General features: G+C 67.2%; 102 protein-coding genes and 3 tRNA genes (1 of these 105 running past the window's edge). 50 read left to right on the forward strand and 55 right to left on the reverse strand.

Going from position 1 to position 115,343, the window contains the following annotated elements; translation table 11 throughout:
* Nucleotides 1-346: 346 nt before the first annotated feature.
* The 8 genes from ACFXKN_RS08985 (at nt 347) to ACFXKN_RS09020 (ending at nt 13,006) form a co-directional block, all read left to right on the forward strand.
* Nucleotides 347-802 (forward strand): NUDIX hydrolase, encoded by a 456-nt coding sequence (locus tag ACFXKN_RS08985; RefSeq protein WP_378922054.1) that lies wholly within the window; start codon nt 347-349, stop codon nt 800-802.
* Nucleotides 799-3,258: a DUF6049 family protein gene (locus ACFXKN_RS08990; RefSeq protein WP_378947251.1), complete on the forward strand. Its 2,460-nt coding sequence runs from the start codon at nt 799-801 to the stop codon at nt 3,256-3,258. The genes ACFXKN_RS08985 and ACFXKN_RS08990 overlap by 4 nt, the downstream gene beginning before the upstream one ends.
* A gap of 1,512 nt (nt 3,259-4,770) precedes the next feature.
* Complete coding sequence (locus tag ACFXKN_RS08995) at nt 4,771-8,391, forward strand: murein biosynthesis integral membrane protein MurJ (protein WP_378948187.1); 3,621 nt, start codon at nt 4,771-4,773, stop codon at nt 8,389-8,391.
* A 356-nt stretch (nt 8,392-8,747) separates the two neighbouring features.
* On the forward strand, nt 8,748-9,344 hold the full coding sequence (gene sigM / locus ACFXKN_RS09000; RefSeq protein ID WP_378922081.1) for an RNA polymerase sigma factor SigM: 597 nt from the start codon (nt 8,748-8,750) through the stop codon (nt 9,342-9,344).
* Between the two features lie 95 nt (nt 9,345-9,439).
* Nucleotides 9,440-10,195 (forward strand): hypothetical protein, encoded by a 756-nt coding sequence (locus ACFXKN_RS09005; RefSeq protein WP_378947248.1) that lies wholly within the window; start codon nt 9,440-9,442, stop codon nt 10,193-10,195.
* Nucleotides 10,196-10,324: 129 nt separating this feature from the next.
* Nucleotides 10,325-11,311 (forward strand): thioredoxin-disulfide reductase, encoded by a 987-nt coding sequence (trxB, locus tag ACFXKN_RS09010; protein ID WP_378947245.1) that lies wholly within the window; start codon nt 10,325-10,327, stop codon nt 11,309-11,311.
* 17 nt (nt 11,312-11,328) lie between these two features.
* On the forward strand, nt 11,329-11,661 hold the full coding sequence (gene trxA / locus ACFXKN_RS09015) for a thioredoxin (protein WP_378947242.1): 333 nt from the start codon (nt 11,329-11,331) through the stop codon (nt 11,659-11,661).
* Between the two features lie 133 nt (nt 11,662-11,794).
* Nucleotides 11,795-13,006, forward strand: a complete 1,212-nt coding sequence (locus ACFXKN_RS09020; RefSeq protein ID WP_378947239.1) for an N-acetylmuramoyl-L-alanine amidase — start codon at nt 11,795-11,797, stop codon at nt 13,004-13,006.
* A gap of 57 nt (nt 13,007-13,063) precedes the next feature.
* Here the strand turns inward: ACFXKN_RS09020 and ACFXKN_RS09025 are convergent, their stop codons facing one another.
* From ACFXKN_RS09025 to rpmH, 9 genes are all read right to left on the reverse strand, one after another.
* Nucleotides 13,064-13,789: a GNAT family N-acetyltransferase gene (locus ACFXKN_RS09025; protein ID WP_378947236.1), complete on the reverse strand. Its 726-nt coding sequence runs from the start codon at nt 13,787-13,789 to the stop codon at nt 13,064-13,066.
* An 80-nt stretch (nt 13,790-13,869) separates the two neighbouring features.
* On the reverse strand, nt 13,870-14,901 hold the full coding sequence (locus ACFXKN_RS09030; RefSeq protein WP_378947233.1) for a ParB/RepB/Spo0J family partition protein: 1,032 nt from the start codon (nt 14,899-14,901) through the stop codon (nt 13,870-13,872).
* A gap of 33 nt (nt 14,902-14,934) precedes the next feature.
* Nucleotides 14,935-15,930: a ParA family protein gene (locus ACFXKN_RS09035; protein ID WP_378947230.1), complete on the reverse strand. Its 996-nt coding sequence runs from the start codon at nt 15,928-15,930 to the stop codon at nt 14,935-14,937.
* Nucleotides 15,931-16,445: 515 nt separating this feature from the next.
* Nucleotides 16,446-17,192: a 16S rRNA (guanine(527)-N(7))-methyltransferase RsmG gene (gene rsmG / locus ACFXKN_RS09040; protein WP_378947227.1), complete on the reverse strand. Its 747-nt coding sequence runs from the start codon at nt 17,190-17,192 to the stop codon at nt 16,446-16,448.
* Between the two features lie 85 nt (nt 17,193-17,277).
* Nucleotides 17,278-17,814: a R3H domain-containing nucleic acid-binding protein gene (locus ACFXKN_RS09045; RefSeq protein ID WP_266294803.1), complete on the reverse strand. Its 537-nt coding sequence runs from the start codon at nt 17,812-17,814 to the stop codon at nt 17,278-17,280.
* A gap of 25 nt (nt 17,815-17,839) precedes the next feature.
* Nucleotides 17,840-18,919 (reverse strand): membrane protein insertase YidC, encoded by a 1,080-nt coding sequence (gene yidC, locus ACFXKN_RS09050; protein WP_378947224.1) that lies wholly within the window; start codon nt 18,917-18,919, stop codon nt 17,840-17,842.
* A 4-nt stretch (nt 18,920-18,923) separates the two neighbouring features.
* A complete protein-coding gene (gene yidD, locus ACFXKN_RS09055; protein WP_378947221.1) occupies nt 18,924-19,223 on the reverse strand; it encodes a membrane protein insertion efficiency factor YidD in 300 nt (99 codons plus the stop codon).
* Nucleotides 19,220-19,639 carry a ribonuclease P protein component gene (gene rnpA, locus ACFXKN_RS09060; RefSeq protein WP_378947218.1) on the reverse strand — a complete coding sequence of 140 codons (420 nt, stop codon included), beginning with the start codon at nt 19,637-19,639 and terminating at the stop codon, nt 19,220-19,222. The genes yidD and rnpA overlap by 4 nt, the downstream gene beginning before the upstream one ends.
* Nucleotides 19,640-19,661: 22 nt before the next feature.
* Nucleotides 19,662-19,805 carry a 50S ribosomal protein L34 gene (gene rpmH / locus ACFXKN_RS09065; protein WP_082843828.1) on the reverse strand — a complete coding sequence of 48 codons (144 nt, stop codon included), beginning with the start codon at nt 19,803-19,805 and terminating at the stop codon, nt 19,662-19,664.
* A gap of 673 nt (nt 19,806-20,478) precedes the next feature.
* Between rpmH and dnaA the strand changes: the two genes are divergently transcribed.
* The 10 genes from dnaA to ACFXKN_RS09115 all read left to right on the forward strand — a co-directional run bounded on the left by dnaA (nt 20,479) and on the right by ACFXKN_RS09115 (nt 34,051).
* Nucleotides 20,479-22,800 carry a chromosomal replication initiator protein DnaA gene (gene dnaA, locus ACFXKN_RS09070; protein WP_379432822.1) on the forward strand — a complete coding sequence of 774 codons (2,322 nt, stop codon included), beginning with the start codon at nt 20,479-20,481 and terminating at the stop codon, nt 22,798-22,800.
* Nucleotides 22,801-23,586: 786 nt separating this feature from the next.
* Nucleotides 23,587-24,762 carry a DNA polymerase III subunit beta gene (gene dnaN / locus ACFXKN_RS09075; RefSeq protein ID WP_056822597.1) on the forward strand — a complete coding sequence of 392 codons (1,176 nt, stop codon included), beginning with the start codon at nt 23,587-23,589 and terminating at the stop codon, nt 24,760-24,762.
* A 27-nt stretch (nt 24,763-24,789) separates the two neighbouring features.
* Nucleotides 24,790-25,992: a DNA replication/repair protein RecF gene (gene recF / locus ACFXKN_RS09080; protein ID WP_379432823.1), complete on the forward strand. Its 1,203-nt coding sequence runs from the start codon at nt 24,790-24,792 to the stop codon at nt 25,990-25,992.
* Nucleotides 25,993-26,124: 132 nt separating this feature from the next.
* Nucleotides 26,125-26,661, forward strand: a complete 537-nt coding sequence (locus ACFXKN_RS09085; RefSeq protein WP_378947204.1) for a DUF721 family protein — start codon at nt 26,125-26,127, stop codon at nt 26,659-26,661.
* 417 nt (nt 26,662-27,078) lie between these two features.
* A complete protein-coding gene (gene gyrB, locus ACFXKN_RS09090) occupies nt 27,079-29,112 on the forward strand; it encodes a DNA topoisomerase (ATP-hydrolyzing) subunit B (protein WP_379432824.1) in 2,034 nt (677 codons plus the stop codon).
* A gap of 57 nt (nt 29,113-29,169) precedes the next feature.
* Nucleotides 29,170-31,677 carry a DNA gyrase subunit A gene (gene gyrA / locus ACFXKN_RS09095; protein WP_379432825.1) on the forward strand — a complete coding sequence of 836 codons (2,508 nt, stop codon included), beginning with the start codon at nt 29,170-29,172 and terminating at the stop codon, nt 31,675-31,677.
* 42 nt (nt 31,678-31,719) lie between these two features.
* The gene (locus ACFXKN_RS09100) at nt 31,720-32,697 is read left to right on the forward strand and encodes a DUF3566 domain-containing protein (RefSeq protein WP_379432826.1); all 978 of its coding nucleotides are present in this window, start codon (nt 31,720-31,722) and stop codon (nt 32,695-32,697) included.
* 133 nt (nt 32,698-32,830) lie between these two features.
* Nucleotides 32,831-32,904 (forward strand) — tRNA-Ile (locus ACFXKN_RS09105).
* Between the two features lie 169 nt (nt 32,905-33,073).
* A tRNA-Ala gene (locus ACFXKN_RS09110) sits at nt 33,074-33,146 on the forward strand.
* A 5-nt stretch (nt 33,147-33,151) separates the two neighbouring features.
* Nucleotides 33,152-34,051, forward strand: a complete 900-nt coding sequence (locus ACFXKN_RS09115; protein WP_379432827.1) for an acyl-CoA dehydrogenase — start codon at nt 33,152-33,154, stop codon at nt 34,049-34,051.
* On the opposite strand, the gene ACFXKN_RS09120 is transcribed toward ACFXKN_RS09115, so the two are convergent.
* Nucleotides 34,052-35,635: a serine hydrolase gene (locus ACFXKN_RS09120; protein WP_378947189.1), complete on the reverse strand. Its 1,584-nt coding sequence runs from the start codon at nt 35,633-35,635 to the stop codon at nt 34,052-34,054. It lies immediately after the preceding gene.
* Nucleotides 35,636-36,243: 608 nt separating this feature from the next.
* Here ACFXKN_RS09120 and ACFXKN_RS09125 point away from each other — a divergent pair.
* Nucleotides 36,244-37,245 carry an ATP-binding cassette domain-containing protein gene (locus ACFXKN_RS09125; RefSeq protein ID WP_378947186.1) on the forward strand — a complete coding sequence of 334 codons (1,002 nt, stop codon included), beginning with the start codon at nt 36,244-36,246 and terminating at the stop codon, nt 37,243-37,245.
* A gap of 56 nt (nt 37,246-37,301) precedes the next feature.
* Nucleotides 37,302-38,096 carry an ABC transporter permease gene (locus tag ACFXKN_RS09130; RefSeq protein WP_378948184.1) on the forward strand — a complete coding sequence of 265 codons (795 nt, stop codon included), beginning with the start codon at nt 37,302-37,304 and terminating at the stop codon, nt 38,094-38,096.
* Between the two features lie 13 nt (nt 38,097-38,109).
* Here ACFXKN_RS09130 and ACFXKN_RS09135 read toward each other — a convergent pair whose 3' ends face one another.
* Entirely contained in the window at nt 38,110-38,259 is a 150-nt protein-coding gene (locus tag ACFXKN_RS09135; protein WP_378947180.1) for a hypothetical protein, read from the reverse strand.
* A 52-nt stretch (nt 38,260-38,311) separates the two neighbouring features.
* On the opposite strand from ACFXKN_RS09135, the gene ACFXKN_RS09140 reads away from it, so the two are divergent.
* Entirely contained in the window at nt 38,312-38,845 is a 534-nt protein-coding gene (locus ACFXKN_RS09140; RefSeq protein ID WP_378947177.1) for a peptidylprolyl isomerase, read from the forward strand.
* Between the two features lie 103 nt (nt 38,846-38,948).
* On the opposite strand, the gene ACFXKN_RS09145 is transcribed toward ACFXKN_RS09140, so the two are convergent.
* Nucleotides 38,949-39,392, reverse strand: coding sequence for a PH domain-containing protein (locus ACFXKN_RS09145; RefSeq protein WP_378947174.1), 444 nt, complete (start codon nt 39,390-39,392; stop codon nt 38,949-38,951).
* Nucleotides 39,393-39,476: 84 nt separating this feature from the next.
* Nucleotides 39,477-39,740: a cell division protein CrgA gene (gene crgA, locus ACFXKN_RS09150; protein WP_378947171.1), complete on the reverse strand. Its 264-nt coding sequence runs from the start codon at nt 39,738-39,740 to the stop codon at nt 39,477-39,479.
* A 149-nt stretch (nt 39,741-39,889) separates the two neighbouring features.
* Here crgA and ACFXKN_RS09155 point away from each other — a divergent pair, with 149 nt between their 5' ends.
* The 3 genes from ACFXKN_RS09155 to ACFXKN_RS09165 all read left to right on the forward strand — a co-directional run bounded on the left by ACFXKN_RS09155 (nt 39,890) and on the right by ACFXKN_RS09165 (nt 41,832).
* Nucleotides 39,890-40,552: an aminodeoxychorismate/anthranilate synthase component II gene (locus ACFXKN_RS09155; protein ID WP_378947168.1), complete on the forward strand. Its 663-nt coding sequence runs from the start codon at nt 39,890-39,892 to the stop codon at nt 40,550-40,552.
* Nucleotides 40,549-41,229, forward strand: coding sequence for a RibD family protein (locus ACFXKN_RS09160; RefSeq protein WP_378947165.1), 681 nt, complete (start codon nt 40,549-40,551; stop codon nt 41,227-41,229). The genes ACFXKN_RS09155 and ACFXKN_RS09160 overlap by 4 nt, the downstream gene beginning before the upstream one ends.
* Before the next feature lie 144 nt (nt 41,230-41,373).
* Nucleotides 41,374-41,832: a deaminase gene (locus tag ACFXKN_RS09165; protein WP_378947160.1), complete on the forward strand. Its 459-nt coding sequence runs from the start codon at nt 41,374-41,376 to the stop codon at nt 41,830-41,832.
* 1 nt (nt 41,833) lies between these two features.
* On the opposite strand, the gene ACFXKN_RS09170 is transcribed toward ACFXKN_RS09165, so the two are convergent.
* The 8 genes from ACFXKN_RS09170 to ACFXKN_RS09205 form a co-directional block, all read right to left on the reverse strand.
* A complete protein-coding gene (locus tag ACFXKN_RS09170; RefSeq protein WP_378947157.1) occupies nt 41,834-42,253 on the reverse strand; it encodes a CBS domain-containing protein in 420 nt (139 codons plus the stop codon).
* Between the two features lie 101 nt (nt 42,254-42,354).
* Entirely contained in the window at nt 42,355-44,250 is a 1,896-nt protein-coding gene (pknB, locus tag ACFXKN_RS09175) for a Stk1 family PASTA domain-containing Ser/Thr kinase (RefSeq protein WP_378947154.1), read from the reverse strand.
* A complete protein-coding gene (locus ACFXKN_RS09180; RefSeq protein WP_379432828.1) occupies nt 44,247-45,767 on the reverse strand; it encodes a protein kinase in 1,521 nt (506 codons plus the stop codon). Before ACFXKN_RS09180 ends, pknB begins: the two co-directional genes overlap by 4 nt.
* A gap of 37 nt (nt 45,768-45,804) precedes the next feature.
* On the reverse strand, nt 45,805-47,277 hold the full coding sequence (locus ACFXKN_RS09185) for a peptidoglycan D,D-transpeptidase FtsI family protein (RefSeq protein WP_378947148.1): 1,473 nt from the start codon (nt 47,275-47,277) through the stop codon (nt 45,805-45,807).
* On the reverse strand, nt 47,274-48,746 hold the full coding sequence (locus ACFXKN_RS09190) for an FtsW/RodA/SpoVE family cell cycle protein (protein ID WP_378947143.1): 1,473 nt from the start codon (nt 48,744-48,746) through the stop codon (nt 47,274-47,276). The genes ACFXKN_RS09185 and ACFXKN_RS09190 overlap by 4 nt, the downstream gene beginning before the upstream one ends.
* Complete coding sequence (locus ACFXKN_RS09195) at nt 48,746-50,197, reverse strand: PP2C family protein-serine/threonine phosphatase (protein WP_378947140.1); 1,452 nt, start codon at nt 50,195-50,197, stop codon at nt 48,746-48,748. Before ACFXKN_RS09195 ends, ACFXKN_RS09190 begins: the two co-directional genes overlap by 1 nt.
* Nucleotides 50,194-50,670 (reverse strand): FHA domain-containing protein, encoded by a 477-nt coding sequence (locus tag ACFXKN_RS09200; protein WP_062992366.1) that lies wholly within the window; start codon nt 50,668-50,670, stop codon nt 50,194-50,196. The genes ACFXKN_RS09195 and ACFXKN_RS09200 overlap by 4 nt, the downstream gene beginning before the upstream one ends.
* 168 nt (nt 50,671-50,838) lie before the next feature.
* A complete protein-coding gene (locus ACFXKN_RS09205; protein ID WP_378947136.1) occupies nt 50,839-52,257 on the reverse strand; it encodes an FhaA domain-containing protein in 1,419 nt (472 codons plus the stop codon).
* Between the two features lie 218 nt (nt 52,258-52,475).
* On the opposite strand from ACFXKN_RS09205, the gene ACFXKN_RS09210 reads away from it, so the two are divergent.
* Nucleotides 52,476-52,558, forward strand: a tRNA-Leu gene (locus ACFXKN_RS09210).
* A 178-nt stretch (nt 52,559-52,736) separates the two neighbouring features.
* On the opposite strand, the gene ACFXKN_RS09215 is transcribed toward ACFXKN_RS09210, so the two are convergent.
* Nucleotides 52,737-53,375 carry a class I SAM-dependent methyltransferase gene (locus ACFXKN_RS09215; protein WP_378947130.1) on the reverse strand — a complete coding sequence of 213 codons (639 nt, stop codon included), beginning with the start codon at nt 53,373-53,375 and terminating at the stop codon, nt 52,737-52,739.
* 92 nt (nt 53,376-53,467) lie between these two features.
* Here ACFXKN_RS09215 and ACFXKN_RS09220 point away from each other — a divergent pair, with 92 nt between their 5' ends.
* Entirely contained in the window at nt 53,468-54,889 is a 1,422-nt protein-coding gene (locus ACFXKN_RS09220) for a hypothetical protein (protein ID WP_378947127.1), read from the forward strand.
* A gap of 801 nt (nt 54,890-55,690) precedes the next feature.
* Here the strand turns inward: ACFXKN_RS09220 and ACFXKN_RS09225 are convergent.
* A complete protein-coding gene (locus ACFXKN_RS09225; RefSeq protein ID WP_378947124.1) occupies nt 55,691-56,725 on the reverse strand; it encodes a stage II sporulation protein M in 1,035 nt (344 codons plus the stop codon).
* An 18-nt stretch (nt 56,726-56,743) separates the two neighbouring features.
* Here ACFXKN_RS09225 and ACFXKN_RS09230 point away from each other — a divergent pair, with 18 nt between their 5' ends.
* Nucleotides 56,744-57,490: an RDD family protein gene (locus tag ACFXKN_RS09230; protein WP_378947121.1), complete on the forward strand. Its 747-nt coding sequence runs from the start codon at nt 56,744-56,746 to the stop codon at nt 57,488-57,490.
* A gap of 179 nt (nt 57,491-57,669) precedes the next feature.
* On the opposite strand, the gene ACFXKN_RS09235 is transcribed toward ACFXKN_RS09230, so the two are convergent.
* The 6 genes from ACFXKN_RS09235 to ACFXKN_RS09260 all read right to left on the reverse strand — a co-directional run bounded on the left by ACFXKN_RS09235 (nt 57,670) and on the right by ACFXKN_RS09260 (nt 64,504).
* Complete coding sequence (locus ACFXKN_RS09235) at nt 57,670-58,956, reverse strand: DUF58 domain-containing protein (RefSeq protein ID WP_378947118.1); 1,287 nt, start codon at nt 58,954-58,956, stop codon at nt 57,670-57,672.
* A gap of 4 nt (nt 58,957-58,960) precedes the next feature.
* The gene (locus tag ACFXKN_RS09240) at nt 58,961-59,956 is read right to left on the reverse strand and encodes an AAA family ATPase (RefSeq protein WP_378947115.1); all 996 of its coding nucleotides are present in this window, start codon (nt 59,954-59,956) and stop codon (nt 58,961-58,963) included.
* Complete coding sequence (locus ACFXKN_RS09245) at nt 59,953-60,978, reverse strand: DUF4129 domain-containing protein (RefSeq protein WP_378947112.1); 1,026 nt, start codon at nt 60,976-60,978, stop codon at nt 59,953-59,955. The genes ACFXKN_RS09240 and ACFXKN_RS09245 overlap by 4 nt, the downstream gene beginning before the upstream one ends.
* Entirely contained in the window at nt 60,975-61,877 is a 903-nt protein-coding gene (locus tag ACFXKN_RS09250; RefSeq protein ID WP_378947109.1) for a hypothetical protein, read from the reverse strand. Before ACFXKN_RS09250 ends, ACFXKN_RS09245 begins: the two co-directional genes overlap by 4 nt.
* A 272-nt stretch (nt 61,878-62,149) precedes the next feature.
* Nucleotides 62,150-63,727 (reverse strand): adenylate/guanylate cyclase domain-containing protein, encoded by a 1,578-nt coding sequence (locus ACFXKN_RS09255; RefSeq protein WP_378947106.1) that lies wholly within the window; start codon nt 63,725-63,727, stop codon nt 62,150-62,152.
* A gap of 231 nt (nt 63,728-63,958) precedes the next feature.
* A complete protein-coding gene (locus tag ACFXKN_RS09260) occupies nt 63,959-64,504 on the reverse strand; it encodes a TetR/AcrR family transcriptional regulator (RefSeq protein ID WP_378947103.1) in 546 nt (181 codons plus the stop codon).
* 81 nt (nt 64,505-64,585) lie between these two features.
* Between ACFXKN_RS09260 and ACFXKN_RS09265 the strand changes: the two genes are divergently transcribed.
* Nucleotides 64,586-66,097, forward strand: a complete 1,512-nt coding sequence (locus tag ACFXKN_RS09265) for an MFS transporter (protein ID WP_378947100.1) — start codon at nt 64,586-64,588, stop codon at nt 66,095-66,097.
* Between the two features lie 226 nt (nt 66,098-66,323).
* Here ACFXKN_RS09265 and ACFXKN_RS09270 read toward each other — a convergent pair whose 3' ends face one another.
* Nucleotides 66,324-68,147, reverse strand: a complete 1,824-nt coding sequence (locus ACFXKN_RS09270; protein WP_379432829.1) for a DUF4407 domain-containing protein — start codon at nt 68,145-68,147, stop codon at nt 66,324-66,326.
* Between the two features lie 919 nt (nt 68,148-69,066).
* On the opposite strand from ACFXKN_RS09270, the gene gltB reads away from it, so the two are divergent.
* The 8 genes from gltB (at nt 69,067) to ACFXKN_RS09310 (ending at nt 79,835) form a co-directional block, all read left to right on the forward strand.
* A complete protein-coding gene (gene gltB, locus ACFXKN_RS09275; protein WP_379432830.1) occupies nt 69,067-73,734 on the forward strand; it encodes a glutamate synthase large subunit in 4,668 nt (1,555 codons plus the stop codon).
* On the forward strand, nt 73,727-75,199 hold the full coding sequence (locus ACFXKN_RS09280; RefSeq protein WP_378947091.1) for a glutamate synthase subunit beta: 1,473 nt from the start codon (nt 73,727-73,729) through the stop codon (nt 75,197-75,199). The genes gltB and ACFXKN_RS09280 overlap by 8 nt, the downstream gene beginning before the upstream one ends.
* 255 nt (nt 75,200-75,454) lie before the next feature.
* Entirely contained in the window at nt 75,455-76,081 is a 627-nt protein-coding gene (locus tag ACFXKN_RS09285; protein ID WP_379432831.1) for a tetratricopeptide repeat protein, read from the forward strand.
* A 484-nt stretch (nt 76,082-76,565) separates the two neighbouring features.
* A complete protein-coding gene (locus ACFXKN_RS09290) occupies nt 76,566-76,913 on the forward strand; it encodes a hypothetical protein (RefSeq protein WP_379432832.1) in 348 nt (115 codons plus the stop codon).
* Nucleotides 76,910-77,842, forward strand: a complete 933-nt coding sequence (locus ACFXKN_RS09295; RefSeq protein WP_379432833.1) for a hypothetical protein — start codon at nt 76,910-76,912, stop codon at nt 77,840-77,842. The genes ACFXKN_RS09290 and ACFXKN_RS09295 overlap by 4 nt, the downstream gene beginning before the upstream one ends.
* A complete protein-coding gene (locus ACFXKN_RS09300) occupies nt 77,839-78,342 on the forward strand; it encodes a roadblock/LC7 domain-containing protein (RefSeq protein ID WP_379432834.1) in 504 nt (167 codons plus the stop codon). Before ACFXKN_RS09295 ends, ACFXKN_RS09300 begins: the two co-directional genes overlap by 4 nt.
* 10 nt (nt 78,343-78,352) lie before the next feature.
* Entirely contained in the window at nt 78,353-78,724 is a 372-nt protein-coding gene (locus tag ACFXKN_RS09305) for a hypothetical protein (RefSeq protein WP_378947075.1), read from the forward strand.
* 211 nt (nt 78,725-78,935) lie between these two features.
* Nucleotides 78,936-79,835: a cutinase family protein gene (locus ACFXKN_RS09310; RefSeq protein WP_379432835.1), complete on the forward strand. Its 900-nt coding sequence runs from the start codon at nt 78,936-78,938 to the stop codon at nt 79,833-79,835.
* Nucleotides 79,836-79,901: 66 nt separating this feature from the next.
* On the opposite strand, the gene ACFXKN_RS09315 is transcribed toward ACFXKN_RS09310, so the two are convergent.
* From ACFXKN_RS09315 to lysX, 3 genes are all read right to left on the reverse strand, one after another.
* Nucleotides 79,902-80,522 carry a histidine phosphatase family protein gene (locus ACFXKN_RS09315; RefSeq protein WP_378947069.1) on the reverse strand — a complete coding sequence of 207 codons (621 nt, stop codon included), beginning with the start codon at nt 80,520-80,522 and terminating at the stop codon, nt 79,902-79,904.
* Between the two features lie 99 nt (nt 80,523-80,621).
* Nucleotides 80,622-80,939: a hypothetical protein gene (locus tag ACFXKN_RS09320; RefSeq protein ID WP_378947066.1), complete on the reverse strand. Its 318-nt coding sequence runs from the start codon at nt 80,937-80,939 to the stop codon at nt 80,622-80,624.
* A gap of 161 nt (nt 80,940-81,100) precedes the next feature.
* A complete protein-coding gene (gene lysX / locus ACFXKN_RS09325; RefSeq protein ID WP_378947063.1) occupies nt 81,101-84,409 on the reverse strand; it encodes a bifunctional lysylphosphatidylglycerol synthetase/lysine--tRNA ligase LysX in 3,309 nt (1,102 codons plus the stop codon).
* Between the two features lie 121 nt (nt 84,410-84,530).
* On the opposite strand from lysX, the gene ACFXKN_RS09330 reads away from it, so the two are divergent.
* Nucleotides 84,531-84,749, forward strand: a complete 219-nt coding sequence (locus ACFXKN_RS09330; protein WP_378947059.1) for an RNA-binding S4 domain-containing protein — start codon at nt 84,531-84,533, stop codon at nt 84,747-84,749.
* 122 nt (nt 84,750-84,871) lie between these two features.
* On the opposite strand, the gene rraA is transcribed toward ACFXKN_RS09330, so the two are convergent.
* From rraA to ACFXKN_RS09365, 7 genes are all read right to left on the reverse strand, one after another.
* The gene (gene rraA, locus ACFXKN_RS09335) at nt 84,872-85,360 is read right to left on the reverse strand and encodes a ribonuclease E activity regulator RraA (protein ID WP_378947056.1); all 489 of its coding nucleotides are present in this window, start codon (nt 85,358-85,360) and stop codon (nt 84,872-84,874) included.
* A gap of 65 nt (nt 85,361-85,425) precedes the next feature.
* Entirely contained in the window at nt 85,426-85,884 is a 459-nt protein-coding gene (locus ACFXKN_RS09340; RefSeq protein WP_378947053.1) for an SRPBCC family protein, read from the reverse strand.
* A 66-nt stretch (nt 85,885-85,950) separates the two neighbouring features.
* Entirely contained in the window at nt 85,951-86,895 is a 945-nt protein-coding gene (locus tag ACFXKN_RS09345) for a copper resistance D family protein (protein ID WP_378947050.1), read from the reverse strand.
* 6 nt (nt 86,896-86,901) lie between these two features.
* A complete protein-coding gene (locus tag ACFXKN_RS09350) occupies nt 86,902-87,417 on the reverse strand; it encodes a copper resistance protein CopC (protein ID WP_378948181.1) in 516 nt (171 codons plus the stop codon).
* Nucleotides 87,418-87,476: 59 nt separating this feature from the next.
* On the reverse strand, nt 87,477-88,130 hold the full coding sequence (locus tag ACFXKN_RS09355; RefSeq protein WP_378947046.1) for a YcnI family protein: 654 nt from the start codon (nt 88,128-88,130) through the stop codon (nt 87,477-87,479).
* A 40-nt stretch (nt 88,131-88,170) separates the two neighbouring features.
* Nucleotides 88,171-88,719 (reverse strand): hypothetical protein, encoded by a 549-nt coding sequence (locus tag ACFXKN_RS09360; protein WP_378947039.1) that lies wholly within the window; start codon nt 88,717-88,719, stop codon nt 88,171-88,173.
* A gap of 7 nt (nt 88,720-88,726) precedes the next feature.
* Nucleotides 88,727-89,401 carry a DUF6474 family protein gene (locus ACFXKN_RS09365; protein WP_378947036.1) on the reverse strand — a complete coding sequence of 225 codons (675 nt, stop codon included), beginning with the start codon at nt 89,399-89,401 and terminating at the stop codon, nt 88,727-88,729.
* Nucleotides 89,402-89,571: 170 nt separating this feature from the next.
* Between ACFXKN_RS09365 and ACFXKN_RS09370 the strand changes: the two genes are divergently transcribed.
* From ACFXKN_RS09370 to ACFXKN_RS09385, 4 genes are all read left to right on the forward strand, one after another.
* Nucleotides 89,572-91,209 carry a TM0106 family RecB-like putative nuclease gene (locus ACFXKN_RS09370; protein ID WP_378948178.1) on the forward strand — a complete coding sequence of 546 codons (1,638 nt, stop codon included), beginning with the start codon at nt 89,572-89,574 and terminating at the stop codon, nt 91,207-91,209.
* Nucleotides 91,210-91,294: 85 nt separating this feature from the next.
* On the forward strand, nt 91,295-93,256 hold the full coding sequence (gene htpG, locus ACFXKN_RS09375) for a molecular chaperone HtpG (RefSeq protein WP_378947033.1): 1,962 nt from the start codon (nt 91,295-91,297) through the stop codon (nt 93,254-93,256).
* A gap of 106 nt (nt 93,257-93,362) precedes the next feature.
* Nucleotides 93,363-93,812 carry a GNAT family N-acetyltransferase gene (locus tag ACFXKN_RS09380; RefSeq protein ID WP_378947029.1) on the forward strand — a complete coding sequence of 150 codons (450 nt, stop codon included), beginning with the start codon at nt 93,363-93,365 and terminating at the stop codon, nt 93,810-93,812.
* A 72-nt stretch (nt 93,813-93,884) separates the two neighbouring features.
* Nucleotides 93,885-94,691: a class I SAM-dependent methyltransferase gene (locus tag ACFXKN_RS09385; RefSeq protein ID WP_378947024.1), complete on the forward strand. Its 807-nt coding sequence runs from the start codon at nt 93,885-93,887 to the stop codon at nt 94,689-94,691.
* A gap of 58 nt (nt 94,692-94,749) precedes the next feature.
* Here ACFXKN_RS09385 and ACFXKN_RS09390 read toward each other — a convergent pair whose 3' ends face one another.
* Nucleotides 94,750-95,517, reverse strand: coding sequence for an SDR family NAD(P)-dependent oxidoreductase (locus tag ACFXKN_RS09390; protein ID WP_378947021.1), 768 nt, complete (start codon nt 95,515-95,517; stop codon nt 94,750-94,752).
* 503 nt (nt 95,518-96,020) lie between these two features.
* Between ACFXKN_RS09390 and ACFXKN_RS09395 the strand changes: the two genes are divergently transcribed.
* Together ACFXKN_RS09395 and ACFXKN_RS09400 are read left to right on the forward strand one after the other, a co-directional pair.
* The gene (locus ACFXKN_RS09395; RefSeq protein ID WP_378947017.1) at nt 96,021-96,899 is read left to right on the forward strand and encodes an SDR family NAD(P)-dependent oxidoreductase; all 879 of its coding nucleotides are present in this window, start codon (nt 96,021-96,023) and stop codon (nt 96,897-96,899) included.
* On the forward strand, nt 96,896-97,534 hold the full coding sequence (locus tag ACFXKN_RS09400) for a TetR/AcrR family transcriptional regulator (protein WP_378947014.1): 639 nt from the start codon (nt 96,896-96,898) through the stop codon (nt 97,532-97,534). The genes ACFXKN_RS09395 and ACFXKN_RS09400 overlap by 4 nt, the downstream gene beginning before the upstream one ends.
* 37 nt (nt 97,535-97,571) lie before the next feature.
* Here the strand turns inward: ACFXKN_RS09400 and ACFXKN_RS09405 are convergent, their stop codons facing one another.
* From ACFXKN_RS09405 to ACFXKN_RS09420, 4 genes are all read right to left on the reverse strand, one after another.
* Nucleotides 97,572-98,273, reverse strand: coding sequence for a TMEM165/GDT1 family protein (locus ACFXKN_RS09405; protein ID WP_378947011.1), 702 nt, complete (start codon nt 98,271-98,273; stop codon nt 97,572-97,574).
* A gap of 361 nt (nt 98,274-98,634) precedes the next feature.
* Nucleotides 98,635-99,162, reverse strand: a complete 528-nt coding sequence (locus tag ACFXKN_RS09410; RefSeq protein WP_378947008.1) for a peptidase — start codon at nt 99,160-99,162, stop codon at nt 98,635-98,637.
* 155 nt (nt 99,163-99,317) lie between these two features.
* Nucleotides 99,318-99,941 (reverse strand): superoxide dismutase, encoded by a 624-nt coding sequence (locus ACFXKN_RS09415; protein ID WP_378947005.1) that lies wholly within the window; start codon nt 99,939-99,941, stop codon nt 99,318-99,320.
* Nucleotides 99,942-100,246: 305 nt separating this feature from the next.
* Entirely contained in the window at nt 100,247-100,858 is a 612-nt protein-coding gene (locus tag ACFXKN_RS09420) for a hypothetical protein (protein WP_378947002.1), read from the reverse strand.
* Between the two features lie 336 nt (nt 100,859-101,194).
* On the opposite strand from ACFXKN_RS09420, the gene ACFXKN_RS09425 reads away from it, so the two are divergent.
* The 4 genes from ACFXKN_RS09425 to ACFXKN_RS09440 all read left to right on the forward strand — a co-directional run bounded on the left by ACFXKN_RS09425 (nt 101,195) and on the right by ACFXKN_RS09440 (nt 104,384).
* Complete coding sequence (locus ACFXKN_RS09425; protein ID WP_378946999.1) at nt 101,195-101,554, forward strand: rhodanese-like domain-containing protein; 360 nt, start codon at nt 101,195-101,197, stop codon at nt 101,552-101,554.
* Between the two features lie 32 nt (nt 101,555-101,586).
* A complete protein-coding gene (locus ACFXKN_RS09430; protein ID WP_379432836.1) occupies nt 101,587-102,624 on the forward strand; it encodes a DUF4328 domain-containing protein in 1,038 nt (345 codons plus the stop codon).
* Nucleotides 102,621-103,388, forward strand: a complete 768-nt coding sequence (locus tag ACFXKN_RS09435; protein WP_378946992.1) for a glycerophosphodiester phosphodiesterase — start codon at nt 102,621-102,623, stop codon at nt 103,386-103,388. The genes ACFXKN_RS09430 and ACFXKN_RS09435 overlap by 4 nt, the downstream gene beginning before the upstream one ends.
* A gap of 75 nt (nt 103,389-103,463) precedes the next feature.
* A complete protein-coding gene (locus ACFXKN_RS09440) occupies nt 103,464-104,384 on the forward strand; it encodes a DUF5926 family protein (protein WP_378946989.1) in 921 nt (306 codons plus the stop codon).
* 239 nt (nt 104,385-104,623) lie between these two features.
* Here the strand turns inward: ACFXKN_RS09440 and ACFXKN_RS09445 are convergent, their stop codons facing one another.
* The 5 genes from ACFXKN_RS09445 to ACFXKN_RS09465 form a co-directional block, all read right to left on the reverse strand.
* The gene (locus tag ACFXKN_RS09445) at nt 104,624-105,172 is read right to left on the reverse strand and encodes a ferritin (RefSeq protein ID WP_378946986.1); all 549 of its coding nucleotides are present in this window, start codon (nt 105,170-105,172) and stop codon (nt 104,624-104,626) included.
* 83 nt (nt 105,173-105,255) lie between these two features.
* Nucleotides 105,256-105,786 carry a ferritin gene (locus ACFXKN_RS09450; RefSeq protein ID WP_378946982.1) on the reverse strand — a complete coding sequence of 177 codons (531 nt, stop codon included), beginning with the start codon at nt 105,784-105,786 and terminating at the stop codon, nt 105,256-105,258.
* Nucleotides 105,787-105,795: 9 nt separating this feature from the next.
* Nucleotides 105,796-107,196: an LCP family protein gene (locus ACFXKN_RS09455; protein WP_378948175.1), complete on the reverse strand. Its 1,401-nt coding sequence runs from the start codon at nt 107,194-107,196 to the stop codon at nt 105,796-105,798.
* A gap of 188 nt (nt 107,197-107,384) precedes the next feature.
* Nucleotides 107,385-108,161: a type II CAAX prenyl endopeptidase Rce1 family protein gene (locus tag ACFXKN_RS09460; protein ID WP_378946979.1), complete on the reverse strand. Its 777-nt coding sequence runs from the start codon at nt 108,159-108,161 to the stop codon at nt 107,385-107,387.
* Between the two features lie 255 nt (nt 108,162-108,416).
* Entirely contained in the window at nt 108,417-109,178 is a 762-nt protein-coding gene (locus ACFXKN_RS09465) for a DUF2470 domain-containing protein (protein WP_378946974.1), read from the reverse strand.
* A gap of 101 nt (nt 109,179-109,279) precedes the next feature.
* On the opposite strand from ACFXKN_RS09465, the gene ACFXKN_RS09470 reads away from it, so the two are divergent.
* The 3 genes from ACFXKN_RS09470 (at nt 109,280) to ACFXKN_RS09480 (ending at nt 111,665) form a co-directional block, all read left to right on the forward strand.
* Nucleotides 109,280-109,702 (forward strand): hypothetical protein, encoded by a 423-nt coding sequence (locus ACFXKN_RS09470; protein WP_378946971.1) that lies wholly within the window; start codon nt 109,280-109,282, stop codon nt 109,700-109,702.
* Between the two features lie 383 nt (nt 109,703-110,085).
* Nucleotides 110,086-111,000: a prephenate dehydratase gene (pheA, locus tag ACFXKN_RS09475; protein WP_378946968.1), complete on the forward strand. Its 915-nt coding sequence runs from the start codon at nt 110,086-110,088 to the stop codon at nt 110,998-111,000.
* Nucleotides 110,997-111,665: a histidine phosphatase family protein gene (locus ACFXKN_RS09480; RefSeq protein ID WP_378946965.1), complete on the forward strand. Its 669-nt coding sequence runs from the start codon at nt 110,997-110,999 to the stop codon at nt 111,663-111,665. Before pheA ends, ACFXKN_RS09480 begins: the two co-directional genes overlap by 4 nt.
* Here the strand turns inward: ACFXKN_RS09480 and ACFXKN_RS09485 are convergent.
* From ACFXKN_RS09485 to ACFXKN_RS09505, 5 genes are all read right to left on the reverse strand, one after another.
* Nucleotides 111,662-112,498, reverse strand: coding sequence for an ESX secretion-associated protein EspG (locus ACFXKN_RS09485; protein WP_378946962.1), 837 nt, complete (start codon nt 112,496-112,498; stop codon nt 111,662-111,664). The two genes, ACFXKN_RS09480 and ACFXKN_RS09485, sit on opposite strands and share 4 nt — an antisense overlap.
* Nucleotides 112,495-113,610 (reverse strand): PPE family protein, encoded by a 1,116-nt coding sequence (locus ACFXKN_RS09490; protein WP_378946959.1) that lies wholly within the window; start codon nt 113,608-113,610, stop codon nt 112,495-112,497. Before ACFXKN_RS09490 ends, ACFXKN_RS09485 begins: the two co-directional genes overlap by 4 nt.
* A gap of 46 nt (nt 113,611-113,656) precedes the next feature.
* Entirely contained in the window at nt 113,657-113,968 is a 312-nt protein-coding gene (locus tag ACFXKN_RS09495) for a PE family protein (RefSeq protein ID WP_378946956.1), read from the reverse strand.
* A 109-nt stretch (nt 113,969-114,077) separates the two neighbouring features.
* The gene (locus ACFXKN_RS09500) at nt 114,078-114,431 is read right to left on the reverse strand and encodes a metallopeptidase family protein (RefSeq protein WP_378948172.1); all 354 of its coding nucleotides are present in this window, start codon (nt 114,429-114,431) and stop codon (nt 114,078-114,080) included.
* Nucleotides 114,431-115,343: the 3' portion of a septum formation family protein gene (locus ACFXKN_RS09505; protein ID WP_378946953.1), read on the reverse strand. 155 nt of this gene lie beyond the right edge of the window; 913 of the gene's 1,068 nt are visible here — the last part of the coding sequence; the start codon falls outside the window, past its right edge — the gene reads right to left on this strand; its stop codon occupies nt 114,431-114,433. The genes ACFXKN_RS09500 and ACFXKN_RS09505 overlap by 1 nt, the downstream gene beginning before the upstream one ends.

The raw sequence follows: 115,343 nt of genomic DNA on the forward strand, positions 1-115,343 counted from the left end.
GATCAGGGCTCGAAAGCGCTACGCCGAAGGCGTTAGTCTCGAGCCCTGATCGGCGGCCCCTCAGGGCCGCGGACACGCGCGCGCCAGCGCGCCAAAAACACAGCGTATACAGCCCTGGGACTACCAAACCCTGGTCATCCCTTACCAACCCCACCTACCAATAGCCAGTTCCGCACACACCTCCCGTGACTACCGAACAACAAATCCCAACCCCGCACCCTCGACCGCGCCCGCACTCAATATGCACAGCTAAGCTGGCGAGGTGTCTCCTCCGGCCGATCGCGCGAACAGTCGACGCCGCCAGCCGCGGCGGCGCGGTTCGGCGAACACTGCCGGCAAACCCCGCATGCGCACCGTCCGGGAAACCTCGGCAGGCGGGCTGGTCGTGGAAGGCCTCGACGGCCCTAAAGACCAGCGCACCGCCGCCCTGATCGGCCGCACAGATAGACGCGGCCGACTGCTGTGGTCGCTGCCCAAAGGACACATCGAGCAGGGCGAGACCTCCGAGCAGACCGCGATCCGCGAAGTCGCCGAGGAAACCGGGATCGACGGCGAAGTAGTCGCCGAACTCGGCAGTATCGATTACTGGTTCGTCACCGAGGGCAGACGGGTACACAAGACCGTGCACCATTTCCTGCTGCGATGTCTCGGTGGTGAGCTGTCCGATGCCGATGTCGAAGTCACCCAGGTTGCGTGGGTTCCATTGAGCGAGTTGGATTCCCGATTGGCCTACGCCGACGAACGGCGGCTGGCCGAAGTGGCGAATCGATTGATCGACCGGATGGAGACCGGCAAGCGATGACGGGTGGACTGATCCGGCTGATCACGGCGGTCCTGACCATCTTGGGTTCGATGACGCTGCTGCCCGCGGTCGCGCACGCTCAAGCGGACGGGTCGGGAACGCCGAAGTTTCTCAAGCTGACCCTGGACGCGGTGGCGCCGGGCACGGTCACCACCGGCAGCGACCCGAAGCTGACCGTGTCGGGCACGGTCACCAATATCGGCGACCGGGTCGTCGACGATGTGAGCGTGCGAATCCAGCGGGCGGCCGCGATTGATTCGCCGAGCGGGTTGCGTAGTTCGCTGCGCTTGGACCAGGTGAACTACGAGGTGACCGGTCCGTTCCAGGATGTGGCGCCGCAGTTGAGTCCCGGTCAGCGCAAACAGTTCTCGGTGAGTATCGCGTTGCGCGCCGGCTCGGAGGCCTCGCTCGGACTGACCGATCCCGGTGTGTACCCGCTGCTGCTCAACGTCAACGGCGAACCCGCCTACGGCAACCAGGCCAGGCTCGACGACGCGCGCTTCCTGCTCCCCGTGCTGGGGCTGCCCGGCACCGACGACTTGAATCCACCGGTCGGGGCACCGCCGGACGCATCACCCGTCGCGACCACGATGATCTGGCCGCTGGCCGACCGGCCGCGCATGGTCGCGGGTAAACCCGGCGCGGTGAACGGCCAAGTCGAACTGCTCGATGACGAACTGGCGGCCTCGGTCGGCAAGGGCGGACGCCTCGAACAGCTCGTCGCCGCGCTGGAGTCGGTGGCGCCGACGCCGGGCAAAGACAAGGGTGTGGCCGGATCGGTGTGTATCGCCATCGATCCCGACCTCGTCTCGACCGTGCAGACGATGACGCGCGGCTATCGGGTGCTGGCGAGTCCGTCGGATCCGAGTGGCGCGACCAGGGAGGGGACCGGGGCGGCGAACGCGCAGGCCTGGCTCGACCGGTTGCGCGCGCTGGCCGGTTCGATGTGCACGGTGGCCTTGCCGTTCGCGCAGGTCGACCTGTCCGCGCTGGCCGCGGTGAACGATCCGGGGCTGTCGGCGCGGGCGCTGCTCGCGCCCGCCGATGTAGTGGACTCGATCCTCGGCACGCAGTCGTTGCGCGGGGTGAGCCTGCCCGACGCGGGCAGCATCGACGATCCGGCCGGGCAGTTGTTGCGCCGGCACGGATACGGGACGGCGGTGCTGGCCGGTACGGCGGTGTCGGGCGACGGGTCGCCTGCCGATACCGACAACGCGCTCACCTCCGCGCCGACCACGCTCGCGCCCGGTGTCGTCGTGGGTGGGGAACAGCCCGCGCCCGATGTCGTGCGGGTGCCGGGTGTGAGCGTCGAGCCGCCCGCCGGTGCCGCCGTGGGAACCGATCCCGCGCTGCACGTGACCACCTTCGATATCTGGTCGGCGACCGCGCTGGCCGCGGTCGGTTCGAGCCCGCCGACACCGTCGTTCACCCCGTCGAAGGTGCGTTTCGACGTCACCCATGACTCGCGGGCGGCCCGATTGCAGGACGCGCTCGGCGCGATGGCGTGGAGCGCGCTCAATCCGTCGCCGGACCGGCCGCGATCGCAGTTGCTGATGCCGCCGCAGCAGTGGAGTGCCAGCCGGGAGGAGGGCGTCGCGCTGCTCAAGCAGGTCGAACTGCTCACCCGCAACAACCTCGCGAGCCCGCGCGCCTTCGCCGACCTCGTCGCCCAGGCACCCGATCCGCGACCGTTCGCACTGGAGTATCTGCCACGCGCCGCCCAGGACGCCGCGCCGGACGAGTTCATCGCACCGATTCACGCCCAAGGTGCGCGGGTGACCGAACTGATGCGCGCACTGGTCGAACTGCCCGAATCCGAGCTCACACCGCACGCGTTCCTGACCCCGGCGCGCGAGGATCTGCTGCGCGCGCTGAGCCTGTCCGATCGCAGGGGCGACAACGACACACTCGCCGACCTGCACGCCCTACGACGCATCGATCAAGCGACCGACGAACTGGACACGATGTTCTCCGCCGTCTCGGTGCTGCCGCCGGGCGGGGTGTACACGCTGGCCTCCGAGCAGAGCCCGTTGTTGCTGGTGGCGCGCAATGAACTGCCCGTCGCCATCCGGGTGATGTTCCGAATCGAAGCGCCTGCCGAGACGAACATCACCGATATCGGCGAACAGCTGCTTCCGCCGTCCGGTACCCGGTCGTTCCAGATTCCGACCGAGGTGAGCGACAGCCGTAAGCTGGTGATTCCGATCGCCCTTACCACCCCGGACGGGATAGCGCTAGGAGAGGCGACGTCGGTCTCGGTGCGCTCGAACGCCTACGGTCAGGCGCTGGCCATAATTACCGCATGTGCCGCGATACTGCTGTTGCTGCTGGCTGGGCGCCGCCTGCTGCGGCGGTTCCGCGGGCAACCCGACCCCGCCGACGAAGGGTTCACCCCCGAGACGGTGGAACGGGCGGGTCGGCTGCGGCGCGCACGTCAGCGACTGCAGCGGCAGTGAACGCCCGCGCCTGACGCGCGGTCAGGGCACCATGACAGACAAGGACGAGAGTGGCACTGGTGAGCGAAACGCTCATCGGACCGGCGGGATTCGCGGGTCACGCCGGGTACAGGAGGCATGATGGGCGACGATGATTCCGCTCATCGGCGTGACCACGACGACGACCCGACCCTGCGCCGGGCTCCCAGCGCACCGTGGGAACGTGGGATGACGGCCGGGCAGGACGCCGATCGCGACGAGGCTGCGCCACCCGTGGATCGGCCGGGTCGCCCTGGTGCTCCCGGTCATCGACCCGACTTCGCCGCCCCCCGAGACGGGCGTCCCGGTGATCCAGGGTTCGATCCGCGGGCGATGCCTCGTCATCCTGATGCCGGCCCACGTCATCCCGCAGAGCGATCCGGTGCCGAACCTCAGCCCCCCTTCGATCAGACCGGTTACCGGCCGGGTTCCGCCGACCCGGGCGCACCGGTGCCGCCCTCGGCTCAGCGCACCCCCCGCCCCGCCATGCCGCCGGGTCAGCCGGCCTATCGCCCTGAACCGCCGCCCGGATACCGCCCCGGACCGGACCAACCGCCCGCTGGACACCGCGCCGGACCGGGCCGACCCGGTGCGCCCCAACCGCCCGGCGGCTATCGCTCCCCGGATCCGCAACGTCCGCCGCACGGCGAGCGGCCCGGACAGGTCCCGAACCCCCGTCAACAGCCGCCCGGCCCGGCGAATCGCTCGGGTGAATTCCCGCAGCAGCAACGCCCTGTACCGTCCCAGCGCCCCGGCGTAGTCGGCCCTTCCGGCGCACCACAGCACCCTGCCGGCCCGCCCGGCCGCGCCGGCGAGCCACTTCGTCCAGCCGCATACGACCCCGACGGTCGCCCCGTGCCTCCACAGCAACGCCGAGCGCCCGGTTCCGCAGGGCGCTCAGGTGAGTTTCCCCAGCAGCAACGCCCCGGCTCAGGTTCCGGCGGTCGTTCGGGTGAATTCCCCCAGCAGCAACGCCCTGGCTCGGGCTCCGGCGGTCGTTCGGGTGAGTTCCCGCAACAGCAGCGCCCCGGCTCGGGTTCCGCCGGGCGTTCAGGTGAATTCCCGCAACAGCAGCGCCCCGGCGCCGGACAGGACGGGTTAGCCCCGCGGCGGCCCGGACCGAACCCTTCGGGCGAGTTCCCCCAGCAACGCCCGGTCCCGCCGCGTGGTGCGCAGTCCGGCGCCATTCCGAGACAGGATCGGCCCGATCAGGCCGGTATGCGCCGACAGAACTCCCCGGAGCAGGCAGGCGGGCGCCGACCGGGTTCCCCGGAGCAGGGGCGGCCGGTGCCGCCGCGTGCGAGTTTTCCCGGTATGCCCGCCGCGGATCTCGCGCGAGATGGGCGTCGGGCAGGCGCTGGATTCGGCGAGCGCGGCCGGGGCGCGGGCGGTTCGCCTGCTGGTGATCGGTCGGCGGAGCGGACTCAGGTCATCGCCCGGCCGAAGAAGGTGGCGGCCGAACCTGCTTCTGCTGAAAAAGCGGGCGGCACACCGATGAGTGCCAACGCGAAGCTGCTCAAGGACTCGGGTTCGATCGCGGTTGCGACGCTGATCAGCCGGATCACCGGGTTCGCCAAGCAACTGCTGCTGCTGACGGTGCTCGGTCCGGCCATTGCCAGCGCGTTCATCTCCGCGAACCTGATCCCGAATATGATCGCCGAGCTCGTCCTCGGCGCCGTGCTGACCGCCATCGTCGTGCCGACCTTGATTCGCGCCGAGCAGGAGGACGACGACAACGGCGCCGCGTTCGTGCGCAGATTGGTGACAGCGGCCTTCACTGTGCTGTTCGTCGCCACCGTGCTGACCTTGGCGGCCACGCCGATCCTGGCCGGTCACGTACTTGTCTCCGCCGACGGCAAGGTGAACACGAACCTGACCGTCGCGCTGACCTACCTACTGGCACCGGCGCTCCTCTTCTACGGCATGTCGGCGTTGTTCACCGCGATCCTCAACACCAGACATGCGTTCAAGCCGGGTGCGTGGGCCCCCGTGATGAACAACGTGGTCGCGCTGACAGTGCTGGCGGTCTACGCGCTGACACCCGGCGAGATCACCCTCGATCCGGTGCGGATGAGCGATCCGAAACTGCTGGTTCTCGGCCTCGGTATCACCGCGGGCGTAGCGACACAGGCGCTCTGTCTGCTGCCCGCGATCCGCAGGCACGGGATCAACTTGCGTCCGCTGTGGGGCATCGACGCGCGCCTCAAGCAGTTCGGCAAGATGGGCATCGCGATCATCTTGTACGTGCTGATCAGCCAAGTCGGCTTGGTGGTCGCGAACAACATCGCCTCCTCGGCCGACGAAGCGGGTCCCGCGATCTTCGCGAACGCATGGGCGCTGTTGCAGCTGCCCTACGGCGTCATCGGAGTAACCCTGCTCACCGCGATCATGCCGAGGCTGAGCCGCAGCGCCGCCGACGACGACACGCCCGCGGTGGTCGACGACCTGTCCGTAGCCACGCGCCTCACGATGATCGCGATGATCCCGATCGTCACCTTTATGACCCTCGCGGGCCCGGAGATCGGCCAGGCGCTCTACGGCTACGCGCGATTCGCCGGGGACGCCGAACGGCTCGGCGATGCCGTGAGCTGGTCGGCGTTCTCGCTCATCCCGTATTCGCTCGTGCTCATTCATTTGCGGGTGTTCTACGCGCGCGAGCAGGCATGGACACCGACCTGGATCATCCTCGGCATCACGACGATCAAGATCCTGATCTCGGCACTGGCACCGGTCATCGCCCGCGACAGCGACGACGTGGTGATCATCCTCGGTGTCGCCACCGGCCTCGGCTTCACCGCGGGCGCCGTGATCGGCGGCGTGCTGCTGCACCGCAGTCTCGGCGACTTGCGCATGATCAATGTCGGCCGAACTGTGACCAGAGTGTTGCTCGCCTCGATCGCCGGCGGCGCGGTGATGCTGATCGTCGATACGGTGACCGGACTCGACGGTGTCTCGGGTGGCGCGGGCTCGCTGCTGCGCGTCGTCATCGATGCGCTGGTCATGTTCTCGGTGGCGTTCGGCCTGATGCGTCTGGCCGGTATCCCCGAGGTCGTCGCCATCACCGTCGCGATCTCGCGCAAGCTCGGTATCACCCCGCCCGCGCCGGATCTCGGGCTCGACGACACCCCGGCCGACGACATCTACGCGACCACCGTCCTGCGCCGTCCCGATACCTACGGATTCCCCGCTTATGGGCAGTCTTTGGACACTCAGACCATGGTTCTGCCCATCATCCGACCGGGTGCTGTTGACAGCACCGGTAAAGCACAGTTCCCGTACGCTGTTCCGCAGACCGACACGGGTTTTCAGGCCGAAGGAGGACCGAGGGTGAGCGATGACGCGGTGGGCGGCGTCCCGGCCGCTGATTCTGCGGCGCGCGCGGCAGCAGGAATGTCCACCGAGGTCGGGCCCGATGCGCCGAACTCGACGGATTCCGAGCATACCGACGCGCCCGACGAACGCGATACGCACGACGAAGACGCGCGTTCGGCCATGCCGCCGCACGATCCGACATACGACACCGGCATGTTGCCGATCCCACCCCAGGTGCCGCAGAACGCCGCGGCCAACCGTGCGCAGCGCGGCCCCAAGCTCATCCCCGGCGCGTCCGTCGCGGGCGGCCGGTACCGGCTGCTGGCCGGTCACGGCGGTGCGCGTGGGCTGAGGTTCTGGCAGGCACTCGATATCAAGCTCGATCGTGAGGTCGCGCTGACCTTCGTCGACGCCGATCAGACCTCCAGCGAGAACTCCGGTCACGACGGCCCGCAGGCGGTGCTGTCGCGCACCCTGCGACTCGGCCGGATCAATTCGCCCGGCCTCGCCAGGGTCCTGGACGTGGTTCGCGGCAGCTCCGGTGGCATCGTCGTGGCCGAGTGGACCCCCGGCCGTTCGCTGCGCGAGATGGCCGAGACCGTGCCGTCGCCGATCGGCGCGGCCAGGGCCATCAGGGCACTCGCCTCGGCGGCCGAACTCGCCCACCGTGGCGGCGGCTCGCTGTCGATCGATCACCCCGATCGGATCCGGATCAGTGCCTCCGGTGACGCCGTCCTGGCGTTCCCCGGCACGCTCGGTGATTCCGACGCCCAGGGCGATGTGCGTGGCCTCGGCGCGATGCTCTACGCCCTGATCACCGCACGCTGGCCGATTCGCGTCGGCGGCGTCACCGGCTCGGCGGCCACCATCGGCGGGCTGAGACTGGCCGATTTCGGGCCCGACGGCACCCCGGTGGAGCCGCGGCAGATCCGGCCGGAGGTGCCGTTCGAGATCTCGGCCGTCGCGGTTCGCTCGCTGGAATCCAACAAGGGCGTGCGCACCGCTGCCACCGTGCAGCACGTGCTCGAGCAGGCCTCGGTCGTCGACCAGAAGACCGACTTCATTCCGGTCTTACGGCTGGGTCAGCGGGCGGTGGCCCCCGGTGCCGATTCGCTCGCCGACCCGGAACTGCTCGCCGCCGAGCGGGAACGCTCCAAGCGGATGATGTGGATCATGGTCGCCCTCGGCGTGCTCGCGGCGCTGGTGGTCGGCGTGCTGATCTGGTGGATGGTCAGCATCTTCGCGCCCGGCGCGTCGGACAAGCCGCTGGACCAGCAGATCAATATCGGGCTCACCTCGAGTGTGGCGCCGCCGCCCGCGGCGTCGGCACCGCCCGCCGATGACCCCGCGGCACCGCCGACGAGTGTGCCGGTGCCGGTCACCGGTGCCGCGGTGTTCTCCCCGGAGGGCACGCCCGATGGCGCCGCGGCGGCGGGCGCGGTGCTCGACCACAACGCGACGACGGTGTGGCGCACCGATCAGTATTTCCAGCAGTTCCCCGCCCTCAAGAAGGGCGTGGGGCTGCTGGCCACGCTGCCGACGCCGGCGAAGCTGACCAATGTGTCGATCACCTCGCCCAGCGCGGGGAGCACCGTCGAGATCCGCACCTCGCCCACCGAGGCGCCCACCCTCGACCAGACCCAGCTGATCGGTTCGGCCAAGCTCGGTGACGGGGTCACCGATATCGCCGTGCAGACCGATCAGGCCGCTCGTTTCGTGCTCGTGTGGATTACCGGACTGGCGAATTCGGGCGGTCAGTTCCAGACCGCGATCGCCGACGTCCGCTTCGACGCGGCCCCTTAGTCCGTAAAACCCGGACCGCACCCCTCCCACCTCCGGCCTGAGCGGTGTACCGCGTGGACAAGTCCCGCGCGCTCGTCGACCTCGTTTCTGGCCTATCGACGCAGGTGGTCGATCATTTCTGGGCCCGTCGCCGATCTTCATCGAACCGCGGTCCGGTTGGTGCGTAATTGTTATCAACGATATGATCCCTGCGCGCTCTCGGTTGGGAGTTACCCAGGATTTGTCGACGTCGATCCTGGACGCCGCGTAGTAGTCAGGTGATGGATCGGGCTTGTTTCGCCGACTTGAAGTCGCCGTAATGAGCGCTGTCCAAGGGGTCAGTTTTGTCGCCGGATGTCAACGAGCAAGTCCGCGGTGTGCCACCGCGGCAGGTCGCGCCCAGCGTCCGCTCGTTCCTGGAGAACGGCAGCGACAAGCAATTGCTGGCCGCCCACGTGCGCGGGGAACCGCACGTCTTCGCCGAACTGCTGCGCAGGCACTCCGACCATCTCTGGCAGACCGCGCTGCGCACCTCCTACAACCGCGAGGACGCCGCCGACTGCCTGCAGGACGCCCTGTTCTCGGCCCATCGCACCGCAGGCTCGTTCCGTGCCGAATCCGAGGTGCGCAGCTGGCTGCACGCCATCGTGGTCAATGCCTGCCTCGACCGGATCCGGCGCAACAAGACCCGTCGCGCCGTCTCGATCCTGCCCGACACCATGCCAGAGGCGATCGACCCGCATGATGCGTTTGCTCACTATGAACTGTCCACCGTTGTGAGCGAAGCGTTGTTCACCCTCCCTGACGAACAGCGGTTGGCGCTGGTGATGACCGAGATGGAAGGTCGCAGCGTCGCCGAAACCGCCGCTGCGCTCGGCGTGGCGCCGGGCACGATCAAGAGCCGATGCGCCCGAGCGCGCGTACGTTTGCAAGAACGTTTGGAATTTTTCCGGGATCCAGGGAACCGGATGTAGTCGGGATGCGTCATTAATAGTGACGAACAAGTCAGCGATGTAAATCCTGCGATCCGATATCGACAGAACAGGGGAGGTGCGAGGTGTCTCGATCCGTGCCGCAGCCTCCGTTCCCGTCGGAACTGCTGGCCGATCTGCATGCCGACAATCTCGCGCCCGAACTGCGCGAGCAACTGTGGCCCGTGGTCCGCACCGACGTAGACGCGCTGCACTACCTGAACAAGCTCGACGAGGTGAACACCCACCTCCGCACGCTCGCCACCGACGAGCGGGTCATGCACCGCATGCCCGACGACGTGGCCGACCGCATGTTCCGTTTCGTCGCCCAACTCGACGCGGGGGACGGGCCGACCGACCGAATCACACCGCTGTCGGTCGTTCCCGAGGCACCTCCCGCCGAGCCAACCGCCGGCGCGGCCCCGATCTCGCTGGACCGCTACCGTTCCCGGCGCCGACTGGGGCTACTAGCCGCGGCCGCCGCCGCGGTGGCCGTCCTGGCGGGGGCCGGTGCCGTGTTCAGCACATTCGACACCACCGAGGGCACCCCCACCGCCGCGCCGTTCACCGAACCGGCGGCCGACGACGAACTCACCACCGCCGCCGCACTGCGCGCACTGGGCAAACGCGACGTGATCGGCCCGCTGGCCGACGACGCCGCACTCACCCGCTGTGTGCAAGCCAACGGCATCGACCGGGCAGTGCTCGGAGCGTCGAATATCACCTTCCGTGGCTCCGACGCCGTTCTCGTCCTCGTCCAGGGCGTCGAGGCCCCCACCATCACCGCTCTCGTTGTCGGCACCGGCTGCACCACCGGCACCCCCGAACAGCTCACCCTGCGTGACATCGGCTGAACTGACCCGTACTCCTGGCCGGGCGAAGCCGAGAACCGCGGCACCCGCCGCAGAATGAACACAGGGAACAACACCGATTAGGGTGTTGTTGACTGACACGTCCCCAGATTGCTTTTTCGGAAGGGCCCTATGAGCACGCCAGTTCGCGACCTGATCATCGTCGGCTCAGGACCCGCCGGCTACACGGCGGCCGTATACGCCGCCCGCGCGGAGCTTTCGCCGCTGGTCTTCGAGGGCACCCAGTTCGGTGGCGCCCTGATGACCACCACCGAGGTGGAGAACTTCCCCGGTTTCCGCGACGGCATCATGGGTCCCGACCTCATGGAGCAGATGCGCGACCAGGCCAAGCGCTTCGGCGCCGAGCTGCGCACCGAGGACGTCGACGCGATCGATCTGTCCGGCCCGGTGAAGAAGGTCACCGTCGGTGACGAGACCTTCGAGGCCTACGCCGTCATCCTCGCGATGGGCTCGGCCGCGCGCTACCTGAACGTGCCGGGGGAGCAGGACTTGCTCGGCCGCGGGGTGAGCGCCTGCGCCACCTGCGACGGTTTCTTCTTCAAGGGCCAGGACATCGTCGTGGTCGGCGGCGGTGACTCCGCCATGGAGGAAGCGACCTTCCTCACCAAGTTCGCCGCGAGCGTCACCATCGTGCACCGCCGTGAGGAGTTCCGTGCCTCCCGGATCATGCTCGAGCGCGCCAAGGCCAACGAGAAGATCAAGTTCCAGCTCAACTCCGAGGTCGTGAAGGTCAACGGTGAGAAGAGCGTCACCAGCCTCACCCTGCGCGACACCCGCACCGGCGAGGAGTCCGAGCTCGACGCGACCGGGCTGTTCGTCGCCGTCGGCCACGACCCGCGCAGCGAACTCGTCAAGGGCCAGATCGCACTCGACGGCGAGGGCTATGTGCAGGTGACCAATCCGGGTACCGCCACCGACGTGGCAGGCGTGTTCGCCGCGGGCGATCTCGTCGACCACACCTACCGGCAGGCGATCACCGCCGCGGGCACCGGCTGCCGCGCCGCGATCGACGCCGAACGCTGGCTCGCCGAGCAGGGCGACATCACCGCCAACACGCTCGACCACGCCGACGGCCCGGCCGCCGTGCGCACCAACTGATTCAAGGAGATACACCCATGGCCGACAGCGCCAACACCATCACCGTCACCGACCAGTCCTTCGCTGATGACGTCCTGCTCAGCGAAAAGCCGGTGCTCGTCGACTTCTGGGCCGACTGGTGCGGCCCGTGCAAGATGGTCGCCCCCGTGCTGGAGGAGATCGCGGGCACCCACGCCGACAAGCTGACCATCGCCAAGCTCGACACCGAGGCCAACCCCGGCATCGCCCGCGACTACCAGATCCTCTCGCTGCCCACGATGATCTTGTTCCAGGGCGGCAAGCCGGTGAAGCAGATCGTCGGCGCCAAGGGCAAGGCGGCACTGCTGCGCGAACTCGAAGGCCTCATCTAACACAGAGCATCCGATAAAAGCGTCTCCTACCGGCCGACGCGCCGTAGGATGCCTGGACCCGGGATTCCCGCAAAGCGGCCCGGGTCTGCGACAATTGACGCCACGCTCCGGCCGAAGGAAAGGGCTCTCACGCATGCACCGACTTCGTCACGGCGATTCAGGACCAGCCGTCGCAGAGGTTCGGAGCACCCTCGCAAGCCTCGGCTTCCTGCATCTCCCGCACGTCGAATCCACCGACGGCCCGGAGTATTGGAAAGACACCGAGGCGGTGTTCGATCGGCCCCTCGATTCGGCGACCCGCGCGTTCCAGCAGCAGCGCGGTCTCCTCGTCGACGGGGTGGTCGGTCCGGCCACCTACCGCGCGCTGAAGGAAGCCTCCTACCGGCTGGGTGCTCGCACGTTGATCTACCAATTGTCGGCACCGCTCTACGGTGACGACGTGGCCACCCTGCAGCGCAAGCTGCAGGACCTCGGCTTCTACGTGTACCGGGTGGACGGGCACTTCGGTCCGCACACCCACGACGGGCTCAGTGCGTTCCAGCGCGAAATCGGTCTGTCCGCCGACGGTATCTGCGGGCCCGACACCTTGCGCTCGCTGGATCTGCTCGGCGCGCGCGTCACCGGCGGCAACCCGCACCGCATCGCCGAAGAGGAAGTGGTGCACCGGGCAGGTCCGCAGCTCACCGGCAAGCGGATCGTCATCGATCCCGGATTCGGCGGCACCGACAAGGGTTTCGCGGTGCCTACCGAATTCGGCGACGTCTACGAGTCGGAGATCCTGTGGGATCTGGCTTCCCGACTCGAGGGCCGGATGGCCGCCACGGGCATGGAAACCTTCCTGTCCCGGCCATGGGGCGCCAACCCCACCGATGTCGAACGCGCCGATACCTCCAACGCCTTCGATGCCGATCTGATGATCTCGCTGCGCTGCGCGACGAGTGACAACCCGTCCGCGAAGGGAGTGGCCGGCTTCTACTTCGGCAACTCCCACGGTTCGGTCTCGATGATCGGTCAGGTGCTCGCCGGCTTCATCCAGCGCGAAGTGGTTGCCCGAACCTCGGTGCAGGACTGCCGGACTCATCAGCGCACCTGGGACCTGTTGCGTCTGACCAAGATGCCGACCGTCCAGGTCGACCTCGGCTACCTCACCAACGACTACGACGCCTCGGTGCTCACCAACCCGCGCATGCGCGATGTGATCGCCGAAGCGATTCTCATCTCGGTGAAGCGGCTCTACCTACTCGGCCAGGACGACCAGCCCACCGGCACCTACACCTTCGCCGAGCTACTCGCCGAAGAACTCGCTGCCGCCGACGCGGGCCACGTTCCGGCCCCACGCGTCTAGCTTCGTCAAAGACCAACGGCCCCGCGGTTTCCGCGGGGCCGTTCTTGTTGTCTCGGGTCAGAGCACGCCGACGCGCGACGGTGGTTCCATCGAGGCAGCTGCGAGGAGTTGGTCGAGTGCTCGCTCGACGTCTTCCTTCCAGCCGTGATCGGAGTTGAGCTCCAGCCGCAGGCGGGGGAAGCGGTGATGCGGGGCCACCACTTCGAAACCGACCTCGGCGAGGAAATCCGCGTCGATCATGCAGGTTTCGGGAGTGCACCGGGTCGCGGAGGACGGGTCGCGCAGTGGCGCCGCGATCCGTTCCATCAACCGCATCGACGATCCGAAACCCCGATCGGCCACCGAACTCGACGGTGGGCCGTTGCGAATGCCGAATGCCTCCAGCGCCCGCACGCCACGACGCACCAGATCGGCCACCACGGCCTGAACCAGGCGATGGGCTACATCGGCCTCGTCATAGGGGAATTCGGCCTGCAGCGTGGTCAGCAGGACCGCGTCCGGGCTCACGGGGGAGGTAGGGAACAGCGCGGAACGCGGCACCGCACTCGGAGGCGAGTACAGCGCGCAGCCCGCGAGGGTGTTCTCCACGTGGGCCACCTGCCCGCACGAACCCCACTCGAGCATCACCGTCGAGAGCCAGGCTTCCTTTTCGAAGACCGGATCGCTGAACGCGTGCGAGTCGGCGGCGACGGCCGGGTCGAGCTCCCAGAACACACACCGTCGGGTGTGCGCCGGGAGCTGACCGAGCCCGTCGAGAGTCAACGCCGTGACGCTGGTCGACACTGCTCTGTTCAGCCTCCAGCTATCGGATTCATCCACGCTCACGCCACATCACTATCCACAGTACGTGCCGCCTCTTTCAGTCACAGTGACGTTTCGGGGCCGACTTGCTCCATCAGCGCCACAATGCGCTCGAGATCTTCGACGGAACCGAACTCGACAACGATCTTGCCCTTGTTCTTACCGAGGCTGACCGTGACCCTGGTGTCGTAAGACCCCGAGAGTCGTTCGGCAACATCCTGCAGTCCCGGCATGTGGATCGGTTTGCGTTTCGGCGCCGGGGGAGCGGTCGGCGAGGGCTCGCGATTCGCGAGTTGCACCGCTTCCTCGGTAGACCGAACCGACAGCCCTTCGGCGACGATCCGCGCCGCCAATACTTCCTGTGCGTCCGCGCCGGCATCCAAGCCGAGCAGCGCCCTGGCGTGTCCGGCCGAGAGCACCCCGGCGGCCACCCGACGCTGCACCGGAATCGGCAGCTTCAGCAAGCGAATCATATTCGTCACCACCGGCCGGGATCGACCGATTCGCGAAGCCAACTCCTCGTGGGTGACATCGAATTCCTCGAGCAGCTGCTGATAGGCCGCCGCCTCTTCGAGGGGGTTCAGCTGCACGCGGTGAATGTTCTCCAGCAGCGCGTCACGCAGCATCGAGCCGTCGTCGGTGTCGCGGATGATCGCCGGGATAGTGGCGAGTCCGGCCTCCTGGCACGCGCGCCAGCGGCGCTCGCCCATGACCAACTGGAACTTGTCGACGCCCGGTTCGACGCGACGCACGACGATCGGCTGCATGAGCCCGAACTCGCGAATCGAGTGCACCAGCTCGGCGAGTGCGTCTTCTTCGAAGACCTGCCGCGGCTGCTTCGGGTTCGGCTTGATCTGATCGGCCGGGATCTCGCGGTACACCGCGCTGCCGGGGGAGACCAGTTCGGCTTCGGGCTCGGGTTCCGGCTCGGCGTCCGGGACCCGATGCAGGAATGCCTCGGCGGGCTGCGGGCCGATCGGGTTGATGCCGATCACGCTCGCCGCGGCACTACTCAAGCCCGGCGCCACGGCCGGACCCGTCGGGATCAATGCGGCCAACCCGCGACCGAGACCGCCCTTTTTCGCCTGACTCATCGGCTACCGATCCCTTCCTCGTTCCAACTCACGCTACGACGCGTCTTGCTTCAGCTGCGCACGACTGGCGAGCTCGCGTCCCGCGTCCATGTAACTCATCGCACCGCGGGAGCCTGGATCGTAATCGAGCACGGTCATCCCGTAGCCCGGCGCCTCCGAGACCTTCACGCTGCGCGGGATCATCGACTTGAGGACCACGTCGCCGAAGTGGTTGCGCACCTCCTCGGCAACCTGATCGGCCAGCTTGGTCCGGCCGTCGTACATCGTCAGCAGGACGGTCGACACGTGTAGTTCCGGGTTGAGGTGCGCCTGCACCAGCCCGATATTGCGCAGCAACTGGCCGACACCCTCCAGCGCGTAGTACTCGCACTGGATCGGGATCAGCACCTCCTTGGCCGCCACGAGCGCGTTGACCGTGAGCAGACCCAGCGAGGGCGGGCAGTCGATCAACACGTAATCGATGTCGAATCCGACCATGCTCGCCTCGCGAATCGCGGTCTTCAACCGGCCTTCCCTGGCGACCATCGAGACCAGTTCGATCTCCGCACCGGCAAGGTCGATAGTGGCCGGGACGCACAGCAGACGCTCGCTGTGCGGGCTCACCTGAATCGCGTCCTTGACCGCCACTTCGCCGATCAGCAACTCGTAGCTGGACGGCACACCCGAGTTGTGCGCGACGCCCAGCGCCGTACTCGCGTTCCCCTGCGGATCCAGATCGACCACAAGGACCGTCATTCCCTGGTGCGCTAGCGCCGCAGCGAGATTGACCGTCGTAGTCGTCTTGCCGACGCCGCCCTTCTGGTTGGCGATAGTGATGATTCGTTGCTCGCGAGGTTTCGGCACAGTGACCTTTCCTGGATGCAGAATCTGGCTGGCGCGTTGCGCTTCCGCCGCGATCGGGGTCTCGGCCGGGGAGATATGCCCGAAAGGAGTATTCCCGAACGTCTCCGCGTCGAAGCTGCTGGAATCCAGCATCCCCGGGACCCGCGACGCTGTTTCCCGTGAAACATTCGCCGGACCGCTCGACATAGATTGCTCCTAACCCGAGAAACTTCAGATCACGTATCCCCGACGAACGTCGGCGCCGTGTCGTCACAAACAAACTGTGTCGGTGGAGAACTCGAAGACTCGAGGAGGGTGGCTCACTCCCGCCCGACTCTGACAGCTTGCCAGCCCCAAGACAGTTAGGAAAGCTGAATCGCGGCACGCCGACAAGGACACGCCTATTCCGCCTCTCCGAGCCTTCAGCGTGCCGTCCGGTAGTGCGGCCGTTCTCCTTCGGCCTCGCGTGATGCGGGTCGCCATTGGGAGGTGGCCGAGGAGTTACCCATGTCCTCGCGAGATCATTCGGTTGCGTCCCGCCGATCAATCTCCGCAGCGAGGAACAGTCCGTGTTCCACGTGAAACACTTCCGCTCCGCGAACGCGACACCCCTCCGCAACTAACGAAAATAGATCCGCCTCAAGCCCATACAACAACCCTCGGCACGATTCGTCACGTTACGAAACATGCGAATCCGCTCGGTGGACGAAATTTCAGGCCGATCAGGATTCGCGACGCTTCCGAGACTTCTTCTCTACCCCGGCGGCCTTCCGTTCGCTGCGACGCGTCGGACGCTCGGCACGGGGGAGGAGTTCGGCACTGATGACGAGGGTGGGTATTTCCACGATGCCGGCGCCACAACCGACGACGCGGAGATCGGTGGCGCCATCGCGGATCAACTCAGCACCATCCCGCTCGAGTTCTTCGGCGGCGCTGGTTCCTTTGAGAGCAAGCATGCGGCCGTGGTCGCGGAGAAGGGGGAGCGACCAGTGGGCGAGTTTGGCGAGAGGAGCGACCGCGCGCGAAGTAACGACATCCGCACCGCCCGCTTCCTTGATCACCCCGGACTGCTCCGCGCGACCACGAACCACAGTGACATCCAGCCCGACTTCTTCGATGAACTCGCTCAGGAAGATCGTCCGACGCAGCAGCGGTTCCACGAGAGTGATGCGAAGGTCGGGCCGGGCGATCGCGAGAGGGATTCCGGGAAGCCCGGCGCCGCTGCCGATATCGACCACCGAAGCGCCTTCATCGATCAGCTCGCCGATGACGGCACAGTTGAGAATGTGGCGCTCCCACAGCCGGGGAACCTCGCGGGGGCCGATGAGACCGCGTTCCACGCCGGCCGTCGCCAGCGCCGCGTAGTAGCGGCGGGCGATGTCCAAGCGGTCGCCGAACACCCGGGCAGCGGCGGCGGGCGGTTCCAGCTCGTCGGACGGCGTGCCCAGTTCTCGTTCCACGTGAAACATCCTTCTCCGTTGAGGGCAATGAAAAAGCCCCCGGTCCGAGACCGGAGGCCTAATCACATCATTCGTGGTTACGGCGGGGGTAAGCCTACTCGGGCACTACCACCACGTGACGATTCGGCTCGACGCCTTCGCTCTCGCTCGCCACGCCATCGATATCGGCCACGGCGTCGTGCACGATCTTGCGCTCGAACGGAGTCATCGCCGACAGCGCCTCGGGCGCGCCCGACTCGAGCACCCGCTTCGCGGCGGCGACGCCGATCTCGCTCAGATCGGTCCGGCGCTGTGCACGCCAACCGGCCACATCGAGCATCAGCCGGCTACGCACTCCGGTCGCCTGCTGCACGGCGAGCCGAGTCAGCTCCTGCAGCGCGTCGAGTACTTCACCGTTGCGCCCGACGAGCTTGGTCAGATCACGGCCGCCGTCGATGCTCACGATGGCGCGGTCGCCCTCGACATCGAGGTCGATATCGCCGTCGAAGTCGAGCACGTCGAGTAGCTGCTCGAGATAGTCGCCCGCGATCTCGCCCTCTTCGATCAACGCTTCTTCGGCGTCGTTCACGACGTCAACAGCAGTTGTCGCCACAGTGGCGTCCCCTCCGTCGGTCTCGGTCTCAACAGTCATTGGATTCCCTCTATCCGATCGCGTCTCAGCGCTTACGCTTCTGGTTCGCACGGCCACGGTTACCCGGCCGCTGCTGCCCGCCGGGCCTGCGCTTGCCGCCGCCCTGCTTGGCTGACTGTTTGGGGGTGGTGCCGTTGGTCGCCGCGGTACCGTTCGCCGACGGCTCGTCATCGGCCGGGGCGTCCTGCTTCTTGCGGACGTCGACCGGCTTGGCACCGGGCTTTGGTGCGTTCTGCGACCGCAGCTCCATCTTCTTCTGCTTGCGCTCTTCGTCTTCCTTTTCCATCCGGCCGAACACCAGGTGCTGCTGTCCGTAGGTCCAGATGTTGTTGGCCACCCAGTAGAGCAGGATGCCGATCATCAGGAAGGGGCCACCGACCATCACGCCGAGCGGGAAGACCCACAGCGACAGCTTGTTCATGATGGCGGCCTGCGGGTTGGCGGCAGCTTCGGGCGTCTGCCGCTGTACCGATGCGCGAGCGTTGAAGTGGGTCGCGAGACCGGCGATGATCATCAGCGGAACCGCGATCATCGCGATGTTCAGCTTGGTCGGCGTACCGCCCCAATCGGCGAACGCCTGCATCTCGCTGGCGGGCGCGGTGATGAAGGATGCGATCGGCGCACCGAAGATGCGAGCGCTCAGGAACGACTGGACGTCGGTCGCGCTGAAGATGTAGTTCGGGGTGTGCGCGTTGTCGTAGGCAGACATGCCCAGCTGACCGAAGCCGTGGCCGGTGCGGTTGAACGAGCGCAGCACATGGAACAGACCGAGGAAGACAGGCACCTGCACCAGGACCGGCAGGCAGCCCATGAGCGGGTTGAAGCCGTGTTCCTTCTGCAGCTTCTGCATCTCCCGCGCCATGGTCTCGCGGTCGTTCTTGTACTTCTTCTGCAGCTCCTTGATCTGGGGCTGCAGCTCTTGCATCTGTTTGGTGGTGCGGACCTGCTTCACGAACGGCTTGTACAGCACCAGCCGGAGGGTGAAGACCAGGAACACCACGGCAAGGCTCCACGTGAGCCCGCTGTCGGCACCGAACACAAAGCCGAAGGCCTTGTGCCAGAACCACAGAATTGCGGATACCGGCCAATAGATGATGTCGAGCACGGCTCTAGGTACTCCCGTCGTTCGTATCGCCGATCAGCGCGGGCGATGACTGTGTGCAGGCTTTCGACCCGCGCTCTGGCACGGGATCCCACCCTCCAGGGTGCCAGGGCGCGCATTTCGCGAGCCGCACGACCGTGAGCGCCGATCCGACGACGAACCCGCGGGTACGCAAGGCAGTCACCGCGTACTCACTGCAGGTGGGGGTGAACCGGCAGATCGGCATCCGAGTGGGGGAGACATAGGTCCGGTAGAGCTCGATCAGCGAGATCAAGGCTTTCGCGGGGAGGCGGGTGAGGGTCCTCATCGCCGTTCACCGGCCGGGGTGCGACCGAGCGCGAGCTCCGGTGTCGCGCGCAAGCCGAGCTTGCGCAGACCGGCGCGCAGCTGGCGCAGCAACTCGGCGGAATCGGCGGTAGCGGCACCGGGCAGTGCCCGGATCACGACGTCGGTGCCGACCGGTAGTTCGTCGACCACCTGGGCGCACATATGACGCAGGCGGCGGGCCACCCGGTGGCGAACCACCGCGTTACCCACCGCCTTGCTGACAATCAGTCCGAACCGAGGACCGCCTACGCGGACCAGGGAATCGCCGTCGGCGACATCGTCGTACCCGTGCGTGAGCGCGTGTACGACGAGATCTCGCCTCCCGATTCGCTGACCGCGGCGCACCGTGCGGGAGAATTCGGCACGGTGGTGCAACCGATACGGCTCAGGCAACACCCGAGCGTCCGACTACGCGCGATCAGGCAGTCAGTTCGGTACGGCCCTTACGGCGACGCGCCGCAACGATGGCGCGACCCGCACGGGTACGCATCCGGAGACGGAAGCCGTGGACGCGAGCCCGACGACGGTTGTTCGGCTGGAACGTCCGCTTGCCCTTGGCCACGGTCAACACTCCTGTAGTAGGTGGGCACCATTCGGCGCCCGAAGTCTGTACAAATGATTTGTCTGCGCTGCGGACCGCGGTCTACGCACAGATTGCCTTGGCGATCGATGTGCAGCAGACAGCCGCCAACCGCGCCAAGGGGTGACTGTACGAGGGTACTTATCCCGAAGGGACGGGTCAAACTCGGCCCCCACGTACCTGTCACCGGCACAGCGTCAAGGCTACCGGACGCCCGAACGGACCAAGGGATCGGTGCTTGTTCGACGTGGGGGGAGCCCGACCAGGCACGACACGCCCGGGCCACAGTGACGCATGCGGCCACTTTTCGTGAGTTCTTCCACACCCCTGGCGTTGCGTGGCCCGGCCAGCTAACCTCTGTAGCCGGGGGATTGCTGAAGAACCGCAGGTCCAGCCCCATTCGCTGCCACACGCTGGCAGAATTCCTTTATCCCCAGGTTTGTCCACATCTGTGGATAATTATGTGGACAGACGGCCGCAGTGGCATATTCGTGGGGCCGTCGGTGCCCGCGCCGTAGTCCGCCGATCACCGGGCCACAGCGTTCGAACCGGCTTCGGTTGTACGCAGGATCACTGGATTACACCTGTTCACGGGTGCTTTCCGGCGTGCGCGAAGGCCGTGGGCCCCAACAAACCGGTCCGGGGAGGACGCTGTATGGACGACGAGCAAAACGTGCTGGCCACAGTGTGGCCGGAGGTGGTCGCCGAGCTCACCACCGGCTCTGCCGACGGCGCCATCCCCGCGGTGAGTCGTGCGCAGCAGGCCTGGTTGAAGCTGGTGAAGCCACTCACCGTCGCGCAGGGTTTCGCGTTGCTGTCGGTTCCGTCGTCGCTGGCACAGGAGGCGATCGAGCGCGATCTGCGCGAGCCGATCCTGCGATCGCTCGGCCGCAGGCTCGGCCCCCAAGTGGAAGGACTCGGCGTACGCATCGCCGCGCCGAGCCCGGCCGCGGGGGAGCGGGCAGGTAGTTCGCCTCGGCACGCCAGGATGACGAGCAGGCCGGAGCGTCCGCGCGAGCAGGTGCGCCCGCCCGCCGGTTATCCCGGCCCCGATTTCAGTGTTCCCGACTACGCCGCTCGCGGCGAGTACGGCAGGCCGCGTTACGGCGCGGGCGAGTACCCCGCCCAGGGCGGCGAGTACGGCAACGATTATCAGTCGTCCCCCGACTATCCGGCCAACGGTGAGTACCCGAACAGCTACGGCGGCCGGGAGTACCCCGGGCAGGCCGGCGAGTACGGCGAGCGCAACGACTACGCGGGGCACCGTGAGTACCCGGCCGAACCGGAGTACCAGCAGCAACAGCCCGAGTACCAGCAGCAGCCGGAGTACAAGCAGACACCGTCGGACTTCAGCCAGTCCGCGGAATACAACCAAGCTCCCTCGGAGTACGGCCAGCCCGAGTACCAGCAGGCACCCGCCGACTACGGCCAGCAGTCCGAATACCAGCAGGCACCCTCGGAGTACGGCCAGCAGCCGGAGTACAAGCAGACACCGGCCGACTACACCCAGACACCCGAATACCAGGGCGAGCGCAACGAGTTCCCCGGCACCGACTTCGAGCCGACCGCGGCGTACCCGGCACCCGACTATCCCGGTGCCGAGTTCGGCGGCCGCGGTGAGTTCCGTGGCGGGCGTCCGGACCAGCGGGTTCCCGAGACCGCACCGCCCGCGCGCCGTGAGCAGGCGGCCGCGCCGCGCCGCGACCACTCCGGGCAGGAGTCATTGTTCACTCCCGACCCGTCGCCGCAGCGTGCGCCGAACCGCGGCAGGCCGTCCGACGAGCCCGCCGCCGCCCGCTCCGAGGAGCCGAGCGCCGAGGGCCAGGACAAACCGTTCCCAGGTCAGCCCGGTGCCCAGCCGGTCGACGACGAACCGGTGGTGAGCAACCGCAACAACTGGCCGACCTATTTCAACAAGTCGCCAGAGGCGCCGCCGCAGTCCTCTGCGTCGGCCAGTCTCAATGCCAAGTACACGTTCGAGACCTTCGTCATCGGCGCGTCCAACCGGTTCGCGCACGCGGCCGCGGTCGCCATCGCGGAGGCGCCCGCACGCGCCTACAACCCGCTGTTCGTCTGGGGCGCTTCGGGATTGGGCAAGACCCATCTGCTGCACGCGGCGGGTCACTACGCGCAGCGACTGTTTCCCGGCATGCGAGTGAAGTACGTCTCCACCGAGGAATTCACCAACGACTTCATCAACAGCCTGCGCGACGACCGCAAGGTCGCGTTCAAGCGCCGCTACCGCGAGACCGACATCCTGCTGGTGGACGACATCCAGTTCATCGAGGGCAAGGAAGGCATCCAGGAGGAGTTCTTCCACACCTTCAACACCCTGCACAACGCGAACAAGCAGATCGTGGTGTCCTCGGATCGCCCGCCCAAGCAGCTGGCCACCCTGGAGGAACGGTTGCGGACCCGCTTCGAGTGGGGCCTGATCACCGATGTGCAGCCCCCTGAGCTGGAGACTCGCATCGCGATCCTGCGCAAGAAGGCGCGGATGGACCGGCTCGATGTGCCGCACGACGTGCTCGAGCTGATCGCGAGCCGGGTGGAGCGCAATATCCGTGAGCTCGAGGGCGCGCTGATCCGGGTGACGGCGTTCGCCTCGCTCAACGGTCAGCCGCTCGATCTCTCGCTGGCCGAGGTGGTGCTGCGCGATCTGATGCCGGATACCGCGGCACTGGAGATCAACGCGGCGACGATCATGGCTGTCACCGCCGAGTACTTCAACACCACGCTCGAGGAGCTGACCGGGCCCGGCAAGGCGCGTCCGCTGGCGCAGGCCCGTCAGATCGCGATGTACCTGTGCCGTGAGCTCACCGATCTGTCGCTGCCCAAGATCGGCCAGGCGTTCGGTCGCGACCACACCACGGTGATGTACGCGGAGAAAAAGGTGCGCAAGGAGATGACCGAGCGCCGTCGCGTCTACGACCAGGTCCAAGAACTCACAGCCCGAATTAAACAGCGCTCCCGCTGATTTCATCCCCAACCCCGAACACCGCCCTGAGCTGGGGCGGTGTTCTTTTTTGCCCTGTGGATTCCTCGAGGAATTCCTGTGGATTCCTCGAGGAATCCACACCTTTGTGCACCGGTCGGTGCACAGGGTGTTGGGCGCGGGTGTGCAGCGTTCATGCACAGGCAGTTGTCCACATCATCCACAAGACGCTCCACTAACACCTGTGCACTAGCGGTGACCTGCGATGTCACCGAATCCGGCCTGTGGATTCCTCGAGGAGTCCCTGTGGAGTCCTCGAGGAATCCACACCGTTGCCACCAGGCTGGCCCGACGTGTGAACAACCGGGTGAATCCGGTGGAACAACTCGAGGACAACTCGAGGATGGAATGGGGACAACTTCATCCCTCCACAGCCACCGCTGATTCATCCTCGAGTCACCCCAAGGTCATCCCCATGCCATCAAGCGCTCTGACCTGCGGATTCGGGCGAAATCCACAGATTCCACAGTGCCTACTACTACTTCAGTTCTCCTTCTAGAGAGAACTCTTTTAAAACAGGGTGTGTGGAAACTCGGTTGGGGAGGCTCGGCTTCGTCGGTTGTTCACTCACAGGCAGGCAAGGAGGAACGGGGTGATCCGACGAGGCGGAATCGGCCGGGAGGGTCGATGCGGAGTTCGCGCACTGCACGGGTACCGTTTGGTTGTCGGTTGGTTGTGCGAGACTCATGGCGCGGCCGACACAGCAGTTCAACTCCGCTGACACACCCCCGCACACGGATTCGAAACTCGGAGAGGACAAATCGGGCGATGGAGCTTGCGAGCATGAAGTTTCGGGTCGCCCGAGAGGACTTCGCCGAATCGGTGGCCTGGGTGGCACGCAGTCTCCCGTCCCGGCCTCCGGTGCCTGTTCTGGGCGGTGTGCTGCTGGTGGCCGACGAGAACGGCCTGACGGTTTCCGGGTTCGACTACGAGGTCTCCGCGCAGATGCGCGTCGCGGCCGAGGTCGCCGGTCCCGGCCAGGTGCTGGTCTCGGGCCGCCTGCTCGCCGACATCACCAAGTCGCTGTCGAACAAGCCGGTCGATGTCTCCGTCGACGGCACCCGCGTACTCATCGCCTGTGGCAGCGCGAAGTTCTCCCTGCCGACCATGCCGGTCGAGGACTATCCCCAGCTGCCCGAGGTACCGCAGCAGACCGGTGAACTCACCGTCGACGTGTTCGCCGAGGCCGTCGGCCAGGTCGCCGTCGCCGCGGGCCGCGACGACACCCTGCCGATGCTCACCGGCATCCGTGTCGAGATCGAGGGCAACGACGTGGTGCTGGCCGCCACCGACCGCTTCCGCCTCGCCGTGCGCCACCTGCAGTGGCAGCCGACCCGCTCCGATATCGAGACCGCGGTGCTCATCCCCGCGCGCACGCTGTCCGAGGCCGCCAAGACCCTCGGTGCCGCCGAGGCACCCGTGCAGCTGTCGCTGGGCAGCGGTGGCGGCGCCGATGGCCTGCTCGGCATCGTCAACGGCGGCAGGCGCACGACCACCCGGCTGCTCGACGCGGAATTCCCCAAGTTCCGCCAGTTGCTCCCCAAGGAGCACACCTCCATCGCCACCTTGCCCGTGGCCGTGCTGTCCGAGGCGATCAAGCGTGTCGCCCTGGTGGCCGAGCGTGGTGCCCAGGTACGGCTCGAGTTCTCCACAGACGGCGTGCTGCTGTCAGCGGGTGGGGACGACGCCGGCCGGGCCGAGGAATGGCTGGAAGCGGATTTCCGCGGTGAACCGCTCACCATCGCGTTCAACCCCGGCTACCTGACCGAGGGCCTGGCCGCGCTGCACACCGACCGGGTCACCTTCGGGTTCACCACGCCCAGCCGTCCCGCCGTACTGCTGCCAGCCTCCGACGAGGAGCCCAAGGTGCTCGAATCGGGCGCGTTCGCTGCGCTGGAGAGCCAGTACATCTACCTGTTGATGCCGGTCCGGCTGCCCGGCTGAGCCGGCGGCGGGGGCGGCTAGGCCTGCATGTTCATCCGTGAGCTGTCGGTCCGTGATTTCCGTTCGTGGGAACACGCCGACCTCGAGTTGTCCCCAGGGCGCACGGTGCTGCTCGGGGCGAACGGCAACGGCAAGACCAATCTGCTCGAGGCGGTCGGCTATCTGGCGACGCTCGGCTCGCACCGGGTCTCCGCCGACGCGCCGTTGATCCGGATGGGCGCCACCCAGGCCAGGATCGGGGCCACCGTGGTGAACACCGGCCGGGAACTGCGCGTGGATGTGGAACTCAAGGCGGGCAGTGCCAACCGCGCGCAGATCAATCGCTCGCCGGTTCGCCGCTCACGCGAAATCCTGGGGATTCTGCACACCGTGCTGTTCGCGCCGGAGGATCTGGCGCTGGTGCGTGGGGATCCGGGGGAGCGGCGCCGGTTCCTCGACGAGTTGTCCACAGCCCGGTTGCCCAGGCTGGCCGGTGTACGCGCCGACTACGACAAGGTGTTGCGGCAACGCTCGGCCCTGTTGAAAACCGCTGGGCGCCAGTCTCGTTCGCGTGCCGATCTGGGCACCCTCGACGTGTGGGACGGGCACCTCGCCGACCACGCGGCGGTGCTGCTCGCCGAGCGGCTGCGCCTGGTCCACGACCTGTATCCCCATCTGTCCCAGGGATATCGGTCGATCGCCCCCGAATCACGCCCTGCCGCAATCACTTACCGCTCCGCGTATCTCCCACCGGAACTCCTCGATCCGGCCAGGGTGCCCGAGGCAAGCGATGCACAGCTGCTGCACGAGATCATGCTGCGCGAGCTGGCCGCCGCGAGGAACCGGGAACTCGATCGCGGGGTCTGTCTGGTCGGTCCCCATCGCGACGATCTCGAGTTGCTGCTCGGCAGCGCGCCCGCGAAGGGATTCGCCAGTCACGGTGAGTCCTGGTCGTTCGCCCTGGCGCTGCGGTTGGCCTCGTTCGAGCTGTTGCGCAATGAGGGCTCCGAACCGGTGCTGCTGCTCGACGACGTGTTCGCCGAACTCGACCGCCGCCGCCGCGCCGCCCTCGCGGAGGTGGCCGCGGGTGCTGAGCAGGTGTTGATCACGGCCGCGGTGGCCGAGGACGTGCCGTCGGAACTTGCCGCCGAACCGTTGCGTGTGCAAACGACCGGTGAGGCCGACCGGCGTATCTCACAGATCGTCCCCGAGGTCGTCGAACACGCCGAAGATATGCACAGATCGCGATAGTTATCCCCAGGCCCTGTGGAAAACCGGCAACATGCTGGACATATGCCGGATCAGTGCTCGACGAGCCTGTCGGCGCCCCGGCGTAGACTCCATCGACACTCGGCCACCCTCGACACCGGAAGGCGGAAACCCGTGCCGGAAGAACCCGCACCGGAGCTGCGCGGCATCGATCTGGCCCGCCGTGCGCTGGAGGAGGCGCGTGCCGCGGCCAAGGCGAGTGGCAAGTCCGTCGGGCAGGGCAGGGCATCGCCGGTGCGCAAGTTGCGGGCCGGTGGCAGGCGCCGCAGCGGCTGGTCCGGCTCGGGCCCCGATGCTCGTGATCCCCAGCTCCTCGGCGCGCTCAGCGGCTCGCTCGCGAAGAATCGTGGCTGGTCAGGCAAGGTAGCCGAGGGCACGGTGTTCGGCAGTTGGCCGCGCGTGGTCGGTGAGGACATCGCGTCCCACGCCACCCCGGTGACCCTCGAAGGCGGTGTGCTCAAGATCGCCGCGGAGTCCACCGCGTGGGCCACCCAGCTGCGCATGTTGCAGAGCCAGATCCTGGCCAAGATCAATGCCGCGGTCGGTCATGGCGTGGTCACCTCGCTGCGCATCACCGGCCCCGCCGCGCCGAGCTGGCGCAAGGGCGATCGCCACATCAAGGGCCGTGGCCCGCGCGATACCTACGGGTAGCCGCGCGGTGACCAGGGCGAGATCCGTTGCGTCCGCGCTGCTCTCAGGCCCGAAGTTGTGGACATGTGCACAGAGCCTGTGGATAACTCCGAACGGGTAACTTCCCGCCGAACCCTACAAATCTCAGGCATCTCGACAGCTGGTCCGAGGACGTACTCTATTTGCGCCTACGAACGGCAAAATGCTCGGGAAGGCGGAACCGCCTCGCGGTTTGGCGATTTCTTGCATTCACGGCGACCTCAGGGGTGTCGTAGGTGCACTGTAAGTTGGGCTTACCAGTAGGATGGTGACGTAACCAGCGGCGAACCCTCGGCGCGTGCTGTGCAGTCCGTGATTTCTGATGGCTCCTCTGGAGCCGTGCGCGTGCTGCCCGGATCGCTGCGCCAGGGATCAGCAAGTAAGGAGAGCTACCGAGAAGTGGCTGCCAACGACTCCAACGCATCGGGCAACAATTCAGGCTACGGTGCCTCTTCCATCACGGTCCTCGAAGGCCTCGAGGCGGTGCGCAAGCGCCCTGGCATGTACATCGGGTCCACCGGTGAACGCGGTCTGCATCACCTCATCTGGGAGGTTGTGGACAACTCGGTCGATGAGGCGATGGCCGGTTACGCCAGCAAGGTCGAGGTGACCCTGCTCGCCGACGGCGGCGTCGAGGTGATCGACGACGGTCGTGGCATCCCGGTCGGGATGCACGCCCAGGGCGTGCCGACGATCGAGGTCGTCATGACCCAGCTGCACGCGGGTGGCAAGTTCGACTCCGACTCCTATGCGGTGTCGGGTGGTCTGCACGGTGTCGGTATCTCAGTGGTGAACGCGCTCTCGACCAAGGTCGAGGTCGAGATCGACGTCGACGGTTACCACTGGAACCAGACCTACAAGGACGCCAAGCCCGGCAAGCTCATGCAGGGCGAGCCGACCAAGGCGACCGGCACCACGGTGCGGTTCTGGGCTGATCCGGACATCTTCGAGACCACCACCTACAACTTCGAGACCGTGGCGCGGCGCCTGCAGGAGATGGCCTTCCTGAACAAGGGCCTCACCATCAAGCTCACCGACGAGCGGGTCGCCGTCGGCGACGTCACCGACGAAGTGGTGAGTGAGACCGCCGAGGCGCCCAAGGATGCCGAGGTGGTCGCCGCGGAAGCGGTCGAACACAAGGTGAAGACCCGCACCTACCACTACCCGGGCGGTCTGGTGGACTTCGTCCGCCACATCAACCGCACCAAGTCGGCCATCCACAACTCGGTCGTCGGCTACACGGTCAAGGGCACCGGCCACGAGCTCGAGGTCGCGATGCAGTGGAACTCGGGCTACTCCGAGTCGGTCCACACCTTCGCCAACACGATCAACACCCACGAGGGCGGCACCCACGAAGAGGGCTTCCGCGCGGCGCTCACCACGGTGGTCAACAAGTACGCCAAGGAGAAGAAGCTCCTCAAGGAGAAGGACGGCAACCTCACCGGTGACGACATCCGCGAGGGCCTGGCCGCCATCGTGAGCGTCAAGGTCGGCGAGCCGCAGTTCGAGGGCCAGACCAAGACCAAGCTGGGCAACACCGAGGTCAAGTCGTTCGTGCAGCGTGCCTGCAACGAGCACCTGCAGCACTGGTTCGAGGCCAACCCGGCCGACGCGAAGACGATCGTGCAGAAGGCGGTGTCCTCGGCGCAGGCCCGGATGGCCGCCCGTAAGGCGCGCGAGCTGGTGCGTCGCAAGTCGGCGACCGACCTGGGCGGACTGCCGGGCAAGCTGGCCGACTGCCGGTCGAAGGATCCGGGCAAGTGCGAGATCTACATCGTCGAGGGCGACTCCGCCGGTGGCTCGGCGAAGTCGGGTCGCGACTCGATGTACCAGGCGATCCTGCCCCTGCGCGGCAAGATCATCAACGTCGAGAAGGCCCGCATCGACCGTGTCCTCAAGAACAACGAGGTCCAGTCGATCATCACCGCGTTCGGCACCGGTATCCACGACGAGTTCGATATCGCCAAGCTGCGCTACAACAAGATCATCCTGATGGCCGACGCCGACGTGGACGGTCAGCACATCGCGACGCTGCTGCTCACGCTGCTGTTCCGCTTCATGCGTCCGCTGGTCGAGCACGGTCACGTGTTCTTGGCCCAGCCGCCGCTGTACAAGCTCAAGTGGATGCGTACGGAGCCGGAGTTCGCCTACTCCGACCGCGAGCGCGACGCGCTGATCGAGGCCGGCCTCGCCGCGGGCAAGAAGATCAACAAGGAAGACGGCGTCCAGCGCTACAAGGGTCTGGGCGAGATGAACGCCAAGGAGCTGTGGGAAACCACGATGGACCCCGCGGTTCGGGTGCTTCGTCAGGTGACGCTCGACGACGCGGCCGCGGCCGACGAGCTGTTCTCCGTGCTGATGGGCGAGGACGTGGAGGCACGTCGCAGCTTCATCACCCGCAATGCCAAGGACGTCCGTTTCCTCGATGTGTAAGCGGCGCTGCGCCCTGGGGCGCGCCCGTTCGCATGTCAGCCCCTCGAAGGAGATTTGATGACTGAGACCACGCTGCCGCCGACCGGCGGTGCGGGCGACCGGATCGAACCGGTCGACATCCAGACCGAAATGCAGAACAGCTACATCGATTACGCGATGAGCGTGATCGTTGGCCGCGCGCTGCCCGATGTGCGCGACGGCCTCAAGCCGGTGCACCGGCGCGTGCTCTACGCGATGTACGACAACGGCTACCGTCCCGATCGCGGCTATGTGAAGTCCGCTCGCCCGGTCGCCGAGACCATGGGTAACTACCACCCGCACGGCGACTCGTCGATCTACGACACCCTCGTGCGCATGGCCCAGCCGTGGTCGCTGCGCTACCCGCTGGTCGACGGCCAGGGCAACTTCGGTTCCCGCGGCAACGACGGCGCGGCCGCCATGCGGTACACCGAGTGCCGCCTGACGCCGCTCGCGATGGAGATGCTGCGCGATATCGACCAGGAGACGGTCGATTTCGTCCCGAACTACGACGGTCGCTCGCAGGAGCCGACCGTGCTGCCCGCGCGCGTGCCCGCCCTGCTGATGAACGGCTCCAACGGCATCGCGGTCGGTATGGCGACCAACATCCCGCCGCACAACCTCAACGAGCTGGCCGAGGCCATCTACTGGGCGCTGGAGAACTACGAGGCCGACGAGGAATCCACCCTCGCCGCCTGCATGGAACGGGTCAAGGGCCCCGACTTCCCGACGCATGGCTTGATCGTCGGCGGCCAGGGTATCCACGACGCCTACACCACCGGTCGCGGTTCCATCCGCATGCGCGGTGTGGTGGAGATCGAGGAAGACGCGCGTGGTCGCACCACGATCGTCATCACCGAACTGCCGTACCAGGTCAACACCGACAACTTCGTCAACTCCATCGCCGAGCAGGTGAAGGACGCGAAGATCGCGGGTATCTCCGATATCCACGACGAGTCCTCCGACCGTGTCGGCATGCGCATCGTGGTCACGGTCAAGCGTGACGCCGTGGCGAAGGTGGTGCTGAACAACCTCTACAAGCACACCCAGCTGCAGACCAGCTTCGGCGCGAACATGCTCTCGATCGTCGATGGGGTGCCGCGCACGCTGCGCCTGGACCAGATGATCCGGTACTACACCAACCACCAGTTGGAAGTCATCGTCCGGCGCACCCGTTACCTGCTGCGCAAGGCCGAGGAACGGGCTCACATCCTGCGCGGCCTGGTCAAAGCGCTCGACGTGCTCGACGAGGTCATCGCGTTGATCCGCCGCTCGGCCAACACCGACACCGCGCGCACCGGGCTGATGCAGTTGCTCGACATCGACGAGATCCAGTCGACCGCGATCCTGGACATGCAGCTGCGCCGCCTCTCGGCGCTGGAGCGGCAGAAGATCATCGACGATCTGACCAAGATCGAGCTCGAGATCGCCGACTACAAGGACATTCTGGAAAAGCCGGAACGTCAGCGCGCGATCGTGCGTGACGAGCTGGCCGAGATCGTCGAGAAGTACGGCGACGACCGCCGGACCAGGATCATCGCCGCCGACGGTGACGTCAACGACGAGGATCTGATCGCCCGCGAGGACGTGGTCGTGACGATCACCGAGACCGGCTACGCCAAGCGCACCAAGACCGACCTCTACCGCTCGCAGAAGCGCGGCGGCAAGGGCGTGATGGGCGCCGGCCTCAAGCAGGACGACATCGTCAAGCACTTCTTCGTGTCGTCCACGCACGACTGGCTGCTGTTCTTCACCAACAAGGGCCGCGTCTACCGGGCCAAGGCCTACGAGCTGCCCGAGGCCAACCGGACCGCGCGTGGTCAGCACGTGGCCAACCTGCTCGCGTTCCAGCCGGATGAGAAGATCGCCCAGATCATCCAGCTCAAGACCTACGAGGACGCCCCGTACCTGGTGCTCGCGACACGCGCGGGTCTGGTGAAGAAGTCCAAACTCACCGATTTCGACTCCAACCGCTCCGGCGGCATCGTCGCGGTGAACCTGCGCGACGACGACGAATTGGTCGGTGCGGTGCTGTGTTCGTCCGACGATGACCTGCTCCTGGTCTCGGCGCACGGTCAGTCGATCCGCTTCGCCGCGACCGATGAGGCGCTGCGTCCGATGGGTCGCGCCACCTCCGGCGTGCAGGGGATGCGCTTCAACACCGACGACGAGCTGCTCTCGCTCAATGTGGTCCGGTTGGAGACATATCTGCTGGTCGCGACGGCCGGCGGGTACGCCAAGCGGACCGCGATCGAGGAGTACACCGCGCAGGGCCGTGGCGGAAAAGGCGTATTGACAATCCAATACGATCCGAAGCGTGGCAGCCTGGTAGGCGCGCTCATCGTCGACGACGAGGACGAGTTGTACGCGATCACATCCAGTGGTGGCGTCATCCGCACCGCAGCCAAGCAGGTTCGTAAGGCCGGACGCCAGACCAAGGGCGTCCGATTGATGAACCTCGCGGATGGCGATACCTTGCTAGCGATCGCGCGCAACGCCGACGAGCCCGATCCCGATCAGCTCCTCGGCGACGCGGCTTCGGAGTAACACACCAAATAGCGGCGGCAACGAACGGATCTGAGGATTCCATTGACCACACCGAATCAGTCGAACGACGATCGGAACCAGACCAACGGCGTCACCGAGCGGATCGCCACGTCTCCGATCCCGCCGCGGCCGATCCCACGCCAGGGCGATCCGGTCGAGGGCGCGGCGCCGGAATCCGGTGCGGCCGGGACCGATTCGCTCGACGGTAAGGGCAGCAAATCGTCGCCCTACCAGGACGGGTGGGCTCAGCTGCCGCAGCGCGAACCGCAGTCGAACCTGTACCGGCCCGGCGAATCGCCGAGCCAGGGACGGCCCTCATCGGGGGCGGCCTCGGGCGGGCTCAAGGGCAGCGGTGCGTCCAACGCCCGCACCACGGCGGACCTGGCGGCCAAGGCGGCCCGCAAGGAAGCGGCGATGGTGAAGTCCGTCGGTATCGACGGGCCGACCCGCAGCATCGCGCGTCCGGAACTGGTCAAGGACATGCCCGACCTATCCGACGTGCGCCACCCGGCACCCGAGGCGCCGGTGGTGCCCCCCGGTCTACCGATGGCGCCGCAGCCCCAGTACCAACAGCACAGCATGGGGCCGAGTGCACGGGCCGCCGCGGCGGGCACGGTCTCGCCCGCGGCTCCGGTGGCCATCGCGGCCGCCGCGTCGGGTGAGCCACTTCGCGCGACGGTGCAGATCCGCCGGATCGACCCGTGGTCGACCCTGAAGATCACGCTGGTGATCAGCGTCGCGCTGTTCTTCGTGTGGATGGTGGCCGTCGGCCTGCTCTACATCGTGCTGGCAGGCATGGGCGTCTGGGACAACCTGGACAACTCGCTGGGCGAGATGCTGAACCAGGAGGGCAGCTCGTCGAGCCTGATCGACGCGGGCACGGTGTTCGGCTACGCGGGTGTGATCGGCCTGATCAACGTGGTGCTGTTCACCGCGCTGGCCACGGTCGGCGTGTTCATCTACAACCAGTGCTGCGATCTGGTCGGTGGCATCCAGATAACCCTGGCCGATCCCGACTAGAAGTAGGTTTTCTCCGACGGCCGGTCAGCTCAGAAAACTGGGCCTGACCGGCCGTTTTGGTTATCGGTAGCCAGGTAAGGTAACCTCGTTTCTCGTTGCGGTTCACTGCTCAGGCAGGGATCGAAATGAGTTCGGGCCTATAGCTCAGGCGGTTAGAGCGCTTCGCTGATAACGAAGAGGTCGGAGGTTCAAGTCCTCCTAGGCCCACTCCCGAACAGCACAGTAGGGTGGGAATCATGAAGATTGTCCTCATGGTCGGTGTTGTGATCGCCGTTCTCATCGGTGTCAGCAAATTCCGCAAGCGCGACGACGCAGACCTCTGGCGCGACGTCACCACTCGCTGATTTCGGGTTGCCAACTGGTCAGCGACCAGTAAGGGGCCTTAGCTCAATTGGCAGAGCACTGCCTTTGCAAGGCAGGGGTTAGGGGTTCGATTCCCCTAGGCTCCACATCTGTGAATTCCTCGGTATTCGATTTTCTCCTCACCACCACACCCGCCGATTCTGTTTCGGCTGATTTCGCCGCGGTGTGGGCACACCACCGTGCACGGTCCCACGATTTCGCGAGTTCCATCGACCGGGCGGCGATCGCCGGATTCGACAGTGCGGGCACAGGTCTCGCGTTTCTCGGTGGATATCAGGAAGCGCTGCACGCGCTGGTGCCCTCGCTCGATCCCGCCGCGCTCTCCTCGATGTGTGCCACCGAAGCCGCTGGTGCGCGGCCGTCGACGATGACCACGACGGTGAGTGCCGACGGTGTCGTCAGCGGGACGAAATCCTTCGCCACGCTCGGGACGTTCGCCGATCGATTCCTGGTGATCGCCCGATCCGGTACCCAGCCCGATGGCAGGCCGATCCTGCGCGCCGTGCTGGTGCCCGCCGGTGTGTCCACCGCGATCACGCCGCTGCCCGCGCTGCCCTTCGCACCCGAGATCCCGCACGCGGGAGTCACCTTCGACGCCGCGCCGGGCGAAGTGCTGCCCGGTGACGGCTACACGGACTATCTGAAGCCGTTCCGGACGGTCGAGGACCTGCACGTGGTGGCCGCTGTGCTCGGTCAACTCGTCCGGGTTGCCCGGCTAGCCCAGTGGCCCGCGGAGCCCGTAGAACAGCTGCTGGCGCTGTTTGCGGCGGTACGTGGGGTCGGTGCCGAGGACCCGAGCTCTCCGGGTGTGCACATCGCGCTCGGCGGCCTCTTCGATCGGCTCACCGGTCTGCGCGCGGAACTGGAGCCGCTGTGGGCGCCGGTTGACCCGGAGGTCAGGAAGCGCTGGGAGCGTGACGTGCCGCTGCTCGGGGTGGCAGGCAAGGTCAGGGCGGCGCGGCTGGCGACCGCGTGGCGCGCGTTCGCCTGATCAATTACTTCTGGTGAAGGTGCCCAGGCCGTTCTCGTCGAAGTAGTCGATGGTCAGCGTGCCGTCGGCGAACCGCGCCGAGGAGACGCTGCCGGGCGGGGCGTTCTCACCGCTCGGATCGAAGGCGAAGGTGTCACCTTCCCAGTGCCGCAGTGGGTACTCCCGCCGTGCGGGGCCGATGGTGAGGATCAGGCCCGATTCGGTCGCCGAGATCGTCGCGGGGCCCCAGTAGTCGCTGTCATAGGTACCCGCGTAGGTCGGTAGTGCTTGCGCGGGAGCCGGATTCGCCGGGGCCGGCCGGCCGGAAAGGTCGCCTTCGGGCTCGTTGACGCCGGTGAACGCCTCGCGGTACAGCCCGCGCCAGTCCTCGCGCAGTTCGCCGAACTGCACCAGATCGCCGAACTCGGCGGTGAGGGTCTCCGGGATGCCGAGCGGCGCCGCGTTCGTCAGCGCGACGATGGCCACGTCGGCGGACGGGATCACCAGGAAGTTGGTCGCGGCGCCGAGGGTGAAGGCGCCGGAATGGCTGTTGGCGGTGCGACCGGCCGAGGAGATCGACACATTGAAGCCGTACCCGTAGCTGCCCGCCCGCGCGGCGGGCGTCGATGGCGGTGCCGAGACGATCTGTGGCGTGACGGCGGGTAGCAGCGCTTCGGGCGGGGCGATGGTCGTCGCGCCCGCTGTGCCGTCGCCGAGCAGCATCGTCAGCCAGCGGGCCATGTCGTTCACCGACGAGCTCGCGCCGCCGGCGGGGGACTGGGGGTCTGGGTCGCGCACGTAGCGGGCGACCCAGTCGCCATCGATGTTCACGTGCCCGACCGCACGATTCGGGCGGGCGTGGAAGTCGTCGAAGCGCGAGCTGGTGTCGCGCATGCCGAGGGGCGTGTAGAGGGCATCGGCCGACAGCTGGGCCCAGTCCTTCCCGGCCGCCGCGGCCACGGATTCGGCTGCGGCCGTGAATCCGAAGTTGGTGTAGTGGTAGGTGATCCGGAACGGGTCGAGGGGTTCGAGGCGCAGCTTGTCGAGGATCGCGGCCTGGTCGTAGCCGAGGTCTTCGAGCCGGTCGCCCGCGTGGTCGGGCAGGCCGCTGCGATGCGCGAGCAGGTCGCCGACGGTGAGCTGGGCCGTGGTGGCGGGATCGGCCAGCGCGAACGACGGGAGGTGGGTGACGACGGGGGTCGTCCACTCGACCGTGTCCGCGCCGACCTGGTTGGCCACGACGGTCGCGGCCAGCGACTTCGACACCGAGGCCAGTTGGAAGACGGTATCGGCGTCGACCTTGTCCGGCGCACCGGCCGCACGAACACCGAACCCCTTCGCGTACACGGTCTTTCCGCCGTGGACGACGGCGACAGCCATGCCGGGGATGCGACTGGAGTCCATCAGCGAGCCCGCCAGTTCGTCGAGCCGTCCGATGGCTTTGTCGACCGCGTCGGCGGGCAGCGCGACACCGGCGACTTGATTCGGGGGGAGTTCGGCGGTCGGCGTCGCGGTGGGGTGCTCGTCGTCGGTGGATCCGGTGCAACCAACCAGGAGCGTCAGCGATAAGACGACCCCGGCGATCGCACCGCGACCAGGCATCATGGGGCGACGATAACCCTGGTTGCCGGGTGATCGCCGGAACGTGGCCGGACTGTGACGCTCGGCGTACCGGTGCGCATCGGCTGATCTGCCGAGCTGCGACCTTGCCGGAAAATGGGGAGCGGGCCTCGGCGAAGGGGGGGAGTTAGCCGAGGCCCGCGTAGGGTCGGCCCGGGGGGGAGGGGCCGACCTGAATGATCCTACGCGATACGCGCGGAATTCGTGTACGCGCACCGGGCGAGTTCGCGAGATTTTTCGGTTGTCGGCGCGGGTGTCGGCGGTGGGCTGGGGTGTGATGATCGCCGTGTCCGCGCGCCGGGTACCTTTCAAGTGTCTTGCGGAGAGCGGAATCGGCTGGTACGCAATGCTTTACGCGAGAAATAGGGTGAACCTGTTCTCGTCTCGCGGGTGGCGGCGGCACAACGAAAAGGTGCTCTTGTTCGTGTCTCGAGAGGGAAAATCAGTCCGATTCGCCGCGTGTCGCCGCGTCTCGGCATGTCGAACAATTGTGTACATCTGACGCCGGGCCCCGTCGAAATTTCATGTGCGACTTGTCGGTGGGTAGGGCAATACTGGGGCAAAGCTTCGCCAACCACGACTCCAGGAGAATCATGCCCGACGCAATCGTCGCCGAGGGGCTGGTCAAACGGTATGGGAAACTCGTCGCCCTGGACGGACTCGACCTCTCCGTTCCGGAAGGTACCGTCACCGCACTTCTCGGCCCCAACGGCGCGGGAAAGACCACCACCGTCCGCGTTTTCACCACCTTGCTGATCCCCGACGAGGGCACCGCCACTGTCGCGGGCGTCGACGTGCTCAAAGATCCACAGGCCATTCGCTCGCGCATCGGGGCGTCCGGCCAGTACTCCGCGGTCGACGAGTACCTCACCGGCTTCGAGAATCTCGAAATGGTCGGCAGGCTCTACCACCTCGGCACCCAGCGCAGTAAGGAGCGGGCCCGCGAACTGCTCGACCGGTTCCGGCTCAGCGATGCCGCCGACCGGCCGGTGAAGGGCTACTCGGGCGGTATGCGCAGGCGCCTGGACCTGGCAGGCGCGCTGGTGGCCAATCCGCCGGTGCTGTTCCTCGACGAGCCGACCACCGGTCTCGACCCGCGTGCCCGGCTCGACCTGTGGGACGTCATCGAGGAACTGGTCGCAGGCGGCACCACGCTGCTGCTCACCACCCAGTACATGGACGAGGCCGACCGCCTCGCCGATGCGATCGCGGTGATCGACCACGGCAAGGTGATCGCGCGCGGCACGGCCGACGAACTCAAGGCCCTCGTCGGTGGCGACCGGATCGAACTCACTGTCGGCCACATCGATCAACTGGCCGTCGCGCAGCAGGTGCTGAGCGGGCTCGCCGATGGCGAGATCCATCTCGAACCCGGCCTGCGCAAGCTCACCGTGCCGGTGGCCGACGGGTCACAGGACCTGGTCACCGCCATCGGGCGGCTCACCGAGCACAAGGTGCAGATCAACGACGTCTCACTGCGTAGACCCTCGCTCGACGATGTCTTCCTGACGCTCACCGGGCACGAGGCCGAAGAACTCGTCAACGGTGATCGCGAGTCGGCGACCGTGGGCGCCGCGGAAGGAAAGAACCGATGACCGTCACGCTCGATAAAGCCGAGGTGGCCCATCCAGGCTTCGGCGAACGCCTGTCGATGGTGGTGAGCGACAGCATTACCATCGCCAAACGCAATGTCATCAAGATCAAGCGCGTGCCCGACGTGCTGATCTTCACCACGATGTCGCCGATCATGTTCGTGCTGATGTTCGCCTATGTCTTCGGCTCGGCGATCAAGGTCCCCGGTATGGAAGGCGGCTACCGCGAATTCCTGATCGCGGGCATCTTCGTCCAGACCGTGGTGTTCGGCGCCTCGTTCACCGGCGCCGGCTTGGCCGAGGACATGCAGAAGGGCATCATCGACCGATTCCGGACACTGCCGATGGCGTCATCGGCAGTGTTGGTCGGTCGCACCATCAGCGATGTGGTGATCAACATCGTCAGCCTGGTGGTGATGTCGCTGACCGGCCTGGTGGTCGGCTGGCGGATCCGTGGGTCGTTCCTCGACGCGGTGCTGGCCTACGCGTTGATGCTGCTCTTCGCGTACGCGCTGTCGTGGATGATGGCCGTGGTCGGTCTGCTGGTGCGGGCACCGGAAGTGTTCAACAACGCCAGCTTCATGGTGATCTTCCCGCTGACCTTCCTGTCCAACGCGTTCGTGCCGATCAACGATCTGCCGACGCCGTTGCGAATATTCGCCGAGTGGAATCCGATGTCCGCGGTCACCCAGGCGGTCCGCGAACTGTTCGGCAACACCAGTCCGCTGGCCCCGCCCTCGGACGCGTGGACGATGCAGCATCCGGTAACCACGTCACTGGTGTGGGTCGTGGTGATCCTGATCGTCTTCGTGCCGCTGGCTCAGATCCAGTACAAGAAGTCGGTCAGCCGCTGAGGTACAGCCGGAACTAGTGCGCCGAGCCGTTGCGGGAATAACCGAGACGCGGCGGCTCGGCGGCCGGTTCGGGCAATTGTGGACGCTTGGCGCGGGCCAGGTAGGCCAGGGCGCCCGCCCCGGCGAGCGCGATCGACGCGATGAGCGGATTACGAAGCTTCATTCGACCACTGTGGCACAAACAGATTCGGCTTGCCGCGTGGCACCATAACTGCGTGACCTCACCCAACCAGACGGCCGTGGCGACTCTGCACACCAACCATGGCGACATCAGGATCGCGCTTTTTGGTAACCACGCCCCGAAGACGGTGCGCAACTTCGTCGGTCTCGCCGACGGCAGCGCGCCGTACTCCACCGTCAACGCCGGCGGTACGGACAGTGGCCCGTTCTACGACGGCGCCGTCTTCCACCGGATCATCCCGGGGTTCATGATCCAGGGCGGCGATCCGACAGGCACCGGCCGTGGTGGGCCGGGCTTCGAGTTCGCCGATGAGTTCCACCCGGATCTGCGCTTCGACCGCGGCTATCTGCTCGCGATGGCCAATGCGGGCGCGGGCACCGAGACCAATGGTTCACAGTTCTTCATCACCGTCGGCGCCCAGCCGCATCTCAACCGCAAGCACTCGATCTTCGGCGAGGTAGTCGACCCCGATTCGCGCAAGGTGGTCGACGCGATCGCCTCGGTGAAGACCGATCGCAATGACCGCCCCGACGAGCCGGTAATCATGTCGGCCGTGACTATTGACTGATCACAGCCATAAAAGAACTCCCCGCCGCGGATCATCGCGGCGGGGAGTTCTTTGCTTCACGTGAAACAACGTCAGTCCGAAGTCACGTTCTCGGCGCCAGCCGCTATGTCACAGCGGCGAAGCCGTTGACGACGAGGGCGTCGTAGACGTCGTGGGGGTTGGTGCCGAGGTCCCAGCGGCCGAAGATCAGCAAACGCTCGGTGTCTTCGTGGCGGACGTCTACCTCGAGCATCGCGGTTTTGCGGCCGATGCGGCGGTAGGACACCATCCGAATCCGGTCGATCCGGTCCAGTGGGTATTCCTTCGGACCGGTGAGCGTGCCGACGACCAGGCGCGGCGCGGAGCCGGGAATCATGGTGAGCCGGGGGCGCTGCCGGAGACCGAGGGCCGACGTTGCCAGCACGGCAGCCGCGGCGAAGCCGACGAGCAGCCTGCTCGGCCCGTCATTGGCGAGGATTGCGGTCACGACCAGCAGGATTCCGCCGCCGGTAACGGCGAGCAGGCCTGCGACAGGGGTCGACCACGAGACGGGTTGTGCGTCGTTCACGCGGTTGTTCGCCCCTCTATCCTCGAGTTGTGCACAGGGTTATCCACAGGTGTGCATGAATAACACCGGTGTAATCCGCCGCGATCAGCGCCAACGCATGGTCATGATCAGGCCGACGACCATCAGGCCGAACCCGATCAGGAAGTTCCAGGCGCCCAGATCGAGCATGAACTCGATGTGATCCTGCGCCAGGTAGTAGACGATCAGCCACACCAGGCCGGCGAGCATGAAGCCCAGCATGATCGCGACGTACCAGACCGGCGACGGCCCCGCTTTGACCTTCACCGGCGTGCGGCTGGCAGGGCTCGGGGTGTAATCGGCCTTCTTGCGGACCTTGGACTTGGGCATGACGTCCTCGAATTCGGAGTAAAGGTAACTCCTAGGCTATCCCACCAGGCCGTGTCATCGGCGGCTGGCGCTGCCCTTCGTCGCACCCTCCACTCAGTCCAGCGGCGCCAGGCGCGCCGAGAACGTGGGTCGCCACGTACCCTCGACGCATGCGTGTATTGGTCGTCGACAACTACGACAGCTTCGTGTTCAACCTGGTGCAGTACCTCGGCCAGCTTGGTGCCGACGTCGTGGTCTGGCGCAATGACGACCCTCGCCTAGACGATCTGGACACCCTGCTCACCGTCGGCGATGTGGGCGGCGCGTTCGACGGTGTGCTGGTGAGCCCCGGCCCCGGCAGCCCGGACCGCGCGGGCGCGAGCATCCCGCTCGTGCATGCGGCCGCCAGGCACAATATGCCGCTGCTCGGCGTGTGCCTCGGGCATCAGGCGATCGGCGAGGCGTTCGGCGGCACCGTCGATCGGGCACCCGAACTGCTGCACGGCAAGACCAGCGAGGTGTTCCATCTCGGGTCGGGCGTGTTGGCCGGTCTGCCAGACCCCTTCACCGCCACCCGCTATCACTCGCTGACGGTGCTCCCCGAGACCGTCCCCGAGGAGCTGGTCGTCGTCGGCCACACCGAGAGCGGCATCGTGATGGCGATGCGCCACCGCACCCTGCCCATCCACGGCGTGCAATTCCACCCCGAGTCCGTGCTCACCCAGGGCGGCCACCGGATGCTCGCCAACTGGCTCGAGGTCTGCGGCGAACGTCCGTCGGAGGCACTCATCTCCGCGCTCGAGGCGGAGGTCGCCGCGCTGGTGACCAGATGAAGGTTCTGCTTTCGGTGGCGGCCAGTCTCGACGGCTACATCGATGACGCGAGTACGCAGCGACTCCTGCTGTCCAATACCGCCGACTTCGATCGGGTCGATCAGATCCGCGCCGAATCCGACGCCATCCTGATCGGTGCGCAAACGCTGCGCGCCGACAATCCCCGATTGCTGGTGAACAGCGCCGAGCGCCGGGCCGCGCGGGTGTCGGCGGGCAAGCCGGAGTATCCGGTGAAGGTGACCGTCACCGATTCCGGTGATCTCGATCCGCACCTGCGCTTCTGGCACACCGGCGGCGACAAACTCGTCTACACCTCCGATGCCGGCGCCGCGAAGCTGGGCAACCGGCTCGACGGACTGGCCGAGGTGATCAGCCTCGGCGCGCGACCAGCGCTCCCCGCCCTCGTCGCCGACCTCGCCACCCGAGATATCCACAGGCTCATGGTCGAAGGCGGCACCGGCATGCACACCGGCTTCCTGGCTGCCGACCTCGTCGACGAGATCCGCCTGGCGATCGCCCCGATCCTGGTCGGCGATCCGGCGGCTCCACGCTTTGTCGGACCGGCCGAGTTCCCCGGTGGCGCTGGTCGCAGGCTGCACCTGGCGGGTGTGGAACAACTTGGGGATGTGGCTGTGCTGAACTACCTGGTCAGCCCCGATCCCCAACCCCGCAACTAACTGGTACCGCGAACAAAATTACTGCACTGACCTGGGAAAATCCCACTGTCCACAGTTCGCGGACAACTTTGCTCCACACCTGAACATGACCGATTCCACATCACGCGAGGGTTGTGGATAACTCGCCGACCACAGGGAAACCACATGAGCCACGACGACACCGACCATCGGTTCATGCACAGGGCGATCGAGCTCGCCAGGAACTGTCCCCCCAGCGAGACGGCCTATTCGGTGGGCGCGGTCATCGTCGCCGACGGTGTGGAGATCGCGACCGGTTTCTCCCGCGAAACCGACGAGAAAGTCCATGCCGAAGAGGCCGCGCTGAACAAGCTCGACCCCGACGACCCCCGCCTGACCAGGGCAACGATCTACAGCACCCTCGAACCGTGCTCCACCCGCGCCACCGCGAGCCGGCTGCCGTGCACCGATCGCATTCTGGCCGCGGGCATTCCCACGGTGGTCATCGCCTGGCGTGAGCCGAGCCTGTTCGTCGCCGCCTGCGAGGGTGTGGACAAACTCCGCACCCATGGCGTGCGCGTGGAAGAACTCACCGACCTCGCCGCAGCCGCGATGTCGATGAACAATCACCTGGATTTGAGCTAGCTCACGGCCGCCCGTAGATGGCGGTCACGAATTCGCCGAGCTGATTGTCGTCGAGGTGCCGCGCCAGATCGGCCTCGCTGATCATCCCGACCAGCCGCTTGTTCTCGATCACCGGCATCCGCTTCACCCGGTGCGACTCCATCTGGTCGAGCACGTCTTCCACATCGGCGTCCGCGCTGACCCACCTCGGCGTCGACTCGCAGAGTTCCGCGGCCGTCGTCATGTCAGGAGACAGACCGACCGCGACGCACTTCACCACGATGTCGCGGTCGGTGATGATGCCGCACATGCGCTCGTCGTCATCGGCGACGACGATCGATCCGACGCCGAGATCGGCCATCGCCGTCGCCGCGGTCGCTACGGAGTCACCGCGGGTGATCCACTGCGCACCCGGCTTCATGATGTCCCTGGCTGTCGTCATTGGGGGCTACCTCCTCGTTCAGCAACGCTGGGTGGGATGAAAGCAGCCTCATTCTGCGCCCGCGTGGCCGCGCCAGACGGGTTCGCCATCCAATCGAGACCTCAACGCGGAATCGGCGACGCTCCGACGTGCAAAACGATATTGCCGTTGAACGTCACCGACGAACCGGCCGCCGGACTCTGCCCGACGACCTTGCCCGAGGCATTGCCATCGAGGGTGATCACCGTGGTCTGGCTGAGCTGCCCGGTCCAGCCCTCGGCGCGCAACTTCTCCTGGGCCTGCACCGGCGTGAGTCCGGTCAGATCGGGGACGATGATCCGGTCACCGGAGGAGACATGGACCGTGATGGCCGAGCCCTTCTCCGCGTTGCTGCCGCCCGCCGGGTTGGTGGCGAGCACCTGGCCTTTGGGCAGCGAGGATTTCATTTCCTTGATGTCGACCGTGAAACCGGCGGAGTCGACCAGATTCGGCTGTGCGACGGAGATGTCCTGGCCGACCACGCTCGGCACGCGGACCTCTTCCGGCCCACCGCCCATGGTGAGGACAATCGGCCGGTCGATGTCGACCCGCACGCCCGCGCTCGGGTCCTGCGCGATCACCTTGTCGGTGTCGGCCGTACTCGACGGCTTGCGCGCCACATTCGGATCGAGTTGCAGCCCGAGCGAATTCAGCTGCCGCTCGGCGTCGGCCTGACTCATGCCGATCAGTCGCGGCAACTGCACCTGCGTCGGTCCGGTCGAGATCTGCAACGTCACGGTGCTGCCCTCGTCGATGCGCGAACCGCCGAGCGGCTGGGTCGCGATCACATTGCCCGGGGCCACCTTGCCATCCGGCTTCTCCTGCACGGCCACGAAGAAACCGGCCTGCTGCAGTGCGCTCTGCGCCTGCTGGGCGGTCTTGCCCGACAGGTCGGGAACGGCCACCTGATCGGCCTTGCTACCCGGCCCGACCAACACCCAGAACAGCCCGAACGCCACGGCCAACGCGGCAGCGACACCGAGCGCGATCAGCCCGGCACGGTTGCGCTCCTCGCCGACGGGCCCGACCACGGGGTGCTCGGAGGTGTCGTCGCGGCGGTCGTGAAAGGTCCGCGGGCCTGGCTCGTCGTCGTAATCGGTGCGGTCTTCGTCGTTCATCACCATCGGCGCGCTCGGCTTCTGCCCGCCGAGCACCCGGATCAGGTCGGCCCGCATCTCCGCGGCCGTCTGGTACCGGTTGGCCGGGTTCTTGGTCATCGCCTTGAGGATCACCGAGTCGAGTTCGCGCGGCACGCCGGGGTTGACCGACGACGGTAGTGGCGGATCCTCTTTGACGTGCTGGTAGGCGACCGCGATCGGCGAGTCACCGGTGAACGGCGGCTGCGCGGTGAGGATCTCGAACAGCACACAGCCGACCGAATACACATCCGAACGCGCGTCGACGGTCTCGCCGCGCGCCTGCTCGGGCGAAAGGTATTGGGCGGTGCCGATCACCGCGGCGGTCTGGGTCATCGGGTTGGCGCTGTCGGCGATCGCCCGCGCGATGCCGAAGTCCATCACCTTCACCGCACCGGCGCGGTTGATCATGATGTTGGCCGGCTTCATGTCGCGGTGCACGATGCCGGCCTTGTGGCTGAAATCGAGCGCGGCGCACACGTCGGCCACGACTTCCATCGCCTTGCGCGGCGCGAGCGGTCCCTTGCCGCGCACGATGTCGCGCAGGGTGTCGCCTTCGACGTACTCCATGACGATGTAGGGCAGCGGCCCGCCGTCGACGGTGGCTTCGCCGGTGTCGTACACAGCCACGATGGCCGGGTGGTTCAGCGCGGCCGCGTTCTGGGCTTCGCGCTTGAACCGCAGGTAGAACGTGGGATCGCGGGCCAGATCGGCCCGCAGCACCTTGATCGCCACGTCGCGGGACAGCCGCACGTCGCGGGCGCGGTGCACCTCGGACATGCCGCCGAACCCGATGATCTCGCCCAGCTCATACCGCGAGGAGAGATTCTTCGGGGTTGTCATCGTTGTCCTATGTTCGGGCCTACGGCCGTGTCGCTATCGGGGAACGGCAGGTCGAAGGTGGGCAGCTGGGGGCGGCCCACGGTGGTGGTTCCCCCGGCGGGCGCCGTGGTGGTCGGCTCCGGTTTGGTCGTCTTGGTCGTGGTGGTCGGCTTGGGTTTGGTCGTGGTGGTCGGCGGCACCGTGGTGGTCGGCGGCACGGTCGTGGTGGTCGGCGCCTCGGTGGTGGTCGTCGGGCGCGGCGGTTCCGTGGTGGTCGGTTCCTCGGTGGTGACGACCGGCGGCGGCACGGGCCTGGTGGTGGTCACCGGCGGCGGCAGCGGCTTGGTGGTCTGCACGGTGGTGGTCGTGGTCGGCGACTGCCGGTTCGGTTCACCGCCGAACAGCAACCACAACACACCGCCACCGAGCAGCAGCGCGCCGACACCGAGCGCGATCAGCCACTTCTGGTTGTTCTTGGCGTTGCTCGCCGGGACCGGCGCGGGCGCGGCGGCCTGGGTGGCCGGACCGCTGTAGCCACCGGTCTGCGGACCGACCGGGCCGCCCGGCTGATGGCCGAAGCGCATGGTGGCGCCGTCGTAGTCCGCCGCGGCCGCGGCGGCGGGGATCGCCACGGTCGGGCCGGGCGGAAGTACCCGGGTGGCACCGGTCATCGACGGACCGGTGGCGCCACCGGGGACCGGCGGCATGTGACCGGCGCGCACCGCGGCGACGGCATCGGCGAACTCGCCGCCGCTGCGGTAGCGCTGCAGCGGATCCTTGGCCATGGTGATGGCGATCAGTTCGTGCACGTTCGCGGGCAGGTCGTCGGGCATCGGCGGCGGCGCGTCGCGCACGTGCTTCATCGCGACTGTGATCGCACCCTCACCGGTGAACGGACGGACCCCGGCCAGGGCTTCGTAGCCGACGATGCCGAGCGCGTACACGTCCGAGGCTGCCGTGGCATCCTCGCCGACGGCCTGTTCGGGCGCGATGTACTGGGCAGTGCCCATCACCATGCCGGTCTTGGTCACCGGCGAGGCGTCCACCGCCTTGGCGATGCCGAAGTCGGTGATCTTCACCTGACCGGTCGGCGTGACCAGGATGTTGCCCGGCTTCACATCACGGTGCACCACGCCTGCCGCGTGCGCGACCTCCAGTGCGCGCCCGGTCTGCTCGAGCATGTCCAGACCCTGGATGACGGAGAGCCTGCCCATCCGATTGAGCACCGCGTTGAGCGGTTCGCCCTGCACGAGCTCCATCACCAGGTAGGCGGTCTCGCCGCCGGACGGGTCGGCGGTCTCGCCGTAGTCGTAGATACCCGCGATCCCGGGGGCGTTGAGCTGCGCGGTGGTGCGCGCTTCGACGCGGAACCGGGCACGGAAGGTCGGGTCGGCGGAGAACTCGGTCTTGAGGACCTTGACGGCCACTCGGCGATCGAGCCGAGTGTCCATCGCCTCCCACACCTGACCCATACCGCCCGTGGCGATGAGCCGCTGCAGGCGGTAGCGGTCGGCGATCATGGCGCCGTTGTTCAGCATCGGGGCCCCCGTGTTGTCACTCGCACACTCATTTCGTTCAGCCCCCTGCCAGGCCCGCGTCGAGCACAGACCTGGCGATCGGTGCCGCCACTGATCCTCCAGTGGCAGCCAACTGCCTGTCGCCGCCGTTTTCGACGATCACCGCGATGGCGATCTTCGGGTTCTGCGCGGGCGCGAAGGCCATATACCAAGCATGTGGCGGGGTGTTACGGGGATTACTGCCGTGTTCGGCGGTTCCGGTCTTGGACGCGATCTGGTACCGCGATCGTCCACCGCCCGCGGTATTGGCCTCCGAGGCGACCATCAGATCCGTCAGGGTCGACGCTACCTGGGGACTCACTGCCTGCCCGACGCTGACCGGTTTGGTCTTGCTGAGCTCCGACAGGTCAGGCGCTTGGGTCTGATCGACCAGATACGGCTGCATCCTGGTGCCGCCGTTGGCGATGGTCGCGGCGATCACCGCGACATTGAGCGGCGTCAGCGACACATCGCGCTGACCGATGCTCGACTGGCCGAGCGCGGCGTTGTCCGGGATCGGGCCGACGGTCGATTCGGCGACCGGGATCGGTACACCGGGCGGATCCTCGACACCGATGCCGAACGCGGCGGCCTCGTCCTTGAGCTTGGCCGCGCCGACCTTCACGCCGAGTTCGACGAACGCGGTGTTGCACGAACGCCGGAACGCTTCGTAGAGGCTGGCCGTCGGCTGGTCACCGCAGGTACTGCCGTTGTAGTTCTCCAGCGTGGTGCTGGTCCCGGGCAGGGTGATGTTGGGTGCCGCGGTGAACTGGTCGTTCGGCCCGGCGACACCGTTGGACAGCGCGGCCGCGGTGACGATGGTCTTGAACGTCGATCCCGGCGGATAGGTCTGCGAGACAGCGCGATTGAGCATCGGCTGACTCGGATCGGTGCTCAACCGCTCCCAGGCCGCCCGCCCCGCCGCGCCGTCGTGGCCCGACAGCTCGTTGGGGTCGTAGCTCGGCGTGGACACCATGGTCAAGATCTTGCCGGTGCTCGGCTCGATCGCCACGACGGCGCCGGTGTAGCCCTTCGACGTCATCTGCTCGTAGGCGACCTGCTGCATCACCGGATTCAGAGTGGTGAGCACGTTCGCGCCGCGCGGATCACGCCCGGAGAACATGTCGATGAGGCGCCGACCGAACAGGCTGGAGTCATTGCCCGACAGCAGCGGATCCTCGGCCAGCTCGAGCCCGGTCTTGCCGTACTGCATCGAGTAGAAGCCGGTGACCGGCGCGTAAGCCGGTGGGTCGGAGGGGTACTGACGCAGGTACTTGTACCGGTCGTCGGTCGAGACGGAGCCGGCGAGCACGGTACCGCCCGCGGAGATCTGACCGCGCTGGCGCGAGTACTCGTCGAGCAGCACCCGCGAGTTGCGCGGATCGCTGCGCAGGTCGTCGGCCTTGACCACCTGCAGGTAGGTCGCGTTCACGAGCAACGCCACCACCATCACCATGACGGCGACGGCGACGCGACGCAGAGGTGTGTTCATTCGCTCACCCTGCTTTCCGGCCTGCGGACCAGTTCCGTGGCCGCGTCGGCGATCGGGGCCGGCGCGCGCTTACGGGCCGGTGCCGGTGCGCGGGCCGCATCGGAGATCTTGATCAGCAGCGCGAGCAGCGCGTAGTTCGCCAGCAGCGACGAACCGCCATAGGAGATGAACGGCGTGGTCAGACCGGTGAGTGGAATCAGCTTGGTGACACCGCCGACAACCACGAACACCTGGATCGCGATGGTGAACGACAGGCCCGCCGCGAGCAACTTGCCGAAGCTGTCACGCACGGCCAGCGCGGTGCGCAGCCCGCGGACGATGAAGATCAGGAACAGCATCAGCACCGCGGTGAGCCCGATCAGGCCGAGTTCCTCGCCGATGGTGGTGACGATGAAGTCGGTCTTGGCGAAGGGCACCTGCTGGGGTCGGCCGCTGCCGAGGCCGGTGCCGGCGAGGCCGCCGGTGGCGAAGCCGAACATCGACTGCGAGATCTGGTAACCGGTGTTGTGGTAGTCGTCGAACGGGTGCAGCCAGGTGTCGACGCGCACACGCACATGCCCGAACAGCTGGTAGGCGAACACGAATCCGAGCGCGAGCAGCCCGCCGCCGATGACCAGCCAGCCCACCCGTTCGGTGGCGATATAGATCATCACCAGCACCGTGCCGAAGATGAGCAGCGAAGTGCCGAGATCCTTTTCGAGCACGAGCACGCCGATGCAGACGACCCACACGATCAGGACCGGGCCCATATCGCGCGGTCGCGGGAACTCCATCCCGAGGAAGTGCTTGCCCGCCGCGGTGAACAGGTCACGCTTGGCCACCAGCACGCCGGCGAAGAACACGATCAGCAGGATCTTCGCGAATTCACCTGGCTGCACACTGAATCCGGGCAGCCGGATCCAGATCTTGGCGCCGTTGACTTCGGAGAACTGGCTGGGCAACAGTGCGGGAATCGCCAGCGCGACCAGGCCGACCAGGCCTAGGGTGTAGGTGTAGCGCGCCAGCGTGCGGTAATCCCGCAAGACGATGAGCAGGCTGATGAACACCACGATGCCGAGGCCGGTCCACATGATCTGCTGGTTGGCGTCGGGGGAGGGGACCGGCGTCGAGTCGTATGCCGCTTTCTGCGCGTCCGCGAGATCGAGCCGGTGGATCAGCACCAGCCCCAATCCGTTGAGCAGCGCCACAATCGGTAGCAGGAGCGGGTCGGCGAACGGCGCGAACCGGCGCACCGCGAGATGGGCGATCCCGAACAGCGCGAGGAACGCCACCCCGTACTTGGCGATGTCGGTGGTGATCGACTGTTCCTGGCTTGCCTCGACGATGAACAACGACACCGTCGTGATGCCCGCCGCACCCGCCAGCAGCAGCAACTCCTGGTTGCGTCGCGTCGACGGCGGCGGCGCCGGCGCGAATCCACCAGGGGGACTGGGGAACGCCCCAGCCGACGGCGGTGGCGGTGCGGACATCAGTCCGTCACCCGGCAGTTCTCCCCTGAGATCTGCGGGGTTGTCGGGGGGACGGTCGTGGTGGTCGGTGCCGGGGTGGTCGGGGTCGGCGTCGCGGGCTGATCGGGGCCGGGAGTCGGTGCCCCGCCGGGGATCACCGGGGACTGCTCAGGCGGCAGTACGCCGGGCTGGGGCACCGTTTCCTTCTTCGGGCACGGCGGCAGGAGCTCGTTCTGCGCCAGCACCTTCATGCTGCCGCGCGCCTTGTCCAGCGAATCCGGCGGCAGGCCCTTCTGCACCTGGTCGCGGCCGGTCTGCTTCAGGTCACTGACCATCAGCGTCTTGCAGCCACTCGGCGCGGACTTACCCACCTCGACGAGCGTGAGCTCGCTCTTGCTGTTCACACAGCCCTGCAGCTCCACGTCGTGGATCGAGTAGCCGAGGATCGAACCGGGCAGGCCGCGCATCACGACCACCTTGTCGTTGTCGGCGCCCACGTAGTAGTTGCTGCGAATCATCTTGTAGCCAACCACGAGTCCGATGGCGACCGCGGCGATCAGGGCCAGCGACAACAGCAGCCAGCGCAGCTTGTGCGACTTCGTTTCCGGCGGCGGCGGTACGGCGGCGGCCCTGCGCGGTTGCGCGCGCGGCGGGCGCATGGCGGCGGCGCGCCCTGCCGCGGTGTTCGGCGGCGGGGAGTCTTCCTCCTCCTCGGTGGAGGCGGCGCCCGCGAGGATCGGGTGGCTCTGGCCGTAGTCGAGGTCGATCACATCGGCGACGACGACGGTCACATTGTCGGGACCACCGCTGCGCAACGCCAGCTCGATGAGCCGGTCGGCGCACTCGTCGGTATTGCCCTCGCGCATGGTGTTGCCGATGGTCTCATCGCTCACCACGTCCGAAAGTCCGTCGGAGCACAGCAGATAACGATCACCGGCGCGGGCTTCGCGCATGATCAGCGTCGGCTCGATCTCGTTGCCGGTGAGGGCACGCATGATCAGCGAGCGCTGCGGATGGGTGTGCGCCTGCTCCGGGGTGATCCGGCCTTCGTCGACCAGCGATTGCACGAACGTGTCATCGCGGGTGATCTGGGTCAGTTCGCCGTCGCGCAGCAGGTAGGCCCGCGAGTCGCCGATGTGGACCATGCCGAGCTTGCGGCCCGCGAACAGGATGGCGGTGAGCGTGGTGCCCATGCCGTCGAGTTCGGGTTCGGCCTCGACGTGGTCGGCGATGGCGGCATTGCCGGAATGCGTGGCGTGGTCGAGCTTTCCGAGGATGTCGTCGCCGGGCTCGTCGTCGTCGAGATGCGCCAACGCGGCGATCATCAACTGGGAGGCCACTTCTCCGGCGGCGTGCCCACCCATGCCGTCGGCCAGCGCTAATAGGCGTGCGCCCGCGTAGACCGAATCTTCGTTGTTGCCCCGGACGAGTCCGCGGTCGCTTCGCGCTGTGTAGCGCAGAACAAGTGTCACGATCGCAGCTCGATCACTGTTTTGCCGACTCGCACCGGAGTGCCGAGCGGAACACGGACGGCGGTGGTGACTTTCGCGCGGTCGAGATATGTGCCATTGGTGGAACCGAGGTCTTCCACGTACCAGTCGTCACCACGCTGAGACAGTCGCGCGTGCCTGGTCGAGGCGTAGTCGTCGGTGAGTACCAGCGTGGAATCGTCGGCGCGTCCGATGAGGACCGGTTGCGTGCCGAGGGTGATTCGAGTGCCGGCGAGTGAACCATGAGTCACCACTAGATACTTGGCGCCCTTCTGGCTTCGGCTGAAGGAGGGCAGTCCGATGGACCCACGATTTCCGCGGGTTGCCCTCGGCTGTATCCGTATGCCGGATGCCGCGTAGATATCGCTGCGCAAGGTCCGCAGAACGGCCCAGACGAACAACCAGAGCAGCAGCAGGAACCCCGCGCGGGTCAATTGCAGGATCAATCCCTGCACGGCGTTCCACCTCCTGTTCGCCCGGGTACGTCGGTACGGCAGGTGCGGGGCGAACCACCCCCACCAGCGTGCTGGCTTGCGGGCCCCGAGGTCGGGACCGTGCGTGTAATGGCAGCATCATAGAGCCGACAGCGTCGACTCGTGACGTGCACCGCGCAGCTTACGGGATCAGACGATCCGGATCAGGATCTCGGAATGTCCGGCCCGGATGACGTCGCCATCGGCGAGCTGCCAATCCTGCACGGGGGAACCGTTGACGAGCGTTCCGTTGGTGGAACCCAGGTCGGAGAGCATGGCCGTCTGGCCGTCCCAGCGCACCTCGATATGGCGACGCGACACACCTGTGTCGGGCAGCCGGAAGTGGGCATCCTGGCCGCGGCCGAGGATGTTGGAACCCTCGCGCAGCGCGTAGGTGCGGCCGCTGCCGTCGTCGAGCTGGAGGGTGGCCGAGTAGCTCGACTGGGCGGCGGCGTAGCCCGCGCCCTGCTGCTGGCCGTAGCCCTGCTGGCCGTAACCGGCGGCGGGCTGGGCGTAGCCGCCCTGCTCCTCCTGGCCGTAGGCGGGCTCGGCGTAACCGGGCTGCGCGCCGTAAGCCTGCTGGCCGTAGCCCTGCTGCTGTGGTTCGGCGTAGCCCTGCTGGCCGTAGCCGCCCTGCTGGTCGTAGCCGGGCTCGGCGTAGCCCTGTTGGCCGTAACCGGCCTGCTGGCCGTAGCCCTGCTGCTGTGGTTCGGCGTAGCCCTGCTGGCCGTAGCCGCCCTGCTGGTCGTAGCCAGGTTCGGCGTAACCGGGCTGCGCGCCGTAGCCGCCCTGCTGGCTGTAGGCCTGCTGGCCGTAGCCGCCCTGCTGGTCGTAGCCGGGCTCGCCGTACGCGGGCTGGGCGCCGTAGCCGCCCTGCTGGCCGTAGCCCTGCTGTGCGGGCGCGGCGGGGTCGTAGCCGCTCTGGTATTCGCCACCCTGCTGGCCGTAGGCGTCGCCGTATCCGGGCTGCGCCTCGGGCGCGCCGTAGCCGCCACCGCGGCCGTAATCATCGGCCGGGTAGGAAGCCCCTGGCGCGCCTGCGGGCGGCGGTGCGTACCCGCGGTTGCGTGGATCGGACTCCGCGGGCTCTCGGCCGGGCTCGTAGCCTGAGTTATGCGTCATGGGGCCAGCTCCTGGTTGCGGGTGTGCGGGTCGTTGTGGCGGTCCGGGGCGAGGTGGGGCCGTCCCACGGCCGGCGTCGGGGTCGACGCGGCCGCTCGCTCTGAACATTCCGGTGTGCAGCGTAGGTGATGCCTCGAACGCTACGTGCACTTCGCCGTAGGTCTGCCAGCCCTGCTCGCGGATGTAATCCTGCAGATGTTTGGCGAACGCTTTGGTCGTCAGGTCGTGATCGGCGTCGAGCTTGCCGTGATCGGTTTCGTTGATCGTGATCACGTAACTGTTCGGTGCGAGTCGGTGCCCGCCCTCCAGATCCTGGATCTGATCTGCGGCTTCTCGCTGCAGCGCTGCCTCCACCTCCTGGGGGACCACGCTGCCGCCGAACACCCGAGCGAACACGTCACCGACAGCGCCCTGCAAGCGACGTTCGAATCTCGACACGATGCCCATCACAGCCCTCCCTTCGGTGCGAGTGTCCGCCCTCCCGGCACGCTCGCTACGGCGTGTCCGGACGCGACCACGTTCCTTGCATGATATCCACGATCCTCTACCTGGGTAACTCCCGGCGGCGCCCCCCGGTTCCCGCGCTGGCTTCAACGGCATCACCGCAGGTCAGAGAATCGATTTTATTTTCGCCCGCGGGGCATGTTAGATTTTTCCAGTCGCTCGGGCGAGTGGCGGAATGGCAGACGCGCTGGCTTCAGGTGCCAGTGTCCGTAAGGACGTGGGGGTTCAAGTCCCCCTTCGCCCACACAGACTAAGGCTCGATCCTTCTGGATCGGGCCTTCAGTCATTTCCGGGGGTCAGGGGCGGGCATGGCGATGGTCAGGCCCGCGTCGGTTCTTGCCTGTACTAATAGGCCCTTTGTCGCCGTGCCGACTTGGTTGTCGAGCTCGTCGTTGAAGGCACGGTGAGGTCAAGAGTTCTGGTCAGACCTTGCGGGCGATCAGCAGATGGTGCGGGATCGGCGGATTCGCCAAGGTGCGCTGCTCCACGGTCAGTCCCGCGGTGGTCAGTGCCGCCACCACATCGGCAACCGGACGCAAAGTGAATCCATAAGGCGTGAAGGGCATGGTGGCCATGGCTTCGGGATCGCCGATCCCGATCACCGCGGTGCCGCCGGGGCGCAGCACGCGAGCGAGTTCGGCGCAGGCGGCGGGGAGGTCGTCGAGGAAGTAGATGGTGTTGACGGTGATCGCCGCGTGCACACTCGCGTCGGGCAGCGGGAGCGCGGTGAGGGTGCCGTCGGCGAGCGCGAGGCGGCCCTCGGCGACCTCCATGGCGAAACGGCCACGGGCGCGGGCGAGCATGTCGGGCGACGGCTCGACGCCGTACACCACGCCTTCGGCACCGACGCGGGCCAGCAACAACTCCAGGCCGACCCCGCCACCGAAGCCGATATCGGCGACCGTTGCCCCGGCGGTCGGCGCCGCGGCGGCGACGGCCGCTGCGATGGCACGCTTGTTCCCGCGATTGAGCACGAACGCCACGCCCTTGCCGAGCACACCGTGCGGATTGCCGAGCTGCCCGGCGATTGTCGTGAGCAGGCGATCTTTGACCCCGGTCATGCCGCCATCGTAGGCGGCGTTTTCTCGTCGCTGGTGCCGCAGGGTGAGCCGAATACTTTTCCTCCGACCGGAATTCGGGTTCGATACAGACCGTGCCGCCTGCAACCCGCCGCTTCATTGCCCGCGCCGCCGTCCTGGCCCTCGTCTCGTCGGGTGCCTGGTCGATTCCCGCGTCGGCCGACCCGCCGCCGGTGACCGGCCCGCTCGTGGCCAACCCTTTCCTCGGTCCGCTCGGGACAGCGACCATGCACGGGGATGCGGGGTCATCGGATGTGACTCCGCTGGCCGGGCCTGCCGCCGGGGCCGGTGTCACGGTGTATCCGCTCGGGGCGGCGTGCCCGACGCTGCTCGAAGGCGCGGATGGCTTGGTGGTGGGGTTGTGCACCGCCATCGCGGGGCAGACGCCGACGGTGTTTCTGTTCGACTCGGGAGCGTCGGGGCCGGTCGGTGGCGCGCTTGCTTCGTTGCCGCTGACCAAGGGGAGCTTGCTCGGCGGGGTGTATGCCTATCTCGACAACGAGGATCGGCTGGTGGTTGTCGACGGTGGGCGACGGCTGCTGCGGGTCACTCATGTTCGCGGTGACGACGGTGCGTGGCGGTTGACCGCCACCGTGCAGGCGGATCTGAGCAGCTCGATTCCCCAGGGCGACAACGTGACCGGACTCGTTCCCGATTGGGCAGGCAACGTCTGGTTCGCGACGGGACATGGGGTGGTCGGGTTCGTCGAACCGCAAGGGCGGGTGGGGACGGTAGCGCTGCCATCCGGGGAACTGGTGGCCAACAGCATTTCGTCGGCGCCCAATGGCGGTGTGGCCGTGGCGAGTACGCATGCGCTGTACGAGCTGTATGCGAAAGCCGGTGAGCCCGAGATTCGTTGGCGATCTGCCTACGATCGCGGTAGCGCGCGGAAACCGGGTCAGCTCAGCTGGGGCACCGGCTCGACGCCGACGTACTTCGGGCCGGTGCGCGGCGACGAGTATCTCGCCATCGTCGACAATGCCGACGATCAGGTGCGGCTCATCGTGGCGCGCTCCGGTTCGGGTGAGCAGGTCTGCTCGGTTCCGGTTCCTGTCGGCGGCAGCGAGAATTCGCCGATCGCGGTCGGTTCGTCGATCTTCGTCGCGAGCACCTACGGCTATCCGTATCCCACCGTTCCCGAGGGCGCAGGCCCGGCCGTTCCGGCGAGCGCGCCGTTTCGCGGCGGCCTGAGCCGGGTCGATCTCACTGCCGAGGGTTGTGTCCCGGTGTGGGACAGCCGGGTACGCAGCGCGGCCGTCCCGCGACTGTCGCTCGCCGACGACGGCATCCACACTCTGCGCCGTGTCGGACCCGACGTGACAACCCCCCTCGACGGATTCGACTATGTCGTTATCGACCCGGCGACGGGCGCCGTACGCGCCTCGACTCCGCTGCCGGGCACGGTCGCCGAGGACCCGCTGCAGATGGCCGCGCTCATCACCCGTGACGGCGCGCTGTGGCAGGGAACCATCTCGGGGGTCGTCCGGGTCGGCTGAGGCCGCCTCGCCCGCGCAAACCCGACCCCGCGCCTGTTTCGGCTGCCTGACGACTTATCGCAGCGTTGGCGATATCGACGCGCCGTCTGGCCGTTCACCGGGTCTCGCATGCCTGCACAGGCCCGATCACCGCAGGTGAGGCGAAGGTCACACTGCCCGTGCAACCTTGTATTCCGGATGTTCTTCTGCCGATTTCTGTCCGTTCGGCGGACCTTTCGCAACCAGTCGTCCGTCCAGTTAGAGCCGATGAATTCGGTGTTTCACGGCGATTGCTGGGCGTGCGTCTTGTTTGCAGAGTAGTTAACAAACTTGAAGTCTCTTTTCCTGTTTCAAGTAGTCGGCAACCGTAATTCCGTTGCCGAAACCCCAGGTGACAGCTATGGGGAGGGGTCGGTGTGATCCGGGGCAACCTTGCCCGAAATTCGCGCGCGGGTGCCATCGAGGATGCGTGACTCGTTATCGAAGGTTTGCTCGGGGTGAATTCTCGGTGCCGCCGACAGCGCGATGAAGGTGGCGCCGGAAGTTTGCTGAGGGGGTGAAAAACAGTGCGTCCACAGGCCTTTGCACGTTCGCAATTCCTACCCCGGACCTGCGCGTTGGGGGTTGCATGGGCATAACGATTGTGTACAGTTGACGGTAACGCTGGCCGCAGTTCGAGCCCGACTCGCTGCGGCCAGCGGAACTCAAATGGGGGAGTTCTTCACCGTCTCTTAACCTTCCGTAGCTGCCGATTGTCCGGTGCTGTCCCGGCGCGGTGTGCTCGGAGTTGTCGGCCGCACAGATGTACGTGCAGATGCGAGCTCACGCCCGGTCGAGAACCTTCGCCGGCGCCATCAGCCACCGGTCGGCCGGATCCGCCGACATCACCGGTATCGCTGCCTCGGCATCCTGTTCCTCGGCCACCCGCCTGCCGATCCCGAAGACGTAGTACAGGAACAGCGCCTCGGCCGTGAACCCCAGCGCGATCCGCACGGGCGCGGGCAGCGGGCTCGGGGTCACGAAACCCTCCAGCAGCCCACACACCAGCAGCACGCACACCAGCCCGAGCGCCACCGTCGCGGTCGCGCGCCCCTGCCTGGCCATCGCGGCCGCCCTGCTGCGCCGTCCCGGGTCGACCAGCGTCCACCCGAGCTTCAACCCCACCCCGCCCGCGACGAACAGCGCGGTGAGCTCCAGCGTGCCGTGCGGCAGGATGAAGCCGAAGAACGAATCCAGCCGGCCCGCCTCGGCCATCAATCCACCGGTTATCCCCAGATTCAGCGCATTCATGAACAGTGCGTACACAGCCGGGAGGATCAGTACACCGGTGAACAACGCGATCGCCGACACCAGCGAATTGTGTGTCCACACCTTCGCGGCGAAGGCCTCGTTGGGGTGCTCCGAGTAGTACGTCTCGAACGAACCCCCAGGTCCGGTGACATCTGACAGGTCGCCCTCGGGTATCCCCAGCGCATCGCGAGCCGCGGCCGAACGATCGACAAGCACGCCGATCACACCCGCGACGGCGAGAAAGATCGCAGTTGTCCCCAACCACCACGGCCAGGCTCTATACACAGCTGATGGAAAGTGGCGGGTGAAGAACCGGCCCACTTCGCGCCACGGCTGCGACCGCGCCGCGAGTACCCGCCCGCGTGCGCGCGCCAGCAGCGCGCTGAGCCGGTCGACGAGCTCCGGATCCGGGTGGTGCGCCTGCAATCTCGCCAGCTGCTGCGAGGTGGACCGATACAACCGCACCAGCTCATCGGCCTCCGCGCCGGAAAGCTTGCGCTGGCGAACCAGCTGATCCAGCCGATACCACGACCGTTGATTCGCCCAGCTGTAGGCATCGGTGTCCATATCGGGAATGCTAGCCACATGGCTGAATTCACCACCGGCGAAGCGGTAGCGCTCGAACTGCCGATCGCGCGCATACCCAGCCGTGCGGGCGCTTTTCTGCTCGACCTGATGCTCCAGCTCGCCCTCGCCGCGACCCTGCAGTACATCTTGATGCTCGTGCTGCTGGCCACTGACGCCGACTCCGCCTGGTTCTCGGTGACGGCGGTCGTCACGCTGGTGACCGTGCTGATCGCCTACCCGGTGTGCAGCGAAACCGTCTCGCGCGGGCGATCACTGGGCAAGCTGGCGTTCGGATTGCGTGTGGTGCGGGCCGACGCCGGGCCGATCGACTTCCGGCACGCGCTCACCCGCGGCCTCGCGGGGGCGATTGTGGATTTCTGGATGCTCGGTGCGTTCGGCGCGGTCGCCGTTGTCACGTCGCTGTGTTCGCGCGATGGCAAGCGAGTGGGCGACGTGCTGGCCGGAACGGTAGTTGTGCACACCCGCCAGGCCATGCCGATGCCGTCGCTGGCCGTCGCGCCGCCGTGGTTGACAGGCTGGTCGGCGCAGCTGGATCCGAGTGCGATCTCCGACGAACTGGCCGGCGCGGCGCGACGGTATCTGATCCGGCTGCCGACACTCACGCCGCCCACACAGCACTATTTGGGCACTCAGCTTGTCGAGGCGATGTGTGCGGCGCTGCGCTGCCCGGTGCCTGTCGGCTACCCGCCGTATCACGTGCTCGGCGCGATTCTCGCTCGGCGACAGCAGCTTTCGCTGAGGTAAATGCACAGGCTGTGGATGAATCAGCTGTGCACGAATCAGGCTGCGCGCGAACCTACCTGTGCACAACCCAGCCTGTGGATGAATCTGTTGGCGAGTCGGTGGATGACCTGTGAGTACTGGTGGAAACTGCGGTTATCCACAACCACGTGCGGTTGTGCACAATTCGCGATGTCCACAGATCACAGCGAGCCGGACTGCTTGAGTTCGAGGTATTCGTCGGCCAGCGCCTCGGGCAGGTGATCGGGGGCCGCGGCCACCACAGCCACCCCGCGCCGCCGCAGTGATTCCTGCACGAAGGCGCGTTCGGCCAGCACGGTTTCGGCGGCGGCAGCGGTGTAGACCGCCGCACGATCGCCCGCCGCCGCGGCGATATCGGGATCGGTGACGGAGACGATCAGCACCCGATGACGCCGCGTGAGCGTCGGCAGTGCGGGCACCAGGTGCTCGGTGACGGTCGGCCCGTCGAGACTGGTGAACCACACGATCAACGCCCGCCTGCGAACCCGCGAGATCACGGTGCGAACCAGCCCGTCAGTGTCGGTGTCCACCAGCTGTGGAGTAACCCCCGCAAGGGTGTGCATAAGTTTCAGCGGCAGCTGATTGCCGCTCGCACCACTTACTTCCGCGCGCACTCGGCGGTCGTAGGCCAGCAGATCGACCGTATCGCCCGCGGCCGCGGCCAGCCCGCCGAGCAGCAGCGCCGCTTCGATCGCACTGTCGAGCCGGGTGCTATCGCCGACCCGGCCCGCACTGGCCCGCCCGGTATCGAGGACCATCAGCAGCTGCCGGTTGCGTTCGGGCCGCCAGGTCCGGACCAGTACGTCATTGGCGCGCGCGGTGGCCCGCCAGTCGATGCTGCGCACGTCATCGCCCGCCACGTACTCGCGGAACGAATCGAACTCGGTGCCCTGCCCGCGCGTATTGGCGACATTGCGGCCCTCGAGATGATGCAGCCGCTTCACCTTCGAACGCAGCAGTCGCTCACTGCGAAACGCGGGCAGCGCGCGCACCCTGGCGGGCACATCGACCCGGCTCTGCCGTCCCGCCAGACCCAGCGGCCCGAGCAGCCGTACCGTCACCGGTCCTGCGACCCGATCGCCGCGATAGGTGGGAGTCAGGCTGGTGCGCAAGCGAATTCGGGTGTGCGGAGCCAGATCAAGGTGCTGTTCGCGGATTTCGGCACGCGCGCTGTCGGGCCAGGCGTCCCACAGCATGCCGCGCACGGTGGCCGTGCCGGTATTGGTGACCACCAGTTCCACCTCGGTGCCGCGACCGAGCCGCACCACCGTCAACGGATCGCGGGTCAGCGACAGCGAATCCGCCCGCGCGGTGAGCGCGAGATCGGTGAGCAGCAGCGCCACCAGCACCGCGCACGCGCCGAGTACCCCGATCCCGGTCGGCACCACGAACATCACCACCGCCGCCGCGAGCGTGGCGAGTAGCGCGAATCGGCCTGTGACCACCACGTCGCTAGACCGGAACCGGCACCGAGACCAGCAGCGACGAGAGCACACCCTCGGTGCTCACCCCGTCCAGCTCGGCCTCCGGACGCAACTGCAAACGATGCCGAAGTACGGCCATCGCCACCGTTTTCACGTCATCGGGCGTCACGTAGGCGCGGCCGTTGAGCCACGCGAAGGCGCGGGCGGCGGCCAGCAGCGCGGTCGCGCCACGGGTGGACGCGCCGTGCGCGACGGCGGGGGAGGAGCGGGTGGCACGGCACAGATCGACGATGTAGGCCAGCACCTCCGGGCTCACCGCCACCTCGCCCACCGCGGCGCGCGCGGCCGCGAGGTGCTCGGGCCCGGCGACCGGCCGCAATCCGGCGGCACCGAGATCACGCGGGTCGAAGCCGCTCGCATGCCGTTGCAGGATGCGGAACTCGTCGTCGCGCTCGGGCAGCCGGATGTCGACCTTGAACAAGAACCGGTCGAGCTGGGCTTCGGGCAGCGGATAGGTACCCTCCTGCTCGATCGGGTTCTGGGTGGCAACCACCACGAACGGATCGGGCAGCGGACGCGGCTGACCGTCCACCGAAACCTGGCGCTCCTCCATCGATTCCAGCAGCGAGGACTGAGTTTTCGGTGGGGTGCGGTTGATCTCGTCGGCCAGCAGCAGGTTGGTGAAGACCGGGCCCTTGCGGAAGGTGAACTCGGCTGAATGTGGGTCGTAGATCTGGGATCCGGTGACATCGCCCGGCATCAGGTCCGGGGTGAACTGCACGCGCGCGTGTTCGAGTGCCAGCGAGGTGGCCAGGGCGCGTACCAGCAGCGTCTTCGCCACGCCAGGAACACCTTCCAGCAGTACGTGGCCGCGGCACAGCAGTGCCAGCACCAGGTACAGCACGGCCTGGTCGTTGCCGACCACCGCCTTGCCGATCTCGGTGCGCAGTGCGGCCAGTGCGGCCGCGGCTTCCTGTGCGCTCGGGGTCTCGAGCAGCACAGCGTCCTTGGAGATATTTGTCATCCGAGCTCCGTCTCGATCCATTCGAGGTGTGCGGCAATGTCATTGAGGGTCGTCTCATCCGGTACGTCACCGAACAGGACTGTGCCGATCTGTCGCGCGGGGACGCCGAGGCGGCTCGACACGGCGTCGACGAGTTGATCGTTGGTGAGCTCGCCGCCCAGCCGTGGCTTGATCCGGCGCAGCGTCGCCGCGCGCAAGATGTGCGCCACATGGGCCACGTCGCCGGAGCGTCGGTACAGGCCCGCCTGCCCCGCGAGCAGCTCGTTCGCGGCGACCTCGACCGGGCGCGGCTCGCCGACCAGCGCGCCACGCCTGCGCGCCCGCCACCAGATCAGCGCGGCGAAGGCGAGCAGGAATTGCAGGCCGCCGAACGCCAGCCAGCCGGGCAGGCGGGTGAAGATCGAGTCCTTGCCGCTGCCGAAATCGAGGTCGCTGTCGTCGCGCGGCCGGTCGGGTGGATCCGGCGGGTCGGGCAGGTCTGGGGTGTCGGGCGCGTTGGGGGCGCCGCATGACTGCATGGTGGCGTAGAGCAGCAGCGCGATGGCGAGTCCGGCGGCGAGGGCCGCCCAGAAGCGTGGGCTGCGCAAGATCCCGGGCAGCGGGGGAAGTTTCCTGCGCTGCTTGGGTTCTCGTTCGACGACCTCGATCTCGAGCGGGTCGAGCACGGGCGGTGGTGCTGATTGGGAGTACCGGTCGGCGTATTCGAGCCGGCGGTACTCGTCCTCGGTGGCCGCGCGTCCGCCGTAGACGACTTCGTCGAAACTCCGTGCCGCCGGGTGCAATTCGGTGGACTGCTCCAGCGGGAGTGCGGTGGTGGCATCGTCGGCGGTCTCCTGCGCGGTGCGCGAGCGACGCACCGGCAAGCTGCCGTCCTGCTCGAGTCCGCGCAGGACGGCGCGGAAGCGTTCGCGCAGTGCACGGTCGTAGTCGCGTCGACCGGCGGCATTCTCGGCGGCCGCACGGTGCTCGGCGGCGGCACCGAGGCGAGGCCGGGGTGGAACGTCATCGGGGGAGTCGGTCACCGGCGATCACCGGGGATGCTGATGTCCATACCTTCCCGGACGCACCGCCTGCTGATGTAGCAGAGCGCGCGGCTGGTCGCCTCCACGATCTCGCTCACCGTCACCACCAGCAGAAATCCGCCGACGAGCAGCGTGATGACGGCCCAGCGGTGGGTGCCGGAGAAGTCGGAGAGGAAGAACGGAATACCGAACGCGGGCACCGCGAGCACGGCGAAGATGCACCGCTGGGTGAGCCACAGACCCGCGGTCGACCAGACGGCACCGTGCATGAGTTCCTTCGAACGGGCAACGCCCACACCGAAACCCGCGTGTTCGGCGATGATCGCCGGTTCGGTGACGAACCGGCGCGACCGCACATGCGAGAGCCAGATCAGCGCGAGCGGATAGGTGATCACCAGAATGCTGCCGAGCAGCAGCACCCCGATGCCGGTGAGCGTGAACATGATCTGTGCCAGCACCAGCGGCATCGCGCGCCGGGCCGCGGCCCGCAACCCGTCGAGCACGCCGTACCTCACCCCGTGGAAATCGGCGAGCGCGATGGCGACGGTCGCACCGCGCAGGACCAGGCGCACCAGCCACACCGCCGCCGCGGTCGCCAGGACCGCCGCCCACGCGGTACCCGCGTCGGAGCCGTCGGTGAGATGGGAGACCAAGCCCGTGAGCCCGAGCACGCCGAGCACCGCGAGCACCAGCGCACTGCCGCCGAGCACCGCGAAGGCCCGGAGATGGGCCTGGATCAGGGCGAACGGCTCATCGAGCAATTCGCGGAAACGCAAGGGGCGGATCGGCACCGTAGGCGGCATTGGCGGCACCGGCGCAGGCACCGGCGCCGGATCGACTCCCGCCCCGACGGCGCCAACCGTTTCGACGGCGGGACGCACGCCGACGAGTGTAGTCATTCCCACCCGAACCGCCCGGTCGATGCGTCGTGCGCGTGGGACTCAGCCCCCGCCACCCGGACCGCGTAGGCCTGAATCTCGCGACCTGGGTGTACTGCCTGGGTCGGGTAGCGCTGTTGTGTCGCGACCTGGGCACACAGCCTGGGCCGGGTAACCCTGATGTGTCCTTACCCGGAGGGGCCCGCCCCGATCTGGACTGAGTGGAGGGTGCGACGAAGGAGTGCCCGGAGGGAGGGAAGATCGGGGGCCCGAAGGGCCCCGACTCGAGCGCGTCAGCGCTCCAATAAATCAGACAACCTCGGCAGCGCAACATGCGTCGGCTCCAATCGCCCACGCAGCGTGACCTTCTCGCCCAGAACCCAGTGCGCGGATTCGGAGTCGGCAGCCGCGGCAAGCGTCGTCGCCGAGGTGAGCAAGCGTTCGTCGTGCTGCTTGGACAGTTCACACAGCCGAGCCGCCTCGTTGACCGCATCGCCGATCACCGTGAATTCGTACCGATTGTGCGTGCCCACATTGCCCGCGACCACTCGCCCCGCCGCCACGCCGATACCCGCGTCGAGATCGGACGCATCGCGTAGTCGACGCTGGATCGCCCGGCCGCACGACAGCGCCGAACCCGCCAGGTCGTCGAGGGGGGCTGGGGTGCCGAACACGGCCAGCGCCGCGTCGCCCTCGAACTTGTTGAGCAGCCCACCGTGCCGTTCCACCTCGTCGACGACGATGTCGAAGAACCGGTTGAGGATGCCGACGATCTCGGGCGCGGGCCGGGTCGCCGCCATCGTGGTCGAGCCGATGATGTCGATGAACAGGGCAGCGGCCTCGGTTTCGGTGCCGCCGAGCACCGGCTGGGAGGCGATCGCCGCCATCGCGACATCGTGGCCGACGTGTTTGCCGAACAGGTCCTCGATCATCGCCCGTTCGCGCAGGCCGTGCACCATCCGGTTGAAACCGCTCTGCAGTTCGCCCAGCTCGGTGCCGTCGTAGAGGGTGATCTCGGCGTCGAGGTCGCCCTGCTCGACGCGGCGCAGTGCCTGGCGGACACCCTTGATCGGAGCCACCGTCGCCGCGACGACCTGGGCCATCAGAATCAACCCGAACACCAGCGCCGAGCCGCCGAGGCTGAGCACGCACACCGCGAGCCTGGCCTTGCTCACCGCGGGGTCGGCCAGCGCCCAGATCGCGACCGTCATGGTCAGCGCCACCGGCACCCCGACGCCGACCAGCCACGACAGCATCGTCCGGCCGAACACACCGATGCCGCGGCGGCGTTGCGGGTCGGCGGCCAGCACGCGCGCGGTGACCGGGCGCAGCGCGAATTCGATGATCAGATAGCTGTTGGCGCACACCACGATCGCCGCGGCGCCGATCGCGAGGATGACCTTGGGAATCAGCGCGGGCTCGAGCACGCCGTAGGTGACGGTGAGCACGGTCAACGTCAACGTCCACAGCACGGCCTGTTGCAGCACCATCCAGCGTGGCGCGGACACGGTTACTCGCTGTTCGGCCGGATTCGGCACGTGGTCTGGATCGGTGGCCCAGCCCATGGACCGCAGGCCCGCCACCGTGCCCCACACGGCGCCGCCCGCGAGCGCGAGCGCGACGCACAGTGGCGTGAAGACGCTGTTGACCAGCAGCAATTCGCGGGTGAACACGGTCGGTCCCGGCAGGACGAAGCCGGCGAGCGCCACCACCATCGTGATGCCGATCAGGTTCGCGATGAGCAGCGGAATGGTGAGCAGCAACTGCACTCGAACGCGGCGGATCGTCGATTTCTCGTCGACCGGTCCGAGCAGCGGCGAGCCCCAGGGCGCTGATCTTGCCGCGCCCGCCGGTCCCTCGCGGTTGATCACACCCGAACTGTAAACCGGTAGATCTAGATCGGCCACAGAGTCGCGTAGGTCACTGTGCGACTCGGGTCGCTATGCCAACTGGTAGTGGCCATTTTTGTGACCCTCCACCGGTTGCCGGTCGTCGTATTGTCCACAGGTGTGTTCGGTGAACAGCCGTCCACTGGGTGTCGCCGGCGAGCAGGTGGGTGTCGTCGATCTCGGACCGGCGGCGGAGGCGCACTGAAATCGGCGTCAGTGCTCGAGCAGCCGGTCGACGACGGCGCGGTAGCGCGCGGGCTCGATCTGCGACAGGCCGAGCAGGGCGCGCAGGTAGACCCCGTCGCCGACCAGGCGGATGGTGTCGGCGCGGACGGGGTCGTCCACCTCTGTCTCCAGGTCGTCGGACCAGGCCGTCATCGTCGCGTCGAGCGCGCGCTGCACCTCGTCGGGTTCGCTGCCCGCCGAGGCGTCGATCGTGCGCATGGTCGCCAGCAGCGAGCGGTAGAGGGCCAGCTCGACGGCATCGTCGGGCACGGTGGGGTCGGGCGTCTGCAGGTACCACTCGGCGACCGGCGTCCCGCTCGCCCTGGCTTCGCCGAGCTGGGTGCCGACGCGCTCGCTCAGCCGGTGGACCAGTCCGACGAGCAGGGCGTCCTTGCTCTTGAAGTGATAGAGCAGCCCGCCCTTGGAGACGCCCGCCGCCGCGGCGACGTTGTCGAGGGTCATCTGGGCCGCGCCACGTTCGAGCAGCAGGGTTTCCAGGGCGTCGAGGATGCGATCGCGGGTGCCGGGGCTCACGGCGATCACTGTACCGTCTGGACGGTTTCTCTGTTACTGTACCGGCTGGACGGTTTATCAAACCCGAAAGTCGAGAGACCGATGAACACCCCCACCGCACTCAGCCCGGCGCGCGCCACCCCGCGTGAATGGGCGGGCCTCGGCGTACTCGCCCTGGCCCTCTTACTGCTGGCCGTCGACGCGACCGTGCTCGACCTGGCCGTGCCCGCGATCAGCGCCGACCTCGCCCCGAGCACCCCGCAGCTGCTCTGGATCATCGACGTGTACTCGTTCGTGCTCGCCGGCCTGCTGGTGGTGATGGGCAATCTCGGCGACCGGATCGGCAGGCGCAGGCTGCTGCTGATCGGTGCCGTCGGCTTCGGCATCGCCTCGGCGCTGGCCGCCTGGGCGGTTTCGCCGGAGATGCTGATCGCGGCGCGCGTCTTGCAGGGCGTGGCCGGTGCCACGCTGATGCCCGCCACGTTGGGGCTGATCCGTTCGATGTTCCAGGACGCGCGTCAGCGCACGGTGGCGATCGGCGTATGGAGTGCGATGGCCGGTGGTGGCGCCGCGGCCGGTCCGCTGGTCGGCGGCTGGCTGCTCGAACACTTCTGGTGGGGATCGGTTTTCCTGGTGAACCTGCCGGTGATGCTGGTGCTGCTGGCACTGGCCCCGCTGCTCATCCCCGAATCACGTGACCCGAACCCCGGCCGGTTCGACGCGCTCAGCGCGCTGCTGTCCATGCTGGCGCTGGTTCCGGTGGTCTACGCGGTGAAGGAAACCGCCGCGCACGGTCCGGCGGTGGGCGCGCTGCTGGTCGGCCTGGCCGGTGTGGTCTCGGCCGTGCTGTTCGTGCGCAGGCAGCGTCGGCTGACCGATCCGATGCTCGACCTGCGGCTGTTCGAGTTGCCGAGGTTCCGGGTCGCGGTGTTCACCAACCTGCTCGCCGTGTTCGCCCTGGCAGGCGTGCTGTTCTTCGGCTCGCAGTATCTACAGCTGGTTCTCGGGCGCACGCCCTTGCAAGCGGGTCTGTTGATGTTGCCCGGACTCGCCGCGAGCGTGCTCGGCTCGCTGGCGGCGGCCTGGCTCGTGCGGCGCTGGCGCGCGACAGTGGTGCTGGCCGGTGCGCTGGTTGTCACGGCGATGGGCTCGGCGGTCTTCCTCGCGGTCGACGCGGTGAGCGGTGCCGAGGCGTTCGTGCTCGGTTTCGCCGGCATCGGCCTCGGTGCGGGCGTGGCCATGACCGTGGCCGCCGACCTGGTCGTCGGATCGGCGCCGCAGGAGCGTGCCGGTGCGGCCGCGGCGATCTCGGAGACCGCCTACGAGACCGGTCTCGCACTCGGTGTCGCCCTGCTCGGGAGCACCGTGATGGCGATCTTCCGGCGTGGCCTTGACCTGTCCTTGCTGCCCGATGACGCGGTGGCCGCCGCATCGGGTTCGCTCAGTGGCGCGGTCGAGGTGGCCGGTGAGCTGCCCGCCGCGGTGGCGCAGGAGTTCCTGTCGTCGGCGAATCAGGCGTTTGTCAGTGGTATTCATCTGACGGTGGTTGGGATCGTCGCGGTGTTGTTGTTCGCGGCCTACAGCGCGGTGCGTACGCGCCACTGTGTTCGGTAAGGACACATCGGGTTCAGTGGTTCGGGGGTGGTTTACAGGGCTGTATTTTTGGAGCGCTGGCGCGCTCGAGCGGGGCCCCTGAGGCCCCGATCTTCCCTCCCTCCGGGCACTCCTTCGTCGCACCCTCCGGTCAGTCCAGATCGGGGCGGGCCCCTTTGGGTAGGGACACATCAGGGGTACCCGGTCGGGGTGGTCTACGCCGTGGTTGGGCGGCGACGGGTTGTACTCAGCGGGCGGGTGGCAGTTGGCGACGGTTGCCGGGGAGTTCGTTGGCGGTGCCGCCGGGGAGTTCGCCGTGGCTGTCTGCCTCGGGCAGGCCGTTGCCCTGTCCGGCGGGCAGGGCGGTGTAGCTCGGTGCCGATTGGTACTGACGCGGGTCCGGGTGGAAGCGGCTCGCGGGTGCGTCGACCACGTTCGAGGCGATCTGCTGGGCGTAGGGCTGGTAGGGCTGCTGGTACTGCTGTTGCGGGTAGGCGCCGGGCGGCAGGAAACCCTGCGGGGGCTGACCGGGCAGCTGGTATCCGGTGGGGACCTGCTGCTGCGCCGCGGAGTCCTGCGTGTCGACGGTGACCTTGCGTGTGCGTCGCAGGGTGAACGTCACCTCTTCGACCTCTTCGAACGCCTGTCGCGCGGTACGCATCGGGTGAGTGGCCGAGTCGAACGCATTGGCGACGAAAGCGGGTACCAGCGGCCGGATCCAGCGGGCGGCGGTGTCGGTGAACGGCACCGTCCCGATGATCGGCAATGCCAATCCGCCACCGCTGGTCGGTGCCTTGGCGGGCGGCTGCTGCGTTGGCACCTGGTGTGCGGGGACGAGCGCCCCGGCGGTACCGGCGGGCAGCGCGTGCTGGACATAACCGGCGGGCAGCTGCGATGTCACGTTCGGCTCCAGAGACACGGAGTCGTCCTTTCGATGCGGCTCGGAGAACCCGAGCTCGAAACCGCCGATCGCGGCGATGATCCTGGTGCGCTGACGTTCTCGATCGATCACGGTATCGGCTTCGATGGCCAGTTGCGCGGCGGTGAGCTCGTGTTCGGCGCGCAATGCTGCCGTCTCGGTGCGTACCTCGGCGCGTTTCACCGCGATGGCGGCGTCGGCCGCACGCTGGGCCCGATCGGCCACTTCCGCGGCGTCGACACTGCGGTCCAGCGAGGTTTCCCCGCGCCACCAGCGCAACAGCAGCGGCAGCAGGGCCACCACGATCCCCGCGAGCAGAATGAGCAGTCGCAAGGCCGCGGCGCCCGCGTGTGCGGCGGTGTAGCTGTTCATGGCCAGCCAGCGGGCGCCGAGACCACGGTCGCCCTCGGCGATCGCGCTGGTTCTGGCGGCAGCGAGCGTGGCGGACTCGGTACGAACCCGCTGGTCGAGGCCCTCGATGCGGCCCTGCGCGGTGGCGAGCTGTTTGCGGGCGTCGTCGAGCATGTCGTTGGCGGTCTGGGTTTCCGGACCGCGACCCGGTACCCCGGTGATCCTGGTCCGCGGGCATTCCAGGGTGGGGTTGTACTCGCACCGGGCGATCACCAGCGCGCGGTCGATATCGGCCTGCGACTTGGCGATGCTCAGGTCGAGCGCACCACGGTCGGCGTTGGCCAGGTCGAACGAGGTGCGGGCGGCGACCACGGCCGGCGCGATCTCGGCGCCGGCCTGGGCACGCACATCCAGTTCCCGGTCGACGGTCCCGCCGAGCAGCACGGTGGCGGCGAGTTCGGCGACGAAGACCCCCGCCAGCACCCCGACCCCGATCCGGGCCGCGACGCCGAACCGATCAACATCGGCACCGGGACGAGTGGTCGCCAGCGCCCGGCCGAGCGCACCCGCGGCGACCGTGATGACCAGCGCGAACAGCACCGCGCCGACAACACTGACAGCGGCGGCCAGCAGCGCGGACAACGCGACGAGACCGGCGACCACCGCGAACAGCGATACCGCGGCACCGGTGACGAGATAGCGGCTCTGCTCATGGCTGAAAGCCAGGTCAGCACCCGTTTCGGAGTCCCGGCGCCGGGGCGAGGCGAGGCCTCCGCCGAGCCAGGTGAGTAAGCCGGTCATGAATTCTCCCCGGGTCGTGCGCTCCACTGGGCATGGCGAAATTGGTAGGCAAGGCGAAACTGGCATGGATTCGTTGTGTCAGCGTGACAGGCCGGAGACCGACACACCGAGTGGCGAGGCGGTGCTTGTGGTCAGCCTCACAATCGGGCGGCTCCGCCCATCGCGATGACCGAGATATTTCCGCGCCGACCTCGGCGTGTCGCACGCGGCGAGCCGGGCGTGACCGCCGCCCGTGTCCGATTTGTGTCGAACGACACTGCTAAGAGTTAGCCAGTGATGTGCTGTGGCGCACATTCCGAGATACAGACCGTACGGTCGGCTGACTGGCGCGCTTGTGGGGACCCGTGTCGGGAATATCTCACAGTGCCCACCCCTGGTTAGCGGAGGTGGGAGGTTTGACCAGGTCATCAGCAGGGAAATCTGCTGCGGTGCAGGTGAGTTCAGCTTTCGGCCCCGGGCCGGCAGCTGATTCGAGTCTGCTCGTCGGCAGTGTTCACGCAGGTAGCGGGATCGATCCGGTCCCCAGTCTGCTTTACACTGGACGACGCGCGCGACGATGCAAGCAGCCGTTACAAACCCCAGGCTAGACGGGTTACTTAGCACAACCTTAGTTGGTTGGGTCTGCGGTCTGACTTATCGTTTGCTCTTACGCCGAACGCACCCCGTTCGGCACAGCCACCTGTTCTAGGTCCGGTGAAACCGGGCCAAGAGTAGCGGGTGAAACCCCGCGCAGAGGTAAGGGATAAGTAAGCATCCCGTTATCTCTGAGCACCCCAACTACGTCAAACACCGCAAACCATCACCGTCGCTGGTTTCGGATCGTACGGACGCAGTCTTGACGGAGGCGAAACGACGAAGGGCCCACGCTCAGCTCGCTGAGTGGCCGACATCGACAGCCGACTTTCTTGAAGGCAGAGGCATGACGCAACTTCCTGGCCACAGGTCACCCGGAGCCACCGGGCTCTACGATCCGGCATTCGAACACGACGCCTGCGGCGTCGCGTTCGTCGCCGACATGCACGGACGACGCAGTCGAGACATCGTCGACAAGGCCATTACGGCCCTCCTGAACCTGGAGCACCGCGGTGCTGCGGGTGCCGAGCCGAACTCCGGCGACGGTGCGGGCGTCCTGATCCAGCTCCCGGACAAGTTCTTCCGCGCGATCATCGCCGAAAGTGCAGCCCCCTTCGAGTTGCCGCCGGAAGGCTCCTACGCCTCCGGTATCGCCTTCCTGCCGCAGGCCCGCCGCGAAGCCGCGCGTGCCGCCTACGGTGTCGAGAAGATCGTCACCGAAGAGGGCCTCGCCGTGCTCGGCTGGCGCGAGGTACCGATCGAGGAGTCCTCGCTGGGCGCACTGGCCCGCGACGCCATGCCGACCTTCCGGCAGATCTTCATCGGCTCGCCGAAGAACTCCGCCGAGCAGCTCTCGGGCATGGACCTCGAGCGTCGCGCCTACGTGATCCGCAAGCGGATCGAGCACGAGCTCGGCAAGGCAGGCCCCGGTGAGGGCACCGTCGGCAAGGAATCGGTGTACTTCCCGAGCCTGTCCGGCCAGACCTTCATCTACAAGGGCATGTTCACCACGCCCCAGCTGCGTGCGTTCTACCTGGACCTGCAGGACGAGCGCGTCGAGTCGGCCATCGGCATCGTGCACTCGCGCTTCTCCACCAACACCTTCCCCTCGTGGCCGCTGGCGCACCCGTTCCGCCGGGTCGCCCACAACGGTGAGATCAACACCGTCACCGGTAACGAGAACTGGATGCGCGCCCGTGAGGCGCTGCTGCGTAGCGACGTGTTCGGCAAGGACGAAGCAGGCAAGAACCGTCTGCAGAAGATCTTCCCCGTCTGCACCCCCGGCGCCTCCGACACCGCGCGCTTCGACGAGGTGCTCGAACTGCTGCACCTCGGCGGTCGCGAACTGCACCACGCCATCATGATGATGATTCCCGAGGCGTGGGAACGCAACGAGAACATGGATCCCGAGCGGCGCGCGTTCTACGAGTACCACTCGATGCTGATGGAGCCGTGGGACGGCCCGGCAGCGGTGTGCTTCTCCGACGGCACCAAGATCGGCGCCGTGCTCGACCGCAACGGTCTGCGCCCGGGTCGTATCTGGGTCACCGAAGACGGTCTCGTCGTGCTGGCCTCCGAGGTCGGCGTGCTCGACATCGATCCGTCCACCGTGGTCCAGAAGATCCGCCTGCAGCCGGGCAAGATGTTCCTGGTCGACACCGAAAAGGGCCGCATCGTCACCGACGAAGAGGTCAAGTCGGAACTGGCCTCGGCGCAGCCGTACCAGCAGTGGCTCGACGAGGGCGTCAGCCGCCTGGCCGACCTGCCCGACCGCCCGCACGTGCACATGTCGCACGACCGCGTGCTGATCCGTCAGCAGATCTTCGGCTACACCACCGAGGATCTGAACCTGCTGATCACGCCGATGGCCAAGACCGGCGGCGAGGCACTGGGCTCGATGGGTACCGACACGCCGATCGCGGTGCTGTCGAACCGGTCGCGTCTGCTGTTCGACTACTTCTCGCAGCTGTTCGCGCAGGTCACCAACCCGCCGCTCGACGCCATCCGCGAGAAGGTCGTCACCAGCCTCAAGCGCAACATCGGCCCCGAGGCCGATCTGCTGCACCCGGGCCCCGACTCCTGCCGTCAGATCGCGCTCGAGCAGCCCATCCTGGACAACGACGAGCTGGGCAAGCTCGTCCACATCAACGACGACGGCAGCCAGCCGGGCCTGCGCTCGGTGGTCGTGCGTGGTCTGTACCCGGTCGCCGAAGGCGGCGAGGGTCTGCGCAAGGCGCTTGCCGCCATCAACACCCAGGTCTCCGCCGCCATCGACGGCGGCGCGCGCACCATCGTGCTGTCCGACCGTGAGTCGAACGAGAAGCTGGCGCCGATCCCGTCGCTGCTGCTCACCTCGTCTGTGCACCACCACCTGGTGCGCGAGCGGACCCGCACCATGGTCGGCCTGGTCGTGGAGGCCGGTGACGCCCGCGAGGTGCACCACATGGCTCTGCTGATCGGTTTCGGCGCCGCCGCGATCAACCCGTACATGGCCTTCGAGACCATCGAAGACATGCTCGAGCGCGGTTCGCTGCAGATGCCGGGCAGCACCGGTGACCACGCCGCCGACTTCCGCAAGGCCGTCGCGAACTACTGCACCGCGGGTAGCAACGGCGTGCTCAAGGTGATGTCGAAGATGGGCATCTCCACCCTCGCCTCCTACAACGGCGCCCAGCTGTACCAGGTCATCGGCCTGGCCCAGGACCTGGTCGACGAGTACTTCACCGGTCTGCGCTCCCCGCTGGGCGGCATCGGTCTCGACGAGATCGCCGAAGAGGTGGCGATCCGCCACCGCGTCGCGTTCCTGGAGAACCGCAACGAGCGCGCGCACCGCGAGCTCGAGGTCGGTGGCGAGTACCAGTGGCGTCGTGAGGGCGAATACCACCTGTTCAACCCGGACACGGTGTTCAAGCTCCAGCACGCGACCCGCACCGGCCAGTACTCGATCTTCAAGGAGTACACCAAGCTGGTCGACGATCAGTCCGAGCGCTTGGCCGCGCTGCGTGGCCTGTTCAAGTTCAAGTCGAACCAGCGCGCGTCGATCTCCATCGACGAGGTCGAGTCCGCCGCCGAGATCGTGAAGCGTTTCTCGACCGGTGCGATGAGCTACGGCTCCATCTCCGCCGAAGCGCACGAGACCCTCGCCATCGCGATGAACCGCATCGGCGCCCGCTCGAACTCCGGTGAGGGCGGCGAGAGCCCCGCTCGCTTCGAGGTCGAGGAGAACGGCGACTGGCGTCGTTCGGCGATCAAGCAGGTCGCGTCGGGTCGCTTCGGCGTCACCGCGCACTACCTGACCAACGCCACCGACATCCAGATCAAGATGGCCCAGGGTGCCAAGCCGGGCGAGGGCGGCCAGCTGCCCGCGCACAAGGTGTACCCGTGGGTCGCCGAGGTGCGTCACTCCACGCCGGGCGTCGGCCTGATCTCGCCGCCGCCGCACCACGACATCTACTCGATCGAGGATCTTGCCCAGCTGATCCACGATCTGAAGAACGCGAACCCGCAGGCTCGGATTCACGTGAAACTTGTCGCGGAGCCGGGTGTCGGCACCGTCGCCGCGGGTGTGTCCAAGGCGCACGCCGACGTCGTGCTCATCTCGGGCCACGACGGCGGCACCGGTGCTTCGCCGCTGACCTCGCTCAAGCACGCGGGTGGACCCTGGGAGCTCGGCCTGGCCGAGACCCAGCAGACCCTGCTGCTCAACGGCCTGCGTGACCGCATTGTCGTCCAGGTCGACGGTCAGATGAAGACCGGCCGCGACGTGATGATCGCCGCCCTGCTCGGCGCCGAGGAGTTCGGTTTCGCGACCGCGCCGCTGGTGGTTTCGGGTTGCGTCATGATGCGCGTGTGTCACCTCGACACCTGTCCGGTCGGCATCGCCACCCAGAACCCGGTGCTGCGCGAGCGCTTCACCGGCAAGCCGGAATTCGTCGAGAACTTCATGATGTTCATCGCCGAGGAGGTGCGTGAGCTGCTCGCCGAGCTGGGCTTCCGCACTCTCGACGAGGCCATCGGCCGGGTCGACCTGCTCGACACCGCCAAGGCCAAGCAGCACTACAAGGCCGCCAAGCTGGACCTGTCGCCGATCCTGGACATGCCGGAGACGGCGTTCATGAAGCAGAACACCCGGTGCACCACCACCCAGGACCATGGTCTGGACAAGGCTCTGGACAACGAGCTGATCGCGCAGAGCGCCCCGGCGCTCGAGCGTGGCCAGGCGGTCAAGATCGAAACCAAGATCACCAACGTGAACCGCACGGTCGGCACCATGCTCGGCCACGAGGTGACCAAGCTCTATGGTGGCGCGGGCCTGCCCGACGACACCATCGACATCACCTTCACCGGTTCGGCGGGCAACAGCTTCGGCGCGTTCGTCCCGGCCGGCATCACGCTGCGGGTCTTCGGTGACGCCAACGACTACGTCGGCAAGGGTCTGTCGGGTGGCCACATTGTGGTCCGTCCGTCGGCCAGCGCACCGGAGAGCTTTGTCGCAGAAGACAACATCATCGCGGGCAACGTGATCATGTTCGGCGCCACCAGCGGTCGCATCCTGATCAACGGTGTCGCGGGCGAGCGCTTCGGCGTGCGTAACTCCGGCGCCACCGCGGTCGTCGAGGGCGTGGGCGACCACGCGCTCGAGTACATGACCGGTGGCCGCGTGGTCATCCTCGGTGACACCGGCCGCAACCTCGGTGCCGGAATGTCGGGTGGTGTCGCCTACTTCTACGACCCGGAGGGCAAGCTGCCCGGACGGGTCAACCCGGATCAGGTCGATGCGATCGAGCAGCTCTCCGGTGACGACTTCACCTGGCTGCGCGACATCATCACCACCCATCGTGACGAAACGGGATCGGCTGTGGCCGAACGCATCCTGAGCGACTGGTCCCAGCAGGTGAACCACTTCGTGAAGGTCATGCCCCGCGAATACAAGAAGGTTCTACTCGCGATCTCCGAGGCCGAAAAGGCCGGCAAGGATGTCGATACCGCGATCATGGAGGCGGCACGTGGCTGACCCACAGGGATTTTTGAAGCACACCTCGAGGGAAACCCCGGCCCGTCGTCCGGTCGACCTGCGTCTGCTCGACTGGAAAGAGGTCTACGAGGAGAAGAAGTTCTCCCAGGACACCTTGAAGAACCAGGCCAGCCGCTGCATGGACTGCGGAATTCCCTTCTGCCACCAGGGTTGTCCGCTCGGGAATCTGATTCCCGAATGGAACGACCTGGTCTACAAGGGTGCGTGGCGCGAAGGCATCGATCGCCTGCACGCCACCAACAACTTCCCGGAGTTCACCGGTCGGCTGTGCCCGGCTCCGTGTGAGGCGTCCTGCGTGCTCGGCATCAACCAGGAGCCGGTCACGATCAAGCAGGTCGAGGTCGAGCTCATCGAGAACGCCTTCGACGAGGGCTGGGTCACCCCGGTGTACCCGACCCGTCTCACCGGCAAGAAGATCGCCGTCGTCGGCTCCGGCCCGGCCGGTCTCGCCGCCGCCCAGCAGCTCACTCGCGCCGGTCACACCGTGACCGTGTTCGAGCGTGACGACCGCATCGGCGGCCTGATGCGCTACGGCATCCCGGAATTCAAGATGGAGAAGTCGGTCATCGACCGTCGTCTGGCCCAGATGGAAGCCGAAGGCACCATCTTCAAGGCGGGCGTCAACGTCGGTGTCGACATCACCGCCGAGCAGCTGCGTGAGCGTTTCGACGCGATCGTGCTGGCCGGTGGCGCCACCATCGCCCGTGACCTGCCGATCCCCGGGCGCGAGCTCGACGGCATCCACCAGGCGATGGAGTTCCTGCCGCTGTCCAACCGGGTGCAGCTCGGTGACGACATCGCCGACGCCGATGGCCTGCCGCCGATTCACGCCAAGGGCAAGAAGGTCATCATCATCGGCGGTGGCGATACCGGCGCCGACTGCCTGGGCACCTCGCACCGCCACGGTGCCGAGTCGGTGCACCAGTTCGAGATCATGCCGCGTCCTCCCGAGGAGCGCGCGGGCTCGACCCCGTGGCCGACCTACCCCCTGATGTACCGGGTCGCCTCGGCACACGAAGAGGGCGGCGAACGTCTGTTCTCGGTGAACACCGAGCGGTTCATCGGCAAGGACGGCAAGGTCACCGGCCTCGAAGCCCATGAGGTGAAGATGGCCAACGGCCGCTTCGAAAAGGTCGAGGGCACCGACTTCACCCTCGAAGCCGACCTGGTCCTGCTGGCCATGGGCTTCGTCGGCCCCCAGAAGCCGGGCCTGCTCACCGATCTCGGTGTCGGCTACGACGGTCGCGGCAACGTCCAGCGCGACAAGAGCTGGGCCACCAACATCCCCGGCGTCTACGTCGCCGGCGACATGGGCCGTGGTCAGTCCCTCATCGTCTGGGCCATCGCCGAAGGCCGCGCCGCCGCGTCGGCCGTCGACAAGTACCTCGAGGGCGAAACCGCGCTCCCCGCGCCGATCCCCCCGACAGCTGTCGGCCAGCGCTGATCGCTGAAACACAAGGCGCCCGCGGACTTTCGAGTCCGCGGGCGTCCTTTTTTGTCATTCCCCCCACACCAGAGCCGCACTCGGGCGAATCCGGCCGAGTTGCCGGACACCTGCGGGTTTGCGGGACATGTGCGTAGGGGGGTGAACGGAGAAGGGGTGCAAGGGGTTCGGTGCGTGGGCAAACGACGTGGCTGATCTTCCCTGCAGCGCATAGACTTTCCGTGTCGAGGTGTACGGGAGATCCGAGGGGGAGCTGTGCCGTTGCCGCCGGAAGCGTTGGCGAACCTGCGCCGCGCCGCAGAGCGTGGTGACGGTACCGCTATGCACAACCTCGCCCACTTCTACCATGACCACAGCGATTTCGAGGCTGCCGACCACTGGTTTCGGCGCGCCGCCGCCGCGGGGCACACGCGCTCGATGAACAACCTCGCCGTCCTGCTCGATCAGTTCGGCGAACTCGACGAGGCCGAATCCTGGTACCGCCGTGCGGCGGCCGCGGGCAACTGCAACGCGATGTTCAACCTGGCCACCATGCTCTACCAGTGTGGCGAGGGCCGCGACGCCGAAACCTGGTACCACCACGCCGCGATGGCGGGCCACGTCGACGCCATGTACAACCTCGCCCGCCTGTTCGAAGACCAGCACCGCCTCGACGATGCCGAAGCCTGGTACGGCGAGGCCGCCGACCACGGCGATATCGACGCCGTCAACAACCTCGGCATCCTGCTGCGCCGGCGCGGCGCCACCACCGAGGCCCGCCGCTGCTTCCGTCGCGCGGCCGACCTCGGCCATCCCCGCGCCATGGCCAACCTCGCGGCCCTGCTGGAATCCCAAGGCGCCCACCGCGAAGCGGAAACCTGGTACCGCCGCGCCGCAGGCTGACCAGAGCTGACGAGTACTCGTCCCGGGCGCGCTTCCTCGACGGCACCGGGACCGGTAAACGCCGTATGTCTCTACCCAAAGGGGCCCGCCCCGATCTGGACTGACCGGAGGGTGCGACGAAGGAGTGCCCGGAGGGAGGGAAGATCGGGGCCTCAGGGGCCCCGCTCGAGCGCGCCAGCGCTCCAAAAACACAGCGAAGTCTGCGAAGACGCTGATTCGGATATTCGCGCGATGATCGCTGGCTACCGGAATAGGCGAGTGATCACCTGTTATAGCGGTATGCAGCGAATGGGCGTCAAGGTTACTGAAAAGTAGTGATACCGAGCGGTTTTCCAGCAACCATCAGCAAACATTTTGTGCGGCAGCAATTTTCCGGCGCTCGAGATGCGAAGAATAGCCGAGAGGTATAACGTCACGTTTCGATCAATAGTCGATGACGGTCGGGGGCTCGGTGAATTCGCTTGATGGGTGTCTGAAACGCATCATGGATATTCCCGGGGCGCGCAGTGTGACGCTGGTGGACGGGGCGAGCGGGTTGGCTGTCGCCGGTGCCGGGGAGCATCAGGGCGTCGACGAGCACGAAGACGCGGCGGGGACCACCGATGTGGTGCGGGCCGCGCTCGGGTGCCGGGCACTGGGGAGTGCCGATGACGATCTCACCGAGATCGTAGTGTGCCGGACCAGCGGGTTTCACCTCTTACATCTGGTCGACGGTGACTTCGACGGCAGGTTGTTCATGCATGTCGTATTCGACGGCGGCACCGGAAATCTCGGGATGGCGCGCTATCAACTCAGGTCGGCACTGGAAGAACTGACGGGCGGGGATCGATGAGTGTCGCGCTCGCCGATGCATTGCATCGGCTCGGCGAAGAAGGCTCGACCGGGGTACTTCGCGCCGGCGATGGCGAATTCCATTTGGTCCGTGGCACTATCGCTTCGGTCGGTTGCGGACGCACCATCGGACTCGACCGACTGGTGGTCGAAGCGGGCGTAGCAACGGCGGAGGATTGGCGCCGCGCGGGCGCCGGTGACCCGGGCGGGCTCCTGGGCCGACCGCAACTGGAAACCCTTGCGCTGCTGTCGGTTTTCGACGCTGCCTACTTTTTGCTGGCTTCCGCGGGCGAGCCGGAATTCCGCCCGGCACCCGAACATTGGCTGGCCCCGGTCTGCCACATCGCCCCGCGCGCACTTGTGCACGAATGCGAACGCCGCAACGACAACGAGCACGGTCCGTGGTCGGCCGACCTCGTCACCAAGGTCGCGGTGGTACCGGCCCGCCGCATCCGGCGAAACCAGGTGGTACTCACCGGAAGTCAGGCCGAAATACTCGCCGCCGCCGACACCCGCCGCAGTATCGCCGAAATCGCGCGCGATCTGGGCCGCACCACCTACGGCTGCCTCGTCGCCGTCCGCGACCTGACCACAGCGGGCCTGATCGAGACACCGGAGCCCGTCTGGACCGAACAACCACAGCGCGGGCGCCACCTCGCCCTCGCGCCGGATTTGGCCGACCACCGAACCTCGACACCGTCGACAACATCCGTGCCCGCGCTGCCCAAACGCATTCCCGGCAGCGCGGGACCGACCCGTCCCCAACTGGAGACAGGTGCACGACAGGGCAGGCACGCGATCGACGAGGAAGCGACCGCGACCGCCCGACACCGCGGAAATCGCGCCGGCACAGCGGAACCCGAACGCTGGCAACAGGTCGACCGCGAAACACTCATCCGGCTCAGGGCGGCGTTGGAGGAGCTTGCGTGACCGTGCGGAAGAAACTGCTCGGTGAATGGAGGGGAAGGTTGACCAAGGTGCCGATGACCGCGCCCGAACCCAGGGCGTCCGAACACAGAGCGCCCGAACACTACCCGGCTGTGCAGGCCGAGCTGAAGTCGTTGCGCGAGCGGCTACCTCAGCTCACCGGGGCACTGGTGGCGTCCAGCGACGGACTGCTCATCGAACACGACCTGCCCTCCCATCTCGAACCCGCGGGCCTGGCCGCGCTGTCGGCCGCGCAGTTGTCGCTGTCGTATCGGCTGGCGCACACCGCGCACGGCGGCGGTTTCAGCGAGGTCGTCGTGCACGGCACGGAGGGGCAGGTGGTGATCTACGCCGCCGGCTACACCTCGCTGACCGTGCTCGCCGGATCAGAAGTGAACCTCGGCCGGCTCCATCTGGAGTCGCGACCGGTAGCTCGCGCCATCGCCGGCCATCTGGCGGCGGCGCACTCGCCTGGGAACGACCAGGTGAAGATCGACGAATGAAAGGCAGAACATGTCGAATATGGATCTGGCTCTGAAGGACATGATGGTGATCGAAGGCGCGGTCGGCGCCGCGATCGTCGACTACAACAGCGGGATGGCGCTCGGAATGCTCAGCAGCAGCAAGGCGCTCGACTTGCAGGTCGCCGCGGCGGGCAACACCGAGGTGGTGCGGGCGAAGATGCGCACCATCGAGCAGCTCGGCCTCAACGAGGAGATCGAGGACATCCTCATCACCCTCGGCTCGCAGTACCACGTGATCCGCCCGATGACGGGGCGTAAGTCCAAAGGGCTGTTCCTCTACCTCGCCCTCGATCGCGGCCGGGCCAATCTGGCGCTGGCGCGGCACAAGCTCAAGGGCATCGAAGAAGACCTGGAGGTGTGAGTTACGCGAACGGGGGGCGGGTCGGCGGTGTCGTGCCGCCGACATCTCGTCACTCCAGTGCGTGCACCCGGTGGAAACGGTCACAAGATCGAGAGGTCGTGTGGCGCGGGATCACTAGTACGCCTATTGTGATTCGCGGCGAGGTCTGGGGCCATAACGTCCGTAATCGGGGTTGCTCTCACATCGACGAGCAAGGGTGAACTGGAGCGGTATGCAGTTGAAGAAGGTTGTCGCGGCTCTGGGAGCGTCCGCGGCAATGATGTCCGGAATTGTTGTCGGCAGCACGAGCGCCAGCGCGGCGCCTGCCTGCCCGAGCCTGTATGTGGTTGCCATTCCCGGCACCTGGGAAACCGGCCACGAGAAGGAACCCGGCCCCGGCATGCTCGCCGGTGTCACCAGAGGACTACCGGGGAACACCGACGTCGACTACGTCACCTATGCCGCCACCGCGTTCCCCTGGGAGGGCGATGTCTACGGCAATTCCAAGAAGGAAGCGGTCGATGCCGCTCGCGGACTGATCAGCGCGAAGCTGGCTTCCTGCGGTAACACCAAGGCCGCCCTCGTCGGCTACAGCCAGGGTGCCGACGCCGCAGGCGATCTCGCCGCCGAGATCGGCACCGGCATCAGCCCGATCGCGCAGGACCGGATCGCCGCCGTCGGCCTCATCTCCGATCCCCGTCGCTCGCCGACCGATATCCAGGTGGGCCCGCATGCCACGGGCGCGGGTGCCGGTGGCGCTCGGCCGGGCGGGTTCGGCTGGCTCAGTGATCGCACGCGCACGATCTGCGCGGTCGACGATCTGTACTGCGCCACCGCCAATGATGATTTCGTGACGCGGTTCGCGGGATTCCTCGCTCAGAGTTCGGATGCGAACCCGGCCAACCTGTGGCGCTACCAGCTCGAGGCCGGGGCGATCATGAACGACCTGATGTCGGCCGGTGGATTCCCGACGCTGGGGGCGCAGCTCACGGATGCGGCCAACCAGCAGCGGGCCAAGGATCTGGAGCAGTTCTACCGCTCGCAGGCGCACACCCTGTACGGCAGTTACTCGGTGGGTGGCGGGCAGACCGCTATCAGCTGGATGCACAACTGGATCGCTCAGCAGGCCTGAGTAGGTTCGTGAGAGCCCGGTATCGCTTCGGCGGTGCCGGGCTTTTTTGTACTCGCCGAACAGCTGTCATGGTGTGGATCGGGAAAGCGACCTCGGCAGCAGGTTCCAGACGTGGCCGTTCTCGTTGATGGTGGCGGCTGTGCGGGTGCCGGTGCGGGAGTACAGGATTCGGGTGATCGAGCAGTAGTCGATGGGGAAGGTGAGGGGGCGGGGGAGGCCGAGGATGTCGGCCAGCAGGACGTTGACTACGCCGCCGTGGGCGAAGGCTACGACGGTGTCCGCGGGTGCTGTGGTGGCCACGAGGCGCTCGACCGCGGCCAATACTCGCGCGGTGAACGCCGGGCCGTCGATCTGGTCGGGGAGGTGGCCGGCCTTGATGCGGGCGTAGGCGTCGGCGAGCTCGGTTTTCGCGTCTTCGATGGGGATGTAGGCGGGCAGGTCGCGGTCGTATTCGGCCAGGTCGTCGATGACGTCGACGGGCAGGTCGCGGGCGGTCGCGGTGGGGAATGCGGTGTCGCGGGCGCGGCGCTGGGGGCTGCTGACTATGCGGGTGATGTCGTGCGCGGCGAGCGCGGCGGGGACGCGGTCGGCTTGGAGTTTGCCGATCGCGGTGAGGCCGGGGTCCGCGGCGGCGGTGTCACCGACTACGCGTTCGGGTTGGGCATGACGCACGAGTATCAGCTGCACGCTCACACTCTGCCGTATCCGCACCAGCGGGAACAGCCCGAGGACCCGCGGGATCGCCTCGTCGAGGCGAGGGGTATCCCCGCGAGTCCTCCGGTCAGCTCAGGACTGGCCGTAAGGCGGCTGCCCGTACGGCGGCTGACCACCCTGCGGGCCGTTGAACGGCGGCTGACCACCGTTGTACGGCGGCTGGTCGTCCTTCTTCTTGTTCTTGAGCAGGTAGATGCCACCGACGATGAGCACCACGATGACCAGGCAGCAGATGCCGCCGATGATCAGGAAGCTGCTGTTCTTCTTTTTCTTCTTCGCCGCGAGTTCCATCGCGGTGTTGACCGCGTCCGAACTCGCCAGGGTGTCGAAGCTGCTGGTGAGCATGTGCGGATCGACGAGTGCGGCCGTGGTCAGCAAGTCCAGATACATGTAATCCCCATCCGATGTGTTGTGGCCCGACATCCTCCCGGTGCCGGAACTCCGAGACTAGCCGTCTCGCTGCGGCTTTCGGTACGAAAGCCTTACGCGCGCCAGGCGGAGTAACTATTGATCGCGAACGCGTCGCGATCCGTATACATCTGTACCCGTTCTCACCGCGGTTTCACCAAGGGGAACGGAAGTGTCTCGCGGATGCTGCGTCCGGTGATCAACATGACCACCCGGTCCACGCCCATTCCGAGGCCGCCGGTGGGCGGCATCGCGTGTTCGAGTGCGGTCAGGAAGTCCTCGTCGAGTTCCATCGCCTCCGGGTCGCCGCCCGCGGCCAGCATCGACTGCTCGGTGAGTCGGCGCCGCTGTTCCACCGGGTCGGTGAGTTCGCTGTAGGCAGTACCCAATTCGACGCCCCAGGCCACCAGATCCCAGCGCTCGGTCACCCCGGCGATGCTGCGGTGTGAGCGGGTGAGCGGCGAGACCGAGGTGGGGAAGTCCAGGTAGAAGGTGGGGTAGGTGGTTTGCGATTCCACCAGGTGCTCATACATTTCCAGCACCACCTGGCCCGCGTCCCAACCGTGTTGGTAGGCCACGCCCGCCTCGTCGCACAGTTCGCGCAGCCGGGCCAGTTCGGTGCGCGCGGTCACCTCGGTGCCGATCGCCTCGGAGACCGCGCCGTGCACGGTCTTGACCCGCCACTCGCCGGAGATGTCGACGGTGTCGTATCCGCCGTCGTCGTTGGGGCGTAACGCCACCTCGGCCCCATTGGCGGCCATCGCCGCGTGCTGGATCAGCCGACGGCACAGGTGCATCATCTGCAGGTAATCGCTATGGGCCTCATAGGCTTCCAGGATCGTGAACTCGGGATTGTGGCTGAAGTCGACGCCTTCGTTGCGGAAGGTCCGGCCGATCTCGAACACCTTCTCCATGCCACCGACGCACAGCCGTTTGAGGTACAGCTCGGGAGCGATGCGCAGGTAGAGGTCGAGATCGTAGGCATTGATGTGAGTGCGGAACGGGGTCGCGTTGGCACCGCCGTGCACCTGTTGCAGGATCGGCGTCTCCACCTCGAGAAAGCCCCAGACAAAGAGGGAATCGCGCAGCGAATGCAGTACCGCGCTGCGCTTGGCCATCACCTCGCGCGTCTCGGGATTGATCGCCATGTCCACATAGCGCTGCCGGACCTTGGCCTCCTGATCGGCCAGCCCACGCCACTTGTCGGGCAGTGGATGCAGGCACTTGCCGTTCATCCGCCAGTCCTGCGCGAGCAGCGAGAGCTCACCGTTGCGGCTGGTGCCGATCTGCCCGCTCACCTCGATGAGATCGCCGAGGTCGAAGAATTCGGTGAACTCGTTGCTGCGATCGGCGCCGACCCGCTCGCGATCGATCACCAACTGGATCTCGCCGGTCCAATCGCGCATCAACGCGAAGATCACGCCACCGTAGTCGCGAATCCGCAAGAGCCTGCCCGCGATGCGCACCGTGGTGCCCTTGGGGCAGCGCCTCGCCGCGGCGATGTCGTGGGTCGGCGGGTAGGCAACCGGATAGGGGTCGATGCCGGCCGCGGTGAGCCGGTCGAGTTTGTCCAGGCGCACCCGCACCTGCTCGGGCCTGCGCGGACCCTGCTCGGCGTCGTCGCCCTCGGGTGCTTCCGGCGGGCTGCCGTCGGCGTGCAGGCCGGTGACGGTCGCGGGAACAGCCGACTTCGTGCCGGTGTGCACGCCCGCGTCGGGCGCCTTGCCGATGCGCGGCAGGAAACCTTCGGCCAGCCCGCTCGCCGTGGCCACCCGCGGCAGCTGCCTGCGTTCCTCGAACAGGAAGAACCGCGGCACCCAGCGCGGGTGGTACTTCACATTCGACCGGTACAGCGCCTCGAGCTGCCACCAGCGCGAGAAGAACAGCAGCACACCGCGCCAGGCCCGCAGGATCGGACCGGCGCCGATCCGGCCGCCCTCCTCGAACACCGAACGGAACACCGCGAAGTTCAGCGACACCTTGGTGATGCCGTACTGGTCGGAGTTCAGGGCGAGCTGCGAGATCATCAGCTCCATCACGCCGTTCGGGCTCTGCGGGTCGCGGCGCATCAGCTCGAGCGAGACGCCGGTGCGCCCCCACGGGACGAGCGAGAGCATGGCGTGCACGCGGTCATCGTGATCGACGGCCTCGACCAGCAGGCAGTCACCGTCGAGTGGATCGCCCAGGCGGCCGAGCGCCATCGAGAAGCCCCGCTCGGTCTCGGTGTCGCGCCAGGCATCCGCGCGGGCCACGATTTCGGCGAATTCGGCGGCGGGGATGTCGCGGTGCCTGCGCACCCGCACGCCGAAACCGTTCTTGCGCAATCGGTTCGCTGCCTGCCGAACCTGCTTCATCTCCGGGCCTGCCAGCGAGAACGTGCGGGTATCGAGGATCGCCTCGTCGCCCAGCCGCAGCGCCGACAGTCCCGCCTTGCGGTACGCGGTGGCACCGACCTCGCTCGCGCCCATCACCGCGGGCTGCCAGCCGAACCGGTCGGCTTGCTCGAGCCACGCCTGAATTGCCTGCGGCCAGGCCTGTTTCGCGCCGATCGGATCGCCACTGGCCAGGCACACACCCAATTCGACGCGATAGGTGATCCCCGCCTTGCCGTTCGGCGCGAACACCACCGCCTTGTCGCGGCGGGTCGCGAAGTAGCCGAGCGAGTCCTCCACATCGCTGCTCGCCAGCAGCCCGCGGATGGCCGACTCGTCCAGACCGGTCATCGCGTTGTCGGCGCGTTGCGAGCGCAGCAGCACGATCACCGCGGCCAGCAGCGCGAGGGCGCCGAACAGGCCGAGCAGGAAGTTCACCCAGGCCCGCGGATGCCCGTCGAAATGCTCGTTGTTCACCAGCACGGCCGCGGTGACCCGATATACCGCCCACAGCGGACGCTGCACGCCCGCGGGCAGCGAACCGGGGAACAGCTCGACCAGTCCCCAGCCGAGCAGGCAGCCGAGCGCGAGCCCGGACACCAGCACGCCGAGCGCCTTCCACAGCGCGCCGGGCCGAACCCGGGTGTAGAACTCCTTACGCGCGGCCAGCAGTATCCCGATTACCACCACCTGCACGATGAAGGCGACCAGCGCGTCGACATCGTCTTCGGCGAAGAACTCCAGGATGTTGGCCACCGCGTACAGCAGCAGGTACGCGACCAGCAGCCACCAGGCGATCCGCTTGCGGGCCGCGGTCGCCCCGGCGAGCAGGCCGACCACCAACGCCCACACCAGGCTGGTGTCGGGGGCGTCGAAGTAGTAGGTGTCGACATAGTGCCGCGGCACCTGGGTGAGGATCCGCAGGCTGGGCGAGAGGCTCCACAGGAACAACAGCACCGCGAACACACCGAGAACCAACCCGGCGATGTGCGGTACCTCGGATAACCGGCCGTGCGCGCGATGGGGCACCGGCGTGCGGTCCTCGACGGTTGGGTGCTGCTCGGCCTGTGTGGGAGTCACCGATCCAGTGTGCGTCCAAACGCGCCGGATCCATACGGCGGTGACCGCGGCGTGTTCGTCACCGGCCGCAACGCCGGGGCCGGTGGTGTCCGGTTTCGCGCGACGGGGTAAGTATTAGTGCATGTCGGAACCAGTTGATGTGCCGATCGATGACGTTGTCATCCGGCTCGGGCAATTCCTGAAACTGGCCAACCTGATCGATTCGGGTTCCGAGGCCAAGACGGTGATCGCGCAGGGGTTGGTGCGCGTCAACGACGAAGTGGAGTTACGCCGGGGCAGGCAGCTCGAGATCGGCGATGTTGTTGTGCTCGCGGGGAACAAGGTACGGGTGTCTCAGTAGATGGCGGCTGGCGCCGCTGGTTCTCGGCGCTTAACTCCGCCTCTTCCCTCCCTACGGGCACTCCTTCGTCGCACCCTTCGGTCAGTCCAGAGGCGGAGGCGCGCCGAGAACCTCCGGGGCGCTCAGTCCTCGGCGCGTACGACCACGCCGTCGGAGTCGCTGTAGAGCATCTCGCCGGGGATGAAGGTGATGCCGCCGAATTCGACGGGGACGTCCTGCTCGCCGCTGCCGGTTTGGGTGCTCTTGCGGGGGTTGGTGCCGAGCGCCTTGACTCCGATGTCGAGGGTGCGCAGGATCGCGGAGTCGCGTACGGCGCCGTTGACGATCACGCCGGCCCAGCCGTTGTCCACGCCACGGCCGGCGATGATGTCGCCCACCAGTGCGGTGTGCACGCTCGCGCCGCCGTCGACGACGAGCACCTTGCCCTCGCCCGGCCCGCTCAGGGTCTGCTTGACCAGCAGGTTGTCCTGGAAGCAGCGGATCGTGGTGATCCGGCCCGCGAATTCGGCGTGGCCGCCGAACTGGATGAACTGCGTATCGCAGCTACGAATCTCGGGGCCGATCTCGTCGGCCAGATCGGCGGTGGCCACAACATTCGCTGATTCGGTCATGATCAGATTGTGTCAGGCCCGCCCGGACGCGCCATTCGTAGGTTCTCGGCGGTGCGCTCGACCTGTCAGGCCTGCTGTTCGCGGTAGGACTTCTCGATCTCGTTGATGAGGGCGTCGGTGGTGTGCTTGACCGCGATCTTCACGAACGGCTCGATTGTCTTGCCGAGCATCTTGCCCGCGATGCCGCCACCGACGGAGTAGTCGATGACCGCGTCGACCGTGCAGGTGTCCGCGCTCTTGGGGATGAACTTGAAGGTCGCGACGATCTCGAAGCCCTTGATCGACTTGGTGGCGATCAACCGGCCCTCTTCCCAGCCGACGACCTCGATGCGGGAGGTCAGCGACGCGGGGCCCAGTTTCATCTTCCCGTCGAACTTCGCGCCGATGCCATCGGTCTGCGCGGTGACAGGAGTGAAGGACTCGATGCCGTACCAGAATTTCGGCAGGTTGCGGTAGTCGTTCATGAAGGCGAACGCCGCCTCGGCGGGCGCGGCGCCACCCTCAACAATCCTCACTTCGGTCATAACGATCACTCTAATCGGTGCCTATCGGCGTCGAATGGCACTCGATCCCGAACGTGACCGAGGTGACTATGCGGTGACGGCCAGCGTCGCTGCCAGGCCGAACGCCACCGCCATCACCAGCACCTCGGCTGCCGCGTTGCGCAGGGAGATCTCGGCGGTGACGCGGTGATCGGCGGCCTTGCGGACCCAGGTTCGGCGCCACCACCAGCCCAGTGCGACGAGGCCGCACGCGATGGTGAGCTTCGCCAGCAGGATTCGTCCGTAGCCGCTCGTCAACAGCCCGGTGATGCCGCCGAGTCGCACCACCCCGTTGACCAGGCCGGTGAGCGCGACGACGCACACCAGGGGTGCGGCGAACGTGGAGTAGCGGGGCAGGGTCGCGGCCCATTCGCCGCGGGTGCGCAGGACCAGGACCATGGCCAGCAGCAGGCCGAGCCAGCAGGCGGCGGCCAGTGCGTGGATGGCGGCCAGTACCGAACCGAACATCTGCTGGGACATGTGCCCGGTGATCGGCCGCAGCGACAGCGCGACCGCCGCGAACACGAGCACCAGATCGGCCGACGCGGTATCGGGCCGACGGAAGGCCAGCGCCGCGTAGCAGGCGATCGCGCCGGTGCAGAACAGGATCGCGATGCCGATCTGACCGCCGCTGAGCCTGCCGAGGAAGGTGATGAAGTCGCTCGCGCCGAGCTGGGCCACAGGGACACCGACGATCTCGGCGGCCTCGCACACCAGCACGGTGAACTCCGCGGCGAACCAGATACCGGCGAGGGCGGCCAGTGGTCGCCAGGTGACCGTCAGCCGGTCGTTGAGCCGTGGCAGCGCGGCGAGGCCGATCACGACCGCGCCCGCGCAGTCGGCGAGCACACGCGCGAGCGCCACCCACGCGAACCCGCCGGATCGGCGCAATATCAAGGCCAGCGCCACCCCGACGAGCGCGGCGACGACGACCGGCACCAGGACACGCCACTGCCGCAGCGCGGCGCCGGGTGCCCGGCGACCGGTCGTCATCGTCGATTACTTCTTGCGACCGGATCGGCCGCCGAGCAACGCCACCGCGAGGCCGGCGCCGAACAGCACCACGCCGCCGACGATGAACACCCACACGGGCACACCGCCGTCGCCGCCGCCGTCGGCCTTGTCCTCACCCGGGCGCGGGCCCGGCGTACCGGTGCCTGCCTTGCTCAGCGTGAAAGTCCTTGTCCCGCTGACAGGGTGACCGTCAGCTGAGGTGACCCGGAACGCGATCGTGTACTCACCGACCGGCCCGAGCTCACCCACTTCCACACTGACACTTCGCCCTTCGACCAGCGCCTTGCCTTTGGACCACAGCCTGCCGTCCGGACCGACCACGGTCAGTGACGGAAAGTTCTGCTGCAGTTCCTCATTGAAGGTAACGCTGACCCGCGCTGGTCCGGCCTCGATGGTCGAACCGTTCTCGGGAACGCTGCTCACCGCGCCGGAATGCGCACTCGCCGTGCCGGCCGCGGCGAACGCGCAGGCGAAGAGCACGGCGAACAGCGCGACGAGCATCCGCCGGGGCCGACGCGATGAATTACCAACGGCGAGTGGATCGATCGCCGAGGCGCGCGTCACGACGACCGCCGGGAGCGGAACACCAGGCCGAGGCCGAGCGCCGCGGCGAACAGGCCGAGGGCCAGGCCGATGCCGCCCATCCAGCGGGCCACGGTGTCGGTCTCCGATGCGGCGGTCGCGCCCGAAGCGACCTGGTGATCGCCGCCCTCGGCACCGCCCTTCGCGGTCAGCGTGATCGCCGGCGCGGGGTGCTCGGGTTCGGCACCGTCGGTGGACGGCTGGTCCCAAGCCACGACCTTGCCGTCGCTGTAGGTCTGCTGGGTCGGGAAGTTCACGGTGTCCTGCGAGGGCAGCGGCCCGAGCGAGAGCACGAACCGCTGGAACTGGCCGGGCCCGACGCCGGGGTTACCCGGATCAGCCGACCATGCGACGGCCACCGCTTCGCCCTTGTCATTGCGTTCGACCTTCGACGTCCAGCCCGGCATCGGCTCGGTCCGAACACTTTTCAGGTTCGGCACGGTGACGCGCAGCGCGGTGGTTGACGCGGTTTCGGATTCGGTCGGCACCTTGAAGGTGGCGACGGTGTACTTGCCCTGGGCGGCGCCCGGCGCGTCGACGGTCACATGGGCGGCCGCCGAGCCGCAGGCCGCGAGCACCAAGCCGGCCGCGAGTGCGGCGGTACCGGTGCCGCGGGTGATGAAGTTGTGCATGGAATGCCTTCTGTCCGAGTTGTGCTGATGTCGTGGCGAATCAGGCCAACAGCGGCGGTGCGCGCGGACATCGCGCACCCCTCGGACGAGCACCGCGCGCGACGGGGACCGTGGCGAACCAGCCGACAGCACGGTGGGCGACAGCAGCGGGACTGCTGAGCACCGCCCGAACCACCGTCGACGCAATGAGATAGAGCCGCTCGGCAACGAGAATCAGTGCGGCACAGGCAAACGCCGCCACCAGGTGCGCGGCGATCATCGGCAGACTCGGCAGATGCAGCAGCCCACCGTGATGGTCGAGCGTGGCCGACAGCGCGAAGTGCCCGGCCCACTGACCACCGATCAACGCCGCGGCCGTGCGCACCGCGGCGGGCCGACGTGAATTCGCGGACGAGTGCGGCCGTAGCGCAGCACCTGCGCCACCATGGGCGAACATCCCGGCCGTCAGCGAAACCAGCAGCAGCAGTGCGATTTCCGCCGACCGAGGTACCCCACCACCGCCGAGCCCGTGCGCGGCCACAGCCAGCCCACCCACGAGTACGCCGCAGCCACCACCGCGCAAGCGGGAGGTGAGCTGCGGCGTGGTCACGACAGGATCAGCGAACGCCCAGGCGGGCGAGCACGTCGTTCTCGAGCACGGCCAGCTCGGCCGAGATCGACGCGTGCACAGCCTTGCGACGCGCGGCGGGCATCTGCTCGGCAGTGCGCACCGCCACGGTCAGATCGGCCAGGCGCGAGCGCGCCGCGTCGATGAACTTCTTGGTATCGACATCGCCCGCCTTGTCGGCGGCGATCTTGTCGAGGGCGTCCTCGGTGTTGGTGATGCGGGCCTGCAGGCGCGCACCGTGCCCGCTGAACTCGCTCAGCTGGTCCATGCCGATCCCGAGCTGCTGCGCCTTGCGTGCGTCGAGCTGCCCGCGGACCATCGTGGCGCCGCGGTAAGCCAGCGGGGCGAGCACGGGGATCAGGACCCGGGCGACCCCGATGTACTTGCGGATCTGACTCGCGCTGAACAGTTCACGGTCGGCTTTCGCGGCGGCTTTCTGGGCGGCCTTCTCCTCGGCCTGCAGGGTCGCGATCTGTGCCTTGGCTACCTTGTCGGCCGTGCGTGCCTGTGCCTTGGCCGAGCGGCGGGTCACGCGCTCGCCCGCCTTTGCTGCCTTGCGCTCGTTCTTGGCGCCCAGCTTCGCCTCCACCACGGCTTTGTGCTTGAGTGCTTTCGCCTCAGCGCGTCGGCTCGGCCGCCGCTTCCGCTTGCTGAACAACCCCATGGGATCAGGCCCTCCGTCATGCTCGCCAAGTCATGAGGCAGCACCGCCTCCAAGCGGCCTGCCGTTCTTCGTAGCGTAGTGCGATCAGGGTAGCGATTGGGCATTGTGTCGGGGGTAAGGCCCATACTGCTTGCGTGCGTGCAGCCGAGGACAACTTCGACGGCGGGCCGGTGCGTAGCCCGGTCCCCGCTTCCGCTGCGGATTTCCGCACCGCCTTCCTGGACGCGCGCTCGCTGATCGGATGCAGGCACCGCCTGCGCCTCGATGCCGAGAATCCGGGCGTGCTCGCCGAGGTCCGGGAGGATCCGGGCGTGCAGCAGCGTCGCGACGCCGCCACCGCCCATCGCACCAAGATCCGCGACGAACTGGTCGCGGCCGCCCCCGCCGACTGGGTGGTGATCGACCCGGACTTGCGTGGTGGGGCCAAGGCCGCGGCGACGATGGCCGCCATCGAGGCGGGCGCCCCCCGGATCTGGGGCGGACTGCTGCCCCAGGAAGCCGATACCGGTCGACGCGGCGGTGTCGAGATCCTGCTGCGCGACGACGATCGCGGCGGCTATATCCCCATCATCGTGGTCAACCACAAGGTCACCGACCCGCGCAGGCCAGACCCGGCCGACTTCCACCCACTGACCTCGGACCTGTTCCGCTGGCAGCCCCGCCGCGACAAGCACGTGAAACTGCGTCCGCAGCCGCGCGACCAGCAGCGCCTCGCCCACCTGTACCGCATGTTGCAGCGCTACGGCATGGCCAGTCCCGCGCTGATCGGCGGCGCGATCGGCCTGGTCGCCGACCGCATCCTGGTGCACGACCTGACGAGCGTGCTGGCCGATTACGACCTGCGCTACGCCGACCGCATCGCGGTGGTGCGCGGCGAACTGCCGACCCAACCGTCGAAAGTGCCCGAGTGCAGGCAGTGCCCGTGGTGGGTGCGTGGACCTGATGGGGAGTCCAGTTGTGAGGCCACGCTGACGCAGATGCGCGATGTGAGCCTGGTCGCACCGGGTTCGCGTGCCGACGTACTGCGCCTGCACGGGATCGAGACAGTCGACGAACTGGCCGCTTGGGAGGGTGCTGACCCCGACGATTGGCAGCACGGCCCGTTCACCGAAACCGTCGTCACCGCCCGCGCCTGGATCGACGGTGCCCCGCTGGTGCGCCGGTTCGAGCAGGTGAGCGTGCGTCGCGCCGATGTGGAGATCGACGTCGACCTGGAGAGTTACCAGGAAGACGGCGCCTACCTGTGGGGCACCCTGCTCGACGACGTCTACCGCCCGTTCGTCACCTGGGATCCGCTGCCGACCGAGGACGAGGGCCGCTCGTTCGGCGAGTTCTGGACCTGGTTGATGGAGCGGCGCGCCGAAGCCCACGCCGCGGGCAAAACCTTTGCCGCCTACTGCTATTCGCGCACCGCCGAGGACAAGTGGCTCTACGAATCGGCCCGCCGGTTCGCCGGGCGCCCCGGTATCCCGACCCACGAACAAGTGCGTGCCTTCGTCGACTCGAAGGAATGGGTCGACATGTTCCAGGCCGTCACCGAGCAGTTCATCTGCCCGAACGGTAAGGGACTCAAGAAGATCGCGCCCGTCGCCGGCTTCGGCTGGCGTGATCCGGAAGCGGGCGGCGAGGCGTCGATGGGCTGGTACCGCCGCGCCGTCGGCTACGACGACGCCATCGACATGTCCCAGCGCACCCGCCTGTTCGTCTACAACGAAGACGACGTGCGCGCCACCCAGGTGCTGCGCGATTGGATGTCGAAGCGGGCCGTTGCCGAGGTGCCCTCACTGGCAGATTTCGGCGCGGTGTGACCGGCGGGCCCGGAGGAGGTAGCGGAGCGTAACCACGCAGGGTCCTCGGGAGCACCGCAATAGCTGCCGTAATACCATCGGGGGCGTGACTGAGCAGCACGTCGAAACCCTCGAGTTCCAGGCCGAAACCCACCAGCTCCTCGAGCTGATGATCCATTCGGTCTACTCCAACAAAGACACCTTCCTCCGGGAGCTGATCTCGAACGCTTCCGATGCGCTTGACAAGCTCAAACTGGCCGCCTACCAGGACAAAGACCTGGGCGCGGACACCTCCGACCTGCACATCGAGCTGGAGGTCGACCAGGACAAGCGCGTCCTGACCGTCCGCGACAACGGCATCGGCATGTCCCGCGCCGAAGTGATCGACCTGATCGGCACCCTCGCCAAGTCCGGCACCGCCGACCTGCGCCGCAAGCTGACCGAAGCCAAGTCCGATGCCGCCGCCGAGGAGCTGATCGGCCAGTTCGGCATCGGCTTCTACTCCACCTTCATGGTCGCCGACCGGGTCGTCCTCACCACGCGCAAGGCAGGCGAGACCGAAGGCACCCGCTGGGAAGCCGCCGCGGGCAGCTCCACCTACTCCATCGACACCGTCGCCGACGCACCGCAGGGCACCTCGGTGACCCTCGAGCTCAAGCCTGCCGACGAAGAAGATCACCTCTTCGATTACACGCAGGAATGGAAGCTGCGCGAGATCGTGCGCAAGTACTCCGACTTCATCGCCTGGCCGATCCGCATGCAGGTCGAGCGCACGGTGACCGAGGGGGAGGGCGAGGACAAGGTCGACAAGACCATTGTCGAGGACCAGATCCTCAACTCGCAGAAGGCGTTGTGGACGCGGCCGCGCAGCGAGGTGAGCGAGGAGGAGTACAAGGAGTTCTACCACCACGTCTCGCACGCCTGGGATGAGCCGCTCGAGATCATCCCGATGAAGGCCGAAGGCACCTTCGAATACCAAGCGCTGCTGTTCATTCCGTCGATCGCGCCGTTCGACCTGTTCACCCGTGAGCACAAGCGCGGTGTGCAGCTCTACGTGCGTCGCGTGTTCATCATGGACAACTGTGAAGAGCTGATGCCGGAGTATCTGCGCTTCGTCAAGGGAGTCGTCGACGCGCAGGATCTTTCGCTCAATGTCTCGCGCGAGATCCTCCAGCAGGACCGCCAGATCCAGATGATCCGCAAGCGCCTGGTGAAGAAGGTGCTCTCGACGGTCAAGGATATGCAGGGCGCCGAGGATCAGACCAGGTACCAGACGTTCTGGGGGCAGTTCGGCCGAGTCCTCAAGGAGGGCTTGCTCTCCGACACCGACAACCGCGAAACCCTGCTCACCGTCTCGTCTTTCGCCTCCACCGCCTCCGAATCCGAACTCACCACGCTCGCGCAGTATGTGGAGCGGATGAAGGACGGCCAGGACTCGATCTACTACATGACCGGCGAAAGCCGTGCGCAGGTGGAGAATTCGCCGCACCTGGAAGCCTTCACGGCCAAGGGTCGCGAGGTGCTGATCCTCACCGATCCCGTCGACGAGATGTGGGTCGGTTCGGTACCCGAATTCCAGGGCAAGAGTTTCCAGTCCATCGCCAAGGGCGAGGTAGACCTGGAAACCGAGGACGAGAAGAAGGAAACCGAAGCCCTGCGCGAACAGCAGGACAAGGACTTCGGCGACCTGCTCGGTTGGCTGGGCGGCACGTTGACCGATGTCGCCAAGGAGGTCCGCCTCACCAACCGCCTCACCACCTCGCCCGCCTGCCTGGTCGGTGACGTCTACGACTTCACCCCCATGCTCGAGCGCATGTACCGCGCCTCGGGTCAGGCCCTGCCGGAGTCCAAGCGCATCCTCGAGCTCAACCCGACCCACCCCCTGGTGACGGGCCTGCGCGACGCCTACGACGCCCGCAAGTCCGACGCCGACGAAGGCAAGGTCCCCGAACTCGCCGAGACCGCCGAGCTCCTCTACGGCACAGCGGTTCTCGCCGAGGGCGGCGAACTCAAGGACCCCGCCCGCTTCGCCCAGCTCCTCACCGAACGCCTGACCCGCACTGTCTAATAGACCGACGTTTCCGCCTCCCCACGACCGGCAAAAGTCGTGGGGAGGCGGAACAGTTCACCGGAATTCAGGTGTCGAGGCTCTGGGTTCAGGTCACCATTGGGGGATGGTGGGGCACGAAATCCGTCGGGCGAGACCCGACGACTACGACAGCATCATCGGCGTAGTCGACAGCTGGTGGGGCCGAGCCGCCGTCCACCACCTCCCGAGGATGTTCCTCGACCACTTCCACCGCACCAGCCTCATAGCCGCCGACGGCGACGGAATCTCTGGCTTCCTGGTGGGCTTCGGCTCACCGTCCGACCCGTACACGGCCTACATCCACTTCGTGGCCGTCCGCCCCGACGCCCGCAAATCCGGCCTCGGCCGAACCCTCTACGAAGCCTTCTTCACCATCGCCCGCTCCGACAACCGCACCACCGTCACCGCGATAACATCCCCCGCCAACTACACCTCGATCGACTTCCACCGCAGCCTCGGCTTCACAGTCACCGGCCCCATTCCCGACTACAACGGCCCAGGCCGCGCCCTGATCACCTTCACCCGCCCGGTGTGAGGACATCCGCACCCTCGACCACCGCGACTTTCGCGTGTTGACCACCTGCCGGCACCCGGTATGAATGTTGTTATGTCAGAACAGTTGTCGTCCGGTGTCAGCCCATGGGATCTCGTCGCCGAGGGATACGCCGCGACCGGCGCGACCGTGCTCGCTCCCTTCGCCGCTCACGCACTCGAATACGTCACCATCAGCTCGGAATCGAAGATCGTCGACGTGGCGGCGGGTACCGGGTTGTTGAGCATCGCGGCCGCCGAGCTCGGGGCCGAAGTGCGAGCCGTCGATCTCTCGGCGTCGATGATCGACCACCTGGTCGCGGCCGCCGCCGACCAGCCCACGATCACCGCGCAGGTCGGTGACGGACAGGCATTGCCCTACGACGACAACCAATTCGACGCGGCCTTCTCCCTGTTCGGCCTGATGTTCTTCCCCGACCGGGCCAAGGGCTTCGCCGAATTGCACCGCGTCCTGCGCCCCGGCGGCACCGCGGTCGTCGCCGCCTGGGCGTCTGCGGCCGAATCCTCCCTCATGCGCGCGTTATTCGGCGCGCTCGTTGCGACTGATCCGACAGCCGCACTGCCACAACCGAATCCGCGCAGCCTCGAGAACCCCAGAGTCTTCGACGCGGAGATGCGCGCGGCAGGCTTGCTCGACGTGCGGATCGAGCAGCACACCGTCGAGGTGCACTACCCGGATGCCACCGCCCTGTGGGAATCGCTGACCCGCAGCAGCGCCAACCTCGCCGTCGTGAGAGACGAAGTGGGCGAGCAGGAATGGCAACGTCGCACGGAAGCGGCCGTCGACCATCTCACCGTCACCTACCGCCCGAACACTCCACTGCGCACCACCGCACTCTTCGGCATCGGCACCGCGCCCTGAGACGCCGACGGCGCCCTGCCCGGGTGGACAGGGCGCCGTCGATCGGCGTACCGCGTGACTAGCGCGGTGCCATGCGCAGGGCGCCGTCCATGCGGATGGTCTCGCCGTTGAGGTAGTCGTGCGCGGCGATGTATTCCACCAGCTGGGCGTATTCGTCGGGGCGGCCGAGGCGGGAGGGGAAGGGGACGCCGGCTTCGAGGCCCGCGCGGTATTCGGGGGTGACGCCGGCCAGCATCGGGGTGTCGATGATGCCGGGGGCGATCGTGTTGACGCGGATGCCGAACTGGGCGAGGTCGCGCGCGGCGGGGACGGTCATGCCGTGGACGCCACCCTTGGAGGCGGAGTAGGCGATCTGGCCGATCTGGCCTTCGAACGCCGCGACCGAGGCGGTGTTGATGACCACGCCGCGCTGGCCGTACTCGTCGACCGGTTCGGTCTTGGCGATCACGTCGGCGGCCAGACGCATCACGTTGAACGTGCCGAGCAGGTTCACGGTGATGACGGTGCGGAACAGCTCCAGGTCGTGCGGGCCGTTCTTGGACAGGATGCGACCCGCCCAGCCCACACCGGCACAGTTGACCACGATGCGCAGCGGCGCCGGGCCCTCGGCGATCGTGGCGATCGCGGCGGCGACCTCGTCACCGCTGGTCACGTCGGCCGCGATCAGGGTGACGCCGGCGGGGACGTTGTCGCCCGCGCGCTCGATGGACTGGGGGACATCCAGGCCGAAGACGGTGGCGCCCGCGTCGGCGAGCCGCTTGGCGGTGGCGGCACCGAGGCCGGACGCGCCTCCGGTGACAATGGCGGCGGAACCCGAAATCTCCACTGATGGTCCTCTCTGTGTTGTTTTGCGGCTGGTGCCGCTGTTCTCGGCGCTTAACTCCGCCTCTTCCCTCCCTACGGGTACTCCTTCGTCGCACCCTTCGGTCAGTCCATCGGCGGAGGCGCGCCGAGAACGTGCTCCTTCGTCGCACCCCCAGGTAGGGCGGGGTACGTCGAGAACATGCTCTTTCGTTGCACCCCCAGGTAGGGCGGGGTACGCCGAGAACATGCTCTTTCGTCGCACCCCCAGGTAGGGCGGGGTACGCCGAGAACATGCTCTTTCGTCGCACCCCCAGGTAGGGCGGGGTACGCCGAGAACGTGCTCCTTCGTCGCACCCCTGAGTGTTCGCGGGCGGGGGTACGCCGTGAATTCTATGGGTTGCGGCTTATTGTGCCGCTTGCCAATAAGGGCACCTTAGCGCGTGGGGGGTGTGGTCTGGAACACCCATATCGGGCAGTGCGGAAATCGTCGTGAACACCGGTGTTTGCCGGTGGTAGCGTGCCGTCATGAGATCGTTCGCCGGTCCTTCTGTGGCCGGACGCAAGGTCCTGATCACCGGGGCCGCACGTGGGATCGGTGCCGCGCTGGCTCGGCGATTGGCCGCTCGCGGCGCCCATGTCGCCCTGCTCGGGCTCGAACCGGAACTGCTGGCCGAAGTGGCCGCGGAATGCGGTGATGTGCCCTGGCGGTATTGCGATGTGGCCGATCGGGGGCAGGTCGAGCGGGTGGTCGAGGCGCTGGTCGCCGAACTCGGCGGGCTCGATGTGCTGGTGGCCAATGCGGGGGTCGCCAAGCAGATGGCGATGATCGGCGGGGATCCGTCGGTGCTCGAGGAGACCCTCGCGGTGAACGTGCTCGGGGTCGCCTACGCCGTGTCGGCGGCGGGCGCGCATCTTTCGCATCCGGGCGGGTATGTGCTGATGATGTCGTCGATCTCCACGTCCGTGCAGTTACCGCTCGGCGGGGCCTACAGTGCCTCGGCCGCGGCGGTGGCCTCGCTCGGCGCCACGCTGCGCGCGGAACTGCGGTCGAGCGGGGCGAAGGTCGGGGTCAGCTATTTCGCCGGGATCGACACCGACATGACGGTGCGCGGATTCGGGACAGCCGCCGCGCACACCGTGCTGGGGGAGACCAGCCTGACCGGGATCTCGCCGGTCGGACCCGCGGTCGAAGCGCTGGAACGAGCCATCGCGCGACGACGCAAGACCGTGGTCTCACCCTGGTGGGTGGCGCTGGTCCGGCCGTTTCGGCTGCTGGCCCAGCTGGTCGTGCAGCGGGTGCAGGGCGACCGCCTGGCCCGCGCCATCGACATCGCCCGCACCGAGGACGCTCCCTTCACCACCGAACAGCCGGCCCGACCCCGCAGAATGGAACGGCAACCATGAGCGATTCGACTCTGCGGCAACAACTTCCGCGTGGCCGGCACCACCTGTCGCGTGCGGAAGTCATCGCCTCTCAGCGTGAGCGCATTCTCGTCGCGATGGGCGAGGCGATGACCGTCGGCGGCTATGTCGGAACGCCGGTCGCGGCCGTGCTCAAGCGGGCCGGGGTTTCACGGGAAACGTTCTACGAGTTGTTCCGCTCGAAGGAGGACTGCTTCAACGCGGCCTTCGATCGGGTGTCGGGCGCGCTGGCCGAGAAACTCCAGACGGTGATCGCCGACTGCGCCGACACCGACGCGCTCACCAGGATGGACCGCATCCTCACCGCCTACTTCGACCACATGATCGACGACCCGGCCTCGGCCCGCCTGTTCCTGGTTGAGGTCTACGCGGTCGGCCCGTCGGCCATCGAGGCGCGGATGGCCTTGCAGCATCGTTTCGTCGACGTGGTCGCCACCATGCTCGGCGCCGAATCCTCCGACCAGCAGTTCGCCTGCGCCACCCTGGCGGCCGCCATCGGCGCCATGGTCACCGGCCGGATCGCCGCCGACGACCCGGACAGTCTGCGCGGCATCAAGGACCAGCTGATCGCACTGGCCGAGCGTTCCGGCACGCTCTACGGCAACGCCTTCGCTTAACCGAGGTCAGCAGGTTCGCGAGGTCTGCCGCACGTACTCAGCCCGCGATTTCGGCGAGCTCGCTGTCGGCGGACTTCACCCGCTTACGCCAGACCGCGACACCGAGCCCGAACAGGACGGGTGCGATCAGGGCGACTCCCACCGAACCCCAACCACCCAGCGAGGGCACGAACGCGTCGAGCACGGTTTTGCCCGCGAAGAACAGGAACAGCAGGCCCGAAGCGATGGCGATGCCGCGCTCGGGCAGGTGCTTGCCCGCGATCTTGCCGACCAGGATCGCCAGTCCACCCGCGGCCACCATGCCGGCGACCGAGCCGATCCAGACGGCCAGCCAGTTGTTGTTGGAGGCGAGGGCGGCGGCGGCGAACATGGTGCGGTCGCCGAGTTCGGCGAGGGTGAAGGCGGAGATGACGACCAGGAAGGCGTTGCGAGCGCTCGGCGCCGCAGGAGCTTCTTCGGAGTCGTCAGTGCTGGTCAGTGCGTCACGCAAGGTCCAGAGGCCGACCACCAGCAGGGTGAGCGCGGTGATGACGGCGATCGCGTTCGCGGGGAGTGCGGTGCCGAGGAAATGGCCGACGCCCGCGGCGATGAGGTTCACGGCGACGCTGGCGACGCTGATGCCTGCCAGCACCACCCACCAGCGGTAGCGCAGCGAGAAGGTCAGCGCCATGAGTTGCGATTTGTCGCCGAGCTCGGCGAGGAAGAGCACGCCGAAGCTCAGCAGGATCGTGGCGATCATGAAGTCAGCTCCCAGGAAATACTCCGGCCTGTGGCTGAAAGACGGGTGCGCCTCCAGCCACACCGGTCTACGGATCGGTTCGTGGCCGAAGGTCTCGCCCACCGGTGATGGCCGGTTCGCGCAGCCGGACCGCACCGAGTTCCGGCGGACGATCAGTATGTCGACTGGGCGATTGCGGGCTACTCCCCTTCGCTGTTGTCCACTGTAGCCCGGTTGCTCCGGGTATGCCAACTCCTGGTAATCCAAATCTCAATGGGCACAATAAGTTTGGCTATGCGGCGGTGATAGTTCGGTTTCCCTGATTTCAGTCGCACGCAGACCCGTTGCCGGCCGTTCGCCGACCGCGATACGAGCGAAAGATTCAGGCCGCCAGCAGCATCGCGAGCACGGCGGTGTCGGGATCGCTGATCAGATCCATCCCGACCCGGCTCACCAGCGAGGTGATCGTGCCGTCGAGTTCGGCCTCGGCCCACGCCGCGCGGTGCTCCAAGCCGAGATGCGGCACGCCCGGCAGCAGCACGCAGCCCGAGGCCGCGCCCGCGCATTCGGGCAGCGACGGACGGGTCTCCGAAGGCGGATGCAGCATCAGCAGCGCGGGTGGCACGTGCGCGGCGAACCGGCCGGGTTCGATCGCCTCGTCCCCGATTACCGGCCCTTCCGCCATCACCAGCCCCACCGTGCCGGGTTCCGGGTCGTCGGGCAGCTCCTCGCGCACCCCGAACACCGTGGTGGTCACCAGCAGCCCGGGCATCGACGCCACCCGCACGGCCAGCACCAGCACCTGCGCCCATTCCTTGGTGGTATCCGGCCACCGTCCCGAAACCACGAACCCGCTCAATCGCCCACGCGCCTGAAAGGGCGTGATCCCGATCGGACCCTGTGTATTCATGATGGCCTCCCGACTAACGGGGGCGACTGTGCCCGTATATGACAGGAATAGCCCCTAACCCGTCTGGCACACAAGTACCAAAGAGTGCTAATCGGGCAAAACGACAACGGGCCCGCATGCGAAAGTCGCATGCGGGCCCGTTGAAAAGGCTTAGATCACCCGAAGATGAGGCCCTTGCCCTGCGAGACTGCGCGGGAGAAGCGGTCCTGCACGTCGGCCCAGTTGACGACGTTCCAGAACGCCGTCACGTAGTCGGCCTTGACGTTCTTGTACTGCAGGTAGAAGGCGTGCTCCCACATGTCGACCTGCAGCAGCGGGATGATGCCGATCGGCACATTGGCCTGCTGGTCGTACAGCTGGAAGGTCAGCAGCTTCTGGCCGAGGGTGTCGTAACCCAGGACGGCCCAGCCGGAGCCCTGCAGGCCGTTCGCGGCAGCGGTGAACTGCGCGCGGAACTTGTCGAACGAACCGAACTGGTCGTCGAGCGCGGCGGCCAGGTCACCGACCGGCTTGTCGCCACCGTTGGGCGAGAGGTTCTTCCACCAGATGGAGTGGTTGGTGTGGCCACCCAGGTGGAACGCCAGGTTCTTCTCGTTCAGGAAGATGGCGGCGTGGTCGCCGGCCTCACGGGCGGCTTCCAGCTTCTCCAGTGCCGCGTTGGCGCCGGCGACGTAGGCGGCGTGGTGCTTGGTGAAGTGGATCTCGTTGATCTGTCCGGAGATGTGCGGCTCCAGTGCGCTGAAGTCCCAATCGAGTTCGGGCAGTGTGTAGACGGCCACGATGTCCCTTTCCGTGTGTCGGGCTGTGTGCGCCCAGTTCGGACGACAACACCAACCATCATTCGTACACCCGCCCGGTGCAACCCGCGCACCTTGCCCCCGCATTCCCCAACCTGGGTAGGTAATCCTGATGTGTCTCTACCCGGAGGGGCCCGCCCCGATCTGGACTGACCGGAGGGTGCGACGAAGGAGTGCCCGGAGGGAGGGAAGATCGGGGGCCCGAAGGGCCCCGACTCGAGCGCGTCAGCGCTCCAATAAACACAGCAAGGTTCACCGCCCCGGGCACGGTGAACCCCGACGTCTTTCTACAGCGGCGGCGCGATATCGGCCTTGGTTGTCCTGGCATCACCCGCGGCATGCGCATCCCACCAGCGCCGCCCGCCTTCGATGAACTCCTTCATCGGGATCTCGCTCCCCGCGGTGTCGGTGACAGCCATCTTGTCGAACCACACCCGCACATCGAGCTCACGCGGATCGATCCCCTCTTCCTGCGAGAACTCGATGACATGGGCGGCGATGCGCTGATCGAGCACGGTGTCGAAGCTGAGCAGCTCACTCCACAGCGTCCACCCGCTGTCGTCGAGGTCGATGAACTCCCACCCGTGCAGCCCGCCGCCGCCGAAGCTCGCGATGGCCTCGTCGAGCTGGTCGAGGGTCAGCGGAAGCACGCGGGCGTCGACATCGTCCCAGCGCTGGATGCGCAGGGAGGCCGCCACCCGGGTGACTCCGGTGAAGGTGAGCAGGACTTTCGTGTCGATCGGCGTTGGTCCATCCGTTGGTAGCGTCAGCACCTCCAGAGCGAGTTGCAGCCGGCCCGCCGCGGCATCCACTTCTACCCCTAGACACGTGGATTCAGACAAAGCGGTATTCAAGCCGTTGATGTCGAAACTGTCGAGTAGCCCCCTGCTCACGTTCATGCGCCCAGGCTACCGATCTGGCCGCCCAGATCCCAGGATTTAAGATTTTCTCTAGTGTTCTCGTTTTTATGGAACCGAATCGGTCCCGCTTGCGTCCAAGTAGATGTCGGGACAGAACGCACTCCACGAATCCCGACGTCAGCGGCGAACGACCGCTCCGGGATGACATGGAGGGGAGTCCCGGATCGGTCGTTCTCGGCTGGTTCCACCCGGGGAGTCGGCGTCGCCGGCAGCCGGTCCCGTTGAATGTGTGCTGACCGATAGCTGGACCCCGTGCGACACCTCGTCCTCGCACAGGCTCGCCCGGCGATCCGCGCGGCATGGCAGGATCGAGGCGTGACGAGCTCCGATGTCCCCACGGTGCCGGTGGGTGCGGTACCCGCCGCGTTCGACCACGCGGCCCCGGTGCCGGGCGCGCAGCTGCTCGACGTGCGCGAACCCGACGAATGGAACCTAGGGCACGCGCCGGGCGCGATCCACATCCCGATGGTCGACGTGCCTGCCCGCCTCGACGAGCTCGATATCGACGCCGAGCTCTACATCGTGTGCAGACAGGGCGGCCGGTCCATCGAGGTCGTCCGGTATCTCGCCCACATCGGGTACGAAGCGGTCAATGTCGCGGGGGGCATGGTGGCCTGGCAGCAGACCGGCCGCCCGGTGGTCGCCGACGGCGACCACGAAGCCAAGATCTACTAGTCCGGAAGCGGGGTGCGCGGGTGAGTTCGGTGGTGCAACCATGTGCACGCTGTGGTGCGCGGTGGGCCGTGCAGGGCGCGCCGATGCACTGGTGCCCGCGCTGCCGAGGGGTGCTGCTCTCGCCCGGCAAGGTCGACGCACCGGCCACCCAGCGCAACTACCGCTGGGTCGCGCGCAGGCCCGACCACCGCACCCGTAAAGCGGGCGCGACCACCTCGGCCCCGCTCGGGCCGACTCCCCGCTACACCCAGACCCCGCGCTGGGGCCTGCTCGATCCGCCGCCGTCCGCGGCCCGCACGCCCGAGCGCCCCCTGCGTGGCATCGCCGCCCACCGCGACCGGCTGCTGATCGGCACCACGATCGCGTTCCTGCTCGCCGGGCTGGCCGAGTACGGCCGCTACCTGATCCTGTTGCAGAACCGCGTCCGGCTCATCCCCGGCTGGCTGCTGTCGATCTCCGACGCGACGGTGCTGGTGTTCGGCATCATCGCGCCGATCTACGCGCTGGTGACCGCGGTGGCGCTGGTCGCCTGGCTGATCGAAGCGCGCACGATCGTGTTCACGGCCTACGGCAGGCGCGACCCGCGCACACGGTGGTCGCTGATCGCGGGATGCCTTGTGCCGGGCGTCAATCTGATCTGGCCCGGCGTGTTCATCACCGAATTACTCGGTGCCGACCCCGATCCGCGTTCGCACCGGGCCGTGCGGATCTGGTGGGCCGCTTGGGTATTGAGCGGGCTGCTGTTGGTCGCGGCGACGCTGTGGCGTGACGCGTCGACCTTGCAGGCCGAGGCCGACGGCGTCTCGTTCACCGGGTTCACCAACCTGTGCGCGGCCGGGTTCGCCGTGCTCACGCTGTGGATGGTGCGCACGCTGGAAGGTCGTGACCTGCGCGGGGAGATCAGGTCGGCGCATCGCTGGGTGATGGCGGCCGATCCCGCCGAGGTCGTCATCGCGCCGGTCGAGCCGGGAGCTGTCGCTGTGCGCGATGCGGTCGGGCACGATGAGGTCGAACGCGCGAATTCTGACCGGACAGGCGAGAATACGCAGGAGGAGGTCGTGGCCAAGTGAGCCAGAGCAATCGCCCACCCTTCGTGGTGGCGCATCGTGGCGCGTCGGCGGCACGACCCGAGCACACCCTCGCCGCGTACGAGCTAGCGCTGCAGGAGGGTGCCGACGGTGTCGAATGCGACGTCCGGCTCACCCGTGACGGCCACCTGGTCTGCGTGCACGACCGCACCGTCGACCGCACCGCCGACGCCACCGGCCTGGTCAGTGAACTGACGCTGGACGAGTTACGCGACATGAACTTCGGCTCCGACGAAGAGCCGCAGGGCGTGCTCGCGCTGAGCGACCTGATCGGACTCGTCCTCGACTGGCGCACCCGCCCGACGAAACTGTTCATCGAGACCAAGCACCCGGTGCGCTACGGCGCCCTGGTGGAGAACAAGGTGCTCGCCGAACTCCAGCGTTTCGGCATCGCCACGCCCGCCTCGGCCGATCATTCTCGCGCGGTGGTGATGTCGTTCGCGGCGACCGCGGTCTGGCGGATCCGCCGTGCCGCACCGCTGTTGCCCACTGTGCTGCTCGGCGAATCGTCGCGGTTTCTCGGCGGGGGCGCGGCCACCACGGTCGGCGCGACCGCTGTCGGCCCCTCGGTGAAAACCCTGCGCGAGCATCCCGAACTCGTCGACAAGGCCGCCGCGGCGGGACGGGCCACCTACTGCTGGACCGTTGACGATCCCGAGGACGTGACGTTGTGCGCCGACCTCGGCGTCAGCTGGGTCGCGACCAACCACCCCGGCCGCACGAAAGCGCTACTGGCCGGAGTCTGACACCGACGCGGCCTCCGGCGAGCCTGGACAGGGGGCGCGGTAAGCGAACTCGCTGCTCGGCCATAAACTCCACGCGTGGGTAAAAGCAAGCGGAACAGTCCGAAGCCCGACAGTAATCGGGCTCAGCGTCTCGCGCAGCGGCGTGCGGCGCAGGAGCAGGCATCCGCGGCCGTGACACGGCCGTTCGAGGGTCTTGCCGCCGAATGTGATCTGGTGGCGCTGCGGGAGTTCGTGCCGTCGGCGACCGCGACCTTGAAGCTCGCGCCCGGTGTGGCCGCGCAGCGTGAGGTCACCCTGGCGACGGTGCTACCCGGCGCGGTGGCCGCGCTGGTGCGGGCAGGCGACGAGCCGGTCGGCTTCGTCGGCACGCAGATGCAGTTCCGCGGCGACGACCCGTCGGCCGATATCGCGGCGGCGATCCTGTGGACCCAGTCAGCCGAGCCCGGTGAATCGCTGAACTCCGCCGACGCCATCGACGGCGGTCCGCGCCTTGCCGATGTCATCGATCCCGGTGCCGACCTCGAGCTCACCGTGCACCAGGACTTCGACTGGTGGGTGCCCGAGGGTGTCACCCCGGATCCGCAGGTGGCGGCGACGATCGAGCAGGCCAAGCAGGCCATCATGCCCTCGGCACGCCTTGACCTCGGCCCGGATTCGATCGGCGCGGCCTGGTGGGTCGACGCGGGCGAGAAGGCACACGTGCGCTGGGTGCGTCCCGAGGACGAGGACGCGCTGATGCTGGCCCTGGCTCGCGTGCACGCCACCGGTGGCCTGCACCTCGGTGAGGGTTCGCGCTTCGCGGGTTCGTTCCGCACGCACGGTCTGCTGGTGCCGGTGTTCGACCTCGATCCCGAGCGGCACCCGGCCGAATGGGAAGCTCCCGCACGGGAATTCGGTGCTCGCCTGGCCGAAGCGCTGGCGTCGGATGCGCCGATGACCACCGAGGAACGTCGTTCGCGTGATGGTCTGCGTTCGCGTCAGGTCACTCTGCGCTGAACTTAATGAAACATGCTTCTTTCACAGATGCGGTCGGCTAGGTTCACGACTCAGCCGACCAATCGGTGATGACGAAAGAAGAGGCATCGTGGAATTTCTCGGATCAATCGCCGGTCTCGCCCAGATTCTGATCGGCACTGTGCTGGCCAACACCGGCTCGGGTGGCTCCGGCTCCGGATGGTAGACGCGCAGGAAGGATTCGGCTCGCTGCCCGCGAGCCGAATCCTTCCGCGTTCGAGCTAGACGCTGCCGCCCGCGACCGACGGTGCGCCGGACGCCTCCTTCGTGGTGCTCAGCTCACGCCACATGAACGCCTCCAGGTCGAACAGGTTCGACCCGGCGCGATCGGCGATCGTGAGCAGCGTGGTCATGTGCGCCACTTCTTCGACCTGTTCCTTCAGGAACCACTGCATGAACTGCTCGCCGAGGTAATCGCCCTCTTCGCGGGCGGTGCTCGCCAGCTGCACGATCTGGTCGGTGACCGTCTTCTCCTGGGCCATCGCCAGCTCGATCGGCTCACGGGCGGACTCGAACTTCGACTTCGCCGCATCGATGCCCGAGATTTCTACGGAGAGGTCACGGTCGACGAAATACTGCACGATCATCATCGCGTGATTTCGTTCTTCCACCGACTGTGCGTAGAAACGCTTGGCCAGCTGCGGCAGGTCGTTGTTGTCGAACCACACCGCGATCGCGATGTACTGGTGCTCGGCATTGAACTCATGCCGGATCTGATCTTGGAGCAGAGTATGGAACTTGCTACGCGGGGCTTCCGGATGAATCGACATGTCGGCAACATTAATGCTGGTCATAGGGGGTTGTCATCCAAGTGCAGCCTTATTGAGGACAGTATTCCCTAACCAAGCATTTCCTAAGTCGCACCGGCCATTCGGGGTGCGGTGGTATCTACGCGCACCGTGCCACGCAGTTCGCGGCGAATGAATTCCTCGACGTCGAACAGGTTGTCCTGGCGGTCGAGCACGGTAAGCAGTGTGGTCATTCCGGCGACATCGTCGACCTGTTCACCCAGGAACCACTGCATGAATTGTTCGCCGAGGAAATCATTCGTGTCGCGCGCGGCCGCGGCGAGCGCGCTGATCTGCGCGGTGGTGGCCTGTTCACGGTCGAGCAGAAAGGCGATCGCGGCGCGCGGGGAATCGAATTCCGAGCGCACTTCGTCGAGCCCGCCGATCATGATCGGCACATCGCGGTCGAGTAGGTACTGCACCATGCGCATCGCGTGCCCGTGGTTCGCCGTCGAGCGCGCGTAGGTTTGCCCGGCCAGCTCGGGTAAATCCTTGGCGTCGAAATAGACGGCGGCGGCCAGATACTGATGAGCCGCGGTGAGACCGGCTCTTACCTGGTCACGCAGGAGTTCGGTGAACGACAGGTTCTCGGACATACCTCGACGTTACCGCGTGAGCAGCTCCTCCGGAATCTGCTGATCGGTGGCGAGCGCCTCGAAGAACCCGGAGGCCTTCGACTTGTCCCAGAGCAACACGTTGCCCACGTCGGTGTCGTCGAATCCGCCGATCGGGACGCTGGTGGTAACGGTGTCGCCGCGCATCGCCCAGCCGAGCGCGGCCAGGTTCCAGATGTGGTCGCCGTCATCGACCTTCAGCGAAGCCGCGACCCCGGTTGCCATGGGCCACAAGGCGAACGGATTCACGAGGGTGCCCACGCTCGTGGCCTTCTTCAGTAGCGCCGCCATGAACTTCCGCTGGTTGTTCATCCGGTCGACATCGCCCATCGGGGTGGCTCTGGTGCGAACGAAACCGAGTGCTTGCGGGCCGGTCAGCTCCTGACAGCCCGCGGGCAAGTCGAGCCCGGCCAGCGGGTCGACGATCGGATCGTCCAGGCACATCTCGAGCCCGCCCAGCGCGTCGACAACGCCGGCGAAACCACCGAAGCCGATCTGGGCGTAGTGGTCGATCCGCACGCCCGTCGCTACCTCCACAGTCTGGACCAGCAGTGACGCGCCACCGATCGCGAACGACGCGTTCAGCTTGTCCTTGCCGTGGCCGGGGATGCTCACGTAGGAATCGCGCGGGAGGCTGACCATCGTGGTCGGGCCGGAGGACGGGATGTGCACCATCATGATCGTGTCGGTGCGTTCGGATCCGGTGTCGCCGCCGGTCGCCAGTTCCTGTTCCTGCTCGGTCGAGAGGTCGCTACGGCCGTCGGAGCCGACCAGCAGCCAATTGGTGCCGGGGGTATCGCCCACGCGGTCGCTGTAGGAGGACAGCGCGGTGATGCGGGTGAGCGAGTTGTCCAGGTGCACGACCGCGGCGATGAGGCCGGCGATCAACAGCACCACGATCACCGTGAACCACCGGAACGGATGACGTCTGCGCCTGCGCCGCGGCGGCCGCGGCTGCCTGCCCCCGTTGACCGGCGGGGGAGTGCGCCGGGGTGGCACACCGTCGTGATGGGGGACCGGTCGCTGGGTCGGCGCGTGTCTGACCTGCTCACGTGGTCTTTGCGGCGGTGACTGACGCGGCTTCTCGCGCTCGTACGGCATCTGCGAATAGGCCAGCGGCTGGTCGCCGGAATTGCGGTGCAGCACCTGGGTGGGTTCCACGTGCGACGCGCCGCGCCGAGGTGCCGGGTTGTAGCGAACCGTCGGCCCATCCTCGGGATGCGGACGCCGATCGTTGCCGGGCGGACGGCCGTATCGCGGATCGGGTGGCACCGCGCGACCCTGGGGTGGCACAGGACGACCTTGTTGGGGCACCGAGGGACCGCCGGGGCGGCCGGACGTCGGCGGCACCCGGCGTCTACGGGGGTCCTCGCGGGGATCGTCGCCGTTCATCACCGTCAAACTCTACTGATCGTGGGGAGCGCGAGTCGGTTCTGCGCGCTCGGTCACTACTGGGATACCCCGCGTGCGGGCCATTGTTAGCGCGAAACGCGGTGATGTGGTGAAACTCGCCGCGACACGCCGTTCAGGTCATGGCCGCAATGGCGTGTCGGGGCAATTGCTGGTGCGCCCAGCTTCACTCACGGCAGCCAGCCGACGCGCCCGCGCAGCACGTTGTAGCCGAGATAGGCGACAGCGTCGATCGTCGCGTGGGCCAGGATCAGCGGCCACAGGCGGTTGGTTCGCTGCCAGTAGCGGCCGAAGATCAGGCCCATCACGATATTGCCCAAGCCGCCGCCGATCCCCTGGTACAGGTGATAGCTGCCGCGCAACAGCGCCGACGCGGCCAGCGAGGAGTTCTCCGACCAGCCGAGCCTGCGCAGCCGGGTGATCAGATAGCCGACCACCAGCACTTCCTCGGCGACGGAATTCGCACACGCCGACAGGATCAGCACCGGCAGCCGCCACCAGTGTTCCGACAGCGAACTCGGCACGATGGTGACGCTCACTCCCATCGCGTGCGCGACCAGATACAGCGCGAGTCCCGGCAACCCGATCACCGCGGCCAGCGCAAGACCCGCCACGATATCGCCACGCCGGATCCGTGCCAGCCCGATCAGCCGCGGCCCGATCCCGCTGCGCCACAACAGGTACAGCCCCAACGCCGCCCACGCCATCAGCCTGGTCACCCCGACGAGCTGGAACAGCAGATCGAGGAACGAATTGTTCGACCGCGACGCGTTCAACGCCACCGTCCGCCCACCGACCCCACCCGGCGCCAACGCCGAATCGAGCAGGGACAACCCGGCACTGATCCCACTCAACCCGAAGGTCACGAGCAGCACGACCGCGATCTCGACGCGCAGCCCGAACCTGTCGCGCTCGCTCAGCTCGGTCTGGGGAGGATCGACACGCATGCCGCGCAGTGTAAACAGCGAACACGCCGCAGTCTGTTCCCGCCGGGCCCGGCGACCCGAAGTGAGACGCACCCCCCACGTGATCCAAAGTCACCCGAGCCCGCAGGGCAGACGGCGTCCACAACCTGGGCCGGGTAGCCCCGAACTGTCACCACCTACGTAGACAGCCTGGGCCGGGCGATCCTGATGTGTCTCTACCCAAAGGGGCCTCAGGGGCCCCGCTCGAGCGCGCCAGCGCTCCAAAAACACAGCCGATCAGATACGCCGCATACCGTTCAAGAACGGGCAGCCCGCCAGCACGCGAACCGCGCGGCTCAACGATTCGACGCTATCGGCAGGGGTGGGAAAGGGAAGGCGCACATCATGATCGCCATCGTTGCTCTCGACCCGCAGCGTGAGCCCGTAGCGGTCGATGGCGAGCGGATGCACGAGCCCCCCGCGCAGCCGGGTCGGCAGATGACGAGCCAGCTGGGCGACGATGTCGGCGTGATCCTCCGACATGTGTTGCAGCCAGGCGCTTTCCAGCTCGCAGAACGGATCGGCCGTCGCGGCGCGCAGGTCCGCGTGGTCGACGGATTCCGCGCCTGCGGTGTCGGCCAGTACCGCCGAATTCACCACGATCCGCAGCAGCGTGACGCCGTGCCCGACATCGAGCAGCCCCGGATGCGGGAACTCCTTGGCGATTTCGACGGCGAGCGCGCGCTGCGCCTGCTCGGGTACCTGGCGCACCCATCCGCGCAACCACACCAGCGCCCGGACCGGCTCACGCAGCGGTAGCGGCGCGTGATCGGTGAGTTCGAGTACCGCGGAGGTCTCGTTGGCGGTGGCGGCCAGCGCCGCCGCGAGTGAGGACGCGGGCACCGCGATCACCGCGTCGCCGCAGCGGCGCAGGTGGTGCAGCGTAGTGGGAACCGGGTCGATACCGGGGAGCGCGAGCACCGCTGTCTCGGCGTGAGCGCACGCGCTTCGCACCCGCTCGGCGGTGGTCGGCGCGAGGATCGTGGTGGGGCTCGACATGACAACCTCCGCGAACGTTTGATTAGGTAAACCTAAGCTAAGTTACAAACGCCCGACGCGCAAGAGGACACCACGATGAATCGAGCCGATACGGTGGACGGATGACGCACGACGACCACGGCGACGACCATTCCGCCCCCGCCGAACCCGTCCTGCTGAACCTGTCGGCCCCCGCCCGCCGCAGCCTCGTGGCCGACCTGGTCCGCCCCGACGGCAGTTCCCCCACCCCCGTCGACGTCGACATCCCCGACCCCGAGCTCACCGCCTTCCTGGCCGGCATCGCCCACGCCGACCACGGCTTCACCGCCCGCACCACCAGCGGCCCCCGCGCCCTGGCCGTGGTCGCAGGCACCGTAGCGGCCCTCTGCGGCGAAGACATCCCCACCGCCCTCACCACCCCCGACCTCCCCTTCCTGAAGGCACTGAAGCCCGCGGCGATCGAGGCCACCCGCACCGTCCTCTTGGCCATCGAAACCCCCAACGAACAGGCAATCACCGAAGCATTGCGCGTACTGGGCCACTAATCCCAAGCCCCGATTGGGTAGCCCTGATGTGTCCCCACCTGCGTGCACAGCCTGGGCCGGGTAACCCTGATGTGTCCCCACCTGCGTACACAGCCCGGGCCGGTAACCCTGATGTGTCTTCACCCGGAGGGGCCCGCCCCGATCTGGACTGACCGGAGGGTGCGACGAAGGAGTGCCCGGAGGGAGGGAAGATCGGGGGCCCGAAGGGCCCCGACTCGAGCGCGTCAGCGCTCCAATAAACACAGCAAGGTATACCGCCCCGGGCCCGGTTTTGCCTGAGTGGCAAGGTCCACCGCCCTCCGACCACCACTCGTTTCCCGCCGCACCATATGCCTGACCTTCGAGTCCGAAACCCAGCCGACACCAGCCGCTAAAGTTGCTGTGTGCCGCGTATTGCGTATTTCGGGCCGTCCGGGACCTTCACCGAGATGGCGCTGGCTAAGTTCGAGAACTCGGGGGCCTTCGACGGGCCGGTCGAGCGGGTCGCCGCGCCGAGCCAAGGGGCGGCGCTCGACCTGATCCGGGCCGGGCAGGTCGACGGTGCGGTGGTGCCGATCGAGAGTTCGGTGGAGGGCTCGATCCCGGCGACCCTGGATTCCCTCGCCATCGGACCGCGTTTGCAGATCATGGCCGAGACCGAGCTCGAGGTGACCTTCACGGTCCTGGCGCGACCCGGAACCTCGCTGGCCGATGTGCGCACCCTGGCCGCCTATCCGGTGGCGGCGGCGCAGGTCAGGGAATGGGTGGCGCGCACTATGCCCGATGCGCGCCCGTTCACCTCGGCATCCAACGCGGCCGCCGCTGAAGACGTGGCGGCCGGAACAGCCGACGCCGCGATCTCGACCGCACTGGCGGGCGAACGACTCGGCCTGGTGACCTTGGCGGGCGGCGTGGCCGACCACGACCAGGCCATCACCCGCTTCGTTCTGGTCACCCGGCCGGGTGTGGCACCCGGCGCCACCGGCGCCGACCGGACCTCCGTCGTCCTGGAACTGCCCAACGAGCCTGGTTCGCTGATGCGCGCGTTCGCCGAATTCGCCACGCGTGGAGTTGATCTCACGCGCATCGAATCGCGACCAACCCGCACCGGCATGGGCACCTACCGGTTCTATCTCGACTGCGTCGGACACATCGATGACCCGGCGGTGGCCGAAACTTTGAAAGCCTTGCACCGCACCGCCCATATCCGATTCCTCGGATCATGGCCCGCGGCAGCGGCCATCGGCTCACCGCCGCCGTCGGACGAACCGGCCGCGGAATGGTTGACGCAATTGCGAAAGGGGGTCGCGGACCTATGACTACCCGCGCGAAACTGATTCTGGTGCGCCACGGCGAGACCGAGGGCAATGTCGCGAAGATCCTCGACACCGCGGTGCCGGGCCTGCCGCTGACCGAACGTGGTGTGGCGCAGGCGAAAGCGTTCGGCGCGGGCTTGACGCGAGCGCCCCAGGTACTGGTGTCGTCGGATGCGCTGCGCGCGCGACAGACCGCGAGCCACATCGAAGAAGCCACCGGCACACCGGCACACGTCCTCGACGGCCTGTACGAAGTGCAGGTAGGCGAGCTGCACGGCCGCTCCGACCGGGAAGCGCACGAACTCTTCCAGCAGATATATCGTGGCTGGCACCTCGGCGAGCTCGACGTCAGAGCCCCCGGCGGCGAATCCGGCCACGAAGTGCTGGCCCGCATCCTGCCCGTCCTCGACGGCCTGCGCGAGGAATTCCTCACCGACGACGCCGACGGTGACGTAGTGGTGGTGAATCACGGCGCCGCCATGCGCCTGATCGGCAAGGCACTGGCCGGGGTGGCGCCGCCGTTCACGACGAACAACCACCTCGACAACACCGAGACCATCGAACTGCTCCCCACCGAAGACGGCGGCTGGGAATGCCTACGGTGGGGCAAATTCACCCCACCGTTCACCGTCCAGGCAGACCCATCCGCCGACGACCCCATGGGTTAAACCAGGTTATTAGCTGTCGCGGTGGGGAATTCGGTGCGCACCGGGAGCGACTCGATGAGGTCGGCTACCGCGGTGCGCAGGCGGGCGTTGGTGCCGCTGGCGATGGACGACCACTTCACCCCGTCGTCGGCGACGCTGGCGGTGATGATGAATCTGCCTGCGCGCGTGTTGAAGACGGCGATGTGGTTGTCCTGGATATCGCGGGTGCCGTCGCCGTAGGCCACGCCGACGATCTCGGCGTAGGAATGGATCTCCACCAGTGCCGAGGACAGTGCCTGCGCGTCGGTGGCCGGATTGCCCACCTTGTTCAGGCGCTGCGCGGTGGCGGCCGCGTCGCCGGTGTCGCCGAAGATCGGCGCCAATTGTTCGGTGGGAGCGTTCATTCCGTACAGCTCGAGCGCTTCGACCGGCCCGAGCGCCTGCAGCACCGCGCCGGGTAGATCGAGACCGGCGTCGTCGATGACGTAGGACTCCGGCCCGCGCAAGGCGACGACCGCACGGTCGTCGCCCTGCGCCAGACAGAATCGGTTGACCTGGCCCGCCACCACCCACCGCAGCGCGATGATCCACTGCGGCCGGTAGAGCACCCGCAGCCGTTCGGCGAGCTCGGGTGCCACCACCTGGCCGAACAGCAGCTCGCGTTCGGCCAGGGCGGCCTGCGCCACGTTCATGGCGGCGTCGTGCGCGGTGACGTTGTCATAGCGGCCCATGGCGTCGAGCACCACGGGCATCTCGTCGAACTCCAGTTTCTCCAGGAGGAACTGCATGTCGTCGAGCGAGAGCACGACGGCGCCGAGCAGCGAACCTCCGCTGCCCGTGCCGAGAACCGTCACTTGGCCGATCCGGTGAGGTCGGCGCCGATCACGCCTTCGGCCGCGTAGCGACCATCGGTGAACTCGTCGGAGCGCACGTAGTCGACGCCATCGTGCTCGTCGTCTTCCTCGCCCTTCTGCCGGCTGCCCATCAGCGGGTTGCCGCCGGTGCTGTTGTTGCGCACAGGTGCGCTCTCGACCCGGTTGATGACCGATTCCGAGACCGGCGCGCTCGCGGTCGCGGCAGCCGGCGCACCCCAGCCATCGGGCATCTTCAGCGAGCCCGCGCTGACGCCGCCGAGACCGGCCGACGTGGTCGCCATGCCACCCATAGCGGCGCCTGCGGCACCGACACCTGCCATGGCGGGCGCGACGGCAGCGGTACCAGCGGGCGCGGTGACCGCGGAGATCGCGGAAGCGCCGATGTTGCCGACCGTGCTGACGCCGCTGGTGAGCACGCCACCGGCGGTGTTGGCCGCCTGGGTGGCCGCGCTGACCACACCGGGGTTGGACACGAAGGCCTGCGCCGCGGCGACCGCGGTCTGCAGCGGATCGCCACCACCGAAATCACCCTGCGACGCGGAGCCCGCACCGCTGGCGATGGCGGGCGGCATGGTGAATTCGCTGGGGACGGCGACGGTGGCCGACGTGGCGGCTTCGTAGGTCTCCATCACCAGTGCGGCGCGGATGTCCATGGCGTGGCGCGCGACCTCGGCGACCTCGAAGGCGCCGGAGACGACACCGGGCGGGTTGGCCGAAGCCGCGACCGCGGCGTTGGTGCCGACGATCTCGGGCAGGCTCGGCATCGCGATCGAGGCGACGGTGTAGGCGGTGGCGTTGGCCGCGCACTTGGCACTGGCCGCCGCGGACGCGATGCCCTGCTGGCTGGCCCAGCCCGCGAACGGGGCCAGACGCGCGAGCACGGCGATACCGTTGACGCCCTGGAGGCCGACACCGACCTCCGCGATCACGCGGGTGACGGTGAAGGCGGCGTCGCCCCACGCGGCCGCCAGCGTGCCCCACGAGGTGGCGGCGGCGCTGATCGGGATCGCGTGTGCGCCCGCGTTGAGGGTGGTGGAGTTCATTTCGGCCATACGAGGCAGCCAGAACACCCCGGTGATCCCTGCGGTCATGCTTGTTTCTCCCCTGAGTAAATGATCGTCGACGAGTTCGGTGCGACTACACCTGGACGGCGTTGATCGTCGCCGCGCGAGCTACGTCTTCCCCGATATGAGTGGTCAGCTGCGAGCGCAGGGTCGCGGCCGCGTGATGCAGCTCGAGGATTGCCTGGGCGACCGAACCGTCGTGCTTGGCGGCTGCGGTGTTGAAGTGCGACGCCGCGAGCAGCGACACCTCTTCGGCGCCGGACGGCAGCACATGCGTCGTCGGCCCGGCGAGCCCGGCCGCGATGGCGAGGCGCTCGGCGAGCAGATCCAACTCCGCGGACGCGGCGAGGACGATTTCAGGTGCAACGAGAACGTGTCCAACCATGACCCGACTCCTTCTGGTGGCGGCTATCGGGAACCACGAGAATTCCCCCTACGAGTACTAGGACGCGAGAGCGGGTCATTCGGTTCCCCCGATTCCCCACCCAGTTTCGCTAACCCCATCCCAGCTCATGCAACCGGTCGTCGTCAATCCCGAAATGGTGTGCTATTTCGTGGATCACGGTGATCGCGACTTCCTCGACCACCTCGTCGTCGGTGTTGCAGATGTCGAGAATAGCTTCTCGATAGATCGTGATGGTATCCGGCAACGATCCGGCGTAGTAGCTGTCGCGCTCGGTGAGGGCGATCCCGTGGTACAGCCCCAGCAACGAGGGTTCCTCGTCATTTCGGGGCTCCACCAGCACAACAACGTTGTCTATGGCACTGGACAGCTCCGCCGGGATCTGGTCGAGGGCATCGCCGACCAACTCCTCGAAACGCCACTGCGGCATCCGCTCGGACAACATCACCGCGGCTGGGGCTGGGGCGGCAGCGGCGCGGCGCCCGGCAGCGGAGCCGGCGTGGAGCGTCCGGAGTTCGGCGGGGGCACCGGTGCCTGCCCATCGATCAGGATCTCGCCGCGGGCCGAGCCGACGATCGGCGCGAAACCCTCACGGTCGGCACCTTTTCCGAGCCAGCAGTCCAGTTTGTGGCTGCCCGCGAGCCAGCTGGCCGGCTCCAGGTAGTCGAAGAACAGGGTCAGCGTCTTGTTGCGGATGGCGTCGGGGCTGCCGAGGTAGTCGCCGGAGAGCCGGTTGCATTCGGCTTCGACGAACTTGTCCTGTTCGGCCTCCGACGGGGGTCCGCCGGTGAAGGCGGTGGCCAGGTCGACGGTGCCGACGATCTCCACCGAGTGCGGTTGGGCACAGTCGACCGGGTCGGTCGGCAGATTCTGATTGATGCCGAGGCAGGTACCGGTGGCATGAATCTTGGACTGATCGCTGTCGGCCAGGCTGCCGATGCTGGCCGGGCTCGTTGCGGTGGCGGCGACCTGGACACCACAGCGCAGCGTCCGGTCGCCGTGCTGCCAACCCGCGGGGCTCGGCGACATCACATTCACCATGAACTTGCCGCGCGGATCGAATCGCCCGCCCAGATACTTCTGGACGGCGGTCACGCAGTGTTCGTCGCGCAGTTCGGTCATGCGCAGCGAATCGGGGTGACGGGTGCCCTCGGCGAACTCACGCCCGGGATAGGCACTGAGGTCGATGACACCCGCCACCTCGAAGAGGTGCTTGTCGGCGCAGCCCACCTTCACCAGGTCGCTACGGTCGGGCTTGGACCAGGTCAGACAGTCGCCCTGCGCCGCGCTGCTGAACTCTTTGTCGCGCACCACCGGGGCGGCACCGGGCTGGTGCGCTTCCACCTTGTCGGTGTCG

It is taken from the genome of Nocardia sp. NPDC059195 (genome assembly GCF_042754695.1).
Classification (GTDB): Bacteria; Actinomycetota; Actinomycetes; order Mycobacteriales; family Mycobacteriaceae; genus Nocardia.

Coding starts and splice junctions, on each gene's coding strand:
- ACFXKN_RS09205 (WP_378947136.1), bottom strand. CDS start 52,257: ATGGGCATCGTGTCGAGATTCGAACGTCGCTTGCAGGGCGCTGTCGGT.
- trxA (WP_378947242.1), top strand. CDS start 11,329: ATGGCCGACAGCGCCAACACCATCACCGTCACCGACCAGTCCTTCGCT.
- ACFXKN_RS09130 (WP_378948184.1), top strand. CDS start 37,302: ATGGTGGTGAGCGACAGCATTACCATCGCCAAACGCAATGTCATCAAG.
- ACFXKN_RS09310 (WP_379432835.1), top strand. CDS start 78,936: ATGCAGTTGAAGAAGGTTGTCGCGGCTCTGGGAGCGTCCGCGGCAATG.
- ACFXKN_RS09120 (WP_378947189.1), bottom strand. CDS start 35,635: ATGATGCCTGGTCGCGGTGCGATCGCCGGGGTCGTCTTATCGCTGACG.
- ACFXKN_RS09230 (WP_378947121.1), top strand. CDS start 56,744: ATGGCTGAATTCACCACCGGCGAAGCGGTAGCGCTCGAACTGCCGATC.
- ACFXKN_RS09455 (WP_378948175.1), bottom strand. CDS start 107,196: ATGAACGGCGACGATCCCCGCGAGGACCCCCGTAGACGCCGGGTGCCG.
- ACFXKN_RS09400 (WP_378947014.1), top strand. CDS start 96,896: ATGAGCGATTCGACTCTGCGGCAACAACTTCCGCGTGGCCGGCACCAC.
- ACFXKN_RS09305 (WP_378947075.1), top strand. CDS start 78,353: ATGTCGAATATGGATCTGGCTCTGAAGGACATGATGGTGATCGAAGGC.
- ACFXKN_RS09190 (WP_378947143.1), bottom strand. CDS start 48,746: ATGTCCGCACCGCCACCGCCGTCGGCTGGGGCGTTCCCCAGTCCCCCT.
- ACFXKN_RS09165 (WP_378947160.1), top strand. CDS start 41,374: ATGAGCCACGACGACACCGACCATCGGTTCATGCACAGGGCGATCGAG.
- ACFXKN_RS09380 (WP_378947029.1), top strand. CDS start 93,363: ATGGTGGGGCACGAAATCCGTCGGGCGAGACCCGACGACTACGACAGC.
- ACFXKN_RS09295 (WP_379432833.1), top strand. CDS start 76,910: ATGAGTGTCGCGCTCGCCGATGCATTGCATCGGCTCGGCGAAGAAGGC.
- ACFXKN_RS09480 (WP_378946965.1), top strand. CDS start 110,997: ATGACTACCCGCGCGAAACTGATTCTGGTGCGCCACGGCGAGACCGAG.
- ACFXKN_RS09405 (WP_378947011.1), bottom strand. CDS start 98,273: ATGATCGCCACGATCCTGCTGAGCTTCGGCGTGCTCTTCCTCGCCGAG.
- dnaA (WP_379432822.1), top strand. CDS start 20,479: ATGGACGACGAGCAAAACGTGCTGGCCACAGTGTGGCCGGAGGTGGTC.
- ACFXKN_RS09490 (WP_378946959.1), bottom strand. CDS start 113,610: ATGACCGCAGGGATCACCGGGGTGTTCTGGCTGCCTCGTATGGCCGAA.
- ACFXKN_RS09340 (WP_378947053.1), bottom strand. CDS start 85,884: ATGACCGAAGTGAGGATTGTTGAGGGTGGCGCCGCGCCCGCCGAGGCG.
- dnaN (WP_056822597.1), top strand. CDS start 23,587: ATGGAGCTTGCGAGCATGAAGTTTCGGGTCGCCCGAGAGGACTTCGCC.
- ACFXKN_RS09345 (WP_378947050.1), bottom strand. CDS start 86,895: ATGACGACCGGTCGCCGGGCACCCGGCGCCGCGCTGCGGCAGTGGCGT.
- ACFXKN_RS09470 (WP_378946971.1), top strand. CDS start 109,280: ATGACGCACGACGACCACGGCGACGACCATTCCGCCCCCGCCGAACCC.
- ACFXKN_RS09020 (WP_378947239.1), top strand. CDS start 11,795: ATGCACCGACTTCGTCACGGCGATTCAGGACCAGCCGTCGCAGAGGTT.
- ACFXKN_RS09125 (WP_378947186.1), top strand. CDS start 36,244: ATGCCCGACGCAATCGTCGCCGAGGGGCTGGTCAAACGGTATGGGAAA.
- ACFXKN_RS09215 (WP_378947130.1), bottom strand. CDS start 53,375: ATGACCGGGGTCAAAGATCGCCTGCTCACGACAATCGCCGGGCAGCTC.
- ACFXKN_RS09135 (WP_378947180.1), bottom strand. CDS start 38,259: ATGAAGCTTCGTAATCCGCTCATCGCGTCGATCGCGCTCGCCGGGGCG.
- trxB (WP_378947245.1), top strand. CDS start 10,325: ATGAGCACGCCAGTTCGCGACCTGATCATCGTCGGCTCAGGACCCGCC.
- ACFXKN_RS09355 (WP_378947046.1), bottom strand. CDS start 88,130: ATGCACAACTTCATCACCCGCGGCACCGGTACCGCCGCACTCGCGGCC.
- ACFXKN_RS08990 (WP_378947251.1), top strand. CDS start 799: ATGACGGGTGGACTGATCCGGCTGATCACGGCGGTCCTGACCATCTTG.
- ACFXKN_RS09330 (WP_378947059.1), top strand. CDS start 84,531: ATGTCGGAACCAGTTGATGTGCCGATCGATGACGTTGTCATCCGGCTC.
- crgA (WP_378947171.1), bottom strand. CDS start 39,740: ATGCCCAAGTCCAAGGTCCGCAAGAAGGCCGATTACACCCCGAGCCCT.
- ACFXKN_RS09290 (WP_379432832.1), top strand. CDS start 76,566: ATGGATATTCCCGGGGCGCGCAGTGTGACGCTGGTGGACGGGGCGAGC.
- recF (WP_379432823.1), top strand. CDS start 24,790: ATGTTCATCCGTGAGCTGTCGGTCCGTGATTTCCGTTCGTGGGAACAC.
- ACFXKN_RS09265 (WP_378947100.1), top strand. CDS start 64,586: ATGAACACCCCCACCGCACTCAGCCCGGCGCGCGCCACCCCGCGTGAA.
- ACFXKN_RS09320 (WP_378947066.1), bottom strand. CDS start 80,939: ATGTATCTGGACTTGCTGACCACGGCCGCACTCGTCGATCCGCACATG.
- ACFXKN_RS09240 (WP_378947115.1), bottom strand. CDS start 59,956: ATGACAAATATCTCCAAGGACGCTGTGCTGCTCGAGACCCCGAGCGCA.
- ACFXKN_RS09420 (WP_378947002.1), bottom strand. CDS start 100,858: ATGAACGTGAGCAGGGGGCTACTCGACAGTTTCGACATCAACGGCTTG.
- ACFXKN_RS09385 (WP_378947024.1), top strand. CDS start 93,885: ATGTCAGAACAGTTGTCGTCCGGTGTCAGCCCATGGGATCTCGTCGCC.
- ACFXKN_RS09410 (WP_378947008.1), bottom strand. CDS start 99,162: ATGAATACACAGGGTCCGATCGGGATCACGCCCTTTCAGGCGCGTGGG.
- ACFXKN_RS09395 (WP_378947017.1), top strand. CDS start 96,021: ATGAGATCGTTCGCCGGTCCTTCTGTGGCCGGACGCAAGGTCCTGATC.
- rraA (WP_378947056.1), bottom strand. CDS start 85,360: ATGACCGAATCAGCGAATGTTGTGGCCACCGCCGATCTGGCCGACGAG.
- ACFXKN_RS09270 (WP_379432829.1), bottom strand. CDS start 68,147: ATGACCGGCTTACTCACCTGGCTCGGCGGAGGCCTCGCCTCGCCCCGG.
- gltB (WP_379432830.1), top strand. CDS start 69,067: ATGACGCAACTTCCTGGCCACAGGTCACCCGGAGCCACCGGGCTCTAC.
- ACFXKN_RS08985 (WP_378922054.1), top strand. CDS start 347: ATGCGCACCGTCCGGGAAACCTCGGCAGGCGGGCTGGTCGTGGAAGGC.
- pknB (WP_378947154.1), bottom strand. CDS start 44,250: ATGACAACCCCGAAGAATCTCTCCTCGCGGTATGAGCTGGGCGAGATC.
- ACFXKN_RS09170 (WP_378947157.1), bottom strand. CDS start 42,253: ATGACGACAGCCAGGGACATCATGAAGCCGGGTGCGCAGTGGATCACC.
- ACFXKN_RS08995 (WP_378948187.1), top strand. CDS start 4,771: ATGAGTGCCAACGCGAAGCTGCTCAAGGACTCGGGTTCGATCGCGGTT.
- ACFXKN_RS09030 (WP_378947233.1), bottom strand. CDS start 14,901: ATGAGTCAGGCGAAAAAGGGCGGTCTCGGTCGCGGGTTGGCCGCATTG.
- ACFXKN_RS09500 (WP_378948172.1), bottom strand. CDS start 114,431: ATGTTGTCCGAGCGGATGCCGCAGTGGCGTTTCGAGGAGTTGGTCGGC.
- ACFXKN_RS09180 (WP_379432828.1), bottom strand. CDS start 45,767: ATGCTGAACAACGGCGCCATGATCGCCGACCGCTACCGCCTGCAGCGG.
- ACFXKN_RS09460 (WP_378946979.1), bottom strand. CDS start 108,161: ATGCGTGTCGATCCTCCCCAGACCGAGCTGAGCGAGCGCGACAGGTTC.
- yidD (WP_378947221.1), bottom strand. CDS start 19,223: ATGAGGACCCTCACCCGCCTCCCCGCGAAAGCCTTGATCTCGCTGATC.
- ACFXKN_RS09450 (WP_378946982.1), bottom strand. CDS start 105,786: ATGTCCGAGAACCTGTCGTTCACCGAACTCCTGCGTGACCAGGTAAGA.
- ACFXKN_RS09035 (WP_378947230.1), bottom strand. CDS start 15,930: ATGTCGAGCGGTCCGGCGAATGTTTCACGGGAAACAGCGTCGCGGGTC.
- ACFXKN_RS09445 (WP_378946986.1), bottom strand. CDS start 105,172: ATGTCGATTCATCCGGAAGCCCCGCGTAGCAAGTTCCATACTCTGCTC.
- gyrA (WP_379432825.1), top strand. CDS start 29,170: ATGACTGAGACCACGCTGCCGCCGACCGGCGGTGCGGGCGACCGGATC.
- ACFXKN_RS09365 (WP_378947036.1), bottom strand. CDS start 89,401: ATGGGGTTGTTCAGCAAGCGGAAGCGGCGGCCGAGCCGACGCGCTGAG.
- ACFXKN_RS09185 (WP_378947148.1), bottom strand. CDS start 47,277: ATGAACACACCTCTGCGTCGCGTCGCCGTCGCCGTCATGGTGATGGTG.
- ACFXKN_RS09155 (WP_378947168.1), top strand. CDS start 39,890: ATGCGTGTATTGGTCGTCGACAACTACGACAGCTTCGTGTTCAACCTG.
- ACFXKN_RS09250 (WP_378947109.1), bottom strand. CDS start 61,877: ATGACTACACTCGTCGGCGTGCGTCCCGCCGTCGAAACGGTTGGCGCC.
- rsmG (WP_378947227.1), bottom strand. CDS start 17,192: ATGTTTCACGTGGAACGAGAACTGGGCACGCCGTCCGACGAGCTGGAA.
- ACFXKN_RS09495 (WP_378946956.1), bottom strand. CDS start 113,968: ATGGTTGGACACGTTCTCGTTGCACCTGAAATCGTCCTCGCCGCGTCC.
- ACFXKN_RS09225 (WP_378947124.1), bottom strand. CDS start 56,725: ATGGACACCGATGCCTACAGCTGGGCGAATCAACGGTCGTGGTATCGG.
- ACFXKN_RS09465 (WP_378946974.1), bottom strand. CDS start 109,178: ATGTCGAGCCCCACCACGATCCTCGCGCCGACCACCGCCGAGCGGGTG.
- ACFXKN_RS09160 (WP_378947165.1), top strand. CDS start 40,549: ATGAAGGTTCTGCTTTCGGTGGCGGCCAGTCTCGACGGCTACATCGAT.
- ACFXKN_RS09350 (WP_378948181.1), bottom strand. CDS start 87,417: ATGCTCGTCGCGCTGTTCGCCGTGCTCTTCGCCTGCGCGTTCGCCGCG.
- ACFXKN_RS09045 (WP_266294803.1), bottom strand. CDS start 17,814: ATGACTGTTGAGACCGAGACCGACGGAGGGGACGCCACTGTGGCGACA.